Source organism: Microbacterium sp. 2FI, assembly GCF_005502885.1.
Lineage (GTDB): Bacteria > Actinomycetota > Actinomycetes > Actinomycetales > Microbacteriaceae > Microbacterium.
In genome coordinates this window covers 1-81462 of record NZ_SCMR01000021.1, presented here as the reverse complement: position 1 = coordinate 81462, position 81462 = coordinate 1, and the positions used below count along the sequence as shown (strand labels likewise).

Below are 81462 nucleotides of genomic sequence, written 5' to 3'. Positions count from 1 at the left end.
GGTTCTTCGGCAGCATCACGATCGACAGATTCGCATCCCCGCCATCACCGGCGTCGCCACCATCGCCACCATCGCCACCCGAACCCGAACAGCCCGTCGCGACCAGCGCGACAGCGGTCAGAACAGCGGCGATCGCATAGTGCCGCCCACGAATTCTCTTCATTGATGTGCCTCTCCATCGAGTACTGTGAGAATCTGAATCGATTCATCTTCGTTCACAGCGTACGAGCGACACAGTGAGGTGTCAATGAAAACTTTCATGAGAAGGTATTCACTCGCGGCCCGGAGGCCGGGAAAACGCCCTCCCCCGCGGAACGGCTCGGAGCTACTCCACGCTGAGCGAGACCTGTGCGCCGCTGACGAGAATCACCGGCGTGAGACGCTCGAGATGATCGGTCATCATCCCGACCATGTCGATGCCGCCTCGGGTCAGAACCCACTGGATCTGCAGCCCATCCGACAGAGCGATCAAGCTGCGCGAAATCGCCTCGTAGTCGATGTCGCTGCGCAGAAGACCGCGTGCGACCGCTGCGCGGAATCGGACGGTGAGGTCGTCCACCACGACGGCATAGCGTTCCGCGAAGAGCTCGTGCGCCGGTCCGTGAGGATCGGCCGCAAGCCCGACCACCTGAACGAAGATCTCGATGAGTTCGGGTTGCTGCGCGCGAATGGCGGTCTGATGAAGCATCAGCCGGAGCGTCCCGAGGCCGTCGACGTCAGCGGGCTCCTCGCTCGCCGTTCCCCGCGCACGAACGAAGCGACGCTCGGCGATCGCCAGGAGCAGGTGCTCCTTCGACGGGAAATGGTGCTTGAGTCCCGGGCCTGTGACGTCGACGTCGCGAGCGATGTCGGCGAGGGATGTCTGCGCGTAGCCGCCGTCCGCGAACCGGCGCGTCGCAGCATCCAGGATCCGCTCGCGGCGATCTCGCCCGGACGAATACGAACCGCGCGCACCCGAAGTCACCGGTTCACGATACCCGGAGCGGACGGGGAGGCATGATGGCGCGGCGGATCTCACCCGGCTATATGGCGGTCGTCACGGGCATGGCATCGTACGTGGATGCCGCGGCGATCACCGGCTTCGCCGTCGCACTGACGATGCTCCAGCCGATCCTGGGGCTGGCGCCGATCGACATCGGGATCGCGTCAGGCACGCTGACGCTCGGAATCGCCGCCGGAGCACTCATCGGCGGGCGCCTCGGCGACCGCTGGGGGCGGCGTCCGGTGTTCGTCGCCACCATGGTCGGGTGTGTCGCCGCCAGCACGGTGATGCTCTTGATCCCACCGTTCCCCGTCCTGCTCTGCGCAGCCGCGCTCCTCGGCATCGCCACCGGCGCCGACCTGCCTGTCGCGCTCACGACCGCTTCCGAGATGGCGCCCGAGCGCATCCGCGCTCGCCTGATCCTGGTGTCGAACCTTCTGTGGGTCGCCGGCATCGTCGCGAACCTCCTCATCAGCAGCGCTGTCGGAGATCTCGGGGTCACCGGAATCCGCATCATCTTCGGCCACATCGGCCTGATGAGCCTGCTGGTCCTCATCGCACGCCTGACGATCCCCGAATCATGGCGGTGGCTGGCGGCGAGCCGTACCACCGCCTCGTCCACGGCCGCACGTCCCGGTGTGAGATCGATCACGCGCGCGCCCTACGCGCGGCACTTCTGGGCGATCGCGGGCTTCTACACCCTGACGAATCTGGTCGCGAACACGAACGGCCAACTCGGCATCTACGTGATGGTGAACTTCGCAGGCGCCACCGTCCCGGAAGCCGCCCGTGTCGTGCTCCTCGGTGTTCCCATCGTGGTCGTCGGGCTGGTGATCTTCATGCGGTTCGCCGATGGGCCTGCACGATTCCGCTTGTTCACCGCAGGCGCCGTGGTCGGTGTGATCGCCCCGCTCGTCCTGGCCGTGTTCGGGGTGACTCTCACCACCTACACGATCGCGACGGTGTGCGCAGCGGTCGGCATCGCCTTCGCGTTCGAGGGCATGATGAAGATCTGGACACAGGAGTCATTTCCGCCTCTCCTTCGATCGACGGCTCAGGGCAGCGTGATCGCCCTCGCCCGCGCGACGGCGGCCGCCTTCGCGATCTGGACTCCGGTGTTCCTCGAGTACAACATCACGGCGTTCTACCTCTTCTTGGCCTGCCTGCAGTTCGCGGGCGTCGCGATCGCCTGGCTCGCCTTCCATCGGCATCCGTTCGGAAGTTCCTTCGCGCTCGAGGCGACGGACGCACCGGTCCGTGATGGCGCCGACTGAGGCTGACATGTCGGCGCCCGGGCCTACACTGACGCCGTGCCCACCCTCGACGACGTGCGCCGCATCGCGAGCACCCTGCCCGGCAGCGAGGAACGGGCGATGACGGGCGGCACCGCGTGGTTCGTGCGCAGCAAGCTCTACGCGTGGGAGTGCCATCCGTGGCCCAGCATCCCCGCCGACATCCGCGCGATCATCGCCGCCGAGCTCGTCGTCGGGGTGAAGGTCGCCGACCGCCTCGACGCGCTCGCCCTCGTCGAGATGGCGCCCGACGTGTTCCTGCGCACCACGACGACCTGGAGCGAGCCGAAGGTCGCGTTCCGCATGGCCGGCATCGACGCGGATCACCTCGGCGAGCTCGTCACCGAAGCATGGCGGGTGCAGGCGCCGAGGTATCTGCGACGGGAGTTCGACGAGAGCGGCGCGTGAGGCGTCGCTCAGGTCACTCGCGCTCCACGGGCAGCCACAGTTCGCAGGATGCCGTGCTGAAGTCCGCCGCCCGGTCGAGCACCGCGACGATCGAGGGTCCGGGCCGGAGCCGCCACGGGTTCGACGGGAACCAGTCGGTCGCGGTCGCGGCCCACGTGGTCTGCAGCACCGCCGGGTAGGGTCCGTCGGCGCGGAACACAGCCCATGTGCCGGCGGGGACCTCGATCGCGTCGAGGTCGTCGGGCACCGGCGAATCCGCGGTGACGGCGACGCCGTGCAGATAGGTCAGTTCGCTCCCTTCGCGGTAGTCGGGGTCGACGTCGGCGCTCACCTGAAGCAGCCCTGTCGGCTCGGTGTCGCTCAGCTCTTTGAGTCGCCCGTGCTCCGTTGCGGGGATGGACGCGATGTGCGCCTTGATGTGCGGATTGGCGCCCTCGTGGATGAGCGGAACGCGGGCGGCGTGGCCGACGAGACGGAATGCGGGTCGATCGGCGATGCGGGTGTCCATGGGGGTGTTCCCTTCTACGGTCAGGCGGAACCTGAGCTGCGGTTGCGTGTGAAGGGGGCCGCCGTCTCGCCGCACGTCGCTGGGCCCGACGCCGTGCACCGATCGGAACGCCCGGCCGAAAGCCTCGGTCGAGCCGTAGCCGTAGCGCACCGCGATGCCCAGAAGATCGTCGGCGCCCAGGACGTCGGCAGCCGCGACCGACATGCGACGCCTGCGGATGTACTCCGAGAGCGGCATGCCGGCGAGCGACGAGAACATGCGACGCAGGTGGTACTCGGTCGTGCCGAGATCCACCGCCAGCCCGCCGACATCGATGTCGTCGTCGAGATGCGTCTCGACGACTTCGATCAGCCGATTGAGTCCTGCGATCACGCGGTCCCTCCTTCGACCTCAAGCCTGGTCGTCGACCTCGACCCGCACCCTACTATCGCGGTCCTAAACGATCGCGCCGGCGAGGCATCTCAGAACGCGCCGCCGTCTGTCGCCGGCGCGAGCAGCACGCGGATCTGCTGCGCGATCTCGTCGATGATCTGATCGACGCCGGCCTCGACGTTCAGGCTCGACGCCATGCTGACGTACATCGCTGCGGAGATGATCCGCGCCGTGGTCGCCGCACGGACATCCTCAAGGCCCGCGGTGCGCTGGAGTGTCGTCGCGACGGCTTCTTCGGTCCGCGCGACGATCTCGAGCGCCTCCCGGCGGGCGGGCTCGGTCGGGTCGCCGAACAGCATCTCGCGCAGGTAGGTGCGCCCGTTGTCGATCTGGGCGCGGTTGCACGCGACGATCGGACTGGTGATCGCAAGAACCGCCTCGACGGCACCGGCCTCGAGTGCGGCATCCTCCCGCCCCTGGTCGAGCGCCTTCGCGTAGGCGTCGTTCTGCACGAGAAGCAGGAGTTCGCCTTTGGTCTTCGCGTAAAGGAACAGCGTGCCTGCACCGATGTCGGCCTTCTCGGCGATCTGCTGAGTCGTGACCTCGTCGACGCCGTGCTGAGCGAACAGTTCGCGGGCGGCATCCATGATGCGGTCGAGCTTCTCCTGCTTGTTGCGCTCGCGCCGCCCGACCGGAGAGGAGGCGGTGGTCATGGTGTCCTCCAAACGGATCGATGACGACGTTGCGCCGGGCCTATTCTCCCCTCTCCTCTGAGAGGAACGCCGCGGTAACGGGGGCGAACTTCTCCCAGTGCTGGAAGATGCCGCCATGGCCGGAGCCAGGGTAGATGATCAGGTCGCTGCCGGCGATCCGCGCATGGAGGTCGTGCGAGAGCACCGACGGAACCATCCGGTCGTTGTCGCCGTTGGCGATGAGTGTCGGCTGGGTGATCGTCGACAAGTCCGACGGCGCCGAGCGACCGAAGCGCTGGATGGCCTTCAATTGCGTGCGGAACGCTCTCGTGCTGATGGGCTGGTCACGGTCTGTCGTGCGCTCCTTGAGTCGCTCGACGAAGGCCTTGCCGGCCCTCTTCCCCTCCGCGTCGCGGTTGAAGAACAGGAACTCCTTCGGATCCGCCCGGGCGACCACGGATCGGAAGATATCCCAGTAAGTCACACCGACGACCTTGTCCATGTCCTTGCCGCCGCGCGGGCCGGTGCCGGTGAGGACGAGCTTTCGCACCAGATCGGGGTGCTTCACGACCAGGTCCTGCGCGATCATGCCGCCCATCGAGAACGAGAAGACGTCGATCCGATCGAACCCCAGCGCGGTGATGAAGGCGTATGCGTCATCGGCGGCCTCCTCGATGGTGCCCGGGACGACGCCCGAGGACGCGCCGACGCCCGCGTTGTCGAAGGCGATGACGTGGCGGGTCTTCGCGATGGGGTCGACGATGCGGGGATCCCAGTTGTCGAGGGTCGCGGCCAGGTGCACGAAGAAGACGACGGGGATGCCGCCCTTCGGGCCGAGTTCGCGATACGCGAAGGTGGTTCCGCCCGCGGTGACGATCTTCGTCGGCGCTTCCGCGTAGGAGGTGACGACGGGTTCATTGTTCGTTGCGTTCATCGTGAATGCCCTGCTTCTTCGGTGTCGGCGGCGTGATGGGCGTGGCTGGTCAGTGGGGCGATCGAGATGACCGCCTTTCCGCGGATGTGACGCGAAGAGAGGCCAGCGATCACCTGCGGGGTGTCGTCGAACGCGAGGACTTCTCCGACGGCGGCCCGCAGCACTCCCGCATCGACGAGCGCGGCGATCTGCCGGAGCTGGCCTCCGCTCGCGCGCATGAAGAGGAACTCGTACGAGACGCCGAGCTTGCGAGCCTTCCTGCGGATGCTGCCGCTCAAGCCGGCGATCGCGAGCCGCAGCAGGGGGTTGAGGCCCGCGCTGCGCGCGAAGGCAGGATCCGGGGGCCCCGCGATGCCGATCGCCCTGCCACCGGGTTTCAGCACCCGGAGGGACTTCGCGAGGTGGTCGCCGCCGATACCGTCGAGGACCAGGTCGTAGCCGTGAAGGATGTCCGCGAAGTCCTGCGAGCGGTAGTCGATCACCTCGTCGGCTCCGAGCTCCCGGACGAAGTCCGCGTTCGCCGCAGACGCCGTGGTGGCCACGTACGTGCCCAGATGCTTAGCGAGCTGGATCGCGATCGTTCCGACTCCCCCGCTGCCACCGTGGATGAGCACGCGCTGCCCGGGCTGCACGTTGCCGCGCTCGACGAGTGCCTGCCACGCGGTCAGCGCGACCAGCGGCAGGGATGCCGCGTCGACCGCACCGATCGATTTCGGAGCGAGCGCCACATCGGCCTCGTCGATCGCAATGGTCTCGGCGAAGGTGCCGATCCGCCCGTCGCGAGGCCGCGCGAACACCGAGTCGCCCGGCGCGAACGCTTCGACCTTCGAGCCGACACGGATGACGGTTCCGGCGACGTCGTGACCGAGCACCAGCGGGAATCGATACGGAAGGATCCGCTTGAACTCGCCGGTGCGGATCTTCTCATCGAGATGGTTCACGCCGGCCGCGACGGCCTGCACCAGCACGTCGTTCTCACCGACGGCGGGCTCAGGCATGTTCACGTCGCGCAGTGCGCCCTGGTAACTGTCGATGACGAACGCTCGCATGCGTCTTGCTCCTCAGCTTCGGTCGGCCGGATTCGGTCGGCTTTACTGAGTGTACTCATTTTTGAGCCGCCTCACAAATGAGGCTTGCTGTGCACGCTAGTCCGACTGGGAGCGGATGCGGGGAACCTTGTCGCACAGTTCCCGTTCGAAGGCAGCAACCGACCCGTCGAGGCGGTCCAGCTCGTCCGCTCGCAGCACCGGCTGCAGCCCGGCTTCGGTGCGCGCGAACACCACCGGCGAGCCCGAGAGCCGCACCGCCTCGGCGGTTTCGGCATCCATCTCGTTCAGATGGACGAGATCGAAGGGGATGCCGAGGCGAGCGACCATGGCATCCCACTCGGGCTTGCGACGCCAGGAGTGGGTCACATCGCACAGTCCGCAGCGAGTCGTGCCGAGCATGTGGCCGACGAGGTATCGCAGCTCGCCGATCGGGCCGCCGTCAGCGTGGTAGACGCCGATGAACCCGGTCGGTGCGCTGTCGGTCATTCTGTGAGTCTCGCACTGGCGCACGTTCCACACACCGCGCGCTCCTGCTCAGCCGATCCTCAGCGAGGCCAGATGCGGACCGCTGCGGACTTCGGGCCGGCTCCTTGCATGATCGGCACGGCGGAACTGCCCGGGTACTTCGCTTCGTACGCGGCGTCGATCGCTGCCTCATCGTCGGTGCCGGCCTCCTCGAAGGTGACGTCGATGTTCGTTCCGGACACCCGCACACGGCCAGCCTTCTGTGCGATGGCCGCTGTAAACCAGCGGGAGGCCCGTCCGTTCGCTGCGCGCACGTACACCTTGCCGTCGACGACGAGCGCCCACGTCTGGGTGAGTGTTCCGTAAGTGGTTCCGTCTTCACGGTATGGGGCGACGAGCAGGTCGTCGTTGCGCTCGATCGATGCGAGCTGGTCGGTGGACCATTCGGCCACGGCGTTCTCCTTCTTCGGCGGGGTGATCGCTCAGAGGTCGATCGAGGCCATGTTGGCGTCGTCGTGGCGTGCGCCTGCCGCCGGGGCGAGCGATCCCAACCGCTCGATCTGCTGTGCCGTCAGTTCGATGGCGTCCGCGGCGGTGTTCTCTTCGACGCGCGCGACCCGGCGGGTGCCGGGAATGGGGGCGATGTCGTCGCCGCGGGTGAGGATCCACGCGAGGGCGGTCTGCGCGGGGCTGGCGCCGATCTCGGCGCCGATGGCCCGGACTTCGTCCACGAGCGCGAGATTGCGACGGAAGTTCTCACCCGTGAACCGGGGATTCGTCTTGCGCCAGTCGTCGTCGGGGAAGTCGTCGACGGTGCGAATCCGACCGGTGAGGAGTCCATGCCCGAGGGGAGAGTACGGCACGAAGCCGATGCCGAGCTCCCTCAGAAGCGGCAGGATCTCGGCCTCGACGTCGCGGGTCCACAACGAGTACTCGGTCTGCAGCGCGGTGACGGGCTGAACGGCGTGCGCTCGGCGGATGGTCTCGGGCGATGCCTCCGACAGCCCGAAGTGCAGCACCTTTCCCTCGGCGATCAACTCGGCGACTGCTCCCGCGGTCTCTTCGATGGGAGTGTTCCGGTCGACGCGGTGCTGATAGTAGAGGTCGATGTGATCCGTTCCCAACCGCCGGAGCGACCCTTCCACGGCGATCCTGATGTTGTCCGGACTGCTGTCGACGTTCCGCCCACCGCTGGAGTGGTCGATGAGCCCGAACTTCGTCGCGATCACGGCGTCGCCGCGGCGACCGCGGATGGCCTTGCCGACGACCTCCTCACTGTGGAAGGGGCCGTAGACCTCGGCGGTGTCGATGTGGGTGACGCCGAGGTCGAGGGCGCGCTGGATGGTGCGGATCGATTCGCTGTCGTCGAGGGCGCCTTCGGTCGTGTAGGTGCCGGCCATCGTCATCGCTCCGAGGCCGATGCGGGAGACGTCGAGACCCCCGAGGGAAATGTGCTTCATCTGATGTCCTTACTTTCCGGTGCCATCCAGTCAACCCACTCGCCCACGACTTAGCGCGGCCCTACCGATGGGTGCCCCGCCAGGACCCCCCTGAGGCCGGATTGTCGGCGTAGTTTCGAAGCATGGACAACCGCGACGCGATCAGCGAGTTCCTCGCCACGCGGCGAGCCAAGCTCACCCCGACCCAGGCCGGGCTGCCTGACTTCGGCGGTCGCCGACGCGTCCCGGGACTCCGCCGTGAAGAGGTCGCGCTCTTGGCGGGGATGAGCGCCGAGTACTACAAGCGCCTCGAGCGCGGCAACGCGATGGGGGTATCGGATGCCGTCATCGACGGCGTCAGCCGCGCCCTGCAGCTCGACGAAGCCGAGCACACCCATCTCTACGACCTCGTCCGCACCGCCAACGCCGGTGCGCACCCGCAGCGCCGCCGCCCGTCGCCCCGCAAGGCGCAGCTGACGCCCGGCATGCAGCAGACCGTCGACGCGATGTCGACCGTTCCCGTCTTCGTGCAGAACGGCCGCCTCGACTTCGTCGCAGCGAACCAGCTCGGGCGGGCGCTCTTCTCCGTGATGCTCGACGATGCCCATCCCCCGGTGAACGCGGCCCGCTTCGTCTTCCTCGACTCCCGCGCGCAGGACTTCTACCGGGACTGGGAAGGCAACACCCGCCAGATCGTCGCGATCCTCCGCGCCGAGTCAGGGCGCTCACCCTACGACCGCCACCTCAGCGACCTCGTCGGCGAGCTCTCGACGCGCAGTGACCTCTTCCGCAAGCTCTGGGGCGCCCACGACGTCCGCGAGCACCGAACCGGCCTCAAGAGCATCCAGCACCCCATCGTGGGCGACCTCGACCTCACCTACCAAGCAATGGACCTCGCCACCGACCGCGGCCTGCAGATGCTCGTGTTCTCCGCCGAGCCCGGATCGCCGTCGCACCAGCGCCTGCAGCTCCTGGCGAACTGGGCCGAGACCGAAAGCCACGACCGGCGCCCGGCCGACGCCGAGCCCCGCTGAGGCGGCTTGTCGGCGGTGAGCGAGGCCGGCACACACGAAGTGCCCGGGGACAGACTCCCCGGGCACTTCGTGTGTGCGTCCTCAGTCGTTGTCGGCGTCCGCAGTGACCACGGCGAAGTCGGCGTCCAGCGCGATGTCGACGGTCTTTCCGTCGGCCGTGAGCACGGTGACGTCGTACGGGGATGCGGTGTCGTCATCGATCTCGATGCCGATCACGGTGCCGTCGGTATGACCCAGGGCCGCCTCAAGCAGGGCGTCGACCGTCGCCGTGTCGAGCGAGCCCTCGGGAACCTGCTCGTTCTGGTCGGGGCCTTCGGTGCCGACCACCGCGGCGCCGCCATCGGAGTCGACCCGGACGTCGGTCTCGTCACCCGCCGCGGTCACGAACTGCACGTCCCACGCCCCTGCGCTTTCGGCTTCGATCCCGACCGGCTCGCCTTCCGCTTCTGCTGAGGCGGCCTCGATGATCTCGAGCAGCTCGCTCGCGGATGCCGCGCCGGTGAGGGAGGCCGCACCCGAGGCGCCGCCGTCGCTCGCATCGCTGTCGTCGCTGCGCGTCGTCTCGGAGGACGTGGCACCGTCATCGCCGTCGTCGTCGAACTCGTCGGCGATCGCGGCGCCCACAGCGACGCCGCCGCCGAGGAGCGCGACACCGGCGAGAACGGCACCGCCGCTGATGAGGAGGGTGCGCCGGCGCGAGCGCTTCGGGGTCGTCTCGGCCGCAGTCGGGGTGGGGTTCGGAGTCGGGGTCGAATCGGTGTGATCAGTCATCTCGGTCATGACTCCATCGTTCTCATCGCCGCTGAAGCAGGGCTGAAGCGAACTGAAGAAGGCTTCAGGAAGCGACCGGAAGCGTGACCGTGAACCGGGCGCCACCCCACCGCGAGTCGTCGACGGCCACTCGCCCGCCGACGGCATCCGCGATCGCACGGACGATGGGCAGCCCGAGTCCGCTGCCGCCGGCATCCCGCGAACGCGCCTCGTCCAAGCGCACGAACCTCTCGAAGATGCGCTCGCGCTCGTCGGGCGGGACCCCGTCGCCGTCGTCCTCGACCGTGAGAACGGCGAAGCCGTCGCGGGCGGCGACGCCGATCGCGACGCGCCCGGCCGCGTGGCGCGCGGCATTGTCGGCGAGGTTCCGCGCCAGCTGACCCAGCAGACGCCCGTCGCCGCTCACCTGCGCGGGGCCGACGCCGGAACCGTCGACGACGATGCCGGATGCGCGCAGGCGCGACACCTCGACGAGGGCGATGTCGTCGAGGTCGACGGCCTCGTGCGCGACCGCGGCGCCCTCATCGAGCCGGGCGAGCAGCAGCAGCGCATCGACGAGACCCTGCAGCCGCAGCCCTTCCTCGTGGACGATCCCCGCCAGCTCTTCGACCGAGGTCACCTCGGGATGGGCCTGGGAGAGCTCGGCATGCTGCCGGATCGTCGCCAGCGGCGAGCGCAGTTCGTGGGACGCATCCGAGACGAACCGCCGCTGGGCCTGTGCCGACGCATCGAGCCTCTCCAGCATCCCGTTCATCGTCATCGCGAGGGCCGCGAGCTCATCACCCGAGGACGGAACCGGGACGCGCCGATCGAGACGGTCGGCGGTGATGCTCTCGACTTCGGTGCGGATGCGGGTCACCGGCGCCAACGCGCGACCCACGACCAGCCATGTCGTCGTCCCGACGAGGAGGACCAAGAGGGGAACGGCCACCAGCAGCAGCCCCACGACCGTCGCCACGGCTTCGGCGTCGTCCTCCACCGAGATGCCGACGAGAACCGAACTCCCGTCGTCGAGCTCCTCACTCACCACAAGGACCGGTTCACCGTCGACCACGCTCGACACGGCCGGGTCATCATGCGGCAGCGCGGTGGAGGGAGCGTCTTCGGATGCCGCGACGACGTCACCGTCGGCATCCACCAACTGGGCGACCTCATCCTCGAGCGCTCGGATGGCGCCCGGCCCTTCCGCTTCGACCCGGCTCGCGAGCTCCTCGGCCCGCACCTCCCCCGCGCGAGCGGACGCATCCTCCAGGCTCGAGCTGAGGGCCGCGACGAAGATGAACCCGCCGACGACCAGCGCGACGGCGACGACGGCCGTCGCGCCCAGGGTCGCCCGGGCACGCACCGACCGCCACAGCCGCCGTCTAGCCGCCATCAGCTGCCAACCGGTACCCGGCGCCGCGCACCGTCTCGATCGCCGTTCGGCCGAACGGTCGGTCGAGCTTCCGGCGCAGATGGCCGACGTACACCTCGACGATGTTCGGGTCGCCCTCGAAGTCGTCGTCCCACACCCCGGCGATCACATCGCGCTTGGGCAGCACCTGCCCGCGATGGCGAAGCAGGTGCTCGAGCACGGCGAACTCGCGCGCGGTCAGCGAGACCTCCGTCTCGTCGCGCCAGACGCGGCGGGTCGCAGGGTCGAGGCGCAGGTCGCCGGCCTCGAGGATCACGGGCCGTTCGATCGCGCCGCGCCGGATGAGGGCGCGCAGCCGGGCGACCAGGATCGCGAACGAGAACGGCTTCGTCACGTAGTCGTCCGCTCCGGTGTCGAGCGCCTCGACCTGATCCCACTCGCCGTCCTTCGCGGTGAGCATCAGCACGGGAGTCCAGTTGCCCTCGGCCCGAAGCGCCTCGCAGACCTTCCAGCCACTGAGCCCCGGCATCATCAGATCGAGGACGATGGCGTCGTAGCGAGCCTCACGCGCGCGCCACAGTCCGTCGACGCCGTTGTGGGCGACGTCGACGGCGAAACCCTCCGCCTCGAGGCCACGACGCACTCCATCTGCGAGACGCACCTCGTCGTCGACAACCAGAATCCGCATCACCCCAGTGTGACGGCACCGGGCTGAAGCGGTGCTGAAGCGTCACGGCGCGCAGCCGCGCCGTGGTCGGAGGCAACCGCCGACAGCGCGTCGGCGACGATCTGCACAGCGGGGCTCGCCGATGCGGTCCTCACGACCGCGACCATATGGCGCTGGGCGAGAGTGTCTGCGAGCGGCACCCACACGCACCCGTCGGGCGGGTTTCCGTCTCGGGGCACGATGGAGACGCCCAGCCCCGCGGCGACCAGTCCCGCGACGGTGCGAAGGTCCTCCCCCTCGAAGGCGAGGGTCGGCTCGAGCCCGCACGCCGCGAAGAGCGCGTCGACGGAGCGTCGGATGCCGAACCCCTGCTTCAGAGTCACGAACTGCTCGTCGGCAAGGTCCACGACGTGCAGTCGAGACCGAGTCGCCAGCGCGTTGGAGACCGGCATCAGGACCGCGAGCGGCTGCGCGAACAAGGGATGCACGATGTATTCGGCGCTCGTCGGCAGGAAGTCGGACACCACGGCGATGTCGACCCGTCCGTCGGCGATGAGGTCGAGGCAATGCTGCCGAGGTGCCTGGTGCAGGTTGAAGCGGATGCTGGGATCCGCCTCGCGCACCTCCCGAATCATGGCGGGGATGACACGTTCGCCGAGCGAGTTCTGGAAGGAGATGCCGACCGTCCACGACGCGCGCTCGAGGGCTTCGTCCCACGCTCGCAGTCCGTCTTCGAGCGACCGGAGTGCGATGCGGGCGAACGGCACGAGCGCCCGGGCGGGCGGCGACAGCTCGATCCCTCTGCCCACGGGAGTCGTGATCTGGCCACCGAGTCGCTGACTCAGGGTCTTGAGCGCTCGGCTCGCGGCGGGCTGCGGCATGCCGATCCCCTCGGCGGCGCGCGTGAGATGCTCCTCATCCGCCAGTGCAGCGAGGAGCTGAAGGTGGGGAAGCAACGCTCGCATGCGATCACGATTCATACCCAGATGGTATCGAACTTGATCGAATGTCATTGGACGGCCATGACTTACATGCCTAGGGTCGAGGTCGTGGGCACAGCAACGGCAACTCCGCTCGCCGCGGAACGGGCACAAGCGCGCGACATCCGGCTCGATGTCGCATTGTGGTGCGCCGGGATTGCGACGTTCGGGTTGCTCTACGCACCGCAGGGGCTCCTCACGCAGGTGTCGCTCACCCTCTCGCTGGATGCCGTCCAGGCATCGTGGTTGATCTCGGGCGCGACGCTGGGGCTCGCGGCATCGATCCTCCCGTGGGCGCTGATCTCCGATCGGATCGGCCGTCGAGCGGCGCTCCAGGCGTCCACCCTCTCTGCGTCGGTGTTCGCCCTGATCGGCCCCTTCCTCCCCGGATTCGAGGGCCTGCTGGCAGGGCGCGTGCTGTTGGGTGTCGCGCTCGGCGGCGTTCCCGCCCTCGCCATGACCTACCTCCACGAAGCGACGGCCGTCCGACGCTCGGCAGCGGTCGCTGCGGCCTTCATCGCGGCGACGAGTGTCGGCGGCCTTGCGGGCAGGATCGCAGCCGGTCCGCTCGCAGAGGTCGGCGGCTGGCGGACGAGCCTCATCGTGCTCGGGGTAGTCGGAGCCGCTCTCTGCATCGCGGCGGCGATCCTGCTCCCCCCGGCCCGACCTGCCGTGACCAGCCTCGGAGAGAGCCTGCGGGTGCTGATGCGGCAGTTCGCGCAGGGCCGCCGGCTTCCGCTCTACGCGATCGGGGCGCTCTCCGTCGGAGCGACCGTCGCCACCTACAACAGCCTGATGTTCCGCTTGGAGTCCCCGCCCTACCTTCTCCCGCCGAGCGCCGTATCACTGGTCTTCGCGTGCTACGCGGCCGGGACGCTGACCTCGCGCTTCTCGAGCTCACTCGCCGCCGCGATCGGTGTTCGCGCGACCCTTGTCGTGGCGGGGCTGGTCATCGGCGGCGGGATCCTGACGACACTCGCCGATCCCCTGTGGGCGGTGATCGCGGGAGTCGCGCTGGTCACCGGCGGCATGTTCCTCGCGCACAGCACAGCCAATGCCCATGTCGCACGGACGAGTGGCGGCGGGCGCCAGCACGCGGTGGCGCTCTACTCCGTCTCGTACTACATCGGATCGAGCGTTTGCGGCGTGATCGGCGCGCTCGCGTGGGCGAGCGGCGGATGGGTCGCCCTCGCATGGACCGTCTGCGGGCTCGGCCTCGCGATCGTGCTCCTGAGCCTCGCCGTGTCTCCTGCCCGTGGGCGCGACTAGGCTCCGACGATCTCTGCGCTGATCGCGGCGCCGAGTGATGCCGTGGATGCCGCCCCGCCGAGATCCGGGGTGAACGGGGCGCCGTCTGCCCCGCGCGCGAGGACGTTCTCGATGGCCGCGACGATCGCGTCACCGGCGTCGGGATGGCCGAGATGCTCAAGCATCATCGCGCCGCACCAGATCTGCCCGATGGGGTTCGCGATGCCCTTTCCAGCGATGTCCGGCGCCGAGCCGTGAACGGGCTCGAACAGGCTCGGATGACGCCGTTCGGGATTGATGTTCGCACTCGGCGCGATGCCGATCGTTCCGGTGCACGCAGGCCCGAGGTCGGAGAGGATGTCACCGAACAGGTTGCTCGCCACGACGACGTCGAACCAGTCCGGGTGCAACACGAAGTTCGCGGCGAGGATGTCGATGTGGAACTGGTCCCTGACCACCGTCGGGTACTGCTCCCCCATCGCAGCGACGCGCTCGTCCCAGTACGGCATCGAGATCGATATCCCGTTGCTCTTGGTCGCCGACGTCAGATGGCGCGCCGGCCGTCGCTCGGCGAGGTCATAGGCGTAGCGGAGCACGCGGTCGACGCCGATCCGCGACATCACGGTCTCCTGCACGACGAACTCGCGATCCGTCCCCTCGAACATCCGCCCGCCGATCGACGAGTACTCGCCCTCGGTGTTCTCGCGGACGACATAGAAGTCGATGTCGCCGGGCTTGCGGCCCGCAAGCGGGCTGACGACCCCGGGCATCAGCCGGCACGGCCGCAGGTTCACGTACTGGTCGAACGCGCGGCGGAACTGGATCAGGCTGCCCCACAGGCTCACATGATCGGGGACGACCTCCGGCCAGCCGACAGCGCCGAAGTAGATCGCGTCGAACTGGCCCAGGGTGTCGAACCAGTCGTCCGGCAGCATCTTGCCGTGCCGGATGTAGTAGTCAGCGCTCGCGAAGTCGAACTCCTCGAAGTCGAGGGCGATGTCGAAGCGGGATGCCGCAGCCTCGAGCGATCGGATGCCCTCGGGCATCACCTCGGTGCCGATGCCGTCACCGGCGATGACGGCGATCCGGTGCGCTGATCCGGTCATGGTTCTCCTTGTGGTCGAGAGTCAGAGGACGTCGCGAACGGCTGGATAGTGGCACGCGACGCGCTGGCCGCCACCGAGGTCGACGAGTGCCGGCTCCTCGGCCGCGCAGCGATCGGTCGCCTTCCAGCAACGTGTGCGGAACCGGCACCCTGAGGGCGGCGCCACCGGACTCGGAACGTCACCGGTGAGCACGATCCGCTCGCGTGCGCGTTCGATTCGCGGGTCCGGAACGGGGATCGCCGACAGGAGCGCCTGTGTGTACGGATGCATCGAGTGCTCGTAGAGCGTGTCAACCGGCGCCTCCTCGATCAGCTTTCCGAGGTACATCACACCGACGCGATCGCTCAGATGCCGCACCACGGAGAGGTCGTGTGCGATGAAGAGATACGTCAGCCCCAGATCGCGCTGCAGATCGTCGAGCAGGTTCAGCACTCCGGCCTGGACGCTCACGTCGAGCGCGCTCACCGGCTCGTCGAGCACGATGACCTCGGGTTCGACCGCGAGAGCTCGGGCGATCCCGACGCGCTGACGCTGTCCGCCCGAGAACTCGTGCGGATAGCGATCGGCGTGCGCGGGGTTGAGGCCGACCATGTCCAGAAGCTCGAGCACGCGCGCCGATTGGCCCCGACGGTGCAGTCCGTGGATGGCGAGCGGCTCGGCGAGCGTGTCGCGGATGGACTTGCGGGGGTTGAGGGAAGCGTAGGGATCCTGGAAGACGAACTGGATGCGGCGCCGCAGGCCCCGCAGCCCCGTTCCGCGCACGCGGGTGATGTCGACCTCGTCGAGGTGGATCGCTCCGGAGGTCGATGACTGCAGCATCGCGACGCTGCGACCGAGCGAGGACTTCCCGCATCCGGACTCGCCGACGAGTCCGAAGGTCGTACCGCCGGCGACGGACAGAGTCACGTCCGAGACCGCATGCACGACCTCCTTGCTGCGGCTGAAGAGGCCGCCGCCGACCGGGTACTCCTTGACGAGGTTGTCGACAGACAGCGTGGTGCTCACAGGACCTCCTCCCGCCATTCGCCGACTCGGACGCAGCTGACCGTGTGCGTGCCGCCCACATTCACGGGAGCGGGCACCGCGACATCGCAGCGACCTGCCACCGCGTAGGCGCAGCGCGGCGCGAACCGGCACCCGTCCGGCCACCGAGTCGCCACCGGCGGCTGACCGGGGATCTGGTAAAGCCGTTCGTCGCGGGACGATCGACGATCGAGCCGCGGCAGCGATGCGAGCAGCCCCGCAGTGTACGGGTGGCCGGTCTCGTAGAACAGCGGGTCGACGTCGGCGGCCTCGACGACGCCGCCGGCGTACATGACGATCACGCGATCGGCGATCCCGGCGACCACGCCGAGGTCGTGCGTGATCACGATCACCGTCGTGCCGGTGCGACGCTGCACCTCCCGCAGCACCTCGAGCACCTGTGCCTGCACCGTGACGTCGAGCGCGGTCGTCGGCTCGTCGGCGATGAGCAGGTCCGGCTCGTTGGCGATGCTCATGGCGATCATCACACGCTGCCGCATGCCGCCCGAGAACTCGTGGGGATAGCGCTCGATCCGCTTCTCCGGCGCCGGGATGCCGACCAGCTCCAGCAGCTCGATCGCTCGCGCGCGGCGCTGCTCGCGGGTGGTCTCCGGGCGATGGACGCGCACCGCTTCGATCAGCTGATCGCCGACGGTCGCCACGGGGTTGAGCGCTGTCAGCGCGTCCTGGAAGACGATCGCGACCTCGTTGCCGCGGACCTCACGCAACTCGTCGTCCGAGAGACCCACGAGTTCACGGCCGCGAAGCTTGATCGAGCCGGTGATGACGGCACTCTTGGGCAGGATGCCCATGATCGCCATCGCCGTCATCGACTTGCCCGATCCGGACTCCCCCACGATTCCGAGCGTCTCGCCGGCGTGCAGGTCGAACGAGACGTCCTCGATCGCGCGGGCCGAACCTGCGTCGGTCGGAAAGGTGACCGAAAGGTTCGCAACCACGAGCAGCGGAATGTCGGCGTTCACAGGTTCTTGCCTTGCGGATCGAGGGCGTCGCGGAGTCCGTCGCCGATGAAGTTGACGCACAGCACCGTGACGAGGATGAACAGGCCGGGGAAGTAGAGGAGGTACACCTGCGGGGTTCCGACGTAGCCGGCGGCCTGGCTCAGCATCGAGCCCCAGCTGGTCTGGGGAGAGCGCACTCCGAAGCCGAGGAAGCTCAGCGTCGACTCGGCGATGATCGCCGACGCCACGGCGAGGCTCATCGCGACGGCGATGACACCGGCGAGGTTCGGCAGGAGGTGCGACACGATGATCCGCAGGTTCGATGCGCCGATTCCGCGGGCCGCCTCGATGAAGTCCTTCTCGCGGAGCGAGAGCACCTGGGCGCGCACCACACGTGCGATGTAAGTCCATCCCAGGGCCGTCAGCGCGAAGACGATGGTCACCGGCGATGCACCCAGGCCCTGGATGATGACCGCGAGCAGGGCGATCGCGGGAACGATGAGAAAGAGGTCGGTGATCCGCATGATGAGCTCGCCGACCCACCCGCCGGCGAAGCCGGCGGCAGCGCCGAGGGCGGTGCCGACCACCGTCGCGAGGAGGGCGACGCTGAGCCCGATCGCCAGGGAGATCTGCCCCGCGTAGAGGATCTCGCTCAGGTAGTCGCGGCCCAGCTCGTCGGTTCCCAGCCAATGCTCCGCCGACGGCGGAGTGGGCCCGAGAAGAAGGTCCTGCATCCCCTGAGGGTACGGAGCGATCCATGGCGCGCCGAAGCACACGATGAGGAGGACCGCGAGGACGACGAGGCTTGCGAGCGCGAGCCTGTGGTGGACGAATCGCTTGATCAGCTGGCGGGTCGACCCGCCGGACACCGGCTGCTCGGAGAGGAGCTCCTCCGCGCCGGTGAGTCCTGCACCGCTCATGACAGCCTCACTCTCGGGTCGAGGATCGCGTAGCCGATATCGGCTGCCAGGTTGCACAGCACCACGGCGACCGCGACCACGATCATCCACGGGAGGAGCACGAACACATCGCCGGCGACCAGCGATTGCAGGAACAGTCGTCCCATTCCGGGGATCGCGAAGATCTGCTCGGTCACGACGAGACCGCCGATCAGGATGGCCGCATCGAGGGCGACCACGGTGACGAACGGCGCCAGCGAGTTGCGGACGGCGTGGCGCCAGATGATCTGCCGGCGGGGCACGCCCTTCGCGCGAGCGGTGCGCACGTAGTCGCTCGAGAGCGAGTCCAGCATGGCGGTGCGTCCGAACCGGCTCCAGGAGGCGACCAGCGCGATCATGAGCGCCGCCACCGGGAGGATCAGGTGGCGGACATAGTCGACCACGCCGACATCGGATATCGGCGGCAGGCCGATGAAGAAGAGCGGCGGCTCGTCGAGGCCGAACGTCTCCTTGGGCCATACGGCGAGCGCCTGGATGAGGATCAGGCCGAACCAGAAGGCCGGCATCGCGATGCCGACGTACGACGCACCGGTGAAGATCTGGTCACCGATGGAGTACTGCCGGACGCTGGAGTAGACGCTGATGCCTCCGGCGACGAGAACCGCGGCGAGGAGCCCCCAGAACGCGAGCTGAAGCGTCGGCCACAGCGCGTCACCGATGAGCGGAAGCACCGCGGTGCCGGTGCGGGTGCTGGTGCCCCAGTCGCCCGTGACGAAGCTGCGGAGCCACAGGAAGTACTGCTCGAAGATCGTTCGCTCGAGTCCGAGTCGCTCGATCTCGCGCTGCAGGGCGCTCGGATCCGACGTCTGGCGCAGCTTCGCGAGCGGATCGAAGGTGGCGCGGACGGCCCAGAAGAGGATGAAGGATGCTGCGAGAATCACCGGGAGCGAGTAGAGGACCCGCCTCGCGATGAAACTGAACATGATCTCTCCTGGGCCGAACCGGCGTCAGCCCGCGAGGCCCCAGGCCGCGAGGTTCCAGAAGGGACCGTTGACGGGGTTGATCTCGAGCGGCCCTCCCACCTTGTCACTCCACAGCAGCACGAGCGGCACGGTGTCGAGCGGGAGCGAGGGAACGTTCTCGGCGATCACGGCATCCGCCTCCTTCGACGCGGCGACGCGCTTGTCGATGTCCAGCTCGGTGTCGACCTGAGACAGCAGCGGGTCGAGCTCGGGGATCGACACCCGGTAGAAGTTGATGCCCGAGAACCCGTTGTCTGCGGAGGGGATGTTCGACGAGAGGAATGAGGAGCTGAGCGTGGGATCCGCGAAGGTGTCGACGATCGCCCACAGCCCCGACTGGAAGTCACCCTCCGGCGCGATCGCCCCGAAGAGATCAGCGGGGGTGACCGCGTTGATCGTCATCTCGAAGCCCGCCTCGGCGAGCTGGGACTGCAGCACCTGCGTGGTCAGGTCGCGCCGCTTGTTTCCGGCGAGAGTCTCCATCGCGAACGCCGCGGTCTGCCCGTCCTTCTCCCACATGCCGTCGGAGTTCTTCGACCATCCGTCGCCCTCCATCAGCTCGGCGACCATGTCGAGGTCCTTCGTGTACGCCGAGAAGTCGTCCCCCGCATACGTCCCCACGATCGGGCTGTTGAAGCTCTGCTGGGGCTGGTCGATGCCGAGGCTGCCGAACAGCCGGTCGACGATGGCCTCGCGGTCGATGGCGTATGCGACGGCCTGTCGCACCGACTTCGAGTCGAAGGGGAAGGCTGCATTGTTGAACCAGATCGCCTCGAGGGACGCGCTCCGCGAATCGATCTGCGAGTTGATCCCCGGCAGGCCGGCGTCGATCTGACTGATCGCGTCGAGCTGCGGCGAGGGGTAGAGGACGTCCACCTGGCCGCTCTTGAGCGCCTGGAAGGCCGCGGTGGTGTCGGGCAGGAACAGGAACGTGACCTTGTCGAGCTTCGGCTTGTCACCCCAGTAGTTCTCGTTCGGCACCAGCGTCGCTGACGTGCCGCGCACCCAGGATTCGATCTTCCACGGCCCGCCGCTGAAGTCGTAGCCGTTGGCCATGATGGCAGCGCGATCCTTGCCGTCGAGGATATGGGCCGGCATCACGCCGTACACGCTGAACAGCGATCGCCATCCCGCGTACGGGGAGTCGAGAGTGACGACGACCGTCTGCGGGTCGGACACGTCGACGGCCGTGATCCGGTCGTAGCCGGTCTTGTCGAAGATGTCGTCACCGTCGCGGATCTGCAGCGCGGTGTACTCGAAGTCGGCAGACGTGATGGGCGTGCCGTCCGACCACACGGCGTCGGGGTTGATCTTGTACGTGATGGTCATGCCGTCGCCTGCCGCCACGGCGACGGGCTCCTCGGCGACGAGGGATGAGGGGACGGGCGTCCACTCATCCGCGACGAGTCTCGTATCGAACACCGACGGCATGGTGGGGACCTGCATGATGTACGTGCCCCAGATCGAACCCGCGCAGGTTGCGATCCAGTCGACGCAGTCGGGCTCCTGCTCGGCACCGATGACGATCTCGCCCCCGGTCTGGACGTCGGTGGCGGCGGGTTCCGGGGTCGATCCGCCGGCCGAGCATGCGGCGAGCGAGCCGACGAGCGCGAGCGCCGAGACGGCGGCGATGATCGCGCGGCGGGAACCGGACAGAAGACGGTGCTGCGATGACTTCAGCATGTGAGAACTCCGTGATCGTGGGAGATGTCGGGTGCGATGTTCGGCGGTGACGCCGGGTCGGTGGTCCGACTATAGATCCGCCGGCAACCCTTTAGCAAGGGTTATAGTCAACGTTATTGATTAGAGATCCGGATGCTGCGGATCTCGGCTCAGGGCATGCTCGAGTCCGCCCAGCTGTCGCCGCCGATCGCACGCAGCGCGAGGTCGGTCATGCGACGCTGGTCGTGCTCGAGCATCGCGAGGCCGGTGGGTTCATGACCACCCTCGAAGACGTCCATCACGACGTCGCCGCCGCGGGCGGCGAGCTCGTCCACGAACCGCTGGACGCCCACGATCGGCGTCCGCGTGTCGATCGAGCCTTGATTGATCCACACCGAACCCTTCACATCCCCGACATAAGTGAGCGCAGAGAATCGCTCCACCATCTCGGGCGGCACCCAGCTCGACCACACCGTGCGCACCGCGGGATTCATCGCCGCGATCGCGGCCGACCACTCCGCGACCGCCACGTGCGCGAGCCCCCCGGCGAACAGGTCGGGGAGCCTTCCCACGCTCAGCAGCGTCAGATGACCCCCGAAGGACGCACCCGTGATGAACGTGCTCGCGGGATCTGCCAGACCCTTCGCCCGCAGCCATGCCACGGCCGCTTCGACGTCTTCGATCTCGCGGTCGCCGCCCGAACCCCAGAATCCTTCACGGAAGGCGCGACCGAATGTCACCGAGCCCCGGTAGTTGAGGGATGCGTAGGCGAACCCGGCGTCGAGCCATGCCTGCGCCGACGGATTGTAGGCGTCCACCGCGACGAGATTGGGCCCACCATGCACCTCGAGCACGGTGCCGACCGGTGGCGCCTCCCGCGGGACGCCGAGCCAGAGCTGCACCCGGGTGCCGTCGCTGCTGTCCACCATGGTCGAGCGCATCGACACCCCCGGTGGCACGGCAGCCGGCTCGATGAGCGATCGCGCATCGCCGGACTCGGAGAGCTCGATGATGTGGAGGGGCACATCCCAGCTCGAGCGGACCGCGCGCACACGGCCGTTCGGGGCGAAGTACGACGCCCACTGGAACGGATGCAGGTCCGCGACATCCGGATCGGCGAAGCTGCCACCCTCGAGCAGCACTCGGACGGCGGCGCCTTGCTCCGAGATCTCGAGCAGACGATGCCGGCCCTCGTCGACGTGGAGCGCGAGCACCCGGCCGGTGGCTGCGTGCCAGTCGAGCGGCATCACCTCACCCCGAAGCTCGGGCAGTGCGTAGTCGACGCGTTCGCCGGAGCGCACGTTCCAGGTCGCGGGTCGCGCGAACCCGCTGCGCTCGGTGCTGACGAGCAGGCGATCGTCGCCCGCGACCGACGAGAAGCGCACTCCTCGCACCGGGCCGTCGGGCATATCGTTCAGCACGGCGACCGTCTCGAGCGTGCGCGTGTCGACGACCGTCAGCGCGGGCCGGCGCACCCCGGGATTGTGATCGGTGGTGTCGACGGACACGAGAGCCGAGTCGGGCGAGATCTGGCCGTACCACGCCTCGATCGGGCTGCTGTAGACCACGCGGGGATCGCCCCACGGTCGCGAGGGAATGACGAGGACGTGGAAGCCCGCCTCATCGACGACGGTCGCGACGATGGCCGACCCGTCATGGCTGGACTCCAGCCCCCGCAGCACGAACGGCTCGCGACCCGGCGTGAGGTCGACGACCTCCGAGCCGTCGACAGCGGTCGCGATGAGCGATCCGACCTCGGAGCCGCCGCCGTCGTCGAGATCGATGATCCACCGACCGTCATTGGTGATGAGCGCACCGACGCCGACCGGGAAGGGAAGCAGGTCTGAAGGGGCCTCGCCGGCGCGCCAGATCCTCGCGCGCGACCCGTCGCGATGATCCTCGACGAGCAGGGCGATGTCCTGCTCACCGACAGCCGGACGAGCTGTGAGCAGATGGGGCACGGCGAATCGCTCGCTCAATGCTCTCGACGGAAACTGGGTTCGAACATCGACCATTCTGCATCCCCTATCACCATAGTCAGGTTGGTTGACTATAACATTGGCTAAGATGGCGGTGTCGTGCAATGGCGATCGTCGACATCGACGACGCCCGATGCGTGGTGGGATACCGTGAATGCCAGCCGCCGTCGCCGCCGGCAACGGCCGAAGTGGAGGTTCAGATGGTGGCACAGAAGGCGTCGGAGACGAGCAAGCCTCCGAAGGCCGCGACCAAGTCAGGTCGCCCGCGCCGCGCCCGCGACTCGCTCAGCCGCGAGATCATCGTCGCGGCAGCCGAGGCTGTGGTGGAACGAGACGGTCTGGACCGCCTGACGTTCCAGGCGATCGGCGAGGAGCTCGACGCCCACCCGACCTCGATCTACCGGCACTTCCGCGACAAGGACGAACTGCTGCTCGCGCTCATCGACACGCTTCGCGCGCGGTCGTACAGCGGTGCGATGGTGGCGACCGACGACTGGATGGCCGACCTTCGGGCGCAGGCGCACCTGATCCACGACCACTACCTGCGCTATCCCGAGTTCGCGCTCCAGATGGCGTTGCGCCGCCCGACGGACTTCATGTCGATGGAGTTCTCGATCGGGGCCCTCCGGCGAGGCGGATATGGACCCGAACAGGCCGCGCTCTATGCGCGGGCACTCGGCCAGCTCATCCGTTCGGCCACCAGCATCCAGGCGGCATTGACCGTCCTGCCCGCAGACGTGCAGGAGGCGGACGATCTGACATGGCAGATGGACTACCGACGCCTCGATCTCGATGCCTACCCGAACATCGCATGGGTCGGCGGCAACCTTCCCGGCATCCGCGACCCCCGAGCGTGGGAGACCGCTCTCGACCTGCTGCTCGAGAGCATCGAGCGGCACGCGCCCGCGTCGAGCTGACGTCTCGCACTCGCAGGGTCGGCGACCCTCAGCGCGGCTCCGCCGCGACGAGGTCGATGATGCCGGCCACCAGATCGATCCTCTCCAGCGTCGAAGCGAGCGACACCCACTCGTCGACGGCATGCGCGCCGCCGCCGTTCGGCCCGAGTCCGTCGAGCGTGCGAGCACCGACGGCTGCCGTGAAGTTGCCGTCCGACGCGCCGCCCGCCGACACGGCATCGAGGTCACTCTGCCCCAGGTGCGCGGCGACGGAGCGGGCCGTCGCGAGCAGCTCCTCGGACGACGCACGCTCCATCGGCGGCCTGTTGACGCCTCCGGTGACGACGACTCCGACGTCGGGGGTGTGCGCCCTCAGCGCCCGCATCGCGCGATCGACGCGTTCCAGCTCGGCGATCGTCTCCGCGCGCACGTCGACCCTCAGCTCGGCGTGATCCGGGATGACGTTCGTCGCCGTCCCGGCACGAGCGACCGTCGGGTTGACGGTCGTCCCGCGCTCCTCGTCGGCGAGCGCAGGAAGGGCGAGCACCTGGTGCGCAAGCTCCGTGAGAGCACTCCGACCCGCCCACGGCTCGAGGCCGGCGTGCGCGGAGCGACCGTGGACGTCGAGCCGATACATGCTGCCGCCGCGGCGCGCGACCTTGAGCGCGCCGGCCAGACTGGGCTCGAGCACGAGCACCGAGCCTGCGCGCGCGGCCTCACGCTCGATGAGGCCGCGCGAGGTCGACGAGCCCGTCTCTTCGTCGCTCGTGAGCAGCACAGCGACGTCGCGCGCATGTCTCGCCGTGGCGAGCGCCTCGGCCATGATCACGACGCCCGACTTCATGTCGAAGACTCCGGGGCCCGTGAGCCGGTCGTCGTCGCGAGCGAACGGCCGCCCGATCAGCGTGCCGAGGGGGAACACAGTGTCGAGGTGGCCGAGGAGCAGCAGTCGCGGAGCCTGTCCCCCGGGCCACAGCAGATGCGTGATTCCCTCGACGCTCTCGACCACGGCATCGCCGAGGATCGGCTCGAGCCAGGAGCGGACCAGCACGTGCGCCGCGGTCATACCCCCCGCGTCGCCCGTGGGCGTTTCGATGGAGACGAGGGCCTCCAATCGCGAAAGGACGCGGTTCACGCGATCAGAGCCCGTCACCACGAAAGCTCCCCGAGAAATTCCATGAGCGCCGCCGCCGTCGGGTCGGGCGCTTCCTCGGCCAGGTAGTGATCGGCGAGCACCGAGCGCCCGCGGATCGAGGTGGCGTAGTCCCGCCAGACCTCCACGACGTCGAAGTTCGCGCCGACGTAGCTCTCGCTCCCCCACAGCGCGAGCGTCGGAGCGTCTACCCGGCGGCCGGCGCCACGGTCGATGCGGTCGTGATCCAGATCGGTCGTCGCGGCCGCCCGGTAGTCGGCGCACGAGGCACGGATCGTGTCGTGGTCGAAGCAGCGTTCGTACTCCCGGTACGACGCGGGCAGTCCGCCGGCCACGCTGCGCCCGGTGAAGCGGCTGCGCAGCCAGGCCTCCGGCGCGGCATCGATGAGGGCCTCCGGCAGCCCGTCGCGGCGCGCGAGGAAGAACCAGTGGAAGTAGCTGGTCGCCATGGCGCGATCGACGTTCTCGAACATGTGCAGCGTCGGGACGATGTCGAGCACCGCGAGTCCTGCGATCGCCGCGGGATTGTCCAGCGCCAGGCGATGGCCGACTCGTCCGCCGCGATCGTGCCCGACCACGGCGAAGCGCTCGAATCCCAGCTCGCGCATGAGGAGAAGCTGGTCCCGCGCCATCTCGCGCTTCGAATAGACCTCGCCCGACGGTTTCGCGGAGTCGCCGTAGCCCCGCAGATCGCTCGCGACGACCGTGTAGGAACCGGCGAGCGTGGGCGCGACGGCATCCCACATCGCCTTGGTCTCGGGGTATCCGTGCAGCAGCAGCAGCGGCGCGCCCGCGCCGCGGACGTCGGCTGCGATACGGACCCCATCGCAATCGATCGAGACCGATCGCCGTTCGGAGAGTGGTTGCATCATTGCCCGCATTTCTCTCGATGCGAAAGTCATCGTCATTGACTATATCAATGACAATGTTGTCGCACACCCCTGTCGCCGGGGAATCGTGGACTATCGATCACGTTCGACGATCGGAAGATCGTCGCGACGCGACCACTCGCTCCAGGAGCCCACATACAGGGCGGCGTCGATTCCTGCGATCGCGAGGGCGGCGACCTCCTGCGCACCAGCCACCGCCGCACCGCAGTAGACGGCGACATCCCGACCCCGCACGACATCGAACTGCAGGAACCGGTCGCGAAGCTCCTCCGGCGAGCGGAACCGGCCATCGGCGGTCAGGTTCCCAGAAGCCGGGGCGGATACAGCGCCCGGGATGTGTCCGGCACGAGGATCGAGCGTCTCGATCGATCCCTCGTAGCGCGCCGCGCTCCGCGCATCGATCAGAATGCCGTGGGTCGGCCAGTCGCGCACCCCTTGCCAGTCGACCACCGGCATGGCACCGAAGCGCGCGACGGCGTCTCCGCCGGGCCGCGGGCTCATCGCACCGCGCTCGAGCATCAAGCCGGCGTCGACCCAGGCCGCGGTGCCCCCGTCGAGTATCCGGGCGTCGACGCCAGCGTGACGCAGCACCCACCACGCGCGCGCAGATGCCCTGCCGTCACCTCCGTCCGTCGCCACGACCGCCCCGCCCCGACTCACGCCCCACGCCTGGAGTCGGGCTGTCAGCGCCGCCGCCGTCGGCAGCGGCAGGCGCCCCCTGCTGCCGGGCGGCCCCGCCAGGTCTCGGGCGAGCTCCACATCGCGGGCACCGGGAATGTGGCCTTCGCCGAAGAGACTCGGTCCCCGGCCGCCACCGAGGACCCAGCTCACGTCGATCACGGTCACCGGGGGTCCGGCAGCCTCTCGCTCGAGCTCCCGCGCAAGGTCCGGGGCCTCGATGAGCGTTCGCATCCGTCCATCCTGCCTGGTTCCCACCGGGGCGGATCGGGGTTGAGTGGAGAAGCGGACCTGGGCGGGGGACTGCTCCGGTGCGGATCTCGACGTCCTGTCGAGGATCGGGCGATCCCCCCGGGAGAAACAGAAAAAGCCCCTCGCGGGGCTTCTTCCGGTTCACTGTCTCAACACAGTGTGCGCCCGAAGGGACTCGAACCCCTAACCTTCTGATCCGTAGTCAGATGCTCTATCCATTGAGCTACGGGCGCATGGTGCACGCTCTCGCGCACACCAGCGTCTAGATTACCCCACGGTCGGCCGCGGGGCGAATCGAGGGCGGGATGCCGGAAACCCGGGCGTGTCCGACCACTGAGGCCCCGCCGCAGCATCCCGAAACACCGAGAGGCTCACGCCTCGGCGGCGTCGCCGTCGGCATCCGGGCCCGCCGTGAGCGCACGCCGATGCGCCGCCAGCCGCGGCAGATCGACGAGGCGCAGCGACTGCATGCGGGCGCCGCGCATCATGTCGTAGTCGGGGTCGAGATCGGGCCGCATGCCCTCGACGTTGAGCCGCCGCTCGAGGTTCGCCTCGACGTCGCCCCACGCGGCATCCCTCGCCTGCTCGACGATCACGCGGATCGCGTGCGGGTCGTCGGCCTGCTGACGGAGCGCCTTGGCGACGCCCATGTACTGGCGGTAGCGACGGCGCAGGTTGCGCAGGTCGCGGTCCCGGTAGTCGTGCGTGCCGTCGGGGTCGGTGAACTTGCCCCACGCCTTCTTTCGCTGACGCTTGGCGAGGGCGGCCGCGGCCTCCTGCTCTTCGGCGAGCGCGACCAGGGTGTCGTGGGCGAACGGCGAGAACAGCGTGACGTCGAAGGGCTCGTCGTGCGCGATCGTCTCGACGAGGATGTGATTGCGCACCGAAAGGCGCGCCGCCGCGGCCGCGATCGCGACCCCCTCGGCGATCGCCTCTGCTGTGCGTCCCACCAGCCGCACCTCCTCCACAGATGAGGCTATCCGGTCAGCCGCGCGCGCCGCGTCGGCGAGAATCGTAGACGGTGCCGGCGACGACGCGACGGCACCGACGGAAGGCAGACAAGTGGCGAAGAAGCAGCACCTCGACGTGCGCGGCAAGACGACGGTGATCACGGGAGCGGCGAGCGGCATGGGCGCCGACATCGCGCGCGAGCTCGAGCGCCGGGGCGCGCGGCTCGCCCTCCTCGACCGCAACGCCGAGGGCCTGGCCGCACTCGCGTCGGAGCTTCAGGGCACCGGCCACACCACCCACGCGGTCGACCTCACCGACGACGACGCGGTCTTCGCGCTCGCGGCCGAGATCGAGGCGGCGCACCCGCACATCCAGTCGCTCATCACGTGCGCAGGATCCTCGATGCTCGGCAGCATCGAGCAGCTCACGATGGCCGAGATGCGCTGGCTCATGGACGTGAACCTGTGGGGCACCGTCAACATCACGCAGGCTCTGCTCCCGGCGATGCGCCGGCAGCCCGCCGCCCACATCACGCACCTCGTGTCGATCTACGGCCTCGCCGCCCCCGCCGGGCGCATCCCCTACGCGATGAGCAAGTACGCGGTGCGCGGGTTCACCGAGTCGCTGCGGCACGAGCTCGAGGACTCCCGTGTCACCGTCGGCGCGATCTACCCGGCGGGCGTCAAGACCGGCATCATCCTGCACGGACGCTACGCCGCCGCGCTCGATCCCGCGATCGCGCAGAGGGCTGCGGCCGCGCAGGCCGCGATGTATCACACGGAACCGGCGGATGCCGCGCTCCGCATCGTCGAGGCCACGATCGCCCGCCGGCCCCGCACGATGGTGGGGCGCGAAGCGCGTCTCGTCGACGTGCTCACCCGCATCACGCCCACCCGGTATTGGGGGGCCATGCGCAAGCCATTGCGCGCCGCGATCGACACGACGACCCCGATCGCCTGACCCCCAGGCATCCATCGCCGAAAGCGACGCAGAACGCACTCTGATACGGCTCGCGCAGCACTCTGTGTCGTCTCGGCGCTTGCGCTGCGGCATCCCATGGCCGAGACGACGCGAATTGCGCTCAGACGCGCGCGAACACCTCAGCCGCCGAGTTTCGCGACGATGGCCGCGACGCGACGCGCTCGCGTCTCTGCGGCCTTCGCGCCCTCGACGTTCGTCACGTGCGCCTTCTTCGCGCTCGGCGCGAGCGCATCGAACGCGTCCCGCACTCGTGCCGCGTCGAGAGCCGCGGCAAGGTCGTCCGGAACCTCGACCGTGCGCGGAGCCGTGTCGAGACTCAGCTCGACCGTGATCGCGTCGCCGCCGGCAAGTCCCGTCGTGGCGCGCTTGTCGGCGCTGAACGCGATCAGGTAGCGCCCACCCATCGACGCGACCGTGCTGCGATACGAGTAGTCGTCGTTGACCGTGACGTTGACCGCCGGACGCCTGCCGCCGCCGAGCTCGTCGAGGATCTCGGGCGGCACCTCGATGCCGGTGTTGTTGCCGACGAGGAAGAGTGTCGTCTCGAATCGCATGGATCGAGTGTGGCACCGAACGCGTAGCAACCCGAGCCCTCGTGCGCAACCCCCCTGCTGGGATCCGACCCCCGACGTAGCGTCGAAGAACACAGTCCTTCACGAAGGGAGCAGATCATGGGATTCCTTGATGACGCGAAGCAGACGGCCGAGGCCGTCGGCGAGAAGATCCAGGACACGTGGGAAGACACGACCGACCGCATCGGCGACAAGGCTGATGAGAAGAAGGCCGACGCCGAGGTGAAGAAGGCAGAGGCCGAGCGCGACTCGGTGCGCACACGCAACTCGATCAAGGAAGAGCTGCGCGACAGCTGATGCGCTGATCCGCCCGGCGCTCTTCCCACGCGGCAGAGCCCGGCACCGACGCGGTGGGCCTCGGAGAGTACTCCGGGGCCTTCTGCGTGGTCGGGGAGGACTCGTCCAATCCGATCCCCCGAGGCATCCGAACAACACGGTGACGCGGCACCCCGCCGCCACGAAACAAGGAGGACGCTCATGCGCTCGTCACCGAACCGCCTCGTCGCCACGATCTTCGGCGCCGTCTACCTCGTCGTCGGAGCCCTCGGCTTCGCCGTCACGGGCGGCGTCGGCTTCGTCGCGACCGAGGGTGGACTGCTCCTCGGGATCTTCGAGGTCAACCCCCTCCACAACGTCGCCCACCTGCTCATCGGCGGCGCGCTGCTGGTCGCCGGGCTCTCGTCGGCGGTCGCCGCCAAGACGGTCAACGTGATCGTCGGCGCCACCTATCTGCTGCTCGGAATCGTCGGGTTCTTCCTCGTCGGCACCGCGCTCAACATCCTGGCCCTGAACACCTTCGACCACTTCCTCCACCTCGCCAGCGCCATCGTGCTGCTGGGTGTCGGACTCGCCGCCGAGCGCAACGCTCGCGCCGAACTGTCGAGCCGTACGGCCTGAACATGTCCATCATCGCCGCGACCGCCGTCCCCGTGACGGAGTCCGAACCGCGCTCCGCGCACGGCTCGGCCACGGTCGCCGCCCCCACCTCCGCTCCCTCCTGGGCCGCCGTCGCGGCCTGGGGAGCGGGTCTGGTCGAGCTCGCTCTCGGCGCAGGAGCCCTCACGGGCGCAGACGGGAGCGGTGCCGCCCGGGGGGCCGGCACCGCTCTCGTCATTCTCGGTCTCGCGTCCCTCGTCTGGGGCGTCGCAACTCTCATGCGAGGACGCCTCGTCACTCCGCGCTTCGCCATCGGCGCAGCTCTCGCCGGCATGGTCGCAACAGCCGTCGCCCTCATGGCCGACCCGTCGCGCACGAGCGTGATCGCCGTGGTCGCGGCATCCGTCCTTCTTCTGGCCTGCTCGCTGGGAGCCGCGCACGCCCTGCGCACGGGAACGGCGACGGATGCCGGCGCCCCGCGCCTGTCGGTCCTCTTCGTCACCGCGGTGATCGTCGCCGGCGTCGTCACCCCCGCGCTCGGAGCCACCGAGGCCGGGCGGCTCGCCCCCGACCACGGCGAGCACTCCGTCGTCGATCCCGGCCACCACTGACGCGGCCGACGGGAAGACGCGCGATCAGGCGATCGCGGCGATGCGCCAGGATGCCGTGGCCGACGCCTCGGGCTCGATCACGATCAGGCCCGCGTCGTAGGGGTACGCGTCGGCGTTGAAGGCATCGGGCGCGCAGGTCATCGGCTCGACCGCGAGGCCGATGCGCGAGGAGTCGGGATCGGGCTTGTCGGCGGTGTGGATCTGAACCCACGGGCAGGCGGCATCCCACGACATCTCGACCCCGTGGCCGGCAGCATCCGTCACCCGAACCGTCGCCGTACCGTCGGCGTCGCGGATGAGGCCGGTGTACGCGTGGTCGATCTCGGCCGTCGCGATCAGCCGCGCCTCACGGAAGTCGAAGCGCTCGGGCTCGTCGGCATCGACGGCCGCGACGTCGGTCGGGATGAGGCGGTCGGGCGTGACGGCGAGCACGAGTTCCGCCGGCAGCTCGAGCGTCCACTCGTCGACGCGACCCGCGCCGGCGACGAGGTAGGGATGGGGACCCGTGCCCCACGGCGCGGGGCTCTCCGAGTCGTTGCGCGCCGTCACCGACTGCGTGAGGCCGTCGGGCCCGAGCGAGAAGGTGGTGGTGACGATGATCCGCCACGGGTACGCCGTCTGGGCCGGGATGACTGCCGCGAGAGTGACGTGGTCGGGACCCTTGTCGATCGCCTCGAAGTCGAGCCACGTCGCGAGCCCATGGAGGGCGTGCGAGCGCGCCGGCTCGCTGAGGGCGAGCTGGCGCTCGACGCCGCCGAACGCGTACTTTCCGTCGACGACGCGGTTCGGCCACGGGGCGAGGGTCGCGCCGCGGTGGGCGGGGCGCACCTCGTCGGCCTCGAACGGCACGACGAGGTCGCGGCCGTCGTAGGTCAGCGAGCGCAGCGTCGCGCCGACGCTGGCGATGACCGCCTCGTAGTCGCCCGCGCGGAGCGCGTGCTGGGTGCCGGACATCGGGGTACGTGCCATGAGTTTGAGATTCCCTGCGTCGAGTGGGTGGATGCTGGTCGTGGATGAGCGGTCTTCACAGTATCGGCGGGGCCGGGGCCGAGCCAGTCGGTCGGCCGTCGCCCGCTGCACGGCGAAGGGCCCGCGGCGCTGCGCGGGCCCTTCGCTGTCGGCGCTAGCCGCAGGTGACGGGTGCCACCGTCACCTGGCCGCTGTAGCTCTGCCCGCCCGGGGCGGTGGCGGTCACCGACACGCTGTCGCCCGGGAATGCGGCGATGCGGGTCGTGAACGACGCCGAGCTCGCCTTGCCTACGGCGACCGTGAGGGTCTTGCTCCCGTACGCACCGGCGAGGGTGACGGTCGCGGCGACGTCGTCGGCGTTGGTCACCGTCACGACCTCGACGACCTTGCCTGCCACACAGCGAGTCGTCGCCACGGCCGTGAGCTCGAGAGCCACCGACACGGCGGCCGACGTCGACGGGCTCACGAGTCCGTCGCGGTAGCCGTCGTAGTGGGCAGTGACGCTGCCGACGCCCGCCGGCACGGCTACCTGCGCCACGCCCCCCTCGAGGTCGACCGTCTCGCTCCAGGCGCCGCCCGAGAAGGTGACGGTGCCGACGACGTCGCCGCCGTCCGCGGCCTCGACTTCGGCCGTCACGACGCTGCCTTCGGCCGTCGCGGTGGTGGTCGACGCGACCGCGGCGACGGGGCTCCAGGTGTTGAGCCCCGTGAGCACCGACTTCGACACGCTCACGAACGAGCCGTGGCGAGGACTCGCCGGCAGCCCGCCCGCGGGCCGGACGACCCACTCTGCGCGCTTGGACAGACGGTCGCTCTGGGTGCTCGATGCGATCGCGTCGGCATCCGTGAGGAAGGCGCGATAGCCGCCCGCACCGTAGTTGTCGACGAGGAAGACGTAGCCGTCCCCCTCGGCGGTGTTGTTCGGGTCACCGGCGTTGAGCTTGACGATCTCCGGGCCTTCGCCGACCTGGTTGGTCTCGAGCCTCGTCATGTAGGTGTCGGTGAGCTGCCACGTCGTGTCGGGGTCGGCCGTCCAGCTGGACTGCGTCGTCGGCGCGGTCAGCACCTTCGAGCGCTCCAGGAAGATGTCCTTGCCGATCTCGAGAGCTCCGGCGGCGCCGTTGTCCTCGTTCTTGGTGAAGCGGTAGTAGAAGTCGTCGATCTTCGTGACCGTCGAGTCGATCCGCGCGTACCCGGTGTCCTGCCACATGGCCGGCGGGTAGGTGAACGTCTTGAAGTCGCGCGTGAGCACGTAGAACATGCGCGCATGGCCGGGGCCGCTGGTGTGCGTCACGTCGTTGTACAGGCGCGACGCGAAGAACACGACGTACGACTGCAGGTCGTCGTCCCAGTACGCCTCGGGCGCCCAGGTCATGCCGGCTTCGGGCTGGTTGATCGTGATGCCGGTGTTCTGACCGTTCGTGCGGACCCAGCTCTTCATGTCGGTCGACTCCCACACCTCGACCTTGAGGCTGCCGTTGGACTGCGCAGCCCCCCAGTCGCCCGTGCAGCCGATGCAGAGGTCTGTGGCGATCATGTAGTACTTGTCGCCCTCGGCGGAGCGGATCACGTACGGGTCGCGAAGGCCAGTCGTGTCGGCGGTCGACGTGATGACCGGGTTGCCGCCGTTCACCGGCGCGAATGTGAAGAAGTCGTTGCCCGACGTCGCCGCCTGATAGATCTTCTCGTCGTTGTCGGCCTTGAAGTACGCCGCTGCGTAGCCGGCATCGGGTGCCCAGCGGCCCTTCTCAGCGACGGCGACCGTGAAGGTGCGCTGCGCCGTGCTGCCGTTGAGCGTCGCGGTGGCGGTGAGCGTCACCGAACTGTCGCCCTCGCCGTACGCGGGACGCTCGACCAGTCCGCCGCCCCGGAACGGGTCGGCGGCACCGACGGCCGGTGCGGTGTACGCCGCGTCGGTCGGAGTCACGAGCGCAGCGTCCGACGACGTCCACGTGATCGCGGCGCCGTTGACGGCACCGGTGGTGATCAGGGGCAGGTTCTCGGTGGTCCGTGCCGTCAGCGAGATCGCGTCGAGGTCGGCCGTGAGCACGGGCGCCTTCACGATGACGTCGAAGGTGATCGTCGTGCCGAGCCCCGTCGTGGCGGTCACGGTGACAGGAGTGTCGCTGGTGAGCGTGCTCCGCGAGACCACTCCGGTGTTCGACACCACAGCGGTGTTGGAGCTCGCCCAGGTGAGCGAGACGCCGTTGGAGGATGCCGGGAAGGTCAGGTTCTTCGTGACCTCCTGAAGCGACGGGTTGGCTCCGCGGACCGTGGACTGGATGTCGAGACGGATGATCCCGTCGGTCGCGGCGGCCTTCTGCGCGGCGGTCGGCATGCTGTCGGTGACCTCCTGCGGGGTGAGCGCGACATCCCAGAACTTGATGTCCGTGACGTCGGCCTTCACGAGCGCGTCGCCGGTGTACAACGAGCGGCCGATGTATCCGAGTACGCCGGTGGCCGGCACGATGGCGCTCATCACCTTCGTGTGGGTCACGGTCGACATCTGAGTGCCGTCGCGGTAGAGCGTCAGCGTGTTGCCGCTGCCGACCAGCGTGAGCGTGGTGAATCCCGGGTTGAGCGGACCGCCGTCGGGAAGTCGCGTCTCGCCGTTTCCGCTGTCCTTCACGCGGATGCCCGCGAGCACGCGGCCGCTGGGGGCGTCGGCGGAACGCGGGTTGACGAACACGTGGTTCCCCAGCTGCGTGGTGTTCCAGGCGCCGATGCCGTTCCCGATCACCCAGCCGAACTGGTTGCGCGCGGTCTGCGTGGTAACCGTGTACTCCACGGTGAAGCTGTTGTCGGTGCCGGTGACCAGGCCCTGCGGGAGCGAAGCGTAGCCGTCGCCGTTGAACCGCAGCACATTGTCTCCGGCGAGGTTCACGAACGAGCTCGCACCGAGCCCCGTGAGTGTCGCGTTGCGGCCATTGCCCGACACATCCAACAGCGACGTACCCGACGCGGACATGTCGTAGTGGGCAGTCGGGGCCGGAACGGCGGCCGCGTTGGCGGCCGCCGGAGCGGAGAGCCCGATCGCCGTGACGGCGAGCGCGCCGATCAGTGATGAGGCGATCGCCCGTCGGATGGTGCGCCGCGGCGCACCGGTGCGGGACTGGGTGGGTCGTGATCTCATCGGTGAGAACTCCGTCTCTTCATCGGGTGGAGTGGTGAGGCGGGCGTCAGAGGCCCTGGGCGAGTCGGTAGTAGGCCTGGTTCCAGCGGAGTTCGCGCTGGAAGCCGCGGACAGTGGTGTCTTCGTCGATGACGACGAGTTCGGTCTTCGCGATCTCGGCGAAGTCGCGGAAAACGTCGATGCCGACGGCGGTCGTCATCACGGTGTGGTGCGCTGCGCCGGCGGCGAGCCAGCACGCCGCCGACGTCGCGAAGTCGGGGGCGGGCTCCCACACGGCACGGCCGACGGGGAGCTTGGGGAGGTCGGGGGCGTCGACGTTCTGCACGACGTTCGCGACCAGGCGGAACCGGTCGCGCATGTCGCTCATCGCGACGACGAGAGCGGGACCGGCGTCTGCGGTGAAGACGAGCCGCACCGGGTCATCCTTGCCGCCGATACCGAGCGCGTGCACCTCCAGGCGCGGCTTGGCCGACGTCAGCGACGGCGAGACCTCGAGCATGTGCGCGCCGAGGATGCGCTCCGCGCCCGGGACGAGGTCGTAGGTGTAGTCCTCCATGAGGCTCGCGCCGCCCGGGAGGCCCGCGCCCATGACGTTCGCGACGCGCACGAGGATCGCGGTCTTCCAGTCACCCTCCGCGCCGAAGCCGTAACCCTCGGCCATCAGACGCTGCACCGCGAGACCGGGAAGCTGCTTCAGCGTGCCGAGGTCTTCGAAGCTCGTGGTGAAGGCGCCGAACCCGCCCTCCTCGAGGAAGGAGCGCAGCCCCAGCTCGATCGCGGCCCCGTCACGCAGGTTCTGATGCCTGTCGGCGCCCGGAAGCAGCTCCGCGGCGACGTCGTACTCGGCGAGATACACCTCGACGAGAGCGTCGACGTCGGCATCCGTCACCTGATCGACGGCCGCGACGAGCTCGTTCACGCCCCACGTGTTCACCTGCACGCCGAAGCGCAGCTCGGCCTCGGTCTTGTCGCCCTCGGTGACCGCGACGTAGCGCATGTTGTCGCCGAAGCGGGCGAGCTTCAGCGAGCGGGATGCCGCCCAGCCGGCCGCTGCGCGCTGCCAGTCCTCGACCTGCTGCAGCACCGCAGGGTTCGACACGTGGCCGACGACGGTCTTGCGGGCGACCCCGAGGCGGGTCTGGATGTACCCGAACTCGCGGTCGCCGTGGGCGGCCTGGTTGAGGTTCATGAAGTCGAAGTCGATGTCGGCCCACGGCAGTTCGACGTTCGCCTGCGTGTGCAGGTGCAACAGCGGCTTCTGCAGCGCATCCAGGCCCGCGATCCACATCTTCGCCGGGCTGAACGTGTGCATCCACGCGATCACGCCGATCACGTCGTCGCGGCCGTTCACCTCGAGGGCGAGGCGACGGATGCTGTCGGAATCCTTCAGCACCGGCTTCCACACGACCTTCACGGGCAGCCCGCCGAGGCCGTCGGCGACCGCCTGCGACTGCTCGGCGACCTGGCGGAGCGTCTCTTCGCCATAGAGGTTCTGGCTGCCGGTGACGAACCAGACCTCGTAGGCGTCAAGGGTGGTGGCGAGAGGCGTGCGGGTCATGAACGTGTTCCTTCGGGGTCTTGCGGGGAGGAGGGCGGAGGTCAGAGCGCCTGGACGGCGGCTTGTTCGACGGCCAGGCCGTCGCGATAGCGGGTGAGGTAGGCGGCGAAGCCGGGAACGTCTTCGGAATCGGGGTCGACGACGTCGAAGTCCGCGCCGCGGAAGACGCGCTCGCGGAGGTAGTCGTCGAGGGTGGCCTCTTCGGCGACCGCAAGGTAGGCGGCGAGCACCGCGATACCCCAGGCCCCGCCCTCCGACGCGGTCTCGCCTACCGCGACCGGTGCGTCCAGTGCACCGGCGAGGAACCGCTGGGCGACTCCGGCGGTGCGGAACATGCCGCCGTGGGCGAACATGCGGTCGATCTCGACGCCCTCGCCGTCGAGCACTCGCATGCCGAGTGCCAGCGTGCCGAACACCCCGTACAGCTGCGCCCGCATGACGTTCGCCAGCGTGAAGCGACTGTCAGGCGTGCGTACGAACAGCGGCCGACCCTCGGTGAGCCCGGCGATCGGCTCGCCCGCGAGATGGTTGTAGGCGAGCAGCCCACCGGCGTCGGGATCCCCGTCGAGCGCCTCGCGGAAGAGCGCCTCGAAGACGTCGTCCGAGCTCAGCGTGCCGCCGGTCACCGCGGCGAAGCGGCTGAACATGCCCACCCACGCCGCGAGCTCGCTCGCGCCGTTGTTGCAGTGCACCATCGCCACCGGGTCGCCCGCGGGCGTCGTGACGAGGTCGAGTTCGTGGTGGCTGCTCGTCAGGGGGCGTTCGAGTACGACCATCGCGAAGATGCTCGTGCCGGCGCTCACGTTGCCGGTGCGCGGCGCGACCGAGCAGGTCGCGACCATGCCCGTGCCGGCGTCGCCCTCGGGCGGGCAGAGCGGGGCACCCGGCTGCAGGTCGCCCGACGGATCGAGGAGCGCGGCTCCCGCCTCGGTGAGCCGGCCGGCCTCCTGGCCGGCGACCAGCACCTCGGGGAGGATCTCGGAGATCTTCAGTCCGTACGCCCGCTCGAGGACGAGCTGGTCGAACTGCTCGAGCATCGTCGCGTTGTAGTCGTGGGTGGCCGAGTCGATCGGGAACATACCCGACGCGTCGCCCACGCCGAGCACCTTGCGCCCGGTGAGCTTCCAGTGGACGTACCCCGCGAGCGTCGTCAGGAAGCGCACGTCGCTGACGTGGGGCTCCTCGTCGAGCACCGCCTGGTAGAGATGCGCGACCGACCACCGCAGCGGAATGTTCTCGCCGAACAGCGCGGTCAGCACCCCGGACGCCCGCGACGTCGTGGTGTTGCGCCATGTGCGGAAGGGAGCGAGAAGCTCGCCCTCGGCGTCGAAGGCGAGGTAGCCGTGCATCATCGCCGAGACGCCGATCGCACCGAACGTCCGCGGTCGGACGCCGTGTCGGCGCTCCGCGTCGGCGAGCAGATCGGCGTAGGCGGCCTGGAGTCCCGCCCAGACATCATCGATCGCGTAGGTCCAGACGCGGTCCTCGAACCGGTTCTCCCACTCGTGACTGCCCACGGCGAGCACGGTCGCCGGGTCTGCGGCATCCACGAGGCATGCCTTGATCCGCGTCGAGCCGAGCTCGATGCCGAGAGTCGTGCGACCCGAGAGGATCGCCTCTGCCGTCATCGCTGGTCCCCCTCGTCGCGGCGCTCGTCGGAGGACTGGCCGTAGACGTTCTGGTAGCGGTCGTAGAGGCTGTCGATCGCCTCCTGCGGAATGGGGATGAGCGGACCGGCCTCGCGCGCGTAGTGCACGGTGCGTGCCACGTCCTCGACCATGACCGCGGCCTTCACCGCGTCCTTCGCCGAGACGCCGATCGTGAAGGGTCCGTGGTTCTGCATCAGGACCGCCCGCGACCGGTGGCCGGTGAGGGTCTCGACGATGCCGCGGCCGATCGAGTCGTCGCCGATGATCGCAAACGGACCGACCGGGATGGGTCCGCCGAACTCGTCGGCCATCGCGGTGATCACGCAGGGGATCTCCTCGCCCCGGGCAGCCCACGCCACCGCGAAGGTCGAGTGGGTGTGCACCATTCCCCCGACGTCCGGCATGTTCCGGTAGACGTACGCGTGCGCGGCGGTGTCGCTCGACGGGCTCCGTTCGCTTCCGGGCGTTCCCGGGATGACATTGCCGTCGAGATCGCAGAGGATCATGTTCTCGGCCGCGAGGTCGTCGTACGACACACCCGACGGCTTGATCACTAACAGGTCGGCGCCGGGCACGCGGCCCGAGACGTTGCCGCCGGTCCACACGATGAGCCCGTACCGCACGAGCTCGCCGTGGAGCGCCGCCACATCGGCGCGGACCGCGTCGATCGATTCCTGCACGTCAGGCGCGAAGTCGCTCATCAGGTCGTCCCTCGCCGGGTCAGCACGCGCTGCAGCAGCACGAACACGAGCAGGACGGCGCCGGTGATGATCGTGAGGTACTCGGGATTGATCGTTCCGTCCTTCGTGATGATGAGGCGCAGCGCCGCGATGACGAACACACCGACGACAGAGCCGAGCACATAGCCGTAGCCACCCGTGAGCAGCGTCCCGCCGATGACGACGGCAGCGATCGCGTCGAGCTCCCAGCCGATGCCGGTGACGTTCTGGGCCTTGCCGCCGACCTCCGCGGTGTAGACGATCGCCGCCAGACCAGAGAGCGCACCGGAGATGATGTAGATCCCCACACGGGTCCGCGCGACCGGCAGACCCATCAGCCCGGGCGAGGTCTCGCTGCCGCCGATCGCGTAGACCGTGCGCCCGCTTCGGCTGCGGTGCATGAAGAACATGCCGCCCAGCACGACGAGTACGGCGATGAGCAGGCCCGGAGTGATGGTGAAATCGTTGACCTTGGGCCCGTCGAAGATCTTCCAGTCCGTCGCCAGCAGATGGATCGGCGAGTCCTCGGGCGCCTGCACGGGCGTCGTCGAAAGGATGGAGGCAAGTCCCCGGGCGAGGAACATCATGGCGAGCGTCGCGATGAACGGCTGCACGCTGAAGTACTGGACCATGACGCCCGCGATCACGCCGAACAGCGCGCCGAACAGGATCATGAGCAGCATCGAGACCCAGCCGTTGATGCCGATGTTCATGAGCATGACGCCGGCGACCGAGCTGAACGCGACGACCGCGCCGACGGACAGGTCGATACCGCCCGAGACGATCACGATCGTCATCCCGACGGCGAGGATGATCGTCGGGGCGAAGCTGATGAGGAGGCTCGACATCGTTCCGGCGTGGAAGACCCTGCCGTACGCGACCTCGGCGTAGATGAGCATGCCGAACAGCAGCACGAGGGCTGCGAGCGTGGGGATCAGTGTCTGATTCCGCTCCCAGAGCCGCGAAAGACGAGCGGCGCTGGCGGTGTTCCTGCTCTCGGGCAGGTCGGGGACCGGGGGAACGGCGTCGGCGAGCGTGCTTGGAGAGCTCATGCGACGACCTCCTTCGAAACGGGTGCGGTCTGTTCCGCTGCGGGCGGGGCCGGCGTGTCCGACGACTTCGCGCGGCCGAAGGCCCACGAGCGCACGCGCTCGGACTGCAGCAGCACGAGGACGATGATGACGAGTGCCTTGAACGCCGGCGTCGCCGCGGCAGGGATGCCGAGGAACAGCACGGTCTTGTTGAGGGTCGCGATGAGGAGCGCGCCGACCGTGGAACCCACGATCGAGAACTTTCCGCCGGCGAGCGATGTGCCGCCGATGACGACGGCGAGGATCGCGTCGAGCTCCATCAGGTTCCCCGTGCCTCCCACGCTCACCGTCATCACTTCGGAGACGCTGAACAGACCGCCGACCGCGGCGAGTGCGGCCGAGAGGATGTAGACGCCGAACAGGATCGGACGAGGACGGATGCCGGCGAGCCGGCTCGCGTGCGGGTTGATGCCGATCGACTCGATCATGAGCCCGAGCGCCGTGCGGCGCATCGCCAGGGCGATGAGCACGACGATCGCGATGGCGAGCACGAAGCTCGTCGGGATGCCGAGGATCTGTCCGTTAGCGAGAAGGCGGAACGGCTCGTTGGTGGCATTGGTGTTCTGGCCACCGGTGATGACGCGTGCGATGCCTCGCGCGGCGAGCATCATGATCAGCGTCGTGATGAAGGGCTGCAGCCCGATCACCGAGACCAGGAAGCCGTTGATCGCACCGAGGACGATCGCGAGCGCGAGTGCGAGGCCGATCGCCGTCAGCATCGCGCCGACCGGCGACGACCCGTCCAGGCTCGAGAGGGTCTCCATCGCGACCGCCCCACCGACGGCCATCATCGACCCGACGGAGAGGTCGATACCGCCCGTGGCGATGACGAACGTCATCCCGAGGGCGATCATGATGATCGGCGCCGAAACGCGCAGGATGTCGAGGACGTTGCCCGTCAGCATCCCTGTCGTCGGGTTGACGCTCAACGCGAGGTAAGCCGGGTTCTTGATCGAGTTGATCAGCAGCAGCAGCGCGATGCCGACGATGGCCCAGAACCAGGGCGTGCGCAGCGCGATCTTCACGCGGCTCATGACGCGCTCCCTTCCTGGTCGGCGGCGGGTTCTCCGGCGGCGAGCTCTTCGGCGAGGGCTCCCGCGGTCTTCTCGGCTTCATCGCCCGACTCTGCGGCGATGATCGAGACGATGCTCTCGGCCGTGACTTCCGGTCCGTTGATGACCTCGCCCACCTTCTGATGGTCCTTGAGGATGACGATGCGCTCCGAGAGACGGACGACCTCTTCCAGCTCGGAGGAGATGAAGACGACGCTCATCCCGCCCTCGGCGAGCTCGGCCACGGTCTCCTGGATGTCGGCCTTCGCGCCGACGTCGATGCCTCGGGTCGGCTCGTCGAGAAGGAGCAGATCGGGGTTGGTGGCCAGCCACCGCCCGAGCAGCACTTTCTGCTGGTTGCCGCCCGAGAGGAGGCGAATGGGACGGTCGGGATCGTTCGGCCGTACGCTGAAGCGCTCCATGTAGGTCTTGACCAGCTGGTCGACCTCGCGCGCGGGCACACGACGCATCCAGCCGCGGCGGGCCTGGACGGCGAGCATGATGTTCTCGCGGACGCTCAGATCGCCGACGATGCCGTCTTCGCGACGGTTCTCGGTCGAATAGGCGATGCCGTGCGAAAGCCCCGCGACGGGCGTGTTCAGCGCGATCTTCTTGCCGCGGAGCCGGGTCGTCCCCGAGTCGGCTCTGTCGGCGCCGGCGATGAGCCGCGCGAGTTCCGTGCGGCCTGCCCCGAGGAGGCCCGCGAAGCCGACGACCTCACCGGCGTGGATCTCGAGATCCGTGGGCTCGATCGCGCCTTTGCGGCCGAGGTCGTCTGCGGCGAAGAGCGGAGTGACCGTGCGGTCGCGGTTCTCCGTCTGGCGATTGGAGCCGAGGGCTCGGAGCGTTTCGAAGTCCTTGCCGATCATCTTCGAGATGAGCTGCGTGCGGTCGAGGTCGCGCTTGAGGTACTCGCCGACGAACTTGCCGTTTCGCAGCACCGTGATGCGGTCGCTGATCGCGTAGACCTGGTCGAGGAAGTGGGAGACGAAGAGTATCGCGACGCCCTGGTCGCGAAGGCGGCGGATGACGCCGAAGAGCACCTCGACCTCGTTCGCGTCGAGGCTCGAGGTCGGCTCGTCGAGGATGAGGACCTTGGAGTCGGTCACCATCGCACGGCTGATGGCGACGAGCTGCTGGATCGCGATGGAGATCGATGAGAGGGGCGCGCGTGGGTCGAGGTCGCCGAGCCCCATCCGCGCGAGCGCCTCACGGGCGCGGGCATTGGTCTTGCGCCAGTTGATTCCCGTCCAGTCGTGGACCTCGTGCCCGAGCATGACGTTCTCGCCGATGGTGAGGTTCGTGCACAGATTGACCTCTTGGTAGACGGTCGAGATTCCCGCCGCCTGGGCGGACGCGGTGCCGGTGAAGTGCCGCGGCTGTCCGGCGACGACGATCTCGCCGGAGTCGATCTGGTAGACGCCGGTGAGCGCCTTGATGAGGGTGGACTTGCCGGCGCCGTTCTCGCCCATGAGGGTGTGGACTTCGCCGGGGAGCAGCCGGAAGCTGACGTCGTCGAGCGCCTTCACTCCCGGGAAGGTGATGGACGCGTTGCGGACCTCGACGATCGCGATCGGTTCAATCATGGCGGCGTGATTCCTTTGTGGTGCGAGACGGACGTACTGCATGGAGACGAGAACGAGCGGGGGCCGCCGGAACGGCAACCCCCGCTCGCATCACTTCTCGTCTCGTCGACGCTGGGTCGGATCAGAAGCCCTTGCCGTCGTCGATCGCGGCCTGGCCGGCCTCGGGCGAGTCGAAGTTCTCGCCGGGGACGATGATGTTCTTCTCGACCTCTTCGCCCGCGAGCGCAGCGTTGACCGCGTCGACGGCGAGGTCGCCGAAGAAGGGGTTGTACTGGGCGACGAAGCTCAGGTCGCCCGCGGCGAGCGCCTCGAGGGCCGGCGTGGTGCCGTCGATCGTGGCGATCTTGACGTCGGTGCCCGGAACGAGACCGGCCGCAGTCACGGCAGCAGCCGCTCCGATGCCCATCTCGTCGTTCTGGGCGAAGACGAACTGGAGGTCGGGGTTCTCCTTCAGCACGGTCTCGATGACCGACTTGCCCTCGTCAGCGGTCCAGTTGGCGGTCTGCGCGCCGATCTTGTTCCAGCCGTCTGCGCCCGCGATTGCGGCCTCGAAGCCCTCGTTGCGCTCATTGACGACCGAGAGACCGGGGACGCCCTCGAGCGTGAAGTAGTTCGCGCCCTCGGGGAAGGTCTCGACAGCCCAGTCGCCCACGGCGCCGGCGACGTTCACGTTGTCGGGGGCGATGCGCGTGACATAGAGGTCATCGCTGGAGTCGACACCGCGGTCGAGCAGGATGACGGGGATCTCGGCCTCCTGGGCGAGTTCCAGCGAGTCGTCCCAGCCGGACGCCTCGGTCGCGGTGAGGAGGATCACGTCGACCTCGTCGTTCACGAACGTCGCGAACGCGTCGATCTGCGACTTCTGGTCGGTCGGGCTCGCAGCAGGAGCGTACTTCAGGTCGAAGCCGGCCTCCTGCGTGAACGCGTCCTTGATCGCCTGCTCGTTGGCGTTGCGCCAGCCACCCTCGGGGCCGACCGCGACGAAGCCGACCGTGACCAGGTCGCCCTCGCCACCGGTGTCTCCGTCGCTGCCGCTGTCGGTGTCGCCGCCGGCACAGCCGGCGAGGCCGAGGGCGAGCGCCCCTGCACCGACGAAGCCGATAAGTCCGAGCATCCGCTTCTTGATAGCCATCTCTTCTCCTCCTTGAGACTCCCCGACGCTCTTGGTCGGGGAGAAGTCCCTGTGCCCCAGCGGGACACTCTCGGGTGTGCGAGACCATTGTGCGCGCTAACAAGCCCGTGGCGCAACTCAAATCTCCAGATTCGTTACATCTCCGTTACCGCGAACATCCACCGTCGTTCAACGAAGGGGCCTTCGGGCTCTGTGCGGGCGCGCGAAAGGATCCCCCCGCACCGGCTGCGAGCGGGGTTCAGCTCAGGCGCGGGCCGGCGGCGCGCTCGAGCCGCGGACGATCAGGCGAGGCTCGATGATGTCGTGCTCCGCGATGTCATCGCCCTCGATGGCGGCGATGATGATCTGCAGCGCGAGCGATCCGAGCGCCGCGAAGTCCTGCCGCACGGTCGTCAGCGGAGGAAGGAAGTGGCGCGCGTCGGGAAGGTCGTCGAAGCCGACCACGCTGACATCCTCGGGCACGCGCAGGCCCCGTTCCGCGAGGCCGTGGACGAGGCCGAGCGCCATCTGGTCGTTGGCCGCGAACACCGCCGTCGTGCCGGAGAAGTCGTAGGTCTTGCCGAAGGCGTAGCCGTAGTCGGAGGTCCAGTCGCCCACGACGGGCGGGGCGATCTCCAGGCCCGCGTCTGCGATCGCATCGCGCCAGCCCTGCTCGCGCGCACGGGCGTCATACCAGTCCAGCGGTCCGGACAGGTGCGCGATCGAACGATGGCCGAGTTCGATCAGGTGCATCACGGCGGCCATCGCCCCCGCGCGCTGATCTACGGCGGCGGTATGCATCTCGGCATCCGGCTCGGCCTTGATGACGAGGGTCGGCAGCCCGGTGCTCTGCTGTCGCAGCATGTCGAGTGACGAGGCGCGAGGAGCGATGACGCACAGTGCATCGACGCCCTGGGTGACGAGTTCGACGACGCCGGTTTCGATCTGCGCCGCTTCGTCGTCGGAGATCGAGAAGGCGCTGATCGCGTACCCGGCGTCGCGGGCGGCGCTCTCGATCGCGCGGAGCGTGCTGTTCGGGCCCCACTGCACGGGGCTGTCCACCAGCACGCCGATGCGCATTGCGCGGCGGGTGGCGAGCGCGCGGGCGATCGAGCTGCGGGTGTAGTTCATCTCGTCGATGGCCTGGAGAACCCGCTCACGCGTGGACTCCCGGATGTTCGGGTGACCGTTGATCACCCGCGAGACCGTCATGTGCGAGACGCCCGCCTGCTTCGCCACGTCATAGATGCTGGGCCGTTGCCAACCCCGTGTCGCCTGCTCGGACATCGCCGCTCACCTCGCTTTCTTGCTGACCACATCGTAGGGGGCCGCGGCAGGAGCGCCGGGCACCGCCGCGATGAGGTGTGCGAGCAGCCAGGCCGCGGTGATGTGAGCTCCGTCCGTGCCGGGCTGTGCGGTGCTGCCGGGCTTGCCCGTGCTGCCGTGGTTCGCCGGCTTCTCAGGCTTTCCCGGATGCACGGGATGTCCGGGCTTGTCGGGCTTGTCGGGCTTGTCGGGCTTGTCGGGCTTGTCGGGCTTGTCGGGCTTGTCGGGCTTGTCGGGCTTGTCGGGGGGACCGGGATGCCCCGGGTGGCACGTATGCACCGGGTGACCGCGCCGGGGATGGCCGTGTCCACCGCTGTGGGGATGGCACGCGAGCGGCTCGATCACGACCGAGACTTCGACGCCCTCGGGATCGGGCTGCTCGTCGGCAGCGGCAAGGCCCGAGGGAACGAGCACCAGCGCCGCGACCAGCGACGCGGCGACGCCGGACCGCATTGTCCGCATCAGCGTCATACCGTCTCCTCCGAACGCTCCGCAGCGCGGCGTCCCTCTTCCCTCGCGTCGGCGAGGAGAGTGTCGAGGCGACGCCGTGAGCGGATCCGCCCCCACACGACGGCGCCGATCACCAACACGATTCCGAGGACGACGATGAGCTGCGGCCAGGGTACGGCCCACGTCACGACCTCCGCCACCACCGGAGTGAGGGTCGACGTCTCGCCGTCCATCGTGACCACCACCGGATCGAGGATGACCTTCACGGGAACGACGAAGAGGGGCCAGACCCCGTCGACGACGGCGGTCATCGTGCGGGTGTCGCCGGGCAGGAGCTCCTGCGTGATCTCCCCCTCGACGGGGAATGCGACCGATCCTGTTCCGGCCTCGACGACGCCCTCGGCGATGAGCCGCGTGTTGCCGGTGTTGACGACGTCGAAAGTCACCGTCATCTCGCCGGGACGCAGCGGATTCCATGACAGCGCGTACGTCGAGACGACATCCTCCACAGCGGCCGCCGGGGTGATCTCACCGGTGACGCGGGTGAGGACGCGGAAGCCGATGCGGCTCTCGACGCCGACGCTCGCGCCGTCGTCGCCGGACTGCACCGACAGGATCGAGGCGGTGATGCCGGCGGCATGGTCGCCGGGTTCGGCCGTCTCGGGGACCGTGATGTCGAACGGCACGACGACCGTCTCACCGGCGGCCACGGTCACGTCGTCGGGAATCGATATCCACGTGCCGGAGTCGACGGATTCCTGATCGGCGGGGAGCATGTCGAAGCGTCCCGTGCGGGTGTAGAACCCGTCCGCGGCGGCGAGGCGGAAGGTGACCTCTTCGGCACTGACGTTTCGGACCGCGAAGTGATCCGAAACGGAGTCCCCGGGATCGATGTCGTGCTCGACAGCAGAACGACCGTCGGGACCTGACTCGTCGGCCGGCGTCACCGACCAGCGAATCTCCGAATCGTCAGCCGTGTCGGCCGCGGCAGGGAGTGCCGTCGAACCGAATGCCGCGGCGAGGACGACAGCGAGCAGCGCGCGAAGCACGCCGCCGGGTCGCGAGGTCAGGTGAGGCACGATGGTGAATCCAGACGTCAGGGTCGGGGCCGTGGAACGGCCCCGACCCGATTCAACACGAATCAGTCGCGGATGCGATCAGATGCCGTCTTCCCACAGGGTGAGCGTCAGGGTCGCCGTGTAGTTGCCCGGGGCGACGTCGACGGGCGTCTTCAGGAACAGGTCGGCGTTCGCCGTCCACACGCCCTGCGTCAGCTCGCCGTCCAGGTTCGGAGCGAACGCGAGCAGCTCTTCATTGACGAGGCCGACGTTGTTCGCACTGGGCGTGCCCGGCGTGCCCAGCGTGGGGTCGTCGTGCACCGTGACGATCTCGTCACCCGCGAGCACCTGCTCGTCATCGCCCGAGAGCAGCGCAGGGACCCAGCCGAGGCTTCCGGCCGAGATGTCCGGCACGCCGGCCGCCGAGAATGCCGACGACTGACCGGTGACGTACCAGTACTGGTCGGCGGGCGTCTCTTCGCGGTCGTCCGTGATGGTGACAGTCGGGAGCACGCCATCGAACTGACGGAGCTCGGGGTCGGCCGAGTCGACCTCGGAGAGCGCGGTCGAGTTCGCAGCGACACTCATGGTGAGCGCGCCCACCGGCTCGATCGCCTCGATGCTCACGGTGACGTCGACGTCATCGCCCTCGATCTCGTCGGCGATCGCGACGCCGGCAACGCCGATCAGCATCATTCCGCCGAGCGCGCCGACGGCGGTGCGGGCGAAGATCCCTCGCTTGTTCATTGTGTTTCTCCAATCCCGAGCCGGCATCCCTGCCGGGCCGAATGTTCGCGAGCGACCGGACCATCCGGCCTTCGGGTCTCGCAGGACCTCAGCTGACGCTGATCGCCCAGTACTGCTGGTCGATGTGCGGTGCGACGCGGAATCGGTCACCGACGGCTGATCGGTTGCGAATTCGTTCGAGCATGGTGCACCTTTGCTTGTGATCCCTCAGTGGATCGTCGTGGCTCGCGGGCAATGTTACCGGCAACAGTTAGCGAGAACAAGACCCGAAATCGGTTTCGAGTTTTCGAAGGCGTCATCCACAGGTGTGGGCCGGATACGCGACCGGCACGCTCACCGATACCGGCTCTTCATCGACCGTCGCGGTCGCCGCCACCGTGATCTCCCCCGACGCGACGTGGGCCGTGCGCGTCGTGAATGCACTCGACACCGACTTGCCCCGGGCGACCGCCGCGAACTGCTTCACGCCGTACGCGGTCGTCACCGTCAGCGCCACCGGCACCTCCGACCCGTTCGACGCCTGCACCGTCATGACCGCCTTCCCCGCCACGCAGCGGAAGGCCACGATCGCCGATATCTCGAGCGCCGGCTGAGGAGCAGCCCGCACGATCTCGATGCGATAGGTCGCCGTCGTCGTGTGGTCCTGCGCGGTCGAGCGCAGCGTCAGCACCGTGGGCGCGTCACCCTCGGCGAGCGCCACCGTTCGCGGCAGGGTGTCGTCGATGAGCACGTCGCCCACGTATACGAGGCCGCTCGGCACCGCCGGATCCGCATCGAAAGTCGCCGTCGTCGCATCCTCGGCAACGGTCGCCGTATAGGCGTACACGCCGTCCGCGAGCGTGGGGTTCAGCATCCCGTCCTCGAACGCGAGCGCCGTGAGATCGGCATCCGTCGCGAAAGCCGTCTTCGACGAGGTGTACACGCCGTAGACGCCACCGACGTAGCTCGTGCCGTTGCCCTGGAAGCGCACGGTGACCACGGGGATCTTCTCGCCGTCCTCGTCGAGGACGTACTCCCCCGCCTGGTTGCGCTTGTAGCTGTCGTTCGCAGGGATGCCGGCGAGCACCGCGGCCGGGATCTCGTCGTACTGCACGTACCAGTTCGTCGATCCGCCCGCGTTGGTGATGCGCTCGTTCTTCAGCAGAACGTCGTTGAGGTACACGTCGAATGTGCGCCCGTTGTCGCCGCCGAAGTAGCGCACGCCGAGGTAATTCTTCGGCAGCGAGGGGTCGACGATCATGTCGTACTGGAAGTAGGCATCCGTCGCGATCTGACCGTCGCGGTAGCCCTCACCCAACCACACGCCGACACCCGACTTGTTGTAGGAGTAGTTCTTGTCTGCCTCGCTGTTGTTGTTGTCGAACGACGTGAGCGAGTCGATCGTCGTCTCCTCGACGCGCAGCTGCTGCTTCTCCTTGAGGATCAGCTCCTGCGCCTGCGGCGAGTCGGGCTCGACGAGGTCCATGTAGATCGCGTAGCGGGCGTTGTAGAGGCTGTACCACGGCTCGAACGTGAGCGCCTCCGACGCGGCATCCGCATTCCGCATCGTGAAGCGCATCGTCGAGACGCCGTTGAGGTTCTCGCCGTCCTCGATGCGCACCAGGTTCTCGGCGATCCCCGCCTTGAACGCCTCGGCGTCGTCGACGACGACGTCGTTGCTCACCGACTTATCGGCCACGCTCATGCGCACGAGCACGCCGGCGACGTAGGTGGCGCCGACGTTCGTGCGGTTGAGCTCGGTCGCCAGGAGCACCGGGCCATACGCGAAGGCGACCCAATTGGGGTTCTCGGTGTCGTCGATCACGCGGACCTCGGCCGGGAGTTCGTAGACGAGCTCGTCGCCCGCCTCGACCTCGAGCACGACGTAGCCGTCCTGCGTGAGGGCCGAGACGTCCTGCGCCTGCCCGTTGACGGTGAGGGTCGGCGTCGCGGCAGCCCAGCTCGGAATCCGCAGGCGCAGCGTCGTGCCGTCGGCGAGCTCGCCGCCGTCGATCGCCTCGACCGAGTACGTCACCGTCTCGTCGGCCGGCACGTCGGCGGTCTGTGTGAGCCGCAGGTTGTGCGCGTCGTCGGTGTAGACCGACGAGCGGAACATGTTGACGTAGACCGACGACCCCTTGCGGAAGTAGATCGAGTCGCCGAGCTTGGTGAAGCTCTCGGTCGCGGTGCCGTGGTCGCACCAGAACTCGTCGACCGGGTTGCCGAACACCTTCGCGTACCCGGCCTGCATCGGCTGGAAGTACGTCATCATGCCGGTCTCGGGGTTCTGCTGCGCGAGGATCGCGTTGATGTAGGTGTGCTCGTAGAAGTCGGGGTACTTCACATCGGGCTCGACCTGGAACAGCGCCTTGGTGAGCTTGAGCATGTTGTACTCGTTGCAGATCTCGGACGTCGAGTTCTCGCCGTAGCCCGAGGTCGTGCCGTTGGTGGCGTGCTCGTGCAGCTCGTCCGCCCCGTGGAAGTGCTCGGACTGGCTGTTGCCGCCGTTGGCGTAGGTGTGGTCGTCCACCACGATCTGCCAGAAGTTCTCGGCAGCGGTGCGGTACATGCCGAGGTTGCTCTTCTCGGCCGCCGTCAGTGTCTCGTAGAGGTGCGGGTTGTCGGTGAACACGGTGTAGCGCTTGAGCGCGCCGACCAGCTTCGGGATCGTCGTGTTCGCGTGCTTGCCGTCGAGCACATCCTGGCCCGCGGCGAGCTGCTGGAAGAGCGTGACCTCGTCGAAGTACTCGGCCGCACGCTTGTGCGCGGGGTTCTCGGTGATGCTGTACAGCTCGTACAGCGCCTCGTTCATGCCGCCGTACTCGGTGTTCAGGATGCTGGCCGGGTTGGCCTGGCGCCCCGCCCAGTCGCGCACCCAGGTGCCGAAACCGCTCGCGACCGCGAGAGCCGTCTCCGACACTTCAGCCGGTGCGTACGCGTGCGCGTCGAGGAGCCCGGCGAGCACCTTGTGGAGGTTGTAGAACGGCACCAGCAGGCCGCCGCCGCCGCTCGGAAGGACGGTCACGGAGAAGGGCGAGACATAGCCGGCATTGCCCGGATTCGCGGTGGCGAATGCGGTCTGCGCGGCCGCGAGTCCGTCGACCGCGGTCGTGAGCTTGGCCAGCAGCTGGGCCTTGCGGGCGGGGTCGGTCTCGGTCGTATAGGCCTGCGAGAGCGCCGAGATGTAGTGGCCGAAGAAGTGGCCCTGGAACCGCGTGCCGCTGGTGCGCTCCCACCCGCCGTAGGGTGCGGCCGTCGTGGGGAGCCCGGCCTGCGTGTAGAAGCCGTGGAGGAAGCGCTCGGGATCGAGGCTCAGCAGGTAGTCGACCATCTTCTGGTTTCCGTTGACCAGGTAGGGGTCCTCCAGCAGCACCTCGCTCAACTCGGTCTCTTCGAGGTAGACGGAGGTGGAAGCCCCGCTCCGGGGTACGGTGAGCTCGTACGACTTCGTCACGGGCGCGCTGCCTCCATAGGTCCCGGTCGCGGTGAGCGTCACCGTCGCATCGGCGCCTTCGGGACGCGTGACGGTCGCGGCACCGCCGTCGATCGCGACGACATCGGAGTCTGACGACGTCCATGAGATCGCGGTGCCGTTCGTCGACTGGGTCGGAAGCCCGAAGCTCGTCGACGCCGTCGACGGGACGGTGAGTCCGTCGAGCGCGCCCTGGGCCACGGCCGCGGGATCGAATGACGGGTCGTTCTGCTGCGTGAGGGTCACGACATCCTCGACGGTGGCGACGCCGTTGTAGAGGGTGTAGTCGTCGAGCAGCCCGTTGGCATGCGCACCGTTGTACTGCGGGCCGTTGTAGCCGAGGGTCTTGACCGTCGTGCTCTCCCCCACGATCAGCCCCGTGGCAGTTCCCGTCGCGGGGTACTTCACGGTCGCGATCTGGCGCACGCCGTTGCGGTAGAACTGCACGTCCTTGGTCGCCTTGTCGTAGGTTGCGACGATGTGGGTCCACTGCCCCGTGGGGAAGAAGCCGGCGCGGGCCGTGTCGACGGCGACCTTGTAGGGCTGACCGCTCGCCGGGCCGATCGACAGCGCGAGGGGCGATCCGTCACCCTCGGACGTGAGGTACCACCCCGGAGAGTTGTAGGGGAGCTTGCTCCACGCGAAGACCTGCTCCCCCGTCATGGCGACGTTCGGCTTGTACCAGAACGACACCGTCAGGTCGGCCGGCTGCAGGTACGCCGCGGTGCCGAGGCGGATCGCGTTGGAGCCGTTCAGGTTGAAGGCCTGTCCACTGATGCCGGCGCCGTAGACCTCGGCGCCCTTCTGCATCGTCACGGCGGCGGCGTTCGGACCCGCGTCGGCGAGGCTGCCGTCGAAGCGCAGGTCGAGCACCTTCGACGCCTCGATCGAGACTGGGGCGGCGAGCGCCGCCGTGGGTGCCGTGAACGCCAGTCCGCCGGCGGCGAGGACGGTCGCTGTCACGACCGCCACTGCTCTGCGGATCTTGTTCATGGGATGCAGATTCTTCGCCAAGGCAGGGCTCCTTCGTCCTGTCGAACCTGACCCGGCCGGCCGCGCGACGGTGCTGTTACCGCTATCAGGTATATCCATTGTTAGCGCGAACGAGCCATCGCGTCAAGGGATTGACGAACTCCGTCAGATGATTGCCGCATCGGAGCGTGAGCGCTAACATGCACACGGCGCGACGCATGCACTCCGATTGCATGCAACCTTCAACCGCGCACAGCGAAGGAGCTGGAGTGATTCTCACACGTCGAACGGTCTCCCCACCCACCGAGCGCAGCGACCCCCAGCGTCGCACGCGCTCCCTTCTCGCGGCAGCGCTCGGCGCAGCGCTCATCCTCACCGCGCTGGCGCCCGCCGGTGCCGCACCGGCGGTTGATACCGTCCCGACGTCGGGCCTCGTCGCCGACTACGCGTTCGACCAGACCACGGGTGCCAGCATCCCGAATCGTGTGAGCGGCGGGGCCCCCGCCACCGTCGTGAACGGCACCGACGCGCACTGGAGCGGCTCGTCGCTGGTGTTCGCGGGCGGTGCGAAGACCAGCGCGACCGCCAACTGGGTGCGCCTGCCCGACAACATGCTCAGCGGCAAGGCCTCTGCCACCGTCACGATCGAGACGAAGCTCGACGCGACGATGAAGAACAACTGGAACTTCCTGTGGAACATCGGGAGCAACTCCACCACGCAGTACTACTTCGCGTCGGTGCGCGACAACGCCCGCACCGCGATCACCGCTTCCGGTGGTGGCGGCGAGGTGAACGCGCGCTCGGGCACCGCCCTCGGCGCGAATCGCTGGTACAGCCTGACGTCGGTCATCGACGGAGCCGCCGGACGCATCACGTTCTACGTCGACGGCGAGCAGGTCGCACAGGCGCCTACCACGCTGACCCCGGCATCCATCACCGATCAGACCCTCAACGCGATCGGCCGCGCGCCGTACCCCGACCCGATGTACAAGGGCGAGGTGTCGTCGTTCCGCGTCTACGACCGCGCTCTCACGGCCGCCGAAGTCGAGGACGTGTCGGTGGCGGATGCCGCGCTCCATGCCTCCGCGCACGAGCAGGCCGCCCAGGTCGTGCTCGACAGCGTCGCCGACCTCACCGTCGACGAGCGCGTCACGACCCTCCCCGACTATGCCGGGCGGGTGTCGTGGACCTCGTCGTCGACCGTGCTCGAGGTCGGCGCCGACGGGCTGACGCTCACCGCGGATCAGCCGGCCTCCGGCGAGGCGGCGATCGAGGCGACGCTCACCGCGACGGCCACCGTCCGCGGGGCGAGCGTCTCGCGCGACGTGCCGGTGACGGTGCTGCCGACACCCGCAGCCACCGACCCGTACGGCTACGCGATGGTGCACTTCATCGAGGATTCCGCGGGCTACGCCGAGAAGATCTACCTCGACGTCTCGCGCGGCGACAACCCCGAGCACTGGGACCCGCTCAACGGCGGAAAGCCGATCCTCGCGTCCGACCTCGGCACCACCGGCATCCGCGACCCGTACCTCACCTACAACCCCGAGACCGCGACCTACTACATCATCGCGACCGACCTGCGGGTGTTCGGCGGGAACAACGGCGTGAGCGGCTGCACCACGTGGTGCTACTGGAGCTCGCAGGGCAGCACGAAGCTCAACGTCTGGGAGTCGAAAGACCTCGTGACCTGGAGCGATCTGCGCCAATTCGATGTCGCCCTCTCGGATGGCGCCGAAGTCGCCGAGCTCGGCATGGCGTGGGCGCCCGAGGCCACATGGGTCGATGACTACCACCCCGACGGCAGCGGAGCGTTCGTCGTGTACTGGTCGTCGAACGTCTACGCGAACGAGGCGCACACCGGCTCGTCGTACTCGCGGATCCTGTGGGGCGCGACCCCCGACTTCACGCAGGAGACCTACGATTACGGCGGCGTCTTCATCGATGCCGGCGGCAACACGATCGACACCACGATCATCCAGGACGAGGGCAAGACCTACCGGATCACGAAGGACAACTCGGCGGGCAAGGGCATCTACATGGAGTCCACGACCGCGAGCCAGTGGTGGACCCCGGCCGCCACCTGGACTCAGCTGCAGTCGCAGATCGGCGCGGTGTGGTCCGGCGGCAACGCCGGCGGCGTCGAAGGCCCGGCGGTGTTCCAGCGGCACGGCGAAGACAAGTGGTACCTCTACGTCGACGTCATCCCGTCCACCGGCTACCGGCCGATGCAGACCACCGATCTCGACGCAGGCTGGTCGCAGCTGGTCAGCCCCGGCTTCTTCATGGCGCCCAGCACCAAGCACGGCGGCGTCGTCTCGCTCACGAAGGCCGGCTACGACACGCTGCGTGAAGCGGATGCCGCATCCGCCGTGACGACCGATCTCGGCGCCGTCGAGGTCGAGGCGGACGCCGCCGAGGCCGACGTGCGTGCCGCACTCCCCGCCTCGGCCGAGGTCGTCATGGCCTACGGACGCGGCACGGCCTCGCAGCCGGTGACGTGGGACCTCACGGACGTCGACACCGGCACTCCGGGCAGCTACGAGGTGACCGGCACCGTGCGCACGATCGGTGCGAACCTCAACCAGTGGGTGGGTGCGGGCGGCTCGACGGCATGGAACGCGACGGGCAAGCAGCTCTACAGCTCGACCGCGGTCACGGTCACGGCCGACGTCGTGGTCGCAGCCCCCGTGCTGCCGGTCACGGTCGTCGCCGACACGCGCTGCGTCGCCGGCAAGGCCGTGCTGACGGTGCGCACGACGAACGACGGCACCGCAGCGGTGGGGCTCGACGTCGACAGCGCGTACGGGACGAAGACCTACGTCGCCGCACAGCCCGGCAAGACCACGGCCACCGCCTTCACGACGCGGCAGCCCGCGATCGGCGCCGGCACGGTCAGCGTCACCGTCACCGCGGGCGACGACAGCGCCGAGGCTTCGGCCGGGTACGCCGCCGCGACCTGCGGGTAGTCGCACTTCGGGCAAGCGCCCCGCCGACCCTCAGGTCGGCGGGGCGCTTCGCGCTGTCGGGCTCACCTGCCCGGGTGCGCGCGCCGCGGCATCCGTCGCCCCCGTCGCATCGCCCGCGGCATCCCTCCCCACCCGTCTGCGCAGCCGAGTGCACGACATGTCGTCGAGTGCACGGCTTCGCCGCGTGGCGAAGCCGTGCACTCGACGGTACGCCGTGCACTCGCGGTGAAGCGAGGGGGACGGGGAGAAGGGATGAGGGATGCTGAAGCACGGGGCCAGGGCGCGCGACAGCGCGTCGCGGGGAGGATATTCACCCGCGACGCGCGTCGCATCGGCCGCCGCGCGGCCGGGTCAAGGTCAGCCGCAGGTGGCCGTGGGGTAGCCGACCTGCTGGTCTGCGGTCACCGTCTCGCCGCCGATCGTGGCCGCGGCGGTCAGCGAGATCGTCCCGGCGGGGATCGCCTGCTGACGGGTCGTGAACGACGTCGACGAAGTCTTGCCCGCGGCGACCGCCGCGAACGTCTTCGACCCGTACGCACCCGTCGCCGTCACCGACACCGGCACGCCCTCGGCGTTGCTCACCGCCAGCACCTGCACGACCTTGCCCGCGACGCAGCGCGCCGACACCACCGCCGACACGTCCAGCGACGGCTCGGGGTCGCCGGTCACCGTGACCGTCACCGAGACGGTCCGGTTGTCGGGAGCCACCTCCTCGTCGCCCTCCATGTCGAAGACCGGCAGGCCGTCGGCGGCCCAGTGGACGCGCCGCACGAACATGTCGCGGCCACTCAGGCCCTCGTTGTCGGTGCGTGCATGGAAGACGTAGAGGAGGTTGTCGTCCTCATCGTGCGACCACATCCCGTGACCGGTGCCCAGCTGCCAAGCGCCGTTGAAGACGCCCGACTTCTGGATCGGGTAGTTGAGCTTCGACCAGGCCGCGGGATCGGTGAGATCGACCCCGGCGCCCGCCGTGGCCGTCGCGAGTCCGGTGGTGTAGCTGTCGCCGACCGTCGATCCGGAGTAGATCAGGTTCAGCACCCCGTCATGGGCGAACACGTTCGGCCCCTCGGCGATCGTGTTGTCCCACGCGTACTCCGGCGCGAGGATGCGCACCGGCTCCGATGTGAGCCGGGTCGGATTCGCCGGGTCCATCTTCGCGATGAAGAGCGAGCCGAGCATCTGCCAGATGTAGTACGACTGCCCGGAGTCCTCCAGATACGTCATGTCCAGTGAGATCCCCTGCACGCTGTTGAGCGCACCGCCGCCCGAGCGGAGCACCTTCTGCGGCTTGCTCCAGTTCGCCGGCACAGCCGGATCCAGGTCGTTGCCCGCGGCATCCTGCTGCAGCTGCATGATGCTCGCGCGGCCGGTCCACATGTCGGGCTGACCGTTGGAGCCGTTGTAGCAGGGCATGAACAGGATCGAGAGCTTCTCGTCGATGACGTGATACTCCGGTGCCCAGAAGCACCCGGTCATGACACCGCCATCAGCGTCCGTGTCGCCGCGGCGCAGGAGGTCGATCTCGATGTTGCGGCCCGCGTCGATCGCCTCGTCCGAGAGGTCCTCGATGCTGTCGGCGATGCGGATCGGCATGTGCCCGCCGCCCTGCGGGTTGATGTTGCCGCCGTAGATGTCCTCCGTGGCGATCATCAGGAACTTCTCCTGCCCGTTCCAGTCGTAGCGGAACACCGACGGATCGGCCCGCTCGTCCGCGAACGGCGTCGCGTACTCGGTCTGCTTCACGGTCCCCGTCACCTCGTAGGTGCCGGGAACCGCGGTGTCGACGGCGTCGACGGATGCCGCATCCCACGCGATCGCACGCGAGGCGTCGGAGCCGTCGTCATAGGCGAGCTGGGCACGCTGCGGCAGGTCTGCCGCGCCGAAGGCGTCGCCCTCCTCGATCGTCACGGTGTCGAACTCGGCCACACCGGTGTTGATGATGCGACCGAAGCGCACCTGGAGGGCTTCCACCGTCTCGGCGTCGACGGGGAGCGCGTTGCCCGTCGCGTAGTTCGGGATGCCGGTGCCGGTGACACCCGACGTGGCCTCGATCGTCCCGCGCTGGGCGGCGGTGCGCCCGATGCCGCCGGCCAACTCGGTGAACGTCGTGTACATCGCTGCGCCCGCGTCGGACGTCCAGCTGACCACGTACCGGTCGGCGGCGGTGTCGTACACAGCCGCCGGCTGGTTCACTCCGCTCGTGACGCCGAGGTCGATCATGCCGACCTCCTCGTACGAACGCAGGTCTGCGCTCCGCGCGAAGAGCATGCGCGCGGTCTGGGTGCCGTCGGAGGCGCCGCCGCGTGCGGTGCGCGTCGCCACGACACCGAACCCGCCGTCCGCGAGGCGGAAGAGGTGCGGGTCCTTCAGGCTCCGGATGATGCCGTCGCTCGTGCCGTTCGCCGGCGGGGTCGTGGAGGTCTTGGCGAAGAAGATGCCGTAATTCTCGTTCAGCGGGGACCAGCCTTCGCCGTCCTCCAGCGCGAGGTGCATGCTGAGCGCGACGTCGGCGTTGTTCGCCTCGGTGACGGAGGTCGGCACTCGGTTGTAGGCGAGGAGCTGCGTCGTGGTGGCGGCCGGGAGCACCCGCACAGCGAAGGTCCGGTCGACGCCGGCACCGGTCGACTCATCGGTGACACGGACGGTGATCTCGGCATCCGTCCCGACCTCCGAATCGGAGACGATCGCGTCGTCGACGGTCACTCCTGCGCTGACCGACGTCACCTCCACGGCGGTGCCGGCAGGAGCCGCAGGAAGCGGTGTGCCCGACTCCACCACGGAGGGGATGACGAAGCGGGACGCGAGGCGCGCCGCACGATCCGCCGCGGACTCGGTCGAGGGGAGCACGGTAACGGTGATGGTCGTCGTGGCGGTGAAGCCCCGCACCGTGGCGGAGGCGGTGAGCTCGACCTCGACGGCGGGCTGCCCCGCCAGCGGTGCGTTCACGGTGCCGTCGGGGGCGACGACCGACGGATCGCTCGAGGACCATGTCACGCGTCCGCTCGCGGTCGGAAGGTCGATGTCGGTCGACGTCTCGCGGTCGACGAGGCCGAGGGAGTCGAGAATCGCCTGCGCCTGCGCCTGAAGCACCGCGGCGTGCGGCGCGGCATCGGCGGCCGCGACGTCGGTGACCTCGGTCGCCGAGAGCGCGCGGTCGTAGACGCGGAAGGACGAGATCGCGCCCTGGAAGAGCGGGTCCGGCCACGGCGCGCGGCCGATGGTGTTCAGCGACTGGTCCGCGACGTCGCCCGGCGTGAACTCCATCGGACCGTGGGCGACGCGCGTGCCGTTGAGGAAGAGGGATGCCGTACCCGCCGCGCCGTCGACGACCGACGCCACATTGACCCACTGGCCGGCCGTGATGCCGCACGAGCTCGACGAGACGAGGCGCTCGACCCCGCCCGCCTTGATGCCGACGAGCGGCGAGCGCCCCGAACCGCAGTTCAGTGAGGCGAAGAAGTACTCGGTCGCCGAGGACTCGTTTCCGATGTTCCAGAGGAAGTGGAAGCCGTTGAGCATGGCCTGCGTAGCCTGGACCTCGGCCACGACGGTCGCCGACTCCGCCCCGGCGAGCAGGCCGTCGGGCAACTCGACCCAGTTCCCCGTCGAGGTCTTCGCGCCGCCGCGCAGGGTGAGCGCGGAGCCGGTCCAGTCCGAGGCCTGGAGGTTGCGGACGGTGGCGGGGCCGAAGTCCGATCCGATCGCGCCGTTGGGCACCTCGCTCCCCGACGCCTGCGAGAACGCGTAGGCGGCGACGAGGCCGTCGGTGGGGGGTTCGGCGGCCGCGGACGTCACGCCCATGCCGAGGACCATCGCGCCGGCGGCGGTGAGGACCAGTGCGCTTCTTCGAGCGCGTGAAGACAGACTCATATCCACTCTCCGTCAAGTGACTGCACATCATCGAACAGGCTGTTATCGCTCACACTAGCGTCAGTGTTACCGATAACGGAATAGTTCCCCGCACGCTTGACATCGCTCAGCCGCGCATCTAGCGTGGGGCTGATCCGGAGTGTTTCCGGTAACACCGAGAGTCCGCAGACCGCGCAGCCGCGGTCCACAGGATTGCGCGATGACGCACAACGAGTCTGCCGAGACGGCGACGTCCACGGTCTGGGGTTCCTCGCATCGCCGCAATCGACGAGAGCGAGGAAGCAGAGCGTGAGAACGCGAAACCGATCCCGATTCCTGGCGAAGGGCGGTGCGGTCGCGACCGCGATCGCCCTCGCCGTCACCGGCGCCGTCGTACCGACGGCGGCCAATGCCGCCATCAGCGCGCAGCCCCTCATCCACTACAGCTTCGACGCCGCCTCGGGCACGACGATCGCCGATGCGAGCGGCAACGGCCACGACGCCATCCTGCGGCAGAGCGGCGGCAGCGTCGCTGACGGCAGCCTGTCGCTTCCCGGCGGCGCACGCGGCACCGCGGCGTATCTCGAGATCCCGACCGCTCCCCTGGTGGGCAAGAAGGACCTCACCATCTCGACGTGGCTCTCGCCGCGATCGGGCGCCGGCAACACGGCGGCCGCGTTCATCGGCGCCCCCGTCGCATCGGGCGCCTCGTACTCCTCCGGCTACTGGCTGCTCAACCCCGCAAACCCGAGCGGGTATGTGAAGTCCGTCGTCACGAACTCCGTCAACGCCGGCGCTCCGTGGAGCACGGAGGTCGGCCCCGGCGGCACGAACTCGGCGACGGTCGGAGCGCGGACGCCTGCCGGGCTGAGCCTCTACACGACCGTCATCGACGGCACCACGGGCCAGCTGCGCGTGTACATCAACGGCACCCGCATCGCGCAGAACACCATCGCGCGCGACGTCGCCGCGTTCGGCCCCACCCTCGTCGCGAGCCTCGGCCGCTCCACGTACAACGACACCAGCTGGAACGGCCTCGTGGATGACTTCGCCGTCTACGCCTCGGCGCTGACCGACGCCGACGTGCAGTCGCTCTACAGCTCGCAGGCGCTCGACCGCGCGGTCGCGGGCGTGTCCGTCCCCGCTTCGGCCACGAGTGACTTCACGGTGCCGCTGACGAGCGCCGGCGTCGCCGTCGCGTGGGCGTCGGACAGCCCGGCGATCGCCGTGACCGGCTCGACCGCCGATGTCACGCGCCCCGCCGCGGGCACAGGGGACGCGAACGTGACCCTGACGGCGACGTTCACCGTGGGCGCAGAGACACGGACCCAGACCTACGCGGTCCTCGTGCCGCAGGAGATCCCCGACTCGGAGAAGGTCGCGAACGACCTGGCCGCGATCGAGATCCGCAACCTCGACAACATCCGCACCAACTTCTCGGTGCCGACGTCGGGTGCCGAGGGCTCCGCGATCGCGTGGGCGGTGGCGCCCGCCGGCGCGGCGAACGCCGCCCTGCGCGACGGTGTGCGGGCAGACTCGCGCACGGTCGAGGTGCAGCGGCCCGCCGCGGGCTCCGAGGCCGTGACGGTCGAGCTGACGGCGACGGCCACGAACGGCTCGGCCACGGCATCCCGCACCTTCTCGGCACGGATCCAGCCGATGCCCGGTGGCACCACGCAGACCGAGGCGTACTTCTGGACCTTCTTCACCGGCGAGGGTCAGGGCGCCGAGCGCGTCAGCATCGCGGCATCCAAGGGCAACGACGCGCTGAGCTGGAACACCCTCAACGCGGGTCAGCCGATCTTCACGTCGACGGTCGGCACGCAGGGCCTGCGCGATCCGTTCATCATCCGCGCACCCGAAGGCGACAAGTTCTACATGATCGCCACCGACCTCAAGGTCGCCGGGCTCGCGGGCGGGTTCACCACGGCGCAGATCTCGGGCTCGAAGTACATCGAGGTCTGGGAATCGGACGACCTCGTGACCTGGTCGGACCAGCGTCACGTGAAGGTGTCGACCGACTACGCCGGCAACACGTGGGCGCCGGAGGCGTACTGGGATGAGGAGCTGGACACGTTCGTCGTCTTCTGGGCCTCGAACCTCTACCCGACGACCAACACCGCCGACCGCACCGCGGTGACGTACAACCGCATGATGTACGCGACCACGGACGACTTCGTGACCTTCTCGGACGCGAAGATCTGGACGGACGTGCCCCGCGGAACCGGTCGAGGGATGATCGACTCGACGGTCGCGAAAGTGGACGGCGTGTACCACCGCTTCACGAAGGACGAGGCGAGCATGACGATCCGCCACGAGAAGTCGACGGACCTCCTCGCGACGATCACCGGCACGCTGCCCGGCACCACCGGCGCGGCGGACCAGTGGACCCTCGTCAAGGAGCGGGTCGCGAGCGGCCTGCCCAACGGCGAGCCGGGCGGCACCTACTCGAGCGGCGAGGGCGCGAACATCTTCCCCGCCAACGACGGTGACGTGAACGGCCTGGACTGGTTCCTCTTCATCGACCAGCCGGACTACCACGGCGGACCCAACCACTACGTGCCGTTCGGGACGGACGACCTGAACGACGGCGACGCCTGGCAGGCGCTCGGCACGAAGCTCCGCCAGGGACTGCCGCAGAACGCCGACGGCGGCAAGCCCCGCCACGGCACCGTGATCCCGGTCACGCGCGCCGAGTATCAGAAGGTGCTCGAGGCATACGCGCCGAACATCGCCGTCGCCTCTGTCGCGGCGATGGACGTGACGACGGCCACCGGCGTCGCGCCGGTGCTTCCGCAGGCGAAGCTGACGAAGGTCGACGGCTCGCAGCAGACCGTCGACGTCGTCTGGGAGACCGTGGACGCGTCGGAGTACGCCGCACCGGGGACCTTCACGGTCTCGGGTGTCGCGCAGGACGACTCGCGCATGCCGGTCGAGGCGACGGTGACCGTCGAGGCTGCGATCCACCTCGACGTGACCGCCACGTCGCGGTGCGTCGCAGGCAAGGCAGTCCTGACGGTGAAGCTGACCAACGAGGGCACCGATGCCGCGGCAGTCGAGGTCTCGACCCCGTACGGCACGAAGTCGGCCACTGTCCTGGCGGGCAAGTCGACCTCGTACGCCTTCACCACGCGACTGGCTTCGCTGCCGGCCGGCGCGGTGAGCGTCGAGGTCACCCAGGGCGCCGGAACGGGAACGGTGACGGCCGCCTACGAGAACCGCTCCTGCGGTTGACGGCAATCCGGCCGCGGCTCTTCGCCGCGCCGTGAGACCCGGGCCCTCGGTGGATTCGTCCACCGGGGGCCCGCTCTTTCCGACCTCAGGGGCCGCGGCCGCGGCATCCGCTCGGCATGGCACGCTGGGGGTGTGACCACGGACACGTCCATCGCCCGGCTGCGCGCACGTCTGCTCACCGCCCTGTCCGGCGATCCGGACGGGACGCCGCCCTGGGTGTGCGAGCTCGCCGAGGGCGACGACGCCGGCTGGTTCCCCGAGAACGGCCCCGCATGGACCGTCCATGCCGGCATGGGCACGATGGTCGCGGGCATCCGCGCGCTGCTCCTGCAAGCCCTGCACCCCGGCGCCCTCGCGGGCGTGCACGACTGGTCGCGCTACCGCGAGGATCCGATCGGCCGACTCACCGGCACCGTGCGGTGGGTCATCTGCCTCACCTACGGCTCTCGCACGCAAGCGGCACACGAGACGGCCCGCGTCGGCCGGTTCCACCGCCGCGTCGCGGGCACGTACCGTGCGGCGGACGGCACCGATCAGGCGTACTCGGCCGCCGACCCCGAGCTCCTCGAGTGGGTGCATCTTGCCTTCACCGACGCATTCCTGTCATGCCATCAGCGGTGGGGCGGTGCGATCCCCGGCGGCGCCGACGCCTACGTGCAGGAGTGGGCGACGGCCGGTCGGCTGATGCATGTCGCCGATCCGCCGACCTCTGAAGCCGATCTCCGCCGCCGGCTCGACGACTACCTCGCGCGCGGCACGCTGCGGCGCGACGCGCGGGTCGACGACGTCGTGCGGTTCCTGCGGCGACCGCCGTTCCCCGATTCCCGTTCGATGTCGCTCGCGTACCGAGTGCTCTTCGCGAGCGCGGTGGCGACCATCCCGCGCCGGTACCGCAAGCTGCTTGGGCTCCGGCGGAGCCCGCTTCCCGTCGTCACCGCCACCCGTCTGGTGCTCGCGACCACGGCGAAGGCCCTCGGCTCGGGTCCTCGAGCGCAGGACTTCGCGCGCCGGCGACTGCGGCGCCTGGAGGAGGTGGATGCCGCGTCCCCGGTCTCTCCGGGCGGCCCGGCTCGGGCGACCTGACGCCTGCGCAAACGGGAGTGGCCCGCGGCCGACAGACCGCGGGCCACTCCTTCTTCGTCAGGCTCAGCCGCAGCTGAACGCCGGGTACGACGTCCTTCCCTCGTAGGAGAGATCGCCGGTCGCAGACCCCGCCACCGAGACCTCACCCGCGCCCACGCCGAGCGCGCGGGTCGTGAAGGCGGCCGAGGCAGTGCCGCCGGCCTTGACGCCCGTGAACGTCTTCGACCCGAAGGCGGTCTCGACCGAGACCGTCGCCGGCACCTCGCCGGCGTTGCGCACCGAGACCACCACGACGACCTTGCCGGCGACGCAGCGCTGGGTAACCGTCGGCACGAGGTCGAGCGTGTCGCCGACGAGCGTCGGCAGCTCGATCGTGACGTGCTCCTCGATGTTGCCGGCCGCGTCCTGCGACTGGACGTGCACGTAGCGAGGATCCTCGGTGAGCTGCACCGAGAAGGGCTCCTCGTAGGTGGCGTAGAACCCGTTCGTCTCACCGGTAGGTGATGCGTCCGGGCCGTCCGACCACACCGTGCGCGTGACGCCCGAGCCGGGCTCGGCGTCGGCAGGAGTGAGGGTCACGGTCGCGGAGGTGCCGTCGACCACGATCCAGTCGACACCGGTAGTGGGTGCCATCGTGTCGACCTTGATGGTCTCGGACGCCTCGCCCACTGCGTCGTCTTCACTCGTGGCGCGCGCGCCCACCGTGATCTCGCCCTGCGCCGACACGGCGAACGGCTCGCTGTACTCGGTCCAGGTCTCACCGTCGAGGGAGTACTCGACGCGGTCGATCGGACTCGCCGTCTCTTCGGCGGAGATCGTCACGGTCGGGGCGGTGGTGTACCACCCCGAGCCCTGCGGCGCCGAGTCGAACTCGATCGAGACGATGGGCTCGCTCTGATCGAGCGGCTCGACGACGAACACCGTCGCCACGGCACCGGGCTCGTAGGCCGCGACCGCACCGTCGACGTCGAAGATGGCGTCGGCGTCGGCGTACAGGGCCGGGTCGATCGGCTCCCACTCGACCGCGACCGCACTGCTCTCCGTGCCGTCGTCGTACGTGGCGACGACCGTCTCGGGCAGCACCGGGGCAACCCCCGGCGTCGTGATCGACACCGCGTACGCGACGCTCTCGACGTCGTCCGATAGCGTGTCGGCGACGTAGACGGCGGCCGACACGGACTGCCCGTCGTAGCCGGCGGGGTCGCCCAGGACTTCGAACTCGCCCGCGGTCGCGTAGCTCGCCGGCGCGATGCCCGCCCACTCGACGTCGACGTAGCGCAGCGGGCCGTTCTCCCCGACCACCCAGACCCGGTCGGGCAGCTCCGGCGCGGTGCCGGTGAGCGTGCGCACCGCGACCGACTCGGCATCCAGGAACGCGTTCGGATCTTCGGGTTCGGGCTCCACGATCGGCGCGTCGACACCCCAGACCTCCCACTCGATGACGCTGGTGGCCTTGCGCTGACCCGAGAACACCACACGGTCGAGGACCAGGCGCACGGCCGTCGTCGTCACCGCGTCGAAGTTCGCCTGTACGACCGGCTGCGAGGTCACCGGAGCCGCGGTGTTCAGCACCGGGAGCGGATAGCTGAGGCCGGCGCCGCTGACCGGCGCCCACTCGCCCGCGACCGTTCGGTACTCGATCTTCCACGCAGCCGGGATCATGACGCCCGAGTCGCCGCCCGGCGTCAGGTGGTTCTGCCACAGGAAGAGCTTGGACGAGCTGACGGTGACCGCCCGCTCCCATGTGTACGTCGCGATGTCCTGCGTAGGGCTCCCGGGCGCTCCCCACGTCCCCCACATCGCCGACAACGTGTTGGTCGGCGCCGAGGCGCCGTTGTTGAGCGCGGCCGACGAGTTCCACGACGGCACGTAGCTCACCTCCGTCGTCGGCGCGTTCTCACCTGAGGCGAGTGCGACGTTGAACGGCTCGTCGGCGGCAGTCGCCGGCATCCCGGTCATCGCCGCTGCGACCAGCGCGAACGAGACCGCCACGGCTGCCGCGATCCTCTTCATTGGTTTCCCTTCGCTTGTCTTCGACATGTCAGCTGCCCCCGTCGATCGGGGCACGGCCGGCGGCGAGCAGGATCTTCTGACGATTGCGCGAGGTCAGCAGCCCGTCGGCGACGTACGACGCGGTGACGTCGCCCACCACACCGAGGAAGGCCGCCCGGGTCTCGAACGGCGCCGACTCCCAGATGTCGTCGAGCAGCGTCGACCCCGATCGACGCGGGTTGGCGACGCCGGAGTCACGCCCGGCGAAGGTCACCGTGGGCTCGTTTCGCTGGAAGTACATGTGGTACGCCACGTCCTTGCCGTTGTACGCCGGCTCGTACGTCAGGTTGCCGATCGTGAAGACGTTCGCAGCCGTCTTGCTGATCCCCCGGCTGACGTGGCCGTCGAGGTCGAGCCGGTCGGCGACCGAGACTTTCAGATAGCTCGAGGACGAACTGGTCGCCGAGAGCACGACCGGACCGTACAGGAGCGTCTGAATGTCGGCGCGGTCGGGCGAGCGCTCGACACGCACGGCGAGCGGGATGCGCACGGTGATCGTGTCGCCGGCCGCCCACGTGCGCGCGATCGACGCGTAGGTGCCGGGCTCGGCGGCGACGCCGGCGGCGGCTCCGTTCACCGCGATCTCGACGCCGGACGCCCACGCGGGCACCCGCAGGTGGACCGTGAGCGGTCCGCTCGGGGCCGCGGTGACGGTCAGCGTCGACGTCTCGCCCTCGGGGTACGACGAAACCTGCTCGAGCTCGAGCCCGGTCTCGTCCCACGTGAGAGTCGAGGCGATGTAGAGGTTCACATAGAGCTCGGTCTGGTCCTTGGACCGGAAGTAGATGCCCTCCTGGTACTTCACGTGGCTCTCGAGCCCCGTCCCGCCGCAGCACGTGCCGATGTTGCCGTTGCCGTACTCCTTTCGGGCGCCCGGATGCACCGGGAACATGTACAGGTTCTCGGGGCCTGTCGTCGACTCGGCATTGCGCCGACCGCCGAGGATGTGGTTGAGCACCGTCCGCTCGTAGTAGTCCATGTAGCCCGGGTCCTGCTCGTTGAAGAACAGATAGCTGGCGACCTTGAGCATGTTGTAGGCCGCGCACGACTCGGCGTTGCGCGGACCGATGTCACCCGCCACTGCTCCCGCCGGACCCCACAGCTCGCCCTCGCCCGTGCCGCCGTGCGCGTAGGCGCGGCCGGGCACGACCATGTCGAAGAAGCCCTTCGAGGCGTCGAGGAAGTGCTCGTCGCCGGTCTCGGCCGCAAGCTTGATGTAGCCGGGGAACTGCGGGATGTGCTGGTTGGCGTGCTTGCCGTTGAGAGTGTCGACGCCCGTCGCGCAGGCATCCACCAGGGTGTGCAGCGTGAAGAGCTTCGCGGCATCGAGGAACTCCGCCTTCGCGGGATCGGCCGAGCGCCAGTAGAGCTCGACGAGCACCTCGTTCATGCCGCCGTACTCGCCGGCGATGTACGACCCCCACATGCGGGCGAGCTGCGCCGGGGTGCAGGCCGACAGGCGGCTGAAGACCCAGTGCCCGATCCCTTCGGCGAGCTCGAGCGCGAGGTCGCTGCCGGCGAGCGCGTGCGCGTCGAGGAGCCCGGCGAGGATCTTGTGCAGCGTGTAATACGGCGCCCAGATCTCGCCGTAGGGTGCGAACTCCTCGAGCGCCGAGAACTGCCACTCGCCGTACGCCGACAGGAACCCCGGGTGCGAGTAGCGCGGGGCATCCTGGTACTGCTGTGCGGCGAGCGCCGTGCGGCACTCGGCGAGCCCCGCCACGATCGCGTTCACCTTGTTGAGCAGCGCCAGCTCTCCGGTGGCGGCGTACGCCATCGAGATGCCGCTGAGGAAGTGGCCGCCGTAGTGGCCGCGGAGGCAGCCGCCGGCGCCGGCGGTGTTCTGGCCGCGCGTGTACTCGCGGGGTCCCCAACGCTGCGCGTCCGGGTTGGGGCCGTACTCCTCCCACCCGCCGGGCGGTGTCGCGCCGCGGGTGTCGAGACCGGCATTGCGGCGGAAGACCGCGAGGATCTTGTCGACCGAGTACGCCCGGTACAGCACGAGGTGCTGGTTGAGCGCCCGCGTGAAGACGCTCTGGCCGAGCGAGACCGACGTGAGCGGGAAGGGCTGCACGCTCCAGGCGTCGGGGTACACATGCGTCTGGCCTGCCAGCACCATGCGCGCCGAACGTGCGACGCCGGCCGCGCGGAACGCGGACGCCTGGGAAGCGGCGCCCGCGGTGGCGCGCGCGTTCGTCGGGTCGAGGAGCGCTACTGCGGCGGCCATGCCGGCGAGCGCGATCCCTCCCCCGACCACGACCTTGCGTCGTGAGATCCCCGTCTGGGTTTCGGGTGTCATCGTGTGGTTCCTTTCACTTCACTGGGTCGGCGAGGGTGGATGCCGCCGCGCGTGCGGTCGGGCAGAACAGGGGGCAGAAGGGGAGGCGACGCCGGGATCCGGCGTCGCCTCCCGTTCACCTCAGCCGCAGGAGGCGGCTGCGTACGCGGCCTCCACGGTGGTGCTCTCTCCGCCGGTGGTGGTGGCGGTCACGTCGGCGGTGCCGGCATCCACCCCCACCATCCGCGTGGTGAACACCTGGCTGACGGCCTTGCCCGGCTGCACAGCGGCGAACTGCTTCGTGCCGAACGAGGACTTCAGCTCGAACGCGAGCGGCTCATCGTGTTCGTTCACGGCCCGCACCACCACGACGACCTTGCCCGCGACGCAGCGGGTGCTCGCCGTCGCAGAGATCTGGGGCCCGGGCGAGACGCCGTCCCCGACGGTGAGCGTCAGCGTGGTGGAGGTCGTGCCCGCCGTGCTCACGTAGGCCGGGAGCACGAGGTCTCCGCGGATCGTGTAGACGCCCGGCCGGTCGACGATCGACTCGTCGTAGTCCCACTCCACGCCGATCGCCTGGTTGTCACGCGATCCGTCGTTGTACGAGACCTCGACCTTCTCGGGGAGCCAGGGCTGCTCGCCGACATCGACGGACTGCTCGAACTGCTCAGCGCCCTGGATCGAGATGCCGCCCTGCGAGTTCTCGGGCCGCACGTAGATCTGCGCCTGCGCGATGAGACCGTTCGTGGTGTTCGTCCCGTAGACGACGAACGGCTCGACGTTGGCCTCTGCGACCTGCTCCGCCGTGATCGCCTGCCAGGTGAACGGCACCGAGCCGCGGGAGCCGCTGGAGTACACGACGTCCAGCTCAGCCGGCAGCACCGGGATCTCGCCCACGACGGTCCGCATGATCACGGGGGCGTCCACCGACGCGACCGTCTCGCCGTTGGCCCGCCAGCGCAGCACACCGGTGCCGGCGCCGGAACCCTGCACTCCCGTGATCCGGATGCGCAGCTGGGTCGCCTCGATCGGCTCGAACTCGAGCCGATTGTAGGTGTTGCGCACGAGCGCGCCGGCGTACGTCGATCCGCCCGAGAGCGTGACCGGGGTCCACGTCGTGCCGTCGTTCGAATACTCCACTGTGTACGTGTCGGACCGCGGCATCCGCGTCCCGCCGTTGTCGTCGTACCAGTAGATCTCGGTCGACTGCAGGCGCACGGCCGAAGGCCACTGATACCGGATCCACGCGGCGGTCGCCGGCGACGTGCCGTTGGCCGGCTGTCCCCAGTTGCCCCAGCCGTTGCCCGCTCCGGGAGCGGAGCTGGCCGGAGTGGTCGCCTCGTTCACCCGGGTGTGGTTCTCCCACGACGACGTGCCGCTCGTGGTGATCGTCGCGACCGCGCCGAACTCGGCCGAGGTCGCCTTCTCACTGAGCTGCAGCTCGACGTCGCGCTGCGTCGTGAGCGCACCGTCCGAGGCCGTGAGACGGAAGGTGTAGGCCCCCGCCACCGTGCCCGTGACCGTCGTGGTCAGCGCCGTCGCGTTGCTGAAGATGACCCCCGCGCCGGCAGGTGCCGACACCGTCGACCATCCGACCGTGAGCGCGCCGTCCTCGGGGATGCCGTCGTCCGTCGCCGTTCCGGTCAAGGTCGTCGAGAGGTTGCCGTCGCGCGAGCGATCGGCTGCCGCCGTCACGACCGGAGCATCGTTGACCACTGCCGGAACGTCGCGTCCGGAATCGAACACCTGGATCTCGGAGATGGCCGTGTACTTCGTCGGGGTGTTGACGAACGCGACGCGGACCTTGCTCGCGGTGACCTGATCGAACAGCGCCTCGTTGAACTTCGGCTGCACGATCTTGGGCGACTTGAACGTGTCGGGAATGCTGACCCAGTCCCCCGATCCGTTCTGCAGCTGGATCTGGTAGCGCTGGGGCTGGCTGTAGCCGCCGCTCTGCCGATCGCTCACGAACCAGACCTTGACGTTGTCGAAGGTCCGCGGTTCGCCGAAGTCGAGCTCCACGTAGCCGTTCGCGTCGGTGGTGCCGTAGTTGCCCCAGTAGGGCTCGTTGACCGTGGTTCCGTCGGTCACGGCATCCAGCGACACCGGCCGCTCGGTCTCGGCAATGGCACCCGGCGTGTAGTTCATCGAGCCCGTCGAGTAACCCGGAGTGTGGAAGTTGCGCCACGGCGTCGGCCGCGCTCCCTGCTGGGTGTACGACGACGTGAGGGTCGCGTCGGCGGCGAGATTCGCCGCGTCCTCACCCAGGTCGATGCCCGCCGTCTTGAGGTACTCCACGACGCGGTCGTCCTCGATCGGCGTTCCGGCTGCCGTCGGCAGATCGGCGCCCTCGTCGGAGACGACGTCGACGGCGAGGCCCTCGTCGGATTCGACGATGTCGTTCGCGGCAGGGTCGTAGACGAACCGGCCCAGCGCGTCGGCGGTCGCCTTGCGCTCACCGTTGATGAACAGGCTGTACCCGGCACCGAGGTCGTAGTGCGAGCCGTCCTCGTCCCACACGATCGTGAGGTCCTGTCCGTGGTAGCGCAGATTGTTGACCATGAAGTGGTCGTAGCCGAGGTCGATCGGCCACAGTTCGACCTTGTCGTCCGAGCGCGGCTGGATGCCTCCCATGTCCTCCACGTAGATGTAGTTCATGTTGCCGAGCATCACGTGGTTCGGATTGTTGCGGTTGTACGTCTTCGCCGTCGCGTTCCAGTTCGAGTAGTACTCGGCCTGGTTCGCCACCCGAGCGTCGCCGCCCGGGTAGATGCTCCACGCCATCCAGTCGAGCAGGCGCGCAGCGTACTCGGGGGTGATGTACTTCCCCTCGGGGTCGTAGTGGCGCAGCGCCTCCCGAACGGCGCGGTACTGCACCGTGAAGTTGATGTTGGAGAAGTTGTTCGATCCGCCGATGCTGAACTTCGCACGGTCGTACTGGTTGGCCGTGTAGAAGGGGAAGATCGGGAAGTTGTCGCCGTAGCGGAGGAACCGCAGCCCGTCGACGTAGTCCTCGGCGTCCTCGGTCGGGATCAGACCCTCGGCGTAGATGTCGAACAGGTTCGACTCCTTCGCGGGGATCAGATCGCGCTCGGCCGCCGAGAGCGGGTTGGCCCCGGTTCCCGACGAGTCCGCCGACAGGGCGCCGTGCGACGTGCCGGCGAGGAACGAGCGCATCTCGGTGCTCCAGAGGCGACCCAGGATCGCCTCGCGGATCTCGTCCGCGGTGTCGCCCATCTCTCCGACCTTCGCCTCGTCTGCGCCGGCGATCTCGTAAAGCTGGCGGGCCGCGTCGAACGCGCCCCACACGTAGGCCGACTCGGGGCGCTCGATCGTGCGCGCACCCGGCGCGGACGCGTTGGTCCGCGGGTAGCCGAACGTGATCGCGTCGGAGTCGTTGCCGGGCATGTAGTTCGTGTCGTAGGCGATGAGCATGTCGTCGTTGCCGTCGTAGTGCTCCAGCTGCCCGACGCCGTCGCCCTCGAAGTATCGCGCGAAGCGCTCGGCGACGGCCGTGCCACCACCGTGGACGTTGTAGGCCTCGAGACCGGCGGTGCCCAGATACTGCGAGTAGTGGTTGTTCCAGCTCGTGTGTCCGGGGCTGTCGAGGAACGCGGATGAGCCCGAGAGCTCGCCCACGTTGAGGATCTGGCCGTACGGAAGGTAGGGCGTCCGGATCCACTTCGTGTCCTGCAGGTGCATCGGCTGGGTGAGCACGACCGCGTTCTGGTACAGGTTCACGCCCTCGATGGTCGTCGGGTACTGGTACACGTAGCCCGGCTCGTTGGAGTCGAGCACGTTGTAGCGCTCGCCCCACCAGCGATAGACGATCGCCTTCTCGACGGCCGCGTTCGGCACGTCGATGTAGGGGATGTCCTGTGCCCAGCGCCGGTTGAACTCGGTCACGCCCTGCTGGAAGGCAGCGGCGGGCGCGAGCTCTGCATACGCGTCGAGCTCGGTGGCTCCGGCCGGCAGCGAGTCGCTGTAGAGGGCGCCGACGACGGAGAGCTCGACCGATCCGCCCGCGGGCACCGTGACCTGACGCTCGAGGTTCGCACCCGTGCGCTGGAAGCCGTCGGCCTTGAGTCCGATCTTCACCGTCGACCACGGGGTGTCGACGAGCCCGTTGTTCGCACCGCTCGTGAGGGTGCGTGTGCCGACCAGCTCATCCGCTTCGTCGCCCGCACCGGTGGCCAGCGGCGATGCCGCCCGGACCGTGAAGGTCTGCTCGGCGCCGCTGGTGTTGCGGAAGGTGAGCGCGGTGACGGCCACGTTGTCGTGGGTGACGAACTTTCGCAGATCCGCCACGACGCCCGTCGCGCCGATCGAGTACTGCGACTTCGCGTGGCTGGGCGCATTGAACCGCTGCGCGCCGACCTCGGTGACCGTCTGTCCGGGTACGACGACGGTGTAGAAGTTGCCGAGGTTGTTCGGGCCGCCGGCGAACGCGGAGCCCGCGAAGCCCATGACGCCCCAGTTGCTGCCGCCGCGCATATAGAGCGAGCGGCCGCGGGTCTGGAGCACGGTGTTGTTCGCCGTGCCCGACACTCCCAGGATGCGGTCGAGGTAGTAGTCGGTCCCCCCGGCGGCGAGATCCTTTTCGAAGATCCGGTCGTGCATGCTGTTCGCCGTCCAGTCGACACCGGTCGCGAGCTTCGCCGCGACCTCGTCGATGTTGGCGTACGTGGGGTCGCCGATGTCCATCGAATCGGTCTGGCCGTTCGTGTACACCCCCACGTCCGCCTCATTGCCGGGGACGACATCGGCGACCGCCGCTGTCGGCGCCAAAGCCAGTGTGGCCGCGGTGAGCGCGAGGATCGCAGCTCCGGCGACCGGTTTCCTCAAAGATGCAGGCGACATCGCCCTTCCTCTCCATCGGGGAATCGGATGACCCGGCTGCCGCGCTACAGCGAGTGGGGCGCCAGGACGAGTCAGGCACAGTCAAGCAGGGTCGATTTGGTTAACGCAATGGTTTTCGAAGTTTTCGGTGATTCCGTCCCCGATCACGACCGTGAGCCGGGCGGCGCCGCGGCGCCCGGTCACTGACATGCTGGAACGATGCGCATCGCACTCACCGGAGCATCCGGAAAACTCGGCACCGTCGTCTTTCGTGAGCTCGTCGCGGCGGGGCACGACGTCATCGGAATGGACGTCGTCGGCACTCGCGGCCCGTCCTTCGTCCAGGTCGATCTGACCGACTACGGTCAGGTGGTGGACGCCTTCACCGCGGTCGGCGACCGCCACGACGGCTTCGACGCGGTCGTGCATCTCGGCGCGATCCCCGCTCCCGGCATCCGGAGCGACATCGCCACGTTCCACAACAACATGGCGGCGACGTTCAACGTGTTCTGGGCCACCGTCCGCCTCGGCATCCGTCGCATCGTGGCAGCCTCCAGCGAGACGGTGCAGGGACTCCCGTTCGACACTCCGCCGCCGTACATCCCGGTCGACGAGGACTACCCGCCGCGGCCCGAGTCCGTCTACTCACTCGTCAAGACGCTCGAGGAGAGACTCGCCGTCGAACTCGTTCGGTGGCATCCGGACCTCTCGATCACCGCCCTGCGCTTCTCGAACGTGATGGTGCCCGAGGACTACGCGGAGTTCCCCTCCTTCGACGACGACGCCCTCCGTCGCAAGTGGAACCTGTGGGGCTACATCGACGCCCGGGACGGCGCGCAGGCGGTCCAGCGCGCGCTCGAGATCGCTCCCCCCGGATTCGATCAGTTCATCATCGCCGCCGCCGACACCGTGATGTCCAGGCCTAATGCCGAGCTCATCGAGGAGGTCTTCCCCGGAGTCGCCGTGAAGGGCGGCGTCGGTCCGCACGACACGCTCCTCTCGATCGACAAGGCGCGACGACAGCTGGGGTTCGAGCCGCGCCACTCCTGGCGCGACCACGTCTGACGCGCGCCGTCAGCGACGCGGGATGGTCGAGCCCCGGATCACGAGGCGCACCGGCAGGTGGTGCTCGCCGCTGCCGACGTCGACGCCGTCGATCGCGTCGAACACGCGCTGCGCTGCCTGGCGACCGAGCTGCTGAAGGTTGGCGTCGATGCTCGTGAGCTCGGGGCGGGAGTTGGTCGAGAGCACCTCCCAGTTGTCGTAGCCGATCACGGCGAGGTCGTCGGGCACTGTGCGACCGAGGTCGCGGGCGGTGTCGAGCGCGCCGCGCGCGATCTGATCGGATCCGCAGAAGAACGCATCGACATCGGGATGCCGCTTCAGCAGCATCGCCGCGGCGTCGCGTCCCCAGTGCTCGGTCCACTCCGAGAACATCGGCTCTCCGACCAGTTCGAGCCCGGCCGCGGCGAGGCCCGCGCGGGCACCGGCGAGGCGGTCCTGCGCGGCGGCGTACGAGGGGTCACCGGTGATGTGCGCGATCCGCGTGCGCCCGCACGCGATGAGATGCTCCACGGCGAGGCGCCCGCCGGCGTAGTTGTCGGGGGTCAGCGACAGATCCCGCGGATCATCCGATGGCGAGTACGCGTAGACGACCGGCACCGGGAGGCCCTGACCGAGCGACGGTCGGGGGTCGGTCTGCCTGCCGACCACGATGATGCCGTCGACGCGGCGGCTCAGCAGCGCCCGCAGGTGATGCTGCTCGCGGATCGCGTCGCCGCGCGCATCGCACAGGAACACGTTGATCTGCCCTGCTCCGAACGCGTCTTCGGCACCCATGAGGATCGGGATCATGAAGCGGCCTTCGAGGTCGCTCGTGAGGAGTCCGACAGTGCCGGTGCGTCCGGCCAGCAGACCCTTCGCCATCGCGTTCGGGGTGAACGCCAGATCTTCGGCCGCCTGCAGCACGCGCTGGCGCGTCGCAGCGGCGACATCGTCCCGGTTGTTGAGTGCTTTCGACGCCGTGGCGATCGAAACTCCCGCCGCTCGGGCGACGTCGCTCAGCGTCGCTGCACGCGACCCGATCTCGTTCGGCGCCACGTTGACCTCCTTGTTGCGGAAAGGTTATCGGAGACGGTACTTGACCGCTCGCTGTCTGTGACGATACCTTGCCGAAAGGGATTTCGTAGATTTCGAATCGCCCGCACCCCCACACAGCGGTGCCGACCCCCATCGGCGTCATCCGCTCGAAGATGAGCCAGAGGAGACAGTTGCATGATCACCACCCGACGCCGGGCCGCCCTGCGCGCGGTCACGGCCTTCGCGGCCGCCGGAGCCCTGATCGGCGGCCTGACCGCGTGCGCCGGTGACACCGGGAACACGCCCGCCCCCGACGAGTCGATCCCCGCCGAGGGAGTCGACGACGGCACGACGCTGACGCTGTGGACGCGTGCGCCGATGGAGGCGCAGGCCAACCTGCTCGTGGACGCGTACAACGCCAGCCACGAGAACCAGGTCGAACTCACCGTCGTCCCCAACGACGACTATGTCGCCAAGGTCGGCGCCGCCGCCGGCTCGAGCGGGCTTCCCGACCTGTTCGCCGCAGACATCGTCTACGTGCCGAACTGGGTCGAGCAGGGGCTCTTCGCCGACATCTCGGAGCAGATCGACGGACTCGACTACAAGGACGCGATCAACAAGGGTCACCTCGCGGCGGGCACCTACGACGGCGCAGAGCACGTTCTCCCCTTCGTACTCGACCTGTCGATGCTGATGTGGAACAAGGAGCTCTTCGCCGAGGCCGGTCTCGACCCCGACAAGGCTCCGGCGACGCTCGCCGAGTTCGCCGAGGCCGCCATGGCGGTGCAGGAGCTGGGCAAGCCCGGAGTGTCGGGCACGTCCGCCGGACTCAACTGCGGCGGATGCCTCGTGTTCACGTGGTTCCCGAGCATCTGGGCGTCCGGCGACCCGGTCATGAACCCCGAGGGCACCGAGGCGCTGCTCGCCAGCGACACGGCGAAGGAGGTCTACGCCACCTGGCAGGAGCTGTACGAGGCGGGCGCGGTCGCTCCGGGCTCGGCTGACGAGACCGGCGCCACCTGGGTCGCGGGCTTCCAGGAGGGCAACGTCGGCATCATGCCGTTCCCGGCCACGCTCCTCCCCGCCCTGGAGTTCGATGCCGGCCTCGCCGGCATCCCGGGAGTCGACGGCGGCGTCTCGACGTTCGTCGGCGGCGACGGCATCGGCATCTCGAAGGACTCGGAGCAGTCGCCGCAGGCGTGGAACTTCCTCGCGTGGATGATGTCGGAGGAGGCCCAGGTCGAGGTGCTGGCCCAGGCCGGCAACGCCGTGTCGCGCTCCGACCTCGCCGACAACCAGTACGCCGCCGAGGACCCGCGTCTGGTCACCATCAACGAGGTGGCCGGTCAGGGCGACACCCCGGTCGCGCTGCAGTTCCAGCAGGCCTACAACGCTCCGGGCAGCCCCTGGCTCACGCTGGTCCGCAACGCCGTCATCGAGGGCGCCGACTCGGTCGACGCCGACAACGACGAAATCACGGCCATCCTGAGTCAGTGAGTTCATCGCGGGCGGGGTGCGCTGCCCGGCAGCGCACCCCGCCCGCCCCGTTTCCAACCGTTCAACTCCCCTAGGAGCGACGTGGCACTCCCCACCCTCGCGCGACGCGCGAAGCCCGCACGCAGTCCCCTCGGCGGCCCGCTGCAGGGCTGGCTCTACGCCGCCCCCACCGCGATCTTCGTCGTCGCGCTCTTCCTCATCCCGCTGATGCTCGTGCTCCAGATGTCGGCCTCCGACTGGCCCCTTCTCCGGGGGAACATGGGCCTCAACTTCCCCGACAACTACATCGCCGCCGTCGACCACCGCCTCTTCTGGGATTCGATCCGCTTCACACTCCTCTACACCGCGATCACGACGGTGCTGCTGATCGGTCTGGGCCTGGGCCTCGCACTCCTCGTGCAGGAGTCCACGATGTGGAAGGGATTCCTCCGCACGGCGTTCCTGATCCCCAGCGCACTGGGCCTCGCCTCGGCATCCCTCCTCTTCTACGTCCTCTACTCGCCGTTCGCGGGTCCGTTCGCCGATCTGATGGCGACGTGGGGCTTCACGTTCCTCGGCACACCCGAGGGCGCACTGTGGTCGACGGTGTTCCTCATCGTCTGGCGCTACGCGGGGTTCTACATGCTCCTCATGCTCGTGGGCCTGCAGGGCATCTCGGACGACGTCTTCGAGGCCGCCCGCATCGACGGCGCGTCGCGGTGGCAGACCTTCCGGCACATCACGATGCCGCTCCTGCGACCGACCTTCGCGCTCACCATCGTGCTGTGCGTGACAGGGTCGCTCCTCGCGTTCGACCAGTTCTACATCCTCACCAAGGGCGGGCCGGACAACAGCACCATGACCATCGTCCAGCTGATCTACAACGTCGCCTTCCAGGGGCAGAACGACCTCGGCATCGCCGCGGCGCTGTCGGTCATCGTGCTGCTCGCACTCATCGTCATCAACGTCGTGCAGCTGCGCGCGTTCCGTCGTCCTGAGGAGGCCTGACGTGACCCTCACCGACACCACGTCGACCCGCACCGTCGTCGCCCCCGGTCTGCGCGACCGGCCGCGGATGAGCAGGCGCCACGCCACGCGCCTGATGTGGGGCATCCCGTACGGGGTCTTCACCTCGGCACTCGCGATCATCTTCCTCTACCCGCTCGTGTGGACGACGGTCTCGTCCTTCAGCCCGCAGGCGGGCTCGAGCCAGACCGACGGGTGGGGGTTCGGCAACTACCAGGCACTCGCGGACTTCCAGGCGGGCATCTGGGTGTACCTGGCCAACTCGCTGTTCGTGTCGCTGCTCACGGTGGTGCTGACGCTCGTGATCTCGTTCTTCGGCGGGTACGCCTTCGCACGGTACAACTTCCCCGGCAAGAACCTGCTGTTCCTCCTGGTGCTCGCGATCCTGATGGTGCCGTACGCGACGCTCCTGATCCCGCTGTACGTGATCCTCAACGCGATCGGGCTGAACAACTCCCTCGTCGGAGTCGCGCTCGTGCTGACGATGTTCCAGCTGCCGTTCTCGATGTTCATGATGCGGATCTCGTTCGAGTCGATCCCGCGCGAGATGGACGAGGCGGCGCTCGTCGACGGCTGCAACAGCTTCTCGGCGCTGTGGCGCGTGCTGCTGCCGGCGGTCAAGCCCGGGCTCATCACGGTGGGGCTCTTCGCGTTCCTGACCGCCTGGAACGACTTCATCGCGCCGCTGATCCTCATCAACGACACCAATCGGATGACGCTCCCCCTCGCGGTGGCGAACCTGCGCGGTCAGGTGATGGGAGTGATCGACTACGGCGCCACCGAAGCGGGGGTCGTCGTGCTCGCGCTGCCGTGCGTCGTGCTGTTCCTCGTGCTGCAGCGCCACTACGTCCGCGGATTCATGTCGGGAGCCTTCAAGGGATGACTATGCACTTCACGACGCACGCGCCGCAGGCGCCCGCCGTCCCCGCGCGCGGACGTCTCAGGCCGCTCGGCCAGGGCGAGGTCCGCATCACGGGTGGGTTCTGGGGCGATCGGCAGGTCGTCAACGGCGAGCACACCCTCGCCCACATCGGTTCGCGCCTCGAATCCGAGGGGTGGCTGCCCAACTTCGACCTCGCCGCGAGCGAAGGGCTGGACGAGCGACGTCGCGGACGGGAGTTCTCCGATTCGGAGGTGTACAAGTACCTCGAGGGCCTCTCGTGGGAGATCGGCCGCACCGACGACCCGCTGCTCGAGGAGCGCCTGCGCGCCGTCGTCGCGCGGGTCGCCGCGGCGCAGGAGCCCGACGGCTACCTCAACACCCGGTTCGGCCGGCCCGGCCAGGGCGCGCGATGGTCGGACCTCGAATGGGGGCACGAGCTCTACTGCCTCGGCCACCTCTTCCAGGCCGCTGTCGCTCGTGAGCGCACGCGTCCCGGCGCCGACGACGGACTGCTGGGCATCGCGCGTCGGGCGGCAGACCTCGTGTGCGCGGAGTTCGGGGTCGACGGCCGCGCGGCGATCTGCGGTCACGCCGAGATCGAGGTGGGTCTCGCCGAACTCTCCCGTGTGACCGGCGACCGCCGGTACCTCGACCAGGCACGCCTGTTCGTCGAACGCCACGGTCGCGGCACCCTGCGCGACATCGAGTGGGGCCGCAAGTACTACCAGGACGACATGCCGGTGCGCGAGGCCGAGGTGCTGCGTGGTCATGCCGTTCGCGCGAACTACCTCGCCGCGGGTGCGATGGACGTCGCCGTCGACACGCGCGACACCGGCCTGTTGAATGCGCTGCGCCGCCAGTGGGACCGCACGATCGCCCGTCGCACCTATATCACCGGTGGTCAGGGGTCGCACCACCAGGACGAGGCGTTCGGCGACGATTGGGAACTGCCACCCGATCGCGCGTACTCCGAGACGTGCGCGAGCATCGGCTCGATCATGTTCACGTGGCGCCTGCTGCTGGCGGGCGGTGACGCACGACACGCCGACCTCATCGAGCGCACGCTCTACAACGTCGTGGCGACCTCACCGTCACCCGACGGTCGAGCGTTCTACTACGCCAACACGCTCCACCAGCGGGTGCCCGGCACGCCCGCCGATCCCGACACGACCTCGCCCCGCGCGTCGTCGTCGCTGCGGGCGCCCTGGTTCGAGGTCTCCTGCTGCCCGCCGAACGTGGCGCGCATGCTCGCGAGTCTCGACGCGTACGTGGCGACCGCCGATGCCGAAGGCGTGCAGCTGCTGCAGTACGCCCCTGCGACGGTGCGCACCGTGCTGGACGACGGCCGCGTCGTTGCGTTCGACGTCGCCACCGCCTACCCGGCCGACGGTCGCATCACCGTCACCCACGTGTCGGATTCCGATGCGCCCTGGACGCTCAGCCTGCGCGTTCCGGCGTGGGCGACGGGCGCGACCCTCCGGATCGTCACCGGCGGCTCGACGCAGCAGCGCTCCGCGGACCCGGGAATGGTGGAGGTGCGTCACTCGTTTCGCGCCGGAGACGTCGTCCAGCTCGACCTCCCGATGGTGCCGCGCGTGTCGTCGCCCGATCCGCGGATCGATGCCGTCCGCGGCTGCGTCGCCGTCGAGCGCGGCCCCGAGGTGTTCGCTCTCGAGTCCGTGGATCTCGCGGCGGCCGGTGCCACCGATGTCGCGCAGGTCGCGATCGCACCGGGCACCGTGCCGTTCGAGCGCGACGGCAGAGTCTGGGCGACCGTGCAGCGGCTCCCGCTCGGTCGTGGTCCGTGGCCCTACGGCGAGGCCGAGTCCACCGCGGGCACGGCCACCGCCGAGGTGCCCCTCGTGCCTTACCACGAGTGGGCCGAGCGGGGTCCGTCGACCATGCGCATCTGGATCCCGGAGGCCCGCTGACACCGCCCAGGCCCTTGCCAGGGGCGTCCGGTAAGATCGATCGACCCATCAGCTGTGCATCTACCTGGCCCGTTCGCGGACAAAGGCGGCACCACGTGCCGCGGGAACCTCTGCGGCAGACGTACAGGACCCCATGCACACCACACTGGCCGCGCCGCGCCACACGAGCCTCGTTCGTGAGACCGGCTTCTCCTACTTCCCCATCGCGCTGATCGCGCGCCTGCCCTTCGCCATGATGGTGGTCGGCATCCTCACACTCGTCGTCTCGGCGCGCGGCTCGCTCGCCCTCGGCGGCATGACGTCGGCGATGACCGGCATCGGCACCGCGCTCATCGGACCGCTCCTCGGCGCCGCGGCCGACCGGTTCGGCCAGCGCCGCGTGCTGCTGCTGTCGGGCACGATCAACAGCGCGCTGCTGCTCGCGATCGCGTGGCTCGCGTTCGCGACGGTTCCGGATGCCGCGCTCCTCGCCGTCGCCTTCCTCATCGGCGCGACGATGCCGCAGGTCGCGCCGCTCTCGCGCAGCCGTCTGGTCTCGATCATCGGCCGCACCTTCTCGAAGGACCGGCGGGAGTCGGTGGTCGGCGGAACCATGGCTTACGAGTCGGCCGCGGATGAGATCGTGTTCGTCTTCGGTCCCGTGATCGTCGGGCTCCTTGCGACCACGATGAACCCCGCTGCTCCCGTCGTCGGCGCCGCCGTGCTCGCCCTGGTGTTCGTGAGCGCCTTCGCGCTGCACCCCACCGCCGCGAAGGCGGCACCGGCCGGAGCGGCCGCCGTCGCCCAGGCGCCCGCGCGTGAGCTCTTCCGCCCGGCCGTCATCACGACGGTCGTCGGGGCGCTCGGCATGGGCCTCTTCTTCGGTGCGATGCTCACTTCTCTCACCGCCTTCATGGCCGAGCGCGGCGCTCCCGAGCAGGCGGGCCTCGTGTACGGCGCGATGGGGATCGGCTCGGCCGCCCTCGCCCTCGGCGTCGCGCTCTTCCCCGCCCGCTTCACGCTGTCGGCCCGGTGGCTGACCTTCGCCGCGATCATCGTCGCCGGCACGCTCGCACTGCCGTTCGTCGGGAGCGTCGCCGCGATCACCGTGGCCCTGCTCATCATCGGCGTGGGCATCGGCCCCACCCTCGTGACCCAGTACAGCCTCGCCGCCGCTCGCAGCCCGCAGGGCCGCTCGGCCACCGTCATGACGATGCTCGGGTCGGCGATCATCGTCGGCCAGTCCGCGGCGTCCGCGATAACGGGGCTCATCGCCGAGAACGGCGGCGCAGAGGTCGCGCTCATCGCCCCGATCGCGGCGGCCGGCGTCGTGCTGGGCGCCGGAGCGGTCAACGCCCTCCTCGCCCGACGCGACTGAAACAATGAGCGAGTGACCCGCCACTGGAGCCCGCTCGCCCTCGTTTATGCAGGCCTCGCCGTCGCCGGCCTCGTCGGCACCTGGTTCTTCAACGCCCTGGCGATCGTCCAGCTGCGCGACTTCATCGGCGACCTCGTCACGAGCGGCCCGGCCGTCTCGTCGATCACGGTCGACCTGCTCGTGGTGGCGGTCGCCGGCAGCGTCTTCATCATCGTCGAGGCGCGGCGCATGCGCATGCGCTTCGGCTGGCTCTACGTCGTGGGCGCCGGGATCACGGCCTTCGCCTTCACGTTCCCTCTCTTCCTCGCGATGCGCGAGCGCCGCAAGACGGAACTCGCCCGCGCGCTGGCGTGAGCGAGCCCCGCGTGATCAGGCGGGTCAGAGCGCCGCGATGCGACTCGTGAGCTGCTCGATCGTCGCCGCCGGCACCTGACCGCCCGCCATCTTCAGGATGGCGGCCGCCGGCATCCCCCGGGCGAAGCCGATCATCGGGTGATCGGGCACCTCGGGTGCGAGCTCGTCGATGATCGCTCGCGCCTCGGGATCATCGAGCAGCTCGCCGAGCGTCGTGGTCTCGAGGTCGTACTTGCCGGCCATGCGGACTCCTTGCGATGGGGGTGGCATGTGCGCTGTGCCTCGACCCAGCATGCCAGAGACGCAGCGCGCCCGGCCTGCACGAATGCAGACCGGGCGCTCTCTGATGCTTCGGCTTTAGAAGTCGAAGTCGCCGATGTTGTCGGCGTCGAAGACGTAGGGGTCGCCGAGGAGGACGCTGGCGCCCTCGCCGACCTCGAACGTGCCGAGCTTGCCGGCCTCGAACGAGTCG

At 68.8% G+C, this 81462-nt stretch carries 63 protein-coding genes and 1 tRNA gene; 19 read left to right on the top strand and 45 right to left on the bottom strand.

The window, feature by feature from the left end:
• Window positions 1-325: 325 nt before the first annotated feature.
• Complete coding sequence (locus FFS15_RS15240) at window positions 326-964, bottom strand: TetR/AcrR family transcriptional regulator (RefSeq protein WP_171013229.1); 639 nt, start codon at window positions 962-964, stop codon at window positions 326-328.
• A gap of 32 nt (window positions 965-996) precedes the next feature.
• Between FFS15_RS15240 and FFS15_RS15235 the strand changes: the two genes are divergently transcribed.
• Both FFS15_RS15235 and FFS15_RS15230 read left to right on the top strand, forming a co-directional pair.
• On the top strand, window positions 997-2256 hold the full coding sequence (locus tag FFS15_RS15235; protein ID WP_171013228.1) for an MFS transporter: 1260 nt from the start codon (window positions 997-999) through the stop codon (window positions 2254-2256).
• 36 nt (window positions 2257-2292) lie between these two features.
• Window positions 2293-2682 carry a hypothetical protein gene (locus FFS15_RS15230; RefSeq protein WP_137845894.1) on the top strand — a complete coding sequence of 130 codons (390 nt, stop codon included), beginning with the start codon at window positions 2293-2295 and terminating at the stop codon, window positions 2680-2682.
• Between the two features lie 13 nt (window positions 2683-2695).
• Here the strand turns inward: FFS15_RS15230 and FFS15_RS15225 are convergent, their stop codons facing one another.
• The 7 genes from FFS15_RS15225 to FFS15_RS15195 all read right to left on the bottom strand — a co-directional run bounded on the left by FFS15_RS15225 (window position 2696) and on the right by FFS15_RS15195 (window position 8162).
• Entirely contained in the window at window positions 2696-3562 is an 867-nt protein-coding gene (locus FFS15_RS15225; RefSeq protein ID WP_137845893.1) for an AraC family transcriptional regulator, read from the bottom strand.
• A gap of 89 nt (window positions 3563-3651) precedes the next feature.
• Entirely contained in the window at window positions 3652-4275 is a 624-nt protein-coding gene (locus FFS15_RS15220) for a TetR/AcrR family transcriptional regulator (protein WP_137845892.1), read from the bottom strand.
• Between the two features lie 40 nt (window positions 4276-4315).
• Window positions 4316-5188, bottom strand: a complete 873-nt coding sequence (locus FFS15_RS15215) for an alpha/beta hydrolase (RefSeq protein WP_137845891.1) — start codon at window positions 5186-5188, stop codon at window positions 4316-4318.
• Window positions 5185-6237: an NADP-dependent oxidoreductase gene (locus FFS15_RS15210; RefSeq protein ID WP_137845890.1), complete on the bottom strand. Its 1053-nt coding sequence runs from the start codon at window positions 6235-6237 to the stop codon at window positions 5185-5187. Before FFS15_RS15210 ends, FFS15_RS15215 begins: the two co-directional genes overlap by 4 nt.
• Before the next feature lie 96 nt (window positions 6238-6333).
• Entirely contained in the window at window positions 6334-6723 is a 390-nt protein-coding gene (locus tag FFS15_RS15205; protein ID WP_137845889.1) for a hypothetical protein, read from the bottom strand.
• A gap of 59 nt (window positions 6724-6782) precedes the next feature.
• A complete protein-coding gene (locus tag FFS15_RS15200; RefSeq protein ID WP_137845888.1) occupies window positions 6783-7154 on the bottom strand; it encodes a DUF2255 family protein in 372 nt (123 codons plus the stop codon).
• 30 nt (window positions 7155-7184) lie between these two features.
• Complete coding sequence (locus FFS15_RS15195; protein WP_137845887.1) at window positions 7185-8162, bottom strand: aldo/keto reductase; 978 nt, start codon at window positions 8160-8162, stop codon at window positions 7185-7187.
• A 122-nt stretch (window positions 8163-8284) separates the two neighbouring features.
• Here FFS15_RS15195 and FFS15_RS15190 point away from each other — a divergent pair, with 122 nt between their 5' ends.
• Window positions 8285-9175: a helix-turn-helix transcriptional regulator gene (locus tag FFS15_RS15190; protein ID WP_137845886.1), complete on the top strand. Its 891-nt coding sequence runs from the start codon at window positions 8285-8287 to the stop codon at window positions 9173-9175.
• 81 nt (window positions 9176-9256) lie between these two features.
• Here the strand turns inward: FFS15_RS15190 and FFS15_RS15185 are convergent, their stop codons facing one another.
• Genes FFS15_RS15185 through FFS15_RS15170 form a run of 4 tightly spaced genes read right to left on the bottom strand, consistent with a single transcriptional unit; the run spans window position 9257 to window position 12947 of the window.
• On the bottom strand, window positions 9257-9955 hold the full coding sequence (locus tag FFS15_RS15185) for a PepSY domain-containing protein (protein WP_137845885.1): 699 nt from the start codon (window positions 9953-9955) through the stop codon (window positions 9257-9259).
• A 55-nt stretch (window positions 9956-10010) separates the two neighbouring features.
• Complete coding sequence (locus tag FFS15_RS15180) at window positions 10011-11321, bottom strand: HAMP domain-containing sensor histidine kinase (RefSeq protein WP_137845884.1); 1311 nt, start codon at window positions 11319-11321, stop codon at window positions 10011-10013.
• Window positions 11311-11988: a response regulator transcription factor gene (locus FFS15_RS15175; RefSeq protein WP_137845883.1), complete on the bottom strand. Its 678-nt coding sequence runs from the start codon at window positions 11986-11988 to the stop codon at window positions 11311-11313. Before FFS15_RS15175 ends, FFS15_RS15180 begins: the two co-directional genes overlap by 11 nt.
• A complete protein-coding gene (locus FFS15_RS15170; protein WP_171013227.1) occupies window positions 11988-12947 on the bottom strand; it encodes a LysR family transcriptional regulator in 960 nt (319 codons plus the stop codon). The genes FFS15_RS15175 and FFS15_RS15170 overlap by 1 nt, the downstream gene beginning before the upstream one ends.
• Before the next feature lie 69 nt (window positions 12948-13016).
• Between FFS15_RS15170 and FFS15_RS15165 the strand changes: the two genes are divergently transcribed.
• Complete coding sequence (locus FFS15_RS15165) at window positions 13017-14216, top strand: MFS transporter (protein ID WP_249354109.1); 1200 nt, start codon at window positions 13017-13019, stop codon at window positions 14214-14216.
• Here the strand turns inward: FFS15_RS15165 and FFS15_RS15160 are convergent.
• From FFS15_RS15160 to FFS15_RS15130, 7 genes are all read right to left on the bottom strand, one after another.
• Window positions 14213-15301, bottom strand: a complete 1089-nt coding sequence (locus tag FFS15_RS15160) for a tartrate dehydrogenase (protein ID WP_137845881.1) — start codon at window positions 15299-15301, stop codon at window positions 14213-14215. The two genes, FFS15_RS15165 and FFS15_RS15160, sit on opposite strands and share 4 nt — an antisense overlap.
• A gap of 21 nt (window positions 15302-15322) precedes the next feature.
• Window positions 15323-16306, bottom strand: a complete 984-nt coding sequence (locus tag FFS15_RS15155; protein WP_249354107.1) for an oligopeptide/dipeptide ABC transporter ATP-binding protein — start codon at window positions 16304-16306, stop codon at window positions 15323-15325.
• Window positions 16303-17307, bottom strand: coding sequence for an ABC transporter ATP-binding protein (locus FFS15_RS15150; RefSeq protein WP_137845879.1), 1005 nt, complete (start codon window positions 17305-17307; stop codon window positions 16303-16305). Before FFS15_RS15150 ends, FFS15_RS15155 begins: the two co-directional genes overlap by 4 nt.
• Window positions 17304-18206 (bottom strand): ABC transporter permease, encoded by a 903-nt coding sequence (locus tag FFS15_RS15145; protein ID WP_137845878.1) that lies wholly within the window; start codon window positions 18204-18206, stop codon window positions 17304-17306. Before FFS15_RS15145 ends, FFS15_RS15150 begins: the two co-directional genes overlap by 4 nt.
• Window positions 18203-19168, bottom strand: a complete 966-nt coding sequence (locus FFS15_RS15140; protein ID WP_137845877.1) for an ABC transporter permease — start codon at window positions 19166-19168, stop codon at window positions 18203-18205. Before FFS15_RS15140 ends, FFS15_RS15145 begins: the two co-directional genes overlap by 4 nt.
• 24 nt (window positions 19169-19192) lie before the next feature.
• A complete protein-coding gene (locus FFS15_RS15135) occupies window positions 19193-20890 on the bottom strand; it encodes an ABC transporter family substrate-binding protein (protein ID WP_137845876.1) in 1698 nt (565 codons plus the stop codon).
• A 149-nt stretch (window positions 20891-21039) separates the two neighbouring features.
• Window positions 21040-22884 (bottom strand): prolyl oligopeptidase family serine peptidase, encoded by a 1845-nt coding sequence (locus FFS15_RS15130; RefSeq protein WP_137845875.1) that lies wholly within the window; start codon window positions 22882-22884, stop codon window positions 21040-21042.
• Between the two features lie 164 nt (window positions 22885-23048).
• On the opposite strand from FFS15_RS15130, the gene FFS15_RS15125 reads away from it, so the two are divergent.
• Window positions 23049-23765, top strand: coding sequence for a TetR/AcrR family transcriptional regulator (locus FFS15_RS15125; RefSeq protein ID WP_137845874.1), 717 nt, complete (start codon window positions 23049-23051; stop codon window positions 23763-23765).
• Between the two features lie 28 nt (window positions 23766-23793).
• Here the strand turns inward: FFS15_RS15125 and FFS15_RS15120 are convergent, their stop codons facing one another.
• The 5 genes from FFS15_RS15120 to FFS15_RS15100 all read right to left on the bottom strand — a co-directional run bounded on the left by FFS15_RS15120 (window position 23794) and on the right by FFS15_RS15100 (window position 27667).
• Window positions 23794-24810 carry a M20 family metallopeptidase gene (locus FFS15_RS15120; protein ID WP_137845873.1) on the bottom strand — a complete coding sequence of 339 codons (1017 nt, stop codon included), beginning with the start codon at window positions 24808-24810 and terminating at the stop codon, window positions 23794-23796.
• A gap of 83 nt (window positions 24811-24893) precedes the next feature.
• Window positions 24894-25769 carry an alpha/beta hydrolase gene (locus FFS15_RS15115; protein WP_212743176.1) on the bottom strand — a complete coding sequence of 292 codons (876 nt, stop codon included), beginning with the start codon at window positions 25767-25769 and terminating at the stop codon, window positions 24894-24896.
• A gap of 90 nt (window positions 25770-25859) precedes the next feature.
• Window positions 25860-26699, bottom strand: coding sequence for a rhodanese-like domain-containing protein (locus FFS15_RS15110; protein ID WP_137845872.1), 840 nt, complete (start codon window positions 26697-26699; stop codon window positions 25860-25862).
• A 178-nt stretch (window positions 26700-26877) separates the two neighbouring features.
• Window positions 26878-26950, bottom strand: a tRNA-Arg gene (locus tag FFS15_RS15105).
• A gap of 138 nt (window positions 26951-27088) precedes the next feature.
• Entirely contained in the window at window positions 27089-27667 is a 579-nt protein-coding gene (locus FFS15_RS15100; RefSeq protein WP_137845871.1) for an asparagine synthase, read from the bottom strand.
• 112 nt (window positions 27668-27779) lie between these two features.
• Here FFS15_RS15100 and FFS15_RS15095 point away from each other — a divergent pair, with 112 nt between their 5' ends.
• A complete protein-coding gene (locus tag FFS15_RS15095; RefSeq protein ID WP_249354105.1) occupies window positions 27780-28628 on the top strand; it encodes an SDR family NAD(P)-dependent oxidoreductase in 849 nt (282 codons plus the stop codon).
• 140 nt (window positions 28629-28768) lie between these two features.
• Here the strand turns inward: FFS15_RS15095 and FFS15_RS15090 are convergent, their stop codons facing one another.
• On the bottom strand, window positions 28769-29203 hold the full coding sequence (locus FFS15_RS15090; RefSeq protein ID WP_137845870.1) for a YdeI/OmpD-associated family protein: 435 nt from the start codon (window positions 29201-29203) through the stop codon (window positions 28769-28771).
• Between the two features lie 117 nt (window positions 29204-29320).
• Here FFS15_RS15090 and FFS15_RS15085 point away from each other — a divergent pair, with 117 nt between their 5' ends.
• From FFS15_RS15085 to FFS15_RS15075, 3 genes are all read left to right on the top strand, one after another.
• Window positions 29321-29518, top strand: coding sequence for a hypothetical protein (locus FFS15_RS15085; RefSeq protein ID WP_137845869.1), 198 nt, complete (start codon window positions 29321-29323; stop codon window positions 29516-29518).
• 180 nt (window positions 29519-29698) lie between these two features.
• Entirely contained in the window at window positions 29699-30118 is a 420-nt protein-coding gene (locus FFS15_RS15080) for a DUF4383 domain-containing protein (RefSeq protein ID WP_137845868.1), read from the top strand.
• A 2-nt stretch (window positions 30119-30120) separates the two neighbouring features.
• Entirely contained in the window at window positions 30121-30708 is a 588-nt protein-coding gene (locus FFS15_RS15075; protein ID WP_137845867.1) for a hypothetical protein, read from the top strand.
• 24 nt (window positions 30709-30732) lie between these two features.
• Here FFS15_RS15075 and FFS15_RS15070 read toward each other — a convergent pair whose 3' ends face one another.
• The 14 genes from FFS15_RS15070 to FFS15_RS15005 form a co-directional block, all read right to left on the bottom strand.
• Window positions 30733-31677 carry an aldose 1-epimerase family protein gene (locus tag FFS15_RS15070; protein ID WP_137845866.1) on the bottom strand — a complete coding sequence of 315 codons (945 nt, stop codon included), beginning with the start codon at window positions 31675-31677 and terminating at the stop codon, window positions 30733-30735.
• 154 nt (window positions 31678-31831) lie between these two features.
• The gene (locus FFS15_RS15065; protein ID WP_137845865.1) at window positions 31832-34810 is read right to left on the bottom strand and encodes an immunoglobulin-like domain-containing protein; all 2979 of its coding nucleotides are present in this window, start codon (window positions 34808-34810) and stop codon (window positions 31832-31834) included.
• A gap of 46 nt (window positions 34811-34856) precedes the next feature.
• A complete protein-coding gene (gene araA / locus FFS15_RS15060) occupies window positions 34857-36368 on the bottom strand; it encodes an L-arabinose isomerase (protein WP_137845864.1) in 1512 nt (503 codons plus the stop codon).
• Window positions 36369-36409: 41 nt separating this feature from the next.
• Window positions 36410-37996, bottom strand: a complete 1587-nt coding sequence (locus FFS15_RS15055; RefSeq protein WP_137845863.1) for an FGGY-family carbohydrate kinase — start codon at window positions 37994-37996, stop codon at window positions 36410-36412.
• Window positions 37993-38718: an L-ribulose-5-phosphate 4-epimerase gene (locus tag FFS15_RS15050; protein WP_137845862.1), complete on the bottom strand. Its 726-nt coding sequence runs from the start codon at window positions 38716-38718 to the stop codon at window positions 37993-37995. Before FFS15_RS15050 ends, FFS15_RS15055 begins: the two co-directional genes overlap by 4 nt.
• Window positions 38718-39788, bottom strand: a complete 1071-nt coding sequence (locus FFS15_RS15045; RefSeq protein WP_137845861.1) for a sugar ABC transporter permease — start codon at window positions 39786-39788, stop codon at window positions 38718-38720. The genes FFS15_RS15050 and FFS15_RS15045 overlap by 1 nt, the downstream gene beginning before the upstream one ends.
• On the bottom strand, window positions 39785-40861 hold the full coding sequence (locus FFS15_RS15040) for an ABC transporter permease (protein ID WP_137845860.1): 1077 nt from the start codon (window positions 40859-40861) through the stop codon (window positions 39785-39787). The genes FFS15_RS15045 and FFS15_RS15040 overlap by 4 nt, the downstream gene beginning before the upstream one ends.
• Window positions 40858-42465 (bottom strand): sugar ABC transporter ATP-binding protein, encoded by a 1608-nt coding sequence (locus tag FFS15_RS15035; RefSeq protein WP_137845859.1) that lies wholly within the window; start codon window positions 42463-42465, stop codon window positions 40858-40860. The genes FFS15_RS15040 and FFS15_RS15035 overlap by 4 nt, the downstream gene beginning before the upstream one ends.
• A 121-nt stretch (window positions 42466-42586) precedes the next feature.
• On the bottom strand, window positions 42587-43597 hold the full coding sequence (locus FFS15_RS15030) for a substrate-binding domain-containing protein (RefSeq protein WP_137845858.1): 1011 nt from the start codon (window positions 43595-43597) through the stop codon (window positions 42587-42589).
• 243 nt (window positions 43598-43840) lie between these two features.
• Complete coding sequence (locus FFS15_RS15025) at window positions 43841-44815, bottom strand: LacI family DNA-binding transcriptional regulator (RefSeq protein ID WP_249354103.1); 975 nt, start codon at window positions 44813-44815, stop codon at window positions 43841-43843.
• Window positions 44816-44869: 54 nt separating this feature from the next.
• Window positions 44870-45373, bottom strand: a complete 504-nt coding sequence (locus tag FFS15_RS18910) for a hypothetical protein (protein ID WP_249354101.1) — start codon at window positions 45371-45373, stop codon at window positions 44870-44872.
• A complete protein-coding gene (locus tag FFS15_RS15015; RefSeq protein ID WP_249354099.1) occupies window positions 45370-46431 on the bottom strand; it encodes a DUF916 domain-containing protein in 1062 nt (353 codons plus the stop codon). The genes FFS15_RS18910 and FFS15_RS15015 overlap by 4 nt, the downstream gene beginning before the upstream one ends.
• Before the next feature lie 78 nt (window positions 46432-46509).
• A complete protein-coding gene (locus FFS15_RS15010; protein WP_137845854.1) occupies window positions 46510-47157 on the bottom strand; it encodes a hypothetical protein in 648 nt (215 codons plus the stop codon).
• 295 nt (window positions 47158-47452) lie between these two features.
• Window positions 47453-51601 carry a beta-L-arabinofuranosidase domain-containing protein gene (locus FFS15_RS15005; protein ID WP_171013226.1) on the bottom strand — a complete coding sequence of 1383 codons (4149 nt, stop codon included), beginning with the start codon at window positions 51599-51601 and terminating at the stop codon, window positions 47453-47455.
• Between the two features lie 248 nt (window positions 51602-51849).
• Between FFS15_RS15005 and FFS15_RS15000 the strand changes: the two genes are divergently transcribed.
• Window positions 51850-54549: a LamG-like jellyroll fold domain-containing protein gene (locus tag FFS15_RS15000; protein WP_171013225.1), complete on the top strand. Its 2700-nt coding sequence runs from the start codon at window positions 51850-51852 to the stop codon at window positions 54547-54549.
• A gap of 357 nt (window positions 54550-54906) precedes the next feature.
• On the opposite strand, the gene FFS15_RS14995 is transcribed toward FFS15_RS15000, so the two are convergent.
• Window positions 54907-58419, bottom strand: coding sequence for a LamG-like jellyroll fold domain-containing protein (locus FFS15_RS14995; RefSeq protein ID WP_137845851.1), 3513 nt, complete (start codon window positions 58417-58419; stop codon window positions 54907-54909).
• Between the two features lie 288 nt (window positions 58420-58707).
• Here FFS15_RS14995 and FFS15_RS14990 point away from each other — a divergent pair, with 288 nt between their 5' ends.
• Together FFS15_RS14990 and FFS15_RS14985 are read left to right on the top strand one after the other, a co-directional pair.
• Entirely contained in the window at window positions 58708-61632 is a 2925-nt protein-coding gene (locus tag FFS15_RS14990; protein ID WP_171013224.1) for an immunoglobulin-like domain-containing protein, read from the top strand.
• A 132-nt stretch (window positions 61633-61764) separates the two neighbouring features.
• Window positions 61765-62715 carry an oxygenase MpaB family protein gene (locus FFS15_RS14985; RefSeq protein ID WP_137845849.1) on the top strand — a complete coding sequence of 317 codons (951 nt, stop codon included), beginning with the start codon at window positions 61765-61767 and terminating at the stop codon, window positions 62713-62715.
• A gap of 63 nt (window positions 62716-62778) precedes the next feature.
• Here FFS15_RS14985 and FFS15_RS14980 read toward each other — a convergent pair whose 3' ends face one another.
• The 3 genes from FFS15_RS14980 to FFS15_RS14970 form a co-directional block, all read right to left on the bottom strand.
• Window positions 62779-64728 carry an Ig-like domain-containing protein gene (locus FFS15_RS14980; protein WP_171013223.1) on the bottom strand — a complete coding sequence of 650 codons (1950 nt, stop codon included), beginning with the start codon at window positions 64726-64728 and terminating at the stop codon, window positions 62779-62781.
• 28 nt (window positions 64729-64756) lie between these two features.
• Window positions 64757-67066, bottom strand: coding sequence for a beta-L-arabinofuranosidase domain-containing protein (locus FFS15_RS14975; protein WP_137845847.1), 2310 nt, complete (start codon window positions 67064-67066; stop codon window positions 64757-64759).
• A 120-nt stretch (window positions 67067-67186) separates the two neighbouring features.
• A complete protein-coding gene (locus FFS15_RS14970; RefSeq protein ID WP_249354097.1) occupies window positions 67187-71890 on the bottom strand; it encodes an Ig-like domain-containing protein in 4704 nt (1567 codons plus the stop codon).
• 213 nt (window positions 71891-72103) lie between these two features.
• Here FFS15_RS14970 and FFS15_RS14965 point away from each other — a divergent pair, with 213 nt between their 5' ends.
• Window positions 72104-72949, top strand: coding sequence for an NAD(P)-dependent oxidoreductase (locus FFS15_RS14965; RefSeq protein ID WP_137845846.1), 846 nt, complete (start codon window positions 72104-72106; stop codon window positions 72947-72949).
• 9 nt (window positions 72950-72958) lie between these two features.
• Here FFS15_RS14965 and FFS15_RS14960 read toward each other — a convergent pair whose 3' ends face one another.
• Window positions 72959-73984: a LacI family DNA-binding transcriptional regulator gene (locus FFS15_RS14960; protein WP_137845845.1), complete on the bottom strand. Its 1026-nt coding sequence runs from the start codon at window positions 73982-73984 to the stop codon at window positions 72959-72961.
• 174 nt (window positions 73985-74158) lie between these two features.
• On the opposite strand from FFS15_RS14960, the gene FFS15_RS14955 reads away from it, so the two are divergent.
• The 6 genes from FFS15_RS14955 to FFS15_RS14930 all read left to right on the top strand — a co-directional run bounded on the left by FFS15_RS14955 (window position 74159) and on the right by FFS15_RS14930 (window position 80990).
• Window positions 74159-75460 (top strand): sugar ABC transporter substrate-binding protein, encoded by a 1302-nt coding sequence (locus tag FFS15_RS14955; protein WP_137845844.1) that lies wholly within the window; start codon window positions 74159-74161, stop codon window positions 75458-75460.
• 81 nt (window positions 75461-75541) lie between these two features.
• Window positions 75542-76447, top strand: coding sequence for a sugar ABC transporter permease (locus tag FFS15_RS14950; RefSeq protein WP_137845843.1), 906 nt, complete (start codon window positions 75542-75544; stop codon window positions 76445-76447).
• A 67-nt stretch (window positions 76448-76514) separates the two neighbouring features.
• Entirely contained in the window at window positions 76515-77348 is an 834-nt protein-coding gene (locus FFS15_RS14945) for a carbohydrate ABC transporter permease (RefSeq protein WP_137845897.1), read from the top strand.
• Window positions 77345-79279 carry a beta-L-arabinofuranosidase domain-containing protein gene (locus FFS15_RS14940; RefSeq protein ID WP_137845842.1) on the top strand — a complete coding sequence of 645 codons (1935 nt, stop codon included), beginning with the start codon at window positions 77345-77347 and terminating at the stop codon, window positions 79277-79279. The genes FFS15_RS14945 and FFS15_RS14940 overlap by 4 nt, the downstream gene beginning before the upstream one ends.
• Window positions 79280-79412: 133 nt before the next feature.
• Window positions 79413-80636, top strand: coding sequence for an MFS transporter (locus tag FFS15_RS14935; RefSeq protein WP_137845841.1), 1224 nt, complete (start codon window positions 79413-79415; stop codon window positions 80634-80636).
• Between the two features lie 12 nt (window positions 80637-80648).
• Entirely contained in the window at window positions 80649-80990 is a 342-nt protein-coding gene (locus FFS15_RS14930; RefSeq protein ID WP_137845840.1) for a DUF2834 domain-containing protein, read from the top strand.
• Between the two features lie 24 nt (window positions 80991-81014).
• On the opposite strand, the gene FFS15_RS14925 is transcribed toward FFS15_RS14930, so the two are convergent.
• Window positions 81015-81233, bottom strand: a complete 219-nt coding sequence (locus tag FFS15_RS14925) for a hypothetical protein (RefSeq protein ID WP_137845839.1) — start codon at window positions 81231-81233, stop codon at window positions 81015-81017.
• Between the last annotated feature and the right edge of the window lie 229 nt (window positions 81234-81462).

Bases quoted from the DNA above. Each gene is read 5' to 3' on its own strand.
- FFS15_RS15235 (WP_171013228.1), top strand. From the start codon at position 997: ATGATGGCGCGGCGGATCTCACCCGGCTATATGGCGGTCGTCACGGGC.
- FFS15_RS15220 (WP_137845892.1), bottom strand. From the start codon at position 4,275: ATGACCACCGCCTCCTCTCCGGTCGGGCGGCGCGAGCGCAACAAGCAG.
- FFS15_RS15215 (WP_137845891.1), bottom strand. From the start codon at position 5,188: ATGAACGCAACGAACAATGAACCCGTCGTCACCTCCTACGCGGAAGCG.
- FFS15_RS15210 (WP_137845890.1), bottom strand. From the start codon at position 6,237: ATGCGAGCGTTCGTCATCGACAGTTACCAGGGCGCACTGCGCGACGTG.
- FFS15_RS15205 (WP_137845889.1), bottom strand. From the start codon at position 6,723: ATGACCGACAGCGCACCGACCGGGTTCATCGGCGTCTACCACGCTGAC.
- FFS15_RS15195 (WP_137845887.1), bottom strand. From the start codon at position 8,162: ATGAAGCACATTTCCCTCGGGGGTCTCGACGTCTCCCGCATCGGCCTC.
- FFS15_RS15190 (WP_137845886.1), top strand. From the start codon at position 8,285: ATGGACAACCGCGACGCGATCAGCGAGTTCCTCGCCACGCGGCGAGCC.
- FFS15_RS15185 (WP_137845885.1), bottom strand. From the start codon at position 9,955: ATGACCGAGATGACTGATCACACCGATTCGACCCCGACTCCGAACCCC.
- FFS15_RS15180 (WP_137845884.1), bottom strand. From the start codon at position 11,321: ATGGCGGCTAGACGGCGGCTGTGGCGGTCGGTGCGTGCCCGGGCGACC.
- FFS15_RS15175 (WP_137845883.1), bottom strand. From the start codon at position 11,988: ATGCGGATTCTGGTTGTCGACGACGAGGTGCGTCTCGCAGATGGAGTG.
- FFS15_RS15170 (WP_171013227.1), bottom strand. From the start codon at position 12,947: ATGAATCGTGATCGCATGCGAGCGTTGCTTCCCCACCTTCAGCTCCTC.
- FFS15_RS15160 (WP_137845881.1), bottom strand. From the start codon at position 15,301: ATGACCGGATCAGCGCACCGGATCGCCGTCATCGCCGGTGACGGCATC.
- FFS15_RS15145 (WP_137845878.1), bottom strand. From the start codon at position 18,206: ATGAGCGGTGCAGGACTCACCGGCGCGGAGGAGCTCCTCTCCGAGCAG.
- FFS15_RS15140 (WP_137845877.1), bottom strand. From the start codon at position 19,168: ATGTTCAGTTTCATCGCGAGGCGGGTCCTCTACTCGCTCCCGGTGATT.
- FFS15_RS15135 (WP_137845876.1), bottom strand. From the start codon at position 20,890: ATGCTGAAGTCATCGCAGCACCGTCTTCTGTCCGGTTCCCGCCGCGCG.
- FFS15_RS15130 (WP_137845875.1), bottom strand. From the start codon at position 22,884: ATGGTCGATGTTCGAACCCAGTTTCCGTCGAGAGCATTGAGCGAGCGA.
- FFS15_RS15125 (WP_137845874.1), top strand. From the start codon at position 23,049: ATGGTGGCACAGAAGGCGTCGGAGACGAGCAAGCCTCCGAAGGCCGCG.
- FFS15_RS15120 (WP_137845873.1), bottom strand. From the start codon at position 24,810: ATGACCGCGGCGCACGTGCTGGTCCGCTCCTGGCTCGAGCCGATCCTC.
- FFS15_RS15115 (WP_212743176.1), bottom strand. From the start codon at position 25,769: ATGATGCAACCACTCTCCGAACGGCGATCGGTCTCGATCGATTGCGAT.
- FFS15_RS15110 (WP_137845872.1), bottom strand. From the start codon at position 26,699: ATGCGAACGCTCATCGAGGCCCCGGACCTTGCGCGGGAGCTCGAGCGA.
- FFS15_RS15090 (WP_137845870.1), bottom strand. From the start codon at position 29,203: ATGCGATTCGAGACGACACTCTTCCTCGTCGGCAACAACACCGGCATC.
- FFS15_RS15085 (WP_137845869.1), top strand. From the start codon at position 29,321: ATGGGATTCCTTGATGACGCGAAGCAGACGGCCGAGGCCGTCGGCGAG.
- FFS15_RS15080 (WP_137845868.1), top strand. From the start codon at position 29,699: ATGCGCTCGTCACCGAACCGCCTCGTCGCCACGATCTTCGGCGCCGTC.
- FFS15_RS15075 (WP_137845867.1), top strand. From the start codon at position 30,121: ATGTCCATCATCGCCGCGACCGCCGTCCCCGTGACGGAGTCCGAACCG.
- FFS15_RS15070 (WP_137845866.1), bottom strand. From the start codon at position 31,677: ATGGCACGTACCCCGATGTCCGGCACCCAGCACGCGCTCCGCGCGGGC.
- FFS15_RS15065 (WP_137845865.1), bottom strand. From the start codon at position 34,810: ATGAGATCACGACCCACCCAGTCCCGCACCGGTGCGCCGCGGCGCACC.
- araA (WP_137845864.1), bottom strand. From the start codon at position 36,368: ATGACCCGCACGCCTCTCGCCACCACCCTTGACGCCTACGAGGTCTGG.
- FFS15_RS15055 (WP_137845863.1), bottom strand. From the start codon at position 37,996: ATGACGGCAGAGGCGATCCTCTCGGGTCGCACGACTCTCGGCATCGAG.
- FFS15_RS15050 (WP_137845862.1), bottom strand. From the start codon at position 38,718: ATGAGCGACTTCGCGCCTGACGTGCAGGAATCGATCGACGCGGTCCGC.
- FFS15_RS15045 (WP_137845861.1), bottom strand. From the start codon at position 39,788: ATGAGCTCTCCAAGCACGCTCGCCGACGCCGTTCCCCCGGTCCCCGAC.
- FFS15_RS15040 (WP_137845860.1), bottom strand. From the start codon at position 40,861: ATGAGCCGCGTGAAGATCGCGCTGCGCACGCCCTGGTTCTGGGCCATC.
- FFS15_RS15035 (WP_137845859.1), bottom strand. From the start codon at position 42,465: ATGATTGAACCGATCGCGATCGTCGAGGTCCGCAACGCGTCCATCACC.
- FFS15_RS15030 (WP_137845858.1), bottom strand. From the start codon at position 43,597: ATGGCTATCAAGAAGCGGATGCTCGGACTTATCGGCTTCGTCGGTGCA.
- FFS15_RS18910 (WP_249354101.1), bottom strand. From the start codon at position 45,373: ATGACGCTGATGCGGACAATGCGGTCCGGCGTCGCCGCGTCGCTGGTC.
- FFS15_RS15010 (WP_137845854.1), bottom strand. From the start codon at position 47,157: ATGAACAAGCGAGGGATCTTCGCCCGCACCGCCGTCGGCGCGCTCGGC.
- FFS15_RS15005 (WP_171013226.1), bottom strand. From the start codon at position 51,601: ATGAACAAGATCCGCAGAGCAGTGGCGGTCGTGACAGCGACCGTCCTC.
- FFS15_RS14995 (WP_137845851.1), bottom strand. From the start codon at position 58,419: ATGAGTCTGTCTTCACGCGCTCGAAGAAGCGCACTGGTCCTCACCGCC.
- FFS15_RS14980 (WP_171013223.1), bottom strand. From the start codon at position 64,728: ATGAAGAGGATCGCGGCAGCCGTGGCGGTCTCGTTCGCGCTGGTCGCA.
- FFS15_RS14975 (WP_137845847.1), bottom strand. From the start codon at position 67,066: ATGACACCCGAAACCCAGACGGGGATCTCACGACGCAAGGTCGTGGTC.
- FFS15_RS14965 (WP_137845846.1), top strand. From the start codon at position 72,104: ATGCGCATCGCACTCACCGGAGCATCCGGAAAACTCGGCACCGTCGTC.
- FFS15_RS14955 (WP_137845844.1), top strand. From the start codon at position 74,159: ATGATCACCACCCGACGCCGGGCCGCCCTGCGCGCGGTCACGGCCTTC.
- FFS15_RS14945 (WP_137845897.1), top strand. From the start codon at position 76,515: ATGAGCAGGCGCCACGCCACGCGCCTGATGTGGGGCATCCCGTACGGG.
- FFS15_RS14940 (WP_137845842.1), top strand. From the start codon at position 77,345: ATGACTATGCACTTCACGACGCACGCGCCGCAGGCGCCCGCCGTCCCC.
- FFS15_RS14935 (WP_137845841.1), top strand. From the start codon at position 79,413: ATGCACACCACACTGGCCGCGCCGCGCCACACGAGCCTCGTTCGTGAG.
- FFS15_RS14925 (WP_137845839.1), bottom strand. From the start codon at position 81,233: ATGGCCGGCAAGTACGACCTCGAGACCACGACGCTCGGCGAGCTGCTC.